90 protein-coding genes, 1 tRNA gene, 3 pseudogenes and 1 riboswitch are annotated in these 101,229 nt (G+C 62.8%); of the genes and pseudogenes, 47 read left to right on the top strand and 47 right to left on the bottom strand.

What is annotated here, in order from left to right; all coding sequences use genetic code 11:
• Nucleotides 1–269: 269 nt before the first annotated feature.
• Entirely contained in the window at nt 270–1,010 is a 741-nt protein-coding gene (lipB, locus tag C7441_RS20110) for a lipoyl(octanoyl) transferase LipB (RefSeq protein ID WP_109614398.1), read from the bottom strand.
• A gap of 209 nt (nt 1,011–1,219) precedes the next feature.
• On the opposite strand from lipB, the gene C7441_RS20105 reads away from it, so the two are divergent.
• The 3 genes from C7441_RS20105 to C7441_RS20095 all read left to right on the top strand — a co-directional run bounded on the left by C7441_RS20105 (nt 1,220) and on the right by C7441_RS20095 (nt 3,464).
• A tRNA-Leu gene (locus tag C7441_RS20105) sits at nt 1,220–1,304 on the top strand.
• 249 nt (nt 1,305–1,553) lie between these two features.
• Complete coding sequence (gene mgtE / locus C7441_RS20100; RefSeq protein WP_109614388.1) at nt 1,554–2,972, top strand: magnesium transporter; 1,419 nt, start codon at nt 1,554–1,556, stop codon at nt 2,970–2,972.
• 105 nt (nt 2,973–3,077) lie between these two features.
• Nucleotides 3,078–3,464 (top strand): MerR family transcriptional regulator, encoded by a 387-nt coding sequence (locus C7441_RS20095; RefSeq protein ID WP_019170644.1) that lies wholly within the window; start codon nt 3,078–3,080, stop codon nt 3,462–3,464.
• Between the two features lie 48 nt (nt 3,465–3,512).
• On the opposite strand, the gene C7441_RS20090 is transcribed toward C7441_RS20095, so the two are convergent.
• Both C7441_RS20090 and C7441_RS20085 read right to left on the bottom strand, forming a co-directional pair.
• Nucleotides 3,513–3,992: a methyltransferase family protein gene (locus C7441_RS20090; RefSeq protein ID WP_019170645.1), complete on the bottom strand. Its 480-nt coding sequence runs from the start codon at nt 3,990–3,992 to the stop codon at nt 3,513–3,515.
• Nucleotides 3,989–5,011, bottom strand: a complete 1,023-nt coding sequence (locus C7441_RS20085) for a heparan-alpha-glucosaminide N-acetyltransferase (RefSeq protein WP_109614387.1) — start codon at nt 5,009–5,011, stop codon at nt 3,989–3,991. Before C7441_RS20085 ends, C7441_RS20090 begins: the two co-directional genes overlap by 4 nt.
• A 147-nt stretch (nt 5,012–5,158) precedes the next feature.
• Between C7441_RS20085 and C7441_RS20080 the strand changes: the two genes are divergently transcribed.
• From C7441_RS20080 to cobO, 6 genes are all read left to right on the top strand, one after another.
• A complete protein-coding gene (locus C7441_RS20080) occupies nt 5,159–5,989 on the top strand; it encodes an aldo/keto reductase (RefSeq protein WP_109614397.1) in 831 nt (276 codons plus the stop codon).
• 114 nt (nt 5,990–6,103) lie between these two features.
• Complete coding sequence (locus C7441_RS20075) at nt 6,104–7,303, top strand: MFS transporter (RefSeq protein WP_109614386.1); 1,200 nt, start codon at nt 6,104–6,106, stop codon at nt 7,301–7,303.
• A 92-nt stretch (nt 7,304–7,395) separates the two neighbouring features.
• A riboswitch (cobalamin riboswitch) is annotated at nt 7,396–7,591 on the top strand.
• Between the two features lie 35 nt (nt 7,592–7,626).
• Nucleotides 7,627–7,809: a CbtB domain-containing protein gene (locus C7441_RS20070; protein WP_109614385.1), complete on the top strand. Its 183-nt coding sequence runs from the start codon at nt 7,627–7,629 to the stop codon at nt 7,807–7,809.
• Nucleotides 7,810–7,824: 15 nt separating this feature from the next.
• Nucleotides 7,825–8,598 (top strand): CbtA family protein, encoded by a 774-nt coding sequence (locus C7441_RS20065; RefSeq protein ID WP_109614384.1) that lies wholly within the window; start codon nt 7,825–7,827, stop codon nt 8,596–8,598.
• Nucleotides 8,591–9,106: a bifunctional adenosylcobinamide kinase/adenosylcobinamide-phosphate guanylyltransferase gene (gene cobU, locus C7441_RS20060; RefSeq protein ID WP_109614383.1), complete on the top strand. Its 516-nt coding sequence runs from the start codon at nt 8,591–8,593 to the stop codon at nt 9,104–9,106. The genes C7441_RS20065 and cobU overlap by 8 nt, the downstream gene beginning before the upstream one ends.
• 1 nt (nt 9,107) lies before the next feature.
• Nucleotides 9,108–9,725, top strand: coding sequence for a cob(I)yrinic acid a,c-diamide adenosyltransferase (cobO, locus tag C7441_RS20055; protein WP_109614382.1), 618 nt, complete (start codon nt 9,108–9,110; stop codon nt 9,723–9,725).
• Nucleotides 9,726–9,734: 9 nt separating this feature from the next.
• Here cobO and cbiB read toward each other — a convergent pair whose 3' ends face one another.
• A complete protein-coding gene (gene cbiB, locus C7441_RS20050; RefSeq protein ID WP_109614381.1) occupies nt 9,735–10,700 on the bottom strand; it encodes an adenosylcobinamide-phosphate synthase CbiB in 966 nt (321 codons plus the stop codon).
• Between cbiB and cobD the strand changes: the two genes are divergently transcribed.
• Together cobD and C7441_RS20040 are read left to right on the top strand one after the other, a co-directional pair.
• Entirely contained in the window at nt 10,699–11,760 is a 1,062-nt protein-coding gene (gene cobD / locus C7441_RS20045) for a threonine-phosphate decarboxylase CobD (RefSeq protein ID WP_109614380.1), read from the top strand. The two genes, cbiB and cobD, sit on opposite strands and share 2 nt — an antisense overlap.
• The gene (locus tag C7441_RS20040; protein ID WP_109614379.1) at nt 11,757–12,266 is read left to right on the top strand and encodes a tyrosine phosphatase family protein; all 510 of its coding nucleotides are present in this window, start codon (nt 11,757–11,759) and stop codon (nt 12,264–12,266) included. Before cobD ends, C7441_RS20040 begins: the two co-directional genes overlap by 4 nt.
• 82 nt (nt 12,267–12,348) lie before the next feature.
• On the opposite strand, the gene C7441_RS20035 is transcribed toward C7441_RS20040, so the two are convergent.
• Together C7441_RS20035 and C7441_RS20030 are read right to left on the bottom strand one after the other, a co-directional pair.
• Complete coding sequence (locus C7441_RS20035; RefSeq protein WP_109614378.1) at nt 12,349–13,152, bottom strand: creatininase family protein; 804 nt, start codon at nt 13,150–13,152, stop codon at nt 12,349–12,351.
• Between the two features lie 57 nt (nt 13,153–13,209).
• Nucleotides 13,210–13,593: a RidA family protein gene (locus C7441_RS20030; protein ID WP_019170621.1), complete on the bottom strand. Its 384-nt coding sequence runs from the start codon at nt 13,591–13,593 to the stop codon at nt 13,210–13,212.
• Nucleotides 13,594–13,854: 261 nt separating this feature from the next.
• On the opposite strand from C7441_RS20030, the gene C7441_RS20025 reads away from it, so the two are divergent.
• The 3 genes from C7441_RS20025 to C7441_RS20015 are packed head-to-tail and all read left to right on the top strand — an operon-like array spanning nt 13,855 to nt 16,542.
• Nucleotides 13,855–14,859 carry an ABC transporter substrate-binding protein gene (locus C7441_RS20025; RefSeq protein WP_109614377.1) on the top strand — a complete coding sequence of 335 codons (1,005 nt, stop codon included), beginning with the start codon at nt 13,855–13,857 and terminating at the stop codon, nt 14,857–14,859.
• Nucleotides 14,860–14,875: 16 nt separating this feature from the next.
• Nucleotides 14,876–15,694, top strand: a complete 819-nt coding sequence (locus C7441_RS20020) for an ABC transporter ATP-binding protein (protein ID WP_109614376.1) — start codon at nt 14,876–14,878, stop codon at nt 15,692–15,694.
• Complete coding sequence (locus C7441_RS20015; protein ID WP_109614375.1) at nt 15,691–16,542, top strand: ABC transporter permease; 852 nt, start codon at nt 15,691–15,693, stop codon at nt 16,540–16,542. The genes C7441_RS20020 and C7441_RS20015 overlap by 4 nt, the downstream gene beginning before the upstream one ends.
• Before the next feature lie 91 nt (nt 16,543–16,633).
• Here the strand turns inward: C7441_RS20015 and C7441_RS20010 are convergent, their stop codons facing one another.
• The 5 genes from C7441_RS20010 to C7441_RS19990 form a co-directional block, all read right to left on the bottom strand.
• Nucleotides 16,634–19,093: a GcvT family protein gene (locus C7441_RS20010; RefSeq protein ID WP_170125201.1), complete on the bottom strand. Its 2,460-nt coding sequence runs from the start codon at nt 19,091–19,093 to the stop codon at nt 16,634–16,636.
• Nucleotides 19,090–20,283 carry a pyridoxal phosphate-dependent aminotransferase gene (locus C7441_RS20005; protein WP_109614374.1) on the bottom strand — a complete coding sequence of 398 codons (1,194 nt, stop codon included), beginning with the start codon at nt 20,281–20,283 and terminating at the stop codon, nt 19,090–19,092. The genes C7441_RS20010 and C7441_RS20005 overlap by 4 nt, the downstream gene beginning before the upstream one ends.
• Entirely contained in the window at nt 20,276–21,181 is a 906-nt protein-coding gene (locus C7441_RS20000) for a homocysteine S-methyltransferase family protein (protein WP_109614373.1), read from the bottom strand. Before C7441_RS20000 ends, C7441_RS20005 begins: the two co-directional genes overlap by 8 nt.
• On the bottom strand, nt 21,178–23,628 hold the full coding sequence (locus C7441_RS19995; RefSeq protein WP_109614372.1) for a GcvT family protein: 2,451 nt from the start codon (nt 23,626–23,628) through the stop codon (nt 21,178–21,180). The genes C7441_RS20000 and C7441_RS19995 overlap by 4 nt, the downstream gene beginning before the upstream one ends.
• Nucleotides 23,629–23,696: 68 nt before the next feature.
• Nucleotides 23,697–24,302, bottom strand: coding sequence for a helix-turn-helix domain-containing protein (locus C7441_RS19990; protein WP_019170614.1), 606 nt, complete (start codon nt 24,300–24,302; stop codon nt 23,697–23,699).
• Between the two features lie 168 nt (nt 24,303–24,470).
• Between C7441_RS19990 and C7441_RS19985 the strand changes: the two genes are divergently transcribed.
• On the top strand, nt 24,471–25,181 hold the full coding sequence (locus C7441_RS19985) for a nitroreductase (RefSeq protein ID WP_019170613.1): 711 nt from the start codon (nt 24,471–24,473) through the stop codon (nt 25,179–25,181).
• A 6-nt stretch (nt 25,182–25,187) separates the two neighbouring features.
• On the opposite strand, the gene C7441_RS19980 is transcribed toward C7441_RS19985, so the two are convergent.
• From C7441_RS19980 to C7441_RS19960, 5 genes are all read right to left on the bottom strand, one after another.
• Entirely contained in the window at nt 25,188–25,580 is a 393-nt protein-coding gene (locus C7441_RS19980) for a RidA family protein (protein ID WP_109614371.1), read from the bottom strand.
• A 115-nt stretch (nt 25,581–25,695) separates the two neighbouring features.
• Nucleotides 25,696–26,283 (bottom strand): sarcosine oxidase subunit gamma family protein, encoded by a 588-nt coding sequence (soxG, locus tag C7441_RS19975; protein WP_109614370.1) that lies wholly within the window; start codon nt 26,281–26,283, stop codon nt 25,696–25,698.
• Nucleotides 26,276–29,269, bottom strand: coding sequence for a sarcosine oxidase subunit alpha (locus tag C7441_RS19970; RefSeq protein ID WP_109614369.1), 2,994 nt, complete (start codon nt 29,267–29,269; stop codon nt 26,276–26,278). The genes soxG and C7441_RS19970 overlap by 8 nt, the downstream gene beginning before the upstream one ends.
• Entirely contained in the window at nt 29,266–29,568 is a 303-nt protein-coding gene (locus C7441_RS19965; protein ID WP_109614368.1) for a sarcosine oxidase subunit delta family protein, read from the bottom strand. Before C7441_RS19965 ends, C7441_RS19970 begins: the two co-directional genes overlap by 4 nt.
• A gap of 68 nt (nt 29,569–29,636) precedes the next feature.
• Nucleotides 29,637–30,896, bottom strand: coding sequence for a sarcosine oxidase subunit beta family protein (locus C7441_RS19960; protein ID WP_109614367.1), 1,260 nt, complete (start codon nt 30,894–30,896; stop codon nt 29,637–29,639).
• A 196-nt stretch (nt 30,897–31,092) separates the two neighbouring features.
• Between C7441_RS19960 and C7441_RS19955 the strand changes: the two genes are divergently transcribed.
• From C7441_RS19955 to C7441_RS19925, 7 genes are all read left to right on the top strand, one after another.
• Nucleotides 31,093–33,642, top strand: a complete 2,550-nt coding sequence (locus C7441_RS19955) for a mechanosensitive ion channel domain-containing protein (protein WP_425326603.1) — start codon at nt 31,093–31,095, stop codon at nt 33,640–33,642.
• A gap of 142 nt (nt 33,643–33,784) precedes the next feature.
• Nucleotides 33,785–34,048, top strand: a complete 264-nt coding sequence (locus C7441_RS19950) for a hypothetical protein (protein WP_109614365.1) — start codon at nt 33,785–33,787, stop codon at nt 34,046–34,048.
• Between the two features lie 214 nt (nt 34,049–34,262).
• Nucleotides 34,263–35,702: a UbiA family prenyltransferase gene (locus tag C7441_RS19945; RefSeq protein WP_109614364.1), complete on the top strand. Its 1,440-nt coding sequence runs from the start codon at nt 34,263–34,265 to the stop codon at nt 35,700–35,702.
• Nucleotides 35,699–37,051 (top strand): FAD-binding oxidoreductase, encoded by a 1,353-nt coding sequence (locus tag C7441_RS19940; protein WP_109614363.1) that lies wholly within the window; start codon nt 35,699–35,701, stop codon nt 37,049–37,051. Before C7441_RS19945 ends, C7441_RS19940 begins: the two co-directional genes overlap by 4 nt.
• 110 nt (nt 37,052–37,161) lie before the next feature.
• On the top strand, nt 37,162–37,590 hold the full coding sequence (locus C7441_RS19935) for an EamA family transporter (protein WP_109614395.1): 429 nt from the start codon (nt 37,162–37,164) through the stop codon (nt 37,588–37,590).
• Nucleotides 37,587–38,594, top strand: a complete 1,008-nt coding sequence (locus C7441_RS19930) for an NAD-dependent epimerase/dehydratase family protein (RefSeq protein WP_019173493.1) — start codon at nt 37,587–37,589, stop codon at nt 38,592–38,594. Before C7441_RS19935 ends, C7441_RS19930 begins: the two co-directional genes overlap by 4 nt.
• A 28-nt stretch (nt 38,595–38,622) precedes the next feature.
• Nucleotides 38,623–40,086: an aspartate aminotransferase family protein gene (locus tag C7441_RS19925; RefSeq protein ID WP_425326602.1), complete on the top strand. Its 1,464-nt coding sequence runs from the start codon at nt 38,623–38,625 to the stop codon at nt 40,084–40,086.
• A 90-nt stretch (nt 40,087–40,176) separates the two neighbouring features.
• On the opposite strand, the gene C7441_RS19920 is transcribed toward C7441_RS19925, so the two are convergent.
• Nucleotides 40,177–41,916, bottom strand: coding sequence for a hypothetical protein (locus C7441_RS19920; protein WP_109614394.1), 1,740 nt, complete (start codon nt 41,914–41,916; stop codon nt 40,177–40,179).
• A 262-nt stretch (nt 41,917–42,178) separates the two neighbouring features.
• On the opposite strand from C7441_RS19920, the gene C7441_RS19915 reads away from it, so the two are divergent.
• From C7441_RS19915 to C7441_RS19905, 3 genes are all read left to right on the top strand, one after another.
• Nucleotides 42,179–44,740 (top strand): GcvT family protein, encoded by a 2,562-nt coding sequence (locus tag C7441_RS19915; RefSeq protein ID WP_109614361.1) that lies wholly within the window; start codon nt 42,179–42,181, stop codon nt 44,738–44,740.
• A gap of 97 nt (nt 44,741–44,837) precedes the next feature.
• The gene (locus tag C7441_RS19910; protein WP_109614360.1) at nt 44,838–45,689 is read left to right on the top strand and encodes a DUF1194 domain-containing protein; all 852 of its coding nucleotides are present in this window, start codon (nt 44,838–44,840) and stop codon (nt 45,687–45,689) included.
• A 201-nt stretch (nt 45,690–45,890) separates the two neighbouring features.
• Nucleotides 45,891–46,952 (top strand): Gfo/Idh/MocA family protein, encoded by a 1,062-nt coding sequence (locus tag C7441_RS19905; protein WP_109614359.1) that lies wholly within the window; start codon nt 45,891–45,893, stop codon nt 46,950–46,952.
• On the opposite strand, the gene C7441_RS19900 is transcribed toward C7441_RS19905, so the two are convergent.
• From C7441_RS19900 to C7441_RS24160, 4 genes are all read right to left on the bottom strand, one after another.
• Nucleotides 46,930–48,111: a Gfo/Idh/MocA family protein gene (locus C7441_RS19900; protein ID WP_109614358.1), complete on the bottom strand. Its 1,182-nt coding sequence runs from the start codon at nt 48,109–48,111 to the stop codon at nt 46,930–46,932. The two genes, C7441_RS19905 and C7441_RS19900, sit on opposite strands and share 23 nt — an antisense overlap.
• 112 nt (nt 48,112–48,223) lie before the next feature.
• Nucleotides 48,224–49,162 (bottom strand): GlxA family transcriptional regulator, encoded by a 939-nt coding sequence (locus tag C7441_RS19895; protein ID WP_425280399.1) that lies wholly within the window; start codon nt 49,160–49,162, stop codon nt 48,224–48,226.
• 327 nt (nt 49,163–49,489) lie between these two features.
• The gene (locus C7441_RS24165) at nt 49,490–49,633 is read right to left on the bottom strand and encodes a hypothetical protein (RefSeq protein ID WP_019173501.1); all 144 of its coding nucleotides are present in this window, start codon (nt 49,631–49,633) and stop codon (nt 49,490–49,492) included.
• A 342-nt stretch (nt 49,634–49,975) separates the two neighbouring features.
• Entirely contained in the window at nt 49,976–50,149 is a 174-nt protein-coding gene (locus tag C7441_RS24160) for a hypothetical protein (protein WP_170125200.1), read from the bottom strand.
• 180 nt (nt 50,150–50,329) lie between these two features.
• Here C7441_RS24160 and C7441_RS19885 point away from each other — a divergent pair, with 180 nt between their 5' ends.
• Nucleotides 50,330–51,229, top strand: coding sequence for a LysR substrate-binding domain-containing protein (locus C7441_RS19885; protein ID WP_019173503.1), 900 nt, complete (start codon nt 50,330–50,332; stop codon nt 51,227–51,229).
• On the opposite strand, the gene C7441_RS19880 is transcribed toward C7441_RS19885, so the two are convergent.
• The 7 genes from C7441_RS19880 to C7441_RS19850 form a co-directional block, all read right to left on the bottom strand.
• Nucleotides 51,181–52,146 carry an alpha/beta hydrolase gene (locus C7441_RS19880; RefSeq protein WP_109614356.1) on the bottom strand — a complete coding sequence of 322 codons (966 nt, stop codon included), beginning with the start codon at nt 52,144–52,146 and terminating at the stop codon, nt 51,181–51,183. The genes C7441_RS19885 and C7441_RS19880 overlap by 49 nt on opposite strands.
• Before the next feature lie 86 nt (nt 52,147–52,232).
• Nucleotides 52,233–54,299: an ASKHA domain-containing protein gene (locus C7441_RS19875; RefSeq protein WP_109614355.1), complete on the bottom strand. Its 2,067-nt coding sequence runs from the start codon at nt 54,297–54,299 to the stop codon at nt 52,233–52,235.
• A gap of 231 nt (nt 54,300–54,530) precedes the next feature.
• Nucleotides 54,531–55,499, bottom strand: a complete 969-nt coding sequence (locus C7441_RS19870; RefSeq protein WP_019173506.1) for a methyltetrahydrofolate cobalamin methyltransferase — start codon at nt 55,497–55,499, stop codon at nt 54,531–54,533.
• A 73-nt stretch (nt 55,500–55,572) separates the two neighbouring features.
• Nucleotides 55,573–56,682, bottom strand: coding sequence for a methylenetetrahydrofolate reductase (locus C7441_RS19865; RefSeq protein WP_210205682.1), 1,110 nt, complete (start codon nt 56,680–56,682; stop codon nt 55,573–55,575).
• Complete coding sequence (locus tag C7441_RS19860) at nt 56,679–57,227, bottom strand: methylenetetrahydrofolate reductase C-terminal domain-containing protein (RefSeq protein WP_244425416.1); 549 nt, start codon at nt 57,225–57,227, stop codon at nt 56,679–56,681. Before C7441_RS19860 ends, C7441_RS19865 begins: the two co-directional genes overlap by 4 nt.
• Nucleotides 57,228–57,318: 91 nt before the next feature.
• Nucleotides 57,319–57,621 carry a virulence factor gene (locus C7441_RS19855; protein ID WP_019173509.1) on the bottom strand — a complete coding sequence of 101 codons (303 nt, stop codon included), beginning with the start codon at nt 57,619–57,621 and terminating at the stop codon, nt 57,319–57,321.
• Between the two features lie 278 nt (nt 57,622–57,899).
• Nucleotides 57,900–58,532 carry a DUF1638 domain-containing protein gene (locus C7441_RS19850; protein ID WP_109614354.1) on the bottom strand — a complete coding sequence of 211 codons (633 nt, stop codon included), beginning with the start codon at nt 58,530–58,532 and terminating at the stop codon, nt 57,900–57,902.
• 80 nt (nt 58,533–58,612) lie between these two features.
• Between C7441_RS19850 and C7441_RS19845 the strand changes: the two genes are divergently transcribed.
• Both C7441_RS19845 and C7441_RS19840 read left to right on the top strand, forming a co-directional pair.
• Nucleotides 58,613–58,753, top strand: coding sequence for an entericidin A/B family lipoprotein (locus C7441_RS19845; RefSeq protein ID WP_019173511.1), 141 nt, complete (start codon nt 58,613–58,615; stop codon nt 58,751–58,753).
• Nucleotides 58,754–58,901: 148 nt separating this feature from the next.
• The gene (locus C7441_RS19840; protein ID WP_109614353.1) at nt 58,902–59,057 is read left to right on the top strand and encodes an entericidin domain-containing protein; all 156 of its coding nucleotides are present in this window, start codon (nt 58,902–58,904) and stop codon (nt 59,055–59,057) included.
• Between the two features lie 21 nt (nt 59,058–59,078).
• Here the strand turns inward: C7441_RS19840 and C7441_RS19835 are convergent, their stop codons facing one another.
• On the bottom strand, nt 59,079–59,777 hold the full coding sequence (locus C7441_RS19835; protein WP_019173513.1) for a corrinoid protein: 699 nt from the start codon (nt 59,775–59,777) through the stop codon (nt 59,079–59,081).
• A 257-nt stretch (nt 59,778–60,034) separates the two neighbouring features.
• Here C7441_RS19835 and C7441_RS19830 point away from each other — a divergent pair, with 257 nt between their 5' ends.
• The 8 genes and pseudogenes from C7441_RS19830 (at nt 60,035) to C7441_RS19795 (ending at nt 67,028) form a co-directional block, all read left to right on the top strand.
• Complete coding sequence (locus tag C7441_RS19830; RefSeq protein WP_026060666.1) at nt 60,035–61,609, top strand: trimethylamine methyltransferase family protein; 1,575 nt, start codon at nt 60,035–60,037, stop codon at nt 61,607–61,609.
• A gap of 96 nt (nt 61,610–61,705) precedes the next feature.
• On the top strand, nt 61,706–62,392 hold the full coding sequence (locus tag C7441_RS19825) for a 4Fe-4S dicluster domain-containing protein (RefSeq protein ID WP_109614352.1): 687 nt from the start codon (nt 61,706–61,708) through the stop codon (nt 62,390–62,392).
• Nucleotides 62,393–62,452: 60 nt separating this feature from the next.
• On the top strand, nt 62,453–63,130 hold the full coding sequence (locus C7441_RS19820) for a FadR/GntR family transcriptional regulator (protein ID WP_170125202.1): 678 nt from the start codon (nt 62,453–62,455) through the stop codon (nt 63,128–63,130).
• Nucleotides 63,127–64,441 (top strand): annotated as a pseudogene (locus C7441_RS19815) (CynX/NimT family MFS transporter). Before C7441_RS19820 ends, C7441_RS19815 begins: the two are co-directional and overlap by 4 nt.
• A 105-nt stretch (nt 64,442–64,546) precedes the next feature.
• Nucleotides 64,547–65,277: pseudogene (locus tag C7441_RS19810) on the top strand (dienelactone hydrolase family protein).
• Nucleotide 65,278: 1 nt separating this feature from the next.
• The gene (locus tag C7441_RS19805) at nt 65,279–65,713 is read left to right on the top strand and encodes a DUF1810 domain-containing protein (protein WP_210205681.1); all 435 of its coding nucleotides are present in this window, start codon (nt 65,279–65,281) and stop codon (nt 65,711–65,713) included.
• Between the two features lie 118 nt (nt 65,714–65,831).
• Entirely contained in the window at nt 65,832–66,116 is a 285-nt protein-coding gene (locus C7441_RS19800) for a hypothetical protein (RefSeq protein WP_244916209.1), read from the top strand.
• Between the two features lie 366 nt (nt 66,117–66,482).
• Nucleotides 66,483–67,028 (top strand): PadR family transcriptional regulator, encoded by a 546-nt coding sequence (locus C7441_RS19795; RefSeq protein WP_244425411.1) that lies wholly within the window; start codon nt 66,483–66,485, stop codon nt 67,026–67,028.
• 106 nt (nt 67,029–67,134) lie between these two features.
• On the opposite strand, the gene bmt is transcribed toward C7441_RS19795, so the two are convergent.
• Together bmt and C7441_RS19785 are read right to left on the bottom strand one after the other, a co-directional pair.
• Nucleotides 67,135–68,157 (bottom strand): betaine--homocysteine S-methyltransferase, encoded by a 1,023-nt coding sequence (gene bmt / locus C7441_RS19790; RefSeq protein ID WP_109614349.1) that lies wholly within the window; start codon nt 68,155–68,157, stop codon nt 67,135–67,137.
• Between the two features lie 87 nt (nt 68,158–68,244).
• Nucleotides 68,245–69,096 (bottom strand): helix-turn-helix domain-containing protein, encoded by an 852-nt coding sequence (locus C7441_RS19785; protein WP_109614391.1) that lies wholly within the window; start codon nt 69,094–69,096, stop codon nt 68,245–68,247.
• Between the two features lie 217 nt (nt 69,097–69,313).
• Here C7441_RS19785 and C7441_RS19780 point away from each other — a divergent pair, with 217 nt between their 5' ends.
• The 3 genes from C7441_RS19780 to C7441_RS19770 all read left to right on the top strand — a co-directional run bounded on the left by C7441_RS19780 (nt 69,314) and on the right by C7441_RS19770 (nt 72,375).
• The gene (locus tag C7441_RS19780; protein WP_109614348.1) at nt 69,314–70,327 is read left to right on the top strand and encodes a fatty acid desaturase; all 1,014 of its coding nucleotides are present in this window, start codon (nt 69,314–69,316) and stop codon (nt 70,325–70,327) included.
• Nucleotides 70,328–70,367: 40 nt separating this feature from the next.
• Nucleotides 70,368–71,144, top strand: a complete 777-nt coding sequence (locus C7441_RS19775; protein WP_170125199.1) for a phosphate/phosphite/phosphonate ABC transporter substrate-binding protein — start codon at nt 70,368–70,370, stop codon at nt 71,142–71,144.
• Nucleotides 71,145–71,409: 265 nt separating this feature from the next.
• On the top strand, nt 71,410–72,375 hold the full coding sequence (locus C7441_RS19770) for a bile acid:sodium symporter family protein (RefSeq protein WP_109614346.1): 966 nt from the start codon (nt 71,410–71,412) through the stop codon (nt 72,373–72,375).
• Nucleotides 72,376–72,505: 130 nt separating this feature from the next.
• Here the strand turns inward: C7441_RS19770 and C7441_RS19765 are convergent, their stop codons facing one another.
• Nucleotides 72,506–75,076: a GcvT family protein gene (locus C7441_RS19765; protein ID WP_109614345.1), complete on the bottom strand. Its 2,571-nt coding sequence runs from the start codon at nt 75,074–75,076 to the stop codon at nt 72,506–72,508.
• Between the two features lie 80 nt (nt 75,077–75,156).
• On the bottom strand, nt 75,157–76,728 hold the full coding sequence (locus C7441_RS19760) for a trimethylamine methyltransferase family protein (RefSeq protein ID WP_109614344.1): 1,572 nt from the start codon (nt 76,726–76,728) through the stop codon (nt 75,157–75,159).
• 217 nt (nt 76,729–76,945) lie between these two features.
• Here C7441_RS19760 and C7441_RS19755 point away from each other — a divergent pair, with 217 nt between their 5' ends.
• Genes C7441_RS19755 through C7441_RS19750 form a run of 3 tightly spaced genes read left to right on the top strand, consistent with a single transcriptional unit; the run spans nt 76,946 to nt 80,132 of the window.
• Nucleotides 76,946–78,517 carry a VOC family protein gene (locus tag C7441_RS19755; protein WP_109614343.1) on the top strand — a complete coding sequence of 524 codons (1,572 nt, stop codon included), beginning with the start codon at nt 76,946–76,948 and terminating at the stop codon, nt 78,515–78,517.
• Nucleotides 78,518–78,573: 56 nt separating this feature from the next.
• Nucleotides 78,574–78,702, top strand: coding sequence for a hypothetical protein (locus tag C7441_RS24510; RefSeq protein ID WP_280523578.1), 129 nt, complete (start codon nt 78,574–78,576; stop codon nt 78,700–78,702).
• Nucleotides 78,703–78,749: 47 nt separating this feature from the next.
• Nucleotides 78,750–80,132 (top strand): aspartate aminotransferase family protein, encoded by a 1,383-nt coding sequence (locus C7441_RS19750; protein WP_109614342.1) that lies wholly within the window; start codon nt 78,750–78,752, stop codon nt 80,130–80,132.
• A 99-nt stretch (nt 80,133–80,231) separates the two neighbouring features.
• On the opposite strand, the gene C7441_RS19745 is transcribed toward C7441_RS19750, so the two are convergent.
• The 3 genes from C7441_RS19745 to C7441_RS19735 all read right to left on the bottom strand — a co-directional run bounded on the left by C7441_RS19745 (nt 80,232) and on the right by C7441_RS19735 (nt 83,113).
• Nucleotides 80,232–80,666 carry an anthrone oxygenase family protein gene (locus C7441_RS19745; RefSeq protein WP_109614341.1) on the bottom strand — a complete coding sequence of 145 codons (435 nt, stop codon included), beginning with the start codon at nt 80,664–80,666 and terminating at the stop codon, nt 80,232–80,234.
• Nucleotides 80,667–81,025: 359 nt separating this feature from the next.
• On the bottom strand, nt 81,026–81,910 hold the full coding sequence (mmsB, locus tag C7441_RS19740) for a 3-hydroxyisobutyrate dehydrogenase (RefSeq protein WP_109614340.1): 885 nt from the start codon (nt 81,908–81,910) through the stop codon (nt 81,026–81,028).
• Between the two features lie 33 nt (nt 81,911–81,943).
• The gene (locus C7441_RS19735; RefSeq protein ID WP_109614339.1) at nt 81,944–83,113 is read right to left on the bottom strand and encodes an isobutyryl-CoA dehydrogenase; all 1,170 of its coding nucleotides are present in this window, start codon (nt 83,111–83,113) and stop codon (nt 81,944–81,946) included.
• A gap of 280 nt (nt 83,114–83,393) precedes the next feature.
• On the opposite strand from C7441_RS19735, the gene C7441_RS19730 reads away from it, so the two are divergent.
• A complete protein-coding gene (locus tag C7441_RS19730) occupies nt 83,394–84,863 on the top strand; it encodes a cobyric acid synthase (RefSeq protein ID WP_109614338.1) in 1,470 nt (489 codons plus the stop codon).
• Here C7441_RS19730 and C7441_RS19725 read toward each other — a convergent pair whose 3' ends face one another.
• The 10 genes from C7441_RS19725 to C7441_RS19680 all read right to left on the bottom strand — a co-directional run bounded on the left by C7441_RS19725 (nt 84,864) and on the right by C7441_RS19680 (nt 95,509).
• Nucleotides 84,864–85,298, bottom strand: a complete 435-nt coding sequence (locus C7441_RS19725) for a VOC family protein (RefSeq protein ID WP_026060672.1) — start codon at nt 85,296–85,298, stop codon at nt 84,864–84,866.
• Between the two features lie 85 nt (nt 85,299–85,383).
• Nucleotides 85,384–86,169, bottom strand: coding sequence for a TSUP family transporter (locus C7441_RS19720; protein WP_109614337.1), 786 nt, complete (start codon nt 86,167–86,169; stop codon nt 85,384–85,386).
• A gap of 142 nt (nt 86,170–86,311) precedes the next feature.
• Nucleotides 86,312–87,937 carry an ABC transporter ATP-binding protein gene (locus tag C7441_RS19715; protein ID WP_109614336.1) on the bottom strand — a complete coding sequence of 542 codons (1,626 nt, stop codon included), beginning with the start codon at nt 87,935–87,937 and terminating at the stop codon, nt 86,312–86,314.
• Nucleotides 87,934–88,806, bottom strand: a complete 873-nt coding sequence (locus tag C7441_RS19710; RefSeq protein WP_109614335.1) for an ABC transporter permease — start codon at nt 88,804–88,806, stop codon at nt 87,934–87,936. Before C7441_RS19710 ends, C7441_RS19715 begins: the two co-directional genes overlap by 4 nt.
• Complete coding sequence (locus C7441_RS19705; RefSeq protein WP_109614334.1) at nt 88,803–89,750, bottom strand: ABC transporter permease; 948 nt, start codon at nt 89,748–89,750, stop codon at nt 88,803–88,805. Before C7441_RS19705 ends, C7441_RS19710 begins: the two co-directional genes overlap by 4 nt.
• Nucleotides 89,751–89,831: 81 nt before the next feature.
• Complete coding sequence (locus C7441_RS19700) at nt 89,832–91,313, bottom strand: ABC transporter substrate-binding protein (RefSeq protein ID WP_109614333.1); 1,482 nt, start codon at nt 91,311–91,313, stop codon at nt 89,832–89,834.
• A gap of 99 nt (nt 91,314–91,412) precedes the next feature.
• Nucleotides 91,413–92,693 (bottom strand): acetylornithine deacetylase/succinyl-diaminopimelate desuccinylase family protein, encoded by a 1,281-nt coding sequence (locus C7441_RS19695; protein WP_109614332.1) that lies wholly within the window; start codon nt 92,691–92,693, stop codon nt 91,413–91,415.
• Between the two features lie 149 nt (nt 92,694–92,842).
• Nucleotides 92,843–93,343 carry a RidA family protein gene (locus C7441_RS19690; protein WP_019173541.1) on the bottom strand — a complete coding sequence of 167 codons (501 nt, stop codon included), beginning with the start codon at nt 93,341–93,343 and terminating at the stop codon, nt 92,843–92,845.
• A 100-nt stretch (nt 93,344–93,443) separates the two neighbouring features.
• The gene (locus tag C7441_RS19685; protein ID WP_244425413.1) at nt 93,444–93,902 is read right to left on the bottom strand and encodes a c-type cytochrome; all 459 of its coding nucleotides are present in this window, start codon (nt 93,900–93,902) and stop codon (nt 93,444–93,446) included.
• A 5-nt stretch (nt 93,903–93,907) separates the two neighbouring features.
• Nucleotides 93,908–95,509: a flavin monoamine oxidase family protein gene (locus C7441_RS19680; RefSeq protein WP_109614331.1), complete on the bottom strand. Its 1,602-nt coding sequence runs from the start codon at nt 95,507–95,509 to the stop codon at nt 93,908–93,910.
• Nucleotides 95,510–95,823: 314 nt separating this feature from the next.
• Here C7441_RS19680 and C7441_RS19675 point away from each other — a divergent pair, with 314 nt between their 5' ends.
• From C7441_RS19675 to C7441_RS19660, 4 genes are all read left to right on the top strand, one after another.
• Nucleotides 95,824–96,261, top strand: a complete 438-nt coding sequence (locus tag C7441_RS19675) for a L,D-transpeptidase (RefSeq protein ID WP_083867753.1) — start codon at nt 95,824–95,826, stop codon at nt 96,259–96,261.
• A 148-nt stretch (nt 96,262–96,409) separates the two neighbouring features.
• The gene (locus C7441_RS19670; protein WP_109614330.1) at nt 96,410–99,256 is read left to right on the top strand and encodes a molybdopterin oxidoreductase family protein; all 2,847 of its coding nucleotides are present in this window, start codon (nt 96,410–96,412) and stop codon (nt 99,254–99,256) included.
• Nucleotides 99,253–100,020, top strand: a complete 768-nt coding sequence (locus C7441_RS19665) for a 4Fe-4S dicluster domain-containing protein (protein WP_109614389.1) — start codon at nt 99,253–99,255, stop codon at nt 100,018–100,020. Before C7441_RS19670 ends, C7441_RS19665 begins: the two co-directional genes overlap by 4 nt.
• Before the next feature lie 4 nt (nt 100,021–100,024).
• Nucleotides 100,025–100,948, top strand: coding sequence for a dimethyl sulfoxide reductase anchor subunit family protein (locus tag C7441_RS19660; RefSeq protein ID WP_109614329.1), 924 nt, complete (start codon nt 100,025–100,027; stop codon nt 100,946–100,948).
• A 126-nt stretch (nt 100,949–101,074) separates the two neighbouring features.
• Here C7441_RS19660 and C7441_RS19655 read toward each other — a convergent pair.
• Nucleotides 101,075–101,229 (bottom strand): annotated as a pseudogene (locus C7441_RS19655) (IS630 family transposase); the annotation flags it as partial.

Here is a 101,229-nt window from a genome sequence, read left to right as displayed (position 1 = left end):
CGATCATCAGATGCTGGCCTCCATTCCAGCCACCATCTTGAATCACAAAATCAGCAAACAGGGAATCCTGACGATTCAATCAAGCCGTGAACCGCTCTAATGCCTGCATGGGCATTGACGCGTGAACAAAAATGGAACAAAATAAAAACATATCAAATACAGGAGGGACTGATGAGCGATTTCATTCAGGATGTCATCTCGTTGATTTGCATGGGGACGTTCCTCGTCACGATGGCGATGTGGATTGGGGCGATGTGAGTTCAGGCCGGTCAGGCGGTCTTGCGCTCTTGCCCGGACGGTGTTTCGGCAGGTCCGAATATCGTTTCGAATGAGGTTTTCAGGGCAATGTCGAGGTCTGTCATGGTGACGGGCAGGCCGAGGTCGACCAGGCTGGTGACGCCATGATCGGTGACGCCGCAAGGCACGATGCCGGTGAAATGTTCAAGCTCCGGCTCGACATTGATGGCGATGCCGTGAAAGCTCACCCAGCGGCGCAGCCTGATGCCGATGGCCGCGATCTTGTCCTCGGCGGGCGAGCCGTCCGGCATGGGCGGCCGGTCGGGGCGCACCACCCACACGCCGACGCGATCCTCGCGCCGCTCGCCGCGCACGTTGAATCGGGCGAGGGTGGCGATGATCCAGGCTTCCAGCGCGGCCACGAAGGCGCGCACGTCTTCGCGCCGGCGTTTCAGGTCGAGCATGACGTAGGCCACGCGCTGGCCGGGGCCGTGATAAGTGTATTCGCCGCCGCGCCCGGCGTCGAATACCGGAAAGCGATTCGGATCGACGAGGTCTTCCATCCGGGCGCTGGTGCCAGCCGTATAGAGCGGCGGGTGTTCCACCAGCCAGACCATTTCGGCCGCGCTGCCGTCGCGAATCGCCGCGGCACGGGCCTCCATGAAGGCAAGCGCGTCCTCATAAGCGGTGAAGCCGGGCTCGATTCGCCACTCCACGGGCGACGAATCCGCTGTCGGCAGGAAGGATGTGTCGATCTGGCTGCGCTGATTCATGGCGATTTCCGAAAAATTGCTCTTCCTCATATGGCGGCAGTGTCGCCAAAGGTCCAGTTTGCCGTGCGCGGATGGCCGATTTTCAAGGCGGATGAAGGGCTTGCGCAGAAGTTTCGAAAGAGGTCGATTATTCGTCGCCGCGCACTTGTGTCGTCCGAAGTGATTTGCTACATGCCGCTGGCCGGTGGGAACCGGCCCTGTCGTGACGTGCGGTCGTGGCGGAATTGGTAGACGCGCAGCGTTGAGGTCGCTGTGGGGCAACCCGTGGAAGTTCGAGTCTTCTCGACCGCACCATCACGAAACCTTAAAAGGTTTCTTCAGCCTTTTGATTTCCCTTTCATAAAAGATCGACATCAGCTTTTCGGCTATCCCGTCCGGGATGTCTGAAGCCGACTGCCGAAATGCGGACGCGCCGGCGCGGAAATCGCATCACACTTGCCGACAAGGGCGGGGACAGGGGCTCATTTCGATTGATGTCGGCGCGCATTCTGCACTAGACCAGACCGCAAGGTTCTTCCCGCAATAGCGCAGCAAGGGGCACGTTTGGAAGGTCAGGACGGACATTCGCCGGAGGCCTCCGGCCATCCGCATCTGCATGCCGACATCTATGACGATGACGGCGTCGTGCGCTCGTCTTTCCTGGCCGATGTCGGTGCCGCACTTGCCGCGCATGATACGCAGGCCCTGAAGCGCGATGTCGGCAGCCTGCACCAGTCCGAGCTTGGCCATCTGCTCGAGGCGCTGTCTGCGGAGCAGCGGCGTACCCTGGTCGAACTTCTTGGCAGCGACTTCGATTTTTCCGCGCTGACCGAGGTCGACGAGGCGATCCGGCTGGAGATCGTCGACAGCCTGCCCAACGAGCAGATCGCGCAGGCGGTGCAGCAGCTCGATTCGGATGATGCCGTCTACATCCTCGAGGACCTCGACGAACAGGACCAGGACGAGATCCTGGCGCAGCTTCCATTCACCGAGCGAATCAGGCTGCGCCGTTCGCTCGATTATCCGGAAGAGACGGCCGGTCGCCGCATGCAGACCGAATTCGTGGCCGTGCCGCCTTTCTGGACCGTCGGCCAGACCATCGACTATATGCGCGAGGACAAGAACCTGCCGGACAGGTTCAGCCAGATTTTCGTCATCGATCCGACCTTCAAGCTGCTCGGCGCGCTGGACCTCGACCAGATCCTGCGCTCCAAGCGGGCGGTGAAGATCGAAGACGTGATGCACGAGACGCGCCATGCCATCCCGGCCAGCATGGACCAGGAAGAGGCGGCGCGCGAATTCGAGCAGTACGACCTGCTGTCGGCCGCGGTGGTGGACGAGAACGACCGCCTCGTCGGGGTGCTCACCATCGACGATGTCGTGGACGTCATCCAGGAAGAGGCGGAGGAAGACCTGCTGCGCATGGGCGGCGTTGGCGATGAGGAGCTTTCGGATACCGTCCTCACGGCCTCGCGCTCGCGCGTGCCGTGGCTGCTGGTCAATTTGTTCACGGCGTTTCTGGCGGCCTCGGTGATCGGCCTGTTCGATCGCACCATCGAGCATATCGTGGCGCTGGCGGTGCTGATGCCGATCGTGGCCGGCATGGGGGGCAATGCCGGCTCGCAGACCATGACCGTCACCGTGCGCGCCCTGGCCACGCGCAACCTCGATATCTACAATGCCGGTCGCATCATTCGCCGCGAGATGGGGGTCGGCTTCCTCAACGGCATCATTTTTGCCGTGCTGATCGGCATCGTGGCCGGAACCTGGTTCCAGGACGCCAATCTGGGCGGCATCATCGCCGCCGCCATGATCATCAACATGTTCGTGGCCGCGCTCGCGGGCATCCTCATCCCGCTTTTGCTGCACAGGCTGGGCGCCGATCCGGCGGTGGCGTCGGCCGTGTTCGTGACGACCGTGACCGACGTGGTCGGTTTCTTCGCATTTCTCGGTCTGGCGACCTGGTGGTTCGGGCTGTTGTGAGCCTGCATCCTGCATTGGCTGGCTTTTTCGTCCGCGATTGACTTTTACGTAAATGCCGTGCGAGGATTCCGCTCACGCCGTGCCGGGCGAAATGCGAGACAAGCCATGCGGGAATATTATTCGATCACGGAACTGACCCGCGAATTCGACATCTCCACGCGCACCTTGCGCTTTTATGAGGACGAGGGGCTCATCCAGCCTGTCCGTCGCGGACGCACCCGGCTTTTCCGTCCCTCGGACCGCCATCTGATCAAGCAGATCATGCGCGGCAAGCGCCTCGGTTTTTCGATCAGCGAAATCCGGGAAATCATCCAGATGTACAAGGAGCCGCCCGGAGAGGTCGGCCAGCTCAACCTCATGCTCAAGCGCATCGAGGAAAAGCGCGAGGATTTGCGCCAGAAGCGCCGCGATCTGGAAGAGACGCTGGCGGAGCTTGATCAGGCGGAGGAGGCCTGCGTCGAGCGGCTGGTGGAACTCGGCGTCACCACCTGACTGAAGGGCGGAGCCTTTATCGAACCGGCGCGAAGCGTCGTGCCCGATTCAGATCCAGCGGCGCACCCGCTTGGTGTAGTCGCGGTAGCGCTTGCCGAAGCGCGTTTCCAGATGCTTCTCCTCGCGCTCCACCGCGAGCTTTTGCGTGGCGAATGCCGCAAGCACCCCGAACAGCAGGAACCAGACGATGCCGGTTATGAGGCCGACGCCGACCATCAGCAGTGTGATGGCGAGATAGATCGGGTTGCGGGTGACGGCGAAGGCGCCATCGGTGACGAGATGTTCGGCGGCCTGCGTCGGCAATATCGTGGTGCGTGCCCGGCGCATGGCCTGCAATGCCGAGACATAGAGGGCAATGGCGCCCAGAACGGCCAGCCAGCCGGCCGCGAACAGGATGTCGCCAAGCAAGCCGTGAAACCACGGCAGCGGATAAACGATGTTGAGTGCGATGCTCAGCGCCACGGCCACGATGTAGACCAGTGGCGGCCACGGAACGGTATTGGGTCTGGCGCGATAGTCAGTGGTCACGGCGTCTCTCCGTCAAGCAATTCGCCATCGGTTCTGGCAGTGCACAGGCTGGCATTGTCTTCTATTCTAGCGCGCAATTCCGGTGTTGGGGCACTGGCGAAAAGCTGGTCGAGCCCATCTTTCCCCAACGTGTCGAGCATGCACGCGCAATAGCGTGCGCAGAAGTCGGCATCGCGCGACTGCCCGCAGGTGCGCTCGCACGAGGCGCGGAAGCGCACTTCATTCGACGCTATTTGCGCGGGCCAGACTTGCGAGAAGGCCCAGACGCAGGCGATCAGCACCGGCTGGTGGATGAGGTAGAAGGCGAGGCTGTGGCGGCCGGAAAAGTCGAGAGGGCTTGCCCAGCGTCCGAAACGAACCTCCGCAAGCCGGGCAAACAAGCCACTCGACACGGCGAGGCGAGAGGCGGCGACACCGGCCAGAACCGCACCGAACCACGGAAACACCGGGACGTAGTCGTTGGAATGCGGATTGCTGGACGACAGCCCCACCCACCACAATGCCGGGTGGTCGAAAAAGCTGCTTCGCAGGAAATTCGGCGCGGCAATCACCGCGGCTGCGACGACGAGCGTCAGCAGGGGCGGTAGCCGCAGGAAGGCGAGGCCAAGCAGGCTGGCCAGCGCGATCTGGTGCAGGATGCCGAAGAAGATGAACCCTTCCGGCATCGCGACCCACGTAGCGATGGAGATGGCGATGGCGGCACCCGCCACCATGGCGAAGCGCCGCCAGAACGACTTCCAGCGTATGCCGCGGCCATGCGCCAGAACGAGGCTTACGCCGACGAGAAACAGGAAGCTCGATGCGATGCAGCGCGCAAACAGCTTCCATCCGCCCACCGCCGTCGTTCCCGGATCGACATAGCCGAAGAATTCCAGGTCCCAGGTGAAGTGGTAGATCGCCATGGTCACCAGCGCCAGGCCGCGGGCTATATCCAGGGCCTCTATGCGCTTGCGCGGAAATGCGGTTTGATCCGGCGCGGCGGCTGGATCGGCGGTTTGGCTTGCGGGAGTTGCGGTCATGGTGCCATCGTTAGCATAGGAGGCCGCGATGCCGCATCTTCTCTGGCAGGTGAAGATCGTTGTGGCATCTCGAATCTGTGTATCACCGTGAAATCGAAACCGATCTTTGCGCCGATATGCGGGCCGGACAATGACGCGGAGAAAACCATGCACAACGTGAATGCAAATGGCGCTTCCATTCCGGCGCTGGGACTTGGCACCTGGACGTTGAAGGGCGACGCGTGCGCCGAGATGGTGTCACGAGCGTTGTCGGTCGGCTACCGCCATATCGACACGGCACGCATATACCGGAACGAGGCGGAGGTGGGGGCCGGGTTGCGTGCCGCCGGGGTGGCGCGCGACGAGGTCTTCGTGACCACGAAAGTGTGGTGGACCGACAATGCGCCGGGCGACTTCGAGCGCTCGACCGAGGCAAGCCTGAAGGATCTCGGCCTGGACCATGTGGACCTGCTGATGATCCATTGGCCGAACCCGGATATTCCGCTGGAGGAAACGATAGGGGCGCTGAATGCGGCGCGGTGCAGGGGGCTTGCCCGCCACATCGGCGTCGCCAATTTTCCGACCGGCCTGCTTGCCCGCGCCATCGAACTGTCGGACGCCCCGCTGGTGGCCGATCAGGTCGAATATCACCCCTATCTGAACCAGGCCAAGATTTTGGGCATGTGCCGCGAAAACGGGCTGGCGGCGGTTTCCTATTGCCCGCTGTTCCGCGCCGGCGGGTTGTTCGAGGAACCGGCGGTGCAGGACGCGGCTGCGCGCCATGGCAAGACGCCGGGGCAGGTCGTGCTGCGCTGGCATGTGCAGCAGGAGGGGGGCGTGGCCATTCCGCGCACGACCAGGCCGGAGCGGCTGGTGGAGAACATCTCGATTTTCGATTTTGCTCTCTCCGAGCAGGAGATGGCCGCGATCTCCGCGCTCGGCGATGCGAACCACCGCATATGCGATTACGACTTCTCGCCGCAGTGGGACAGCGTTTAGGCCAGAAGCGCTTTGCGAATGGCCATCGCTTTTTGCGACGGCTAAAGGTCGATTTCCTGCTATCGGCGGGTGGGGACAGCCTGCGAATGTTTCCCGGAACGATCCGGTGCAGGCATGATCACGCAGGTAAGGCATCCCATCTGGCTTCCGGCCGTAAAGCCGGCCGGCGCGCGCACTTTCGCCACGCTCTACGCCCTCGAATCCTTCGCACGGGCCACCATCACCAGCGTCGTGCCGATCCAGGCCTACGAGTTGCTGCAGAACAAGCAGACCGTCTCGCTGCTCTATACGCTTGTGGCGATGATCGGGCTTTCGGCGACGCTGTTCATGCCGCTGTTGATCGAGCGCTTCTCGCGGCGGTGGATCTACACCGCCGGCGCTTCGCTGCTGGCTATCGGCTCGCTGCTGTTCATGACGCATTCGATGCCGGGACAGTTGCTCGGCATGCTGGCGCGGGTAATGGGCGCCAGCGCACTCGCCATCACGCTCAATCTCTACATCATGGACCATATCCGCAAGACGGAGATCATGCAGGCCGAATCGATGCGCATGGCATGGTCGATGGTCGCCTGGACCGGCGGTCCGACGCTCGGCGTTTTCCTGTACACGCACTATGGCATCGTTGCCGCGCAGGGGCTGGTGGTGGTGTTCGCCGCGGCCCAGCTCGTGGCATTCTGGTATTTTCGCCTCGGCGACAATGCGCTGATACGACCGGGCAGGACACGCCCCGCCAGCCCGCTCAGGAACATCCGTCGCTTCGTCTCGCAACCCCGGCTGAGGCTGGCTTGGGTGATCGCGTTCGGACGCTCCTGCTTCTGGACCACATTCTTCGTCTATGGACCGATCCTGATGGTGGCGACGGGGCAGGGCGAACTGGCCGGGGGCCTGCTGGTTTCGGCCGGAAATGCGGTGCTGTTCACCGCGATCTTCTGGGGGCGGGCGGGGCGCCGCTTCAGCGCGCGCAAGATCATGACGCTGGCGTTCTTCGCCATCAGCGCGTCCCTGTTCGCGGCCGGATTCAGCGGCGAGATATGGCCGCTGGCGACGGGTGGTTTCCTGTTGGTGGGCGCCTTGTTCACGGTGGCGCTCGACGCGCTTGGTTCGACCGCCTTCCTGCGGGCGGTGCGCAGCTATGAACGGCCGCAGATGACGGCCGTATACCGCACCTATCTCGATTTGTCGGAGCTTCTGCCACCACTCGTCTATTCGCTGGTGCTGAGCTTTTTCGGGCTGGGCGGGGTGTTCGGCACGCTCGGCATTCTCACCATCGCATGCGGGCTGATTGCCTGGCGCTATCTGCCGAAATCGATGTGATCGCGACTGCGGCACGGGAACTTGCGCGTTTGCGACCTGCAAGGGGCCGAAAAGAGCGGGAAATGGATTTGCCGGGCGCTGCGATTCTCCCTATAGTTGCCGCTGTCGTCGGTTCCGGACGGACCAAAGAGGGAATGCGGTGAGGGCATATATTGCCCAAAGCCGTGGCTGCCCCCGCAACTGTATGCGGAGAGCTCTCCCCAGATGCCACTGAGGATCAAACCTCGGGAAGGCGGGGAAGGGCGGTGACCCGCAAGCCAGGAGACCTGCCGACGACGAAGGCAACTCTAAGGCCCTCGGGTGGAGGGTGAAAGGACTTTGGAATGAATACGGTTTCTTCGTCGCAGCTCGGCGCTTCCATCGGCTCGGCTTCGCGTGCAACGCAGCTTGCGCTTTCCGCATTGCTGGGATTGTTCGTGATCGGCTTCGTCGGCTTCTCGCATATGGACGTCGTCCACAATGCGGCTCACGATTTCCGTCACTCGCTGGCGTTCCCCTGCCACTAACAGGGGATTTTCCCAATGACATTGTTTCGCAACGTCGTGTTCATCGCGGCGATCGCCGGACTATTGTCCGGTCTGGTCATGGCCGCGATGCAGAGCTTCGCAACCGTTCCGCTGATTTTGCAGGCCGAAGTCTATGAAGAGGCCGGCGGAGGCCATCACCATGACCACGGCACCCCGGAGGCTGCCCCGGGCGCCGATGTGAATGGTGCGGCGGCCCATGGGGCTGCAGCCGCGACCCCCGCCGAGGAAGAAGAGGCGTGGGAGCCGGCCGACGGCTTCGAGCGCTACGGCTTCACCGTGCTTGCCAATATCGTCACCGGCATCGGCTTCGCGCTGGTTCTGGTTGCCGTGTCGGAGCTTGCCGGCGGCATCGCCAACTGGCGCCAGGGCGTTTTCTGGGGCTTTGCCGGTTTTGCCGTGTTCACGCTGGCGCCGGGCCTTGGCCTGCCGCCGGAATTGCCGGCGATGCCGGCGGCCGACCTTGCCTCCCGTCAGGTCTGGTGGATCGGTACGGCTGTCGCAACTGCCGCGGGCCTTGGCCTGATCGCCTTCCGCAGCTCGCTGCTGCTCTCGTTGGTCGGCGTGGCGTTGATCGTTGCGCCGCACGTCATCGGAGCGCCGCAGCCCCCAAGCCATGAAACGCCGGTCCCGCCGGACCTGCACCATCAGTTCGTCGTCGCGGTCACCGTCACCAACCTGATCTTCTGGGTGGTGCTGGGGGCATTGGTCGGCGTCGTGCGTGGCCGCTTCACCGGAGAGGCAAAAAGCCTGCGCGACAGCTTTGCCTGAGGCCAACACATTGACGCTGCTGCTCGGCGGCGCGCGCTCCGGCAAGAGCGCGCATGCCGAGCAGCTGGCGACCGTTTTTCCTGCGCCGTGGACATATATCGCCACGGCGCAGGCCTATGACGACGAAATGGCGGAGCGCATCGCGTTGCACCGCGGCCGCCGCGTCGAAGGCTGGGAAACGCTGGACGCGCCGCTGGATCTCGCCGGCGCGATCGAGAGCGTGCCCGATGGCCGCCCCTTGCTGGTCGACTGCCTGACGCTCTGGCTTTCCAATCATCTCCTCGCGGAACATGATGTGGAACGCGAAAGCGAACGCCTGGCGCAGGTGCTCGGCAAGCCGCGCGGGCCGTGGTTCGTCGTGGCCAACGAGGTCGGGCTCGGCATCGTGCCGGACAATGCGCTGGCGCGCAGGTTTCGCGATGCGGCCGGCCGTCTCAACCAGAAGATCGCGGCCCGTGCGACCCATGTGTTGTTCATGGTCGCGGGCCTGCCCATGCAGGTGAAATGACATGAAGGAAATCGACGATACGGAAGCCGAACGCCACAAGGCCAAGATGGCCAGGCGCAAGGCGGTGCAGGATGCCGAGGTTGCGGGCAAGACCATCGAGCAGAAGGGGCTGCTGATCGTCAATACCGGTCCCGGCAAGGGCAAGACCACGGCCGCTTTCGGCCTTGCGTTGCGCATGCTGGGCTATGGCCGCCGTGTTGGCGTCGTGCAATTCGTCAAGGGTGCCTGGCACACCGGCGAGAAGGATGCTTTCGCTGCTTTCGGCGATCGGATGGTCTGGCACACGATGGGCGAGGGCTTCACCTGGGAAACACAGGACATCAAGCGCGACATTGCCGCCGCCGAAGCCGCCTGGGCCAAGGCGGTGGAACTCATCAACGATCCGACCATCGATCTGGTGGTGCTGGATGAACTGAACATCGCGCTGCGCTACGAATATCTCGACCTCGACATGGTCGTGGAGACACTGAAGGACCGGCGCGAGGGCTTGCATGTGGTGGTGACTGGCCGCAACGCCAAACCCGCGCTGATCGAGGCTGCTGACCTCGTCACCGAAATGGGCTCGGTGAAGCACCATTTCTCGGCCGGCGTGAAGGCGCAACAGGGAATAGAGTTTTAGGCTCTAAGGTCAGGCCAGCGCCACGACAGCGGCAATCAGGCCGAAACCCGCGACCATGATCAGATCGGCGGTCCAGAAAAGCTTCAGTGCCCGGCGGATGTCTTCGGCGGTCGCCTCGCGCCGGCCGTTGCCCATTGTATGGTCATCGACCAGGACCCCGCCATAGACACGCGGGCCGGCCAGTGCGAGGCCAAGCGCGCCTGCCATTGCCGCTTCCGGCCAGCCGGCATTGGGCGAGCGATGCTTTCCGGCGTCGCGCCGCACAGTGCGCCAGGCATTCGCCGGATCGGCGCCGGGCACCAGGACGGCTGCTGCCACCAGAAGCAGTCCGGTCAGGCGCGAAGCGGGCAGGTTGACGAGATCGTCGAAACGGGCAGCCGCCCAGCCAAAGGCTTCGTGGCGCGGCGTGCGGTGGCCGATCATCGAATCGGCGGTGTTGGCCGCCTTGTAGGCAACACCGCCGACAAGTCCGCCCACACCCAGCCAGAAAGCCGGTGCGACGATGCCGTCCGAAAAATTCTCCGACAGGCTTTCGATTGCCGCGCGGCAGACGGCGGCTTCGTCGAGCTGGTCGGGGTCGCGCCCGACGATCATGGAAACAGCGCGCCGCCCGGCCGCGAGGCCACCCTGGTCGAGCGCGTCGGCGACGGCCTTGACGTGGCTGGCCAGGCTGCGCTGCGCAAGCAGGCTGCTGCCCACAATCGCCACAAGGATGATGCCGAAAGGTAGCGGCGAAAGAAGGAGCGAAAGGATGAGTGCTATCGTTGCCGGTACGCCCACCAGAACGACGAGTGCGACCACGCCCGAAATGCGGCGCTGGATGTCGGAATGCGTCGCGCGGTTGAGGTGCCGGTCGAGGAAAGAGATCAGGTGGCCGATCCAGACGACGGGATGGCCGATTGCACGCACCAGCCGATCCGGGTAACCCAAACCCAGTTCGACGAGAAGCGACAGGAAGGCGAGCAGGACGAACATGGCGCTTGTGAACGGAAACCCGGTGGATGCAGTGGCAGATCATGGCGGCAGTCTGGGCCGGGCCAGTGCGCTGTTTCCGCAAGCGCCGCTGCCCTGGATCGATCTGTCGACCGGGATCAACCCGCACTCCTATCCGCTTTTCGATCTGCCTGCCACCGCCTTCTCGCGGCTGCCGGAACCGGCCCGCGAGCGCACGCTGGCCGAGGTGGCGGCCGCAACCTATGGTGCGCCGTCGGCGGCCAATGTCGTATCGGCGCCCGGCACGCAAATCCTGCTGCCGCGCGTGGCAGCGGCGGTAAAACCCGGTCGGGCGCTGGTGCTGGGACCGACCTATGCCGAGCATGCGCGCGCCTGCGCCATTGCCGGCCATACGGTGGCGGAAGTGCGCGATTTCGATGCGCTGTTCAGCGCGGACATCGCCATTGTGGTCAACCCCAACAATCCCGATGGGCGCGTGGCGCGCCGCCGCGACCTTCTGGAGCTTGCCGACAAGATGCGCAGCAAGGGCGGCCTGCTTGTCGTGGATGAAGCCTTTATGGAAGTTGGCCCGCTGGACGAGCGCATGGATGGCGATGTCGGGCGCGGCGGGTTGGTCGTGCTGCGTTCTTTCGGAAAATTCTTCGGGCTGGCCGGCGTCAGGCTTGGCTTTGCCATTGCGGCCGAGTCGCTCGCCGCGCGCATCCATGGTGAGCTTGGACCCTGGGCGGTGGCAGGTCCGGCACTGGAATATGGCATCAAGGCGCTCGGGGATGACGCGTGGCAGCAGGCCATGCGCGAGCGTCTAGCGGCCGACGCTGCACGGCTGGATGCTCTGTTCGCGGATTCCGGCGTTGAGGTTGGGGGCGGCACCAGCCTGTTCCGTTACGTGAAACTGCCGGATGCGCCAGCCCTGTTTGAGACACTGGGGCAGCAGGGTATCCTGATTCGCAACTTCATCTGGGACGAAACCGCCCTGCGTGTCGGACTTCCGGGCAGCGAGGCCGAATGGCGGCGGCTCGAACAGGCGCTGGCCGCATGGGCCACCCGGCGACAGGAAAGAGCAATGGAGGCGCAGCCGTGATCTTTGTCTGCCCCTTATCGAAGGTCGATGAAACCGTATCGCGGGCGGGGGCGGAGCGCCTCGTCTCGCTGTTGACCGCAGGCACCGAGATGGTGCGGCCAGCGGCGATCGCGCCGCAGAATCATCTGTTCCTGTCGATGAACGATATCGTCGACGCGCAGGACGGCATGACACTGCCCGGCGAGGCGCATGTGCGGCGACTGCTCGATTTCGCCACCGAGTGGGACCGCGCCCGGCCGCTGGTGATCCACTGCTTTGCCGGTATCAGCCGCTCGACGGCCTCGGCCTATATCGTGGCGTCCGCGCTGGCGCGGCAGCGCGACGAGATGGAGCTTGCGAAAGAACTGCGCTGGCTGTCGCCCTCAGCCACGCCCAATCCGCGCCTGATTGCCGTGGCCGACGCCCTTCTGGGCCGCGAGGGCCGCATGATCGCCGCGATCAAGAGTATCGGCCGTGGGGCGGATGCGTTCGAGGGCGTGCCCTTTGCGCTGGAGATCAACGGGTAGGGATCGCGCCAATCCGCGGGCCTGGACCATGATGCCGAAAAGCGGTTTTCGGGCGACTGATTCCACCTGGCTGCAACGTGCTCTATGCCAGCCACTCCGTCAGCCTGGCCTTGCGTACATCCTGCAGCAGCCGGACGAAACCGACGGCCTGGTGCTCGGCGGTTTGCCGGCCCTTCTCGGCAGTGGCGGCCGAGGCATTGCCGACCACGCCGTGCGGGTTCAGGTCGGTGGCAAGCCAGGCGAAGGCGTGTGGGCTCTGCGGCCGCAGCAGGTCGAATTCGCGCTCGGCTCTGGCCGTGCTTGAGATGAAATTCTCAGCCTTGCCCATATCGACCAGATCGGGCCGGAAATGCAGCATCAGCGAGGTTTCGACATCGCCGCCATGGATGCCCTGGCGTAGTTCCAGATCGGTGAAAAGCCCTTCCGGCCGGCCGAAGCGTTCCCAACTCGTCTTCACCGCCAGCATGTCGAAGCGCACGCGCAGGTTTCGCGTAACGATGCCCATGACCTCCTCATTGCCGCCATGTGAATTCACGATGACCAGCTTGCGCAGGCCGGCGCGCGCGATGGACGCTCCAAGCTCCGTCCACGCCTCGATCAGCGTGGCCGCCGGCAGGGTCAGCGTGCCGGGCGTTCGTATATGCTCGTCCGACTTGCCGACTGCCTGAACAGGCAGGATGCGGGCGTCGAGATCGGCGGGCAGGAGAGGGATGGCCGTCTCCAGCATGCCCTGCATGATGGCGGTGTCGGTCGAGACCGGCAAATGCGGGCCGTGCTGCTCTATGGCGGCGACCGGCAGCACTGCAATCGTCGCCTCGGGATCGAGGTCGGCGAAGTCGGCGGCCTTGTAGTCACCCCACCACACGCGTCTTCCTGCTTCTGCCACGTTTGACCTCGTTTGCTGTTTCGCTTGTCGCCTAAACCCGGATTGCGCCATTGTCGATCACCCTGCGGCGATGACTTCGACCTCGATCTTGAATTCGGGCCGCGCGAAGCCTGCCACGATGAGAAGCGTGGAGGCCGGAGCCGGTTCCGGGAACAGCCGGTCACGCACCTGCGTATAGGCTTTCAAGTGGGCGCGGTCGCCGACGAAAGCGTTGATGCGCACGACATTGGCGAGCGTCATGCCGGCCTCGTCCAGCACCGCGGCAATGTTGTTGAAGCAGAGCTCGGCCTGCGCTGCGATATCTTCCGGGACCGAATCGTCAGGGCCGATGCCGACCTGACCGGCGCAGACCACCAGCCGCTTTCCGGCCGGTATCTCTATGCCGTGGCTGTAGCGGGCGAAAGGCGGCCTTATCGTTTTTGGCGTCAGGAATTTGAACATCGCGCGTTACCCTCATTTTCACCCAGCGTAGAGCGGTTCACGCTTGGTTGGAAGCGTTCGGCCTTGCTGCATTGTTATGGACAGGCGCTCGGAAAATAAGCACCATGGTTCACGCGAATGGCATGATGGCGGCGGCTTCGGACTGGAAGGAGTGAAAGGACGCCCGCTTGAACGTGTGGCATCCATTGCAGGCCTTCCTGTTCTCACGGAATCGTATTGTCGTGCCCTAGCTATGAATTGCTGGCACAAAGAGGGGCGTGCATGAGCAGGAATTTCATTGCCTTCGCCGGTTTCGCGGCATTTCTGGGGGCAACCGCCCCGGCAGCGTTTGCTGCCGAAAAGGTTACATTCATGACCAACTGGTTGGCCCAGCCAGAACATGGCGGCTACTATCAGGCGCTGACGGACGGCAGCTATGCCGCCTGCGGTCTCGATGTCGCCCTCCTGCAAGGCGGCCCGCAGGTAAGCGGCCGGCCATTGCTTCTCGCGGGCAAAATCGACTTCTACATGGGCGGCAACATGCTGCAGGCTTTCGATGCCGTGCAGCAGAATATTCCGTTGCGCATCGTGGCGGCGGGTTTCCAGAAGGAACCGCAGGTGCTGATGTCGCATCCGGGGCAGGGGCTCGACACATGGGAGGACCTGCCGAAAGCCGAGCAATATATCATCGGTGACGAGGGGGCGCAGAGCTACTTCCAGTGGATGGTAGCCGAATACGGTTTCGATCCGGCCAGGCGCGTGCCCTACACATTCAATCCGGCGTCCTTCATTGCCAATCCGAAATCCATCCAGCAGGGCTACATAACCTCAGAACCCTACGCGGTCGAAAAGGCCGGTGGCTTCAAGCCCAACGTCTTCCTGCTCGCCGACTACGGTTTCAGCACCTATGCCACGACCGTCGAGGTCATGCAGAAAACGATCGACGAGCGGCCTGAGGCCGTCCAGTGCTTTGTCGATGGCTCGGCCAAGGGCTGGTACAATTATCTCTACGGCGACAACGAAGCCGCCAACGATATGATCAAGAAGGACAATCCCGACATCACAGACGAGCAGATCGCTTTCTCGATCAGGCAGATGAAGGACTACGGCATCGTCGATTCCGGCGACACGGAAAAGCTCGGCATCGGTGCAATGACCGATGCGCATATAGAAGATTTCTATGCCAGGATGGTGAAGGCCAAGGTCGTGCCCGCAGGACTCGACATCAAGAAGGCCTATACGCTGCAATTCGTGAACAAGGGAGTCGGGCTCGAACTCAGAAAATAAGCCGGATCCCGGCGCCATGCGGTCCGACAAGGCAGCAAGACGCGAAAGTGCCGGGAGCGGTGCGGCGCTTCTGGCGCTTCGCTCCGTCGGCAAGAGTTTCCCCAACGGCGTCACGGCGCTCCGTAGCATCGACCTCAGTATCGGGGAAGGCGATTTTGTCAGCCTTCTCGGCCCCTCGGGCTGCGGCAAGTCCACGGCGCTGCGCATCATTGCGGGCCTGACGATGCCCACCACCGGCATGATCGACTGGCAAAGCGGTGCGGGGCGACAGCCGTCCATCGGCTTCGTGTTCCAGGAGCCGACCTTGCTGCCCTGGGCCAGCGTGTTCGATAATGTCTGGCTGCCGCTCAGGCTGAAAGGCGTGTCCCGCAGCGAGGCTGCCCCGGCAGTAACGGGGATGCTGGAGCGGGTAAACCTTGCCGGTTTTGAAAAATCCGTGCCGCGCGAGCTTTCGGGCGGCATGAAGATGCGCGTATCCATCGCCCGCGCGCTGATCACGCGGCCGCGCCTGCTGCTCATGGACGAGCCATTCGCTGCGCTCGATGAGATCACCCGCTTCCAGCTCAACGACGACCTGCTCGAACTCTGGCGGGAAGAGCGTTTCACGGTGGTTTTCGTCACTCATAGCGTGTTCGAGAGCGTGTTCCTGTCCAGCCGCATCGTCGTCATGGCGGCACGTCCGGGACGCGTGTTCGAAGAGGTCGCGGTGGACGCAGGCTACCCGCGCGACGAGGCGTTCCGCACCTCGCCAGACTATGCGGCGCTGTGCCGGCGAGCCTCCGATGCGCTTGGCGCGGCCATGGGGAACAAGGCCGGCGACAGGGGGGCGGGATGACGGCTGTCGAGCGTCGCACACCCGAGATCGACCAGGAAGAAGTGCGCCGCGCGCGTCGCCTGCAACTGGAGCGGATCGGCAGATGGGTGCTGCCGGTGGCCATCATGGCGCTGGCGATCTGGCTGTGGGACCGCATCTGCGTGTGGAATGAAATCCCGCAATATATCCTGCCGCGCCCCGGCGTGGTGGTGCGCACGCTCTATTCGGATGCCGGGCTTCTGTTCGGTTCGCTCTTGGTGACGCTGAAGATCACCCTGCTTGGCCTGCTGCTGGCCGTCATTGGCGGTGTGGGACTGTCGGTGCTGTTCGCGCAATCGAAATGGGTGGAAATGTCGTTCTTTCCCTTCGCCGTGGTGCTCCAGGTCACGCCGATCGTGGCGATCTTTCCGCTCATCAACATCTATGTCGATAACCAGACGGCCAGGCTTTTGCTGTGCGCGTGGATCGTGGCGTTCTTTCCGATCCTGTCCAACACCACGCTGGGGCTGAATTCGGTGGATCGCAATCTGCGCGATCTTTTTCGCCTGAATGGAGCGACGCGCTGGCAGGAACTGTGGCATCTGCGCCTGCCGGCGGCGATGCCCTATTTTCTGGGTGGACTGAAGATTGCCGGAGGGCTTTCGCTGATCGGGGCAGTGGTCGCCGAATTCGTCGCCGGGGCTTCCGGTCAGTCGTCGGGCCTTGCCTCGCGCATCATCGAGGCCGGCTACCGCCTGAATGCGCCGCGGCTGTTTGCGGCGCTGATCCTGATTTCACTCACTGGCATCGTCATCTTCCTGCTGCTGTCGCTGCTCTCGCACCTGCTGCTGCGACGCTGGCATGAAAGTGCGCTGGAACGGGAGGGATGATGACGGCTCCCCTCATCAGCAAGGGTGAGGGGAGCTTTCAAGCGCAATCGGGTCGCAAAGCTGGGGCATGACCGCTGTTCGGGAACATGCCTTATGCGCGGACGCGCTCGCTTTTCGGGTCGTACATCGGCTTCAGCGAAGCCTCGGCCGCAAAGCGTTCGCCGGCGATCTCGATCTCATATTTCGAGCCGAGAATATCGGACTCGCTCTGGCCTTCCGACGGCACATAGCCCATGCCGATGGCGCCGCCGAGATGGTGGCCGTAATTGCCCGAGGTGATGATACCGACGATCTTGCCGTCGCGCACCAAAGCCTCGTTGTGGAACAGCAATGGCTCCGGATCGGTGAGGCGGAACTGAACCATACGGCGGCCTAACCCAGCCTCTCTCTTGCGCAGCACCGCGTCGCGGCCCAAAAAGTCGCCCTTGCCGGTTTTCACGGCAAAGCCGAGGCCCGCCTCCAGTACATGGTCCTCGTCGGTGATGTCGTGGCCGAAGTGGCGGAACGCCTTTTCGATACGGCAGGAATCGAGCGTATGCAGGCCGCACAGCTTCAGGTCGAAGTCACGGCCGGCCTCTTCCAGCACCTCGAACACATGCGCCGTCTGGTCGGTCGGAACGTAGAGTTCCCAGCCGAGTTCGCCGACATAGGTGACGCGATGGGCGCGGGCGAGACCCATGCCGATCTCGATTTCCTGGAACGTGCCGAAGGGGTTGTTCTCGTTGGAGAAGTCGTTCGGACTCACCTTTTGAATCAACTCGCGCGAGCGCGGACCCATCAGGCAGAGGACGGATTCGGAGGCGGTCACGTCGGTGATGACGACGAACTCGTCGCGCACATGCTTGCGCAACCATGCAAGGTCGCGCTGCAGCGTGGCGCCGGGCACTACGGCGAAGAAGGCGGTTTCCGACAGGCGCGAGATGGTGAGGTCGCTTTCAATGCCGCCGCGATTGTTCAGCATTTGCGTATAGACGATTTTGCCCGGTGCGACGTCGAGGTCGTTGGCGCACATGCGCTGGAGGAAGGCGAGCGCGTCTCGGCCCTCGATGCGGATCTTGCCGAAGGAGGTCATGTCGAACAGGCCGACATTGTTGCGCACGGCCAGATGTTCCTCGCGGCCGTTCTCGAACCAGTTCTGCCGCTTCCACGAATAGCGGTATTCGCGTTCCTGGCCCTCCCTGGCGAACCAGTTGGCGCGCTCCCAGCCGGCGACTTCGCCGAACACCGCGCCGCGCGCCTTCAGATGCTCGTGGATGGGCGAGCGGCGCACGCCACGCGAGGTTTCCACCTGGCGATAGGGGAAGTGATCGGCATAGAGCAGGCCGAGCGTTTCGGAGACGCGCTCCTTGAGATAGGCGCGGTTCTTCTGGAACGGCTGGGCGCGGCGGATGTCCACTTCCCAGAGGTCGAAGGGCGCTTCGCCATCGTTGATCCATTGCGCCAGCGCCATGCCCGCGCCGCCGGAGGAGACGATGCCGATGGAGTTGTAGCCGGCCGCCACCCAGTAGCCGCCGAGCTCCGGCGCTTCGCCGAGATAGTAGCGGTCGTCGGGCGTAAAACTCTCGGGGCCGTTGAAGAAGGTGTGGATGCCGGCGGTGCCCAGCATCGGCATGCGGTTCACGCCCATTTCGAGGATCGGCTCGAAATGCTCGAAATCCTCCGGCAACTGGTCGAAGCAGAAGTCTTCGCGGATGCCTTCCATGCCCCACGGCTTGGCCTTGGGCTCGAAGGCGCCGAGCATCATCTTGCCGGCGTCTTCCTTGTAATAGGCGCACTCGTCCGGCACGCGAAGCACCGGCAGTCGGCCAAGGCCCTCGATGGCCTCGGTGACGAGATAAAAATGCTCGCAGGCGTGCAGCGGTACGGTCACGCCCGACATGGCGCCGAGTTCGCGCGCCCACATGCCGGCGCAGTTGATGACGATATCCGTCTCGATCGTGCCCTGTTCCTCGCCTTGCGCCCAGGAAACGCCGGTGACGCGGCCGTCCTTCTGGTGGACGGCGGTGACTTTTACGCCCTCGACGATCTTCGCGCCGCGCTGGCGTGCGCCCTTGGCAAGGGCCATGGCGATGTTGGCCGGGTCGCACTGGCCGTCGAGCGGCAGGTGCACCGCGCCGACGACGTCGGAGACGTTGAGATGCGGGTACATCTCCTTGACTTCCCGCGGCGCGATTTCGCGCACGTCCACATCGAAGGCGCGGGCCAGCGAGGCCTGCCGATAGATTTCGTGCTTGCGCTCTTGCGTCAGCGCAACGGTGATGGAGCCGACCTGGCGCATGCCGGTGGCGACGCCGGTTTCTTCCTCGAGCTTGACGTAAAGATCGGCCGAATATTTCGCCAGCCGCGTCATGTTTTGCGAGGCGCGCAACTGGCCGATAAGGCCCGCAGCATGCCAGGTGGTGCCGCAGGTAAGCTGCTTGCGCTCCAGAAGCACGATGTCCGTCCAGCCAAGCTTGGCAAGGTGATAGGCAACGGAGCAACCGGATACGCCGCCGCCGATGATGACGGCCCTTGCTTTGCCGGGGATGGCCTTTTGCGGCAGAGAGGTCATGCGGTCCTGCTTTCCTTGGATGGGCTGTAGGATGAGGTGAAGCGCCGAAGGCGCTGGGCGGCTTCCTTCAATATGTCTTCTGGCTGGCACAGGCTGATGCGGACATGGCCGGCTGCCGCCTCGCCAAAGCTGGAGCCCGGCATGACGGCGACGTTTTCGGCAGCCAGCAGGCCGAAGGCGAATTTCTCGCAGTCGGGCTCGATGGCGCTGATGTCGAGCATGACATACATGCCGCCCGCAGAGCCGCGCACGGTGACGTTGTTGAGGCCGCGCACGGCGTCAAGGAACACGGTGCGCCGGGTCGCATAGCGCTCGGCGATTTCCTTCACGCCGTAACCGTTTTCCAGAGCTTCGGCGGCCGCGCGGGAGATGAAATCCGGCAGGCCGTAGGTGGTGACGAGATTGAGGGCCGCAAGCAGTTCGATCAGGTCCTTCGGCGCGGTCAGCCAGCCGATGCGCCAGCCGGTCATGCCGTGGCTCTTTGACATGGAATTCAGCACCAGCGTGCGCTCGGCCATGCCGGGCAGGGCGCGCGGAGACAGATGCTCGCCGCCCCCGAGCGTCCAGTAGACTTCGTCGGAGATGAGCCAGAGGTCGTGCCTCACGCAGACATCCGCGAGGCCCTTGAGGCTTTCGCGGGTGTAGACCGCGCCGGTCGGGTTGTTCGGCGTGTTGATGAGGATGGCGCGGGTGTTGGGCCGCACTGCCTTTTCGATGTCTTCCGCGCGCGGCTGGAAGCCGTCTTGAGGATGAGCTTCGACCACGGTGTAATCGGCGCCGGCGGCCCGGAAGGTTGGCGGATAGGTGGCGTAGTAGGGCGCCACGACGATGGCATGGTCGCCAGGATCGAGCACGGCCTGCGTGGCGGCATAGAGTGCGAGTTGGCCTCCCGGCGTTGCGATGATCTCGTCGGCGGTTGTGGGGACGCCGGTCGATTGCGTCGAGATATTCGCCATGGCTTCGCGCAGACGCGGAATGCCGGAAAGATGCGTGTAGTGATGATGGCCGCCGCGTACGGCGGTCACGCAGGCCTCGACCGTTTCGCCCGGTGTCTCGAAGTCGTGATCGCCGATCGAAAGCATGATGATGTCTTCGCCGGCCTCCTTGCGGATGGTGGCTTCGACATGGACTTCCCATCCGTCCTTGCCGGAAGGGATAATGTCGGAGACGCGGGCGGATGGCTTAGGCATCGAACGCTCCCGCAATCTCGAAACCCTCGGAAACCAGGCGGTCGCGCAAGGCAGCGATATGCTCCGGCCCGACTTCGCAGCAACCGCCGATGATGGAGGCGCCACGCCTGGCCCAGCCGATCGCGAAATCGGCATAGGCGGCGGGGTCGAGGTCATGGCGGGCATGCAGCACATCGACCGTGCCGCCATGCTTCAGCGCCTCGACGGCGGTGAAGCCATTGGCATAGGCGCCGACCTTGCCGCCGAGCGCCAGCAGATCGGCGAATGCCGCATCGACCGCTTCCGGGCGGCAGCAATTGATCAATCGCGCGGCCAGCGGCATGTCGCCGAGAGCGGCGTTGGCGGCGGCAAGGCTTTCGCCGCTGCGCAGGCGCGGTTCGCCATGGTCGGCCAGTGTCCACGACACCCAGACCGGCTTGCCGCTTTCGGTCGCGGCGGTCACGGCGGCGCGCGCCTCGTCGGCCGAAGCCATGGTTTCGCACAGGAAGAGATCAACATGCTCGGCCTGTTCGGCGACCACCCGGCGATAGATATCGAGCGTCTCGTCATAGGGGATCGTCAGCGCCGGTGCGTAGCTGCCGAAAAGCGGCGGCAGGCAGCCGGCGATGGCTGCGTCTCCCGCCTCGTCGCGTGCCGCTTTGGCAAGGTCTATTCCACGCTTCTGCAAGGGCTTGAACAGCTCGGGAGCACCCTCGCGCTCCAGTCGCTCAGGCGTGGCGGAATAGGTGTTGAGCGTGATGACGCGCGCCCCTGCACGGATGAATTCCGCATGCAGGCCGCGCACCAGATCGGGCTCATCCATCAACACTTTCGCCGACCAGAGCGGGGTTGGCTCGCTCCTGCTTCGGCGCACGAGTTCCTGACCCATGCCGCCATCCGTGAGGACAACCTTCGTCATGCACGCAACCTTTCGTTCTTCGGATCCCACAGCGGCTGGTCTTCCTGCACCACCGCCGGGAAATTCTCGCCGAAGATTTCAACGTGCACCATGGTGCCCGGCACGGCGAGATCGGCGCGGATCATGCCGAGCGCAATGGATTTGTCCACCCTGTAGCCGAAGCCTCCCGACGTGGTCTCGCCCACCACCTTGCCGTCGTGCCAGAGCGTGGACATGTAAGGCGCGTCGCAATCGCCGGCATCGACCACCAGCGTTACGAAACGCTTCGAAGCACCCTGCTGCTTTTCGTTCTGGAGGGCTGTCTTGCCCTTGAATTCGGGCTTGTCCCATTTCACGAAACGTTCGAGCCCGCCCTGCAGCACGGTGTAGTCGGTGGACAGGTCGCCCTTCCAGGCGCGATAGCCCTTTTCCAGACGCAGGCTGTCGAGCGCGAACATGCCGAAAGGCTTCAGCCCGTGTTTCTGGCCGGCTTCCCAGACAGCATCGAAGATGGCCGCTGTGTCGTCCACCTTGGTGTGGATTTCCCAGCCGAGTTCGCCGGCGAAGGAAACGCGCACAAGCTGGCACCAGCGCCCGGCGACCTGCGCGCTCTGATGCGTGAGCCATGGCTTCGACAGGTCGGCGTCGGTGAGTTCGGCAAGGATGGCGCGCGAATTCGGGCCGGAGAGAATCTGGCACGAAAAGTTTTCCGTGACGTCCTGCAGCGTGATTTCGGTGCCTTCGGGCAGATGCTTCTGCAGCCATTCGAAATCGTGCCACTGGGCGACCGCCGCGGTGATGAGGAAGAAAAAATCCTCGTCGATGGCCATGATCGACATTTCGGTGACGATGCGACCGGCATCATCGGCGAAATAGCCGAGGCCGATGCGGCTCGGCTTCGGCACCACGCCGGTGATCAGCGTCGAGAGCCAGGCGCGCGCGCCGGGGCCTTGCAGGCGGAAGCGCGAAAAGCCGGGCAGGTCGAGGATGCCGGCGGCGTCGCGCACGGCGAGGCATTCCTCGCGGATGCGCTTTTCCCACGGACCGGAGCGCCTGAAGGTCTGGGTCGATTCCTCGGAGGTGTCGTCGCCGGCCTGGGCGAACCAGGTCGCGCGCTCCCAGCCATTATTGGCGGCAAACTGCGCGCCGAGCTTTTTCATGCGATCGTGGATCGGCGACAGCTTGCGGTCGCGGCCGGCCGGCCAGGCATGGCGCGGGAAGTGGATGGCGTATTCATTGCCGTAGATTTCCATTCCCTTCGCCACCGCATAATCGGGGGCTGCCGCAAAGGAGGTGAAGCGGCGCGGATCGCAGGACCACATGTCCCATTCGGTGTGGCCTTCGGTCATCCATTCGGCCAGCACCTTGCCCGCGCCGCCCGCCTGCGCGATGCCGAAGGTGAAGACGCAGGCTTCGAAGGCATTGGGCACGCCCGGCATCGGGCCGATCAACGGGTTGCCGTCCGGCGCATAGGGGATCGGGCCGTTGATGACCTTGGAAAGACCGGCGGTACCGAGAATGGGCACGCGGCGCACGGCGTCGTCCAGATACCATTCCAGCCGCTCCAGATCGTCCGGATAGAGCTGGAAGGAGAAGTCTTCCGGCATCGGGTCGTCGGCGGTTGCCCAATGGGCGCGGCAGTTGCGCTCATAGGGGCCGAGGTTCATGCCGTTCTTTTCCTGTCGCAGATAGTAGGAGGTATCCACGTCGCGCAGCAGCGGCAGCTTCTGGCCGGCTTCCTTCGACCATGCGGCAAGCTCGGGGATTTCCTCGAACAGGATATATTGGTGGCTCATCACCATCATGGGCACTTCGCGGCCGAACATGCGGCCCACTTCCTGCGCGCGGTAGCCGGTGGCATTGACGACATATTCGCAGCGGATTTCTCCCTGGGCGGTCGCGATCACCCACTCGCCGTTTTCACGGCGTACACCGGTGACGGGGCAGAAGCGGATAATTTTCGCGCCCATGTCGCGCGCGCCCTTGGCCAGGGCCTGCGTGAGCTGGGCGGGGTCGATGTCGCCATCGTTGGGATCGTAGAGCGCGCCTTCCAGCTCATGCGTCTCGATGAACGGATAGCGGCCCTTGATCTCGTCGAGGCCGATAACGTCGATGTCCATGCCCTGATAGCGGCCCATACCCTTGGCGCGCTGGAACTCGCGCATGCGCTCCCTGGAATGGGCAAGACGCAGCGAGCCGGTGACGTGGTAGTTCATCGGATAATCGACCTCGGCCGCCAGCCCGCGATAAAGCTCGGTCGAATAGCGCTGCATGTTCATCAGCGACCAGGATGCGGAGAAGGTCGGCACGTTGCCGGCGGCATGCCATGTCGAGCCGGAGGTCAGCTCGTTCTTTTCCAGAAGCACGCAATCCGTCCAGCCGGCCTTGGCCAGATGGTAGAGCGCTGAGACGCCGACCGCGCCGCCGCCAATGATGACCACACGCGCCGTCGTCGGAAAATCAGCCATTCAATCCTCCCTCAATTCGTATCGGGCACCGGTCTTCATGGCCGTTGTCCGTTCAAGTCAGCGTTCTTCTAATAGACAGGCGGCGAGATCACCCAGATCACGACCGCCGGTTCCTCTCCCGGATTCTTCCACCGGAACGGCTTGCCGCCGAACCGGAAACTGTCGCCTTCGGCAAGGTGATGCCAGACGCCGTCGATCTCGATATCGAACTGACCGGCGGCCACATAGCCTGCCTCTTCGGTCGGCCGGCTGGCCGGAAGTTTCAGCTCGGCGCCCGGCGCGAACTCCGAGCGCAGCATTTCGAAGCTGCCGCCAAGGTCGGGCGAGAGCAGTTCTTCAACGAGGCCGGAATCGCTCGTGCCGAGCGAGCGGCGGTGGCCGGCCCGCACCACCACGCCGCGCTCGTCCTCATCGTGAACATCGTGGCCGAAGAAAAGGCTGAGCGAGACGCCGAACGTTTCGGCAAATGCCCGCAGATCGGTTATGGAGGGGGTCGAAAGCCCGCGTTCGACCTGGCTCAGCCATCCCACGGAGCGGCCGAGCGACAGCGCGACCTCCGAAAGCGTCAGCCCGCGCGCCTTGCGCAAGGCGCGCAGATCGCTTGCGAGCAAGGCGTTGGCGCTGCCTTCAGGAAGGCTCTCCGACGATGAAAGACGGGCTTTCTGCACCGGCATGAAATTTTCTCCTCAAATTTCACCAGATGACAGTTTGGTGAAAAATTCAAGCAGAATTTCATGAAGCGAAGCTATTGCTTGCGATAGTCGGGAGGCTGGTGCAAATGCAGGGCAACCGCGGGCGAGGGAGAGACGTTCCGGTTGCGAATAAAGAAGGAACAGTAGTTCATGCTGGCACGCGAATCCGGGGCCAATTCAAGAGACGAAACGCGCATCGTCGATGAGGCGATCGAGTCGCGCCGCTCCGTGCGCGCCTTTCTGCCGACACCTGTGGACGATCAAACCATTCGCGACATTCTCGACGTCGCGGCGCGCGCCCCCTCCGGCACGAATATGCAGCCGTGGAAGGTCTACGTGACCACGGGCGAAACCCGGCAGCGCATCGGGGACGCGATCCTCAACTCAGGCATCCGCGCGGAAAAGGCCGTCTGGGATGAATACAAATATTACCCGGACCAGTTCTTCGAGCCCTATCTGGCGCGCCGGCGCGCCAACGGTTTCGGCCTTTACAGTGCGCTCGGGATCGGCCGGCGCGAGGTGGAGCGCATGCGCGCCCAGCACGACCGCAACTTCATCTTCTTCGACGCGCCGGTGGGCATGATCTTCACCATCGACCGCAGGCTCAACCAGGGTTCGTGGATCGACTATGGCATGTTCCTGCAGAACATCATGATCGCGGCGCGGGCGCGGGGGCTGCATACCTGCCCACAGGCGGCATTCGCCCCCTACCACCAGCAGATCCGGCCGATCCTGAACATTCCGGATGAGGAAATCGTCGTGTGCGGCATGGCGATTGGCCATGAGGACACGACCAAGCCCGAAAGCACGTTTCGCACCGACCGCGCCCCGCAGGAAGAATGGGTTACGTTCTGGAAGTAGGGCCGTTCAGCGCGGCTTGCCGATATAGGCCCAGCATTCCAGTTCCACCTGCGCGCCGAGCGCAAGGCCGTTCGCGCCGAATGCCGAGCGCGCCGGCAGGCGGTCCGGGTCGAAATAGCTGACATAGACCTTGTTGAACTCAGCCCATTTCGACATGTCGGCCAGCATCACCGTGCATTTGAAGACATCGGCGAAGCCGAGTCCGTTTTCCTTCAGCACTGCGCCGATGTTTTCCATCGTCTGGCGTGCCTCCGCCTCCATCCCGCCCGCAACGAGTTCCAGCGTTCCGGGGCGGCTGCCGAGCGCTCCCGAGAGATAAAGGATATCACCGACACGCACCGCCTGGCTGAAAGGCAGGTTGACGGCTTTGGATTCTGGCGAGTTGATGAATTCGAGCATCGTTCCTCCGTTAGAGCGAGATGACTTTGCCTAGACTCTCCATCTCGCTCTAAGTTTTGTTCTTGAAGCATGGTCTTGTCCGAAAAGTCTGCAACTTTTCAGGCCCATGCTCCAGCTATCTCACCTCGTAGCCGACTTCCTCCGACGCATGGCACAGCGCGGTCCAGAAGCTACGCGCGAAGGAGCGGAAGACGTAGAGGTCGAACTGCGTCGGCGCGGTGCGCTGGATTTGCGCGAAAATGTCGTGATGCACGGTCGAGCGGCCAGCACCGACCGGGAAGGCGGTTTGCGAAAAGTCGATGGCGAAGAATTTCGCCAGCACCCACTCGGCCTTCGGGCCGGCGATGCGGATCGCGGTGCGGCCGTGCGACAGGTCTGTGACGGTCCCGAGGGAAATGTCGACGGCCTTGATGAAGGCTTCCGCCAACCTTTCTTTCTCATCGACCACGAGGAACTTTCCGGGCGCGAAGCCGAAGGCGGCCTTGGCGTCGCCCGGCGCGCCGCCGCCCGCGCCATCCGGCAGCGTCAGGCCCGCCACTTTCCTGATGGCCGCGATGATGGCCTTTTCCTCTCCCGGCCACGCCGCGAGCTGAACGATTGAGCCCGGCATCGTCTCCGACAGATAGACGCCGACGCCGCCGGAAAAATTTCCGTGCGAGCCGGGTTTCCATACCAGCTTCAGCGGGGATTCCTGCTCAACCATGCATGCGGCTCCCTTCCGGGTCATAGAAATGGTGGGTGACGATCTCGACCTGGCCGAAACGCTTGCGCAGCGGATCGGACACGAAGGCGCGGGTGCCGCGACGGGCCTTGCCGTCCTTGACCAGCGCCAGCGCGATATATTTGCCGAGCGTTGGCGAATAGCACATGGCCGTGACATGGCCGATCGAGTCGCGCGGGCTGTCTTCGTGCAGCTCTTCGACGATATGCGCGCCGCCGTTCACCGGCCGATTGTCGAGCGGAACGATGCCGACGAGCTGCAGGCGGCCCTCGGCAACCAGCCCTTCACGGTCCATCATGACCGAGCCGATGAAAGGCTTTTTCTTCGACAGCATCCAGTCGAGATGCAGGTCGCGGGCGGTGGTGCGGCCGTCAATCTCCGCGCCGGTGACATGACCCTTTTCGATGCGCATGGTGCCGAGCGCTTCAAGTCCATAGGGCACGATGCCGAACGGCTTTCCGGCCTTCATCAGCACTTCCCACACATGGGCGCCGTGGCCCGCGCCGCAATAGACCTCGTAGGCCAGTTCTCCGGAGAAGGAGAGCCGGCAGATCATCACCGGCGCGCCGTCGATCTCGCCATGGACGATGCCCATGAAGGGCAGCGCCTGATTGTCCACCTTCGTGCCGGTCACGCAGGCCGCCAGCACCTCGCGCGACTTCGGCCCGGCGATTGCCGCACCCGCCCACTGGTCGGTCACGGAAGTGAGATGCACCTTGAGTTCCGGCCACACCACGTCGAGCAGATATTCCAGATGCTGCATCACCTTGCCGGCATTGGCCGTGGTGGTGGTCATCAGGAAGTCGTGCTGGCCGAGCCGCCATGTCGTGCCGTCGTCCAGCGCAAGCCCGTCCTCGCGCAACATCAGGCCATAGCGGGCCTTTGCGACCGGCAGGGTGGAGAACATGTTGGTGTAGACACGGTCGAGGAATTCGGCCGCATCCGGTCCCTGCACCGCGATCTTGCCGAGTGTCGAGACATCGACGAGGCCGACGCCCTCGCGCACGGTTTTCGTCTCGCGGATATAGGCCTGTTCCACCGTCTCGCCCGGCAGGCCGTAGATCATCGGCCGGTGCCAGAGGCCCGCGCCATACATGGCCGCGCCGTTTTCGACGTGCCAGTCGTGCATCGGCGTCAGCCGGTCGGGTTTGATCTCGCCGTAGCGTTCAGCAGCCAGCGAGCCGACCGAAACCGGCGCGAAGGGCGGTCGGAAACGCGTGGTACCGACTTCCGGGATCTGCTTGCCGAGCGCATCGGCCATGATGGCAAGGCCCGGCACGTTGGAATTCTTGCCCTGGTCGGTCGCCATGCCGAGCGTGGTGTAGCGCTTCAGGTGCTCGACCGAGACGAAACCTTCCTGATGGGCAAGGCGGACGTCGTCTGCCGTCACGTCGTGCTGGTGATCGACGAAGGCCTTGCCCTTGGACCTGACCTCCAGCACGGGGGCAGGCCTCGGGTCGAGCCCGTCTTCATCGACTGACGGTAAATCGGCGTCGACGGCGGGCGCACCTGTCGCCTTCAGGCCGGCGGCGTAGCCTTCCGCCAGCGCGGCAGCGGTGGCGAAGCTGCCGTTGAATCCGCCCGCGCCGACCCAGTTCTGCGTCGCCTGCGGCGGCAGGAAGGCCTGCAGATCGTCGCTCCAGACAGGGTTGAGTCCAGCCTGACTGGCAAGATGGATGGTCGGCGACCAGCCGCCGGACATCAGCAGGCAATCGGCCGGGATGTTGCGAGGGTCGCCCGAGAGCGCACCTGTGCGGGCATCGAACCGCTGCGCCTTGATGCCGCCAAGACGTTTGCCGCCTTCGGTGCCGATGACCGCGTGGCCGGTGAGATGCATGCCGCCGACCTTGCCGGCGATCTCCTGCGCTGCGTCTGAGACGTCGTCGCGCATATCGATGATTGCGACGATTTCGCCGCCGGCCTTTTTTAGCGCCAGGGCGGCACGATAGGCGCTGTCGTTGTTGGTGAAGATCGCGAGCTTGCGGCCCGGCATCACTCCGTACTGGTTGGCGTAGCGTTCGGCGGCGCCGGCCAGCATGACGCCCGGCCGGTCGTTGCCGGGGAACACAAGCGGCCGTTCCAGCGCACCGGTCGCCAGCACGACCGCGTTTGCGCGGATCGTCCAGTGGCGGTGGCGCGGCTCACCCTTGGCCGGGGCCAGCTTGTGGTCGGCCACGCGCTCAAGTGCTGCCAGGGTGTTGCTGTCGTAATAGCCCCAGACAGTGGTGCGCGGCAGCACACGGACATTTTCGAGGGCCTTGAGTTCGCGCACCGTTTCGGCCGCCCAGTCGGCCGCGGCCATGCCGTCGATCGTCTCGTCGGACCAGTTCGCGGAACCGCCCGGCATTGCGTCGAGGTCAGCGAGGACGACACGCGCACCCTGGTCCGCGGCCGCCCTGGCCGCCATCAGCCCGGTGGGACCTGCGCCCACCACGAGCACATCGCAGAAGGCGTTCATGCGCTCGTAACGCGACGGGTCTTTCTCCATGCCGGCGCGGCCGAGACCGGCGGCACGGCGGATGAAGTGTTCGCAGAACATCCAGAAGCGCGTGCCTTTCAGCGGGCCGATCACCGGTCCCATGAAGGTCTTGTAGTAAAAGCCGGCGCCCAGCAGCTTGCCGCCGAGTTGATTGACGGCCCGGACATCATATTCGAGCGACGGAAACCGGTTCTGGCTCTCGGCCATCAGCCCGTCATAGATCTCCAGCATGGTGGCGGGGATGTTGGGCTCGCGCACGGAGCCGCTCAGCACCGTCACCAGTGCGTTCGGCTCTTCCACGCCTGCCGTCAGCACGCCGCGCGGCCGGTGGTATTTGAATGAGCGACCGAACAGCGTGACGCCATTGGCAAGCAGCGCCGAGGCCAGCGTGTCACCGGCATGGCCGGTGTAGGACTTGCCGTCGAAGGTGAAGCGGATGGTGCGCAGACGGTCGATCCGTCCGCCGGATACGGCGCGACGCGGGCTCATGCCTGGGCTCCCGTCTTGCGGTGGCCGTCCGATTTGCGGTGTCCGGCGTCGCGCGCGAAGCCGACGCTGGAGATCGTATGAGTCAGCGTGTTGCGCGTGACCTTGAGATGCGCGCGGCAGCCACCGGAGTGCTGCCAGATTTCATGATGCTCGCCGCGCGGGTTCAGCCGGTCATAGATATAGGCGTTCCATGCCTCCTGGTCGGTGGAGGCAGGATCGGGACGCGTGCGGTTTCCGTCGCCCTGATAGGTGTATTCGGAGACGTCGCGCGGGCCGCAATAGGGGCAGGTAATCAGCATGAGCGGTACTCGCGCGAAATATGGAGGGGGGCAGCATAGAGCGCAGGCATGAAGCGGACTCCGGATCGCTAATGCAGGCGAGGGGTCGAGCCCACGCCCTTGTCGTCGATGAGAATGCCGCGGTGGAAGCGGTCGAGCGTGAAGGGTGCGTTGAGTTCGTGCGGCTCGTCCCTGGCGATGGTGTGGGCAAAGCACCAGCCGGAAGCGGGCGTTGCCTTGAAGCCGCCGTAGCACCAGCCGCAGTTGAGATACATGCCGGGCAGGGGGCCGGTCGTGATGATCGGCGAGCCGTCCATCGACATGTCGCAGACGCCGCCCCACGAGCGCAGCACGCGCACGCGGGCGAGGCTCGGGAAAAGCGCCAGCATTTCGCTGTTCACTTCCTCCACGATGGGCAGGTTGCCGCGCTGGGCGTAGCTGTTGTAGCCGTCGAGGTCGCCGCCATAGACGAGGCCGCCCTTGTCGGATTGGGAGACATAGAAATGGCCCATCCCGAAAGTGACGACGGTGTCGAGGAAGGGTTTTAGCGATTCCGACACGAAAGCCTGAAGCACATGGCTTTCGATAGGCATCCTGTCGATACCGGCCAGGTTCATCACATGCCCGGTCGAACCGGCAACGGCCACAGCCACTTTCTTCGCGCGGATTTCGCCGCGCGTGGTGGTGACGCCGACGACACGGTCGCCGTCCCTGATGAAGCCGGTGACTTCGCAATTCTCCAGAATGTCCACGCCGCGCCGGTCCGCGCCGCGCGCATAGCCCCATGCCACCGCATCGTGCCGGGCGGTGCCCGCGCGCCACTGCATCAGTCCGCCGGTGATCGGGAAACGCGCCGTACCCGAGATGTCGATGCCGGGCATCAGCCGTTTTATCTCGGCCGGGGCCATCAGTACGGAATCGGCGCCGGAATGGACGATGGCGTTGCCGCGGCGGGCGAGGTCGTCGAGCTGGGCGGGGGTATGCGCAAGGTTGAGCACACCGCGCTGCGAGAACATGACATTGTAGTTGAGGTCGTGGGAGAGGTTCTCCCATAGCTTCATCGAATGCTCATAGAAGCGGATGTTCTCGGGCAGCAGATAGTTGGAACGCACGGCGGTGGTGTTGCGCCCGACATTACCGGAACCCAGATAGCCTTTCTCCAGCACCGCGACATTGGTGATGCCGTGTTCCTTGGCGAGATAATAGGCGGTCGAAAGCCCGTGTCCGCCGCCCCCGATCACGATCACGTCGTAGGATGGTTTCGGGTCCGGCTTGCGCCAGGCCGGTTTCCAGTCGGGACTTCCCGAGAAAGCATTCCTCAGGAGCGAGAAGACCGAATATTCTGCCATTATTCCATGCCATCCGGTTCAGGTGATGGCGCACCCTATCGTGCAGGCAAGCGGGCCAGCGCGAAGAATGCGCCATTACCTTTCGTATGGCCGACTTCGACAGCGATCAAGCGGCTTGCCCCGTTGTCCCGCCGTCTTTATCACTGACGGCAGTTCAGAAGCCGGTTGTGATCCGTTGATTCAGAAGCGCCGTTCAATATCCGAAGCATTGCGTGATCTTGCAGCAATATGTCTTCTGGCCGCTCTTGTTGCAGGGTCGGCTCCTGCCGCTCACGCGCAGGAAAACGCTCCGGCCGCAACCGCACAGCCTGCACCTTCTGCCGCGCCCGCTGCCCGTGAGGCCGAGCCGCCGGCAGTCACGCCGTCCAGTTCACTTGTGGCGGAACAGCGCGAGAAGATCGACGCGCTCGCCAAGCAGGTCGATGGCATCGAAGCGAAGATGGATGCCGATACCGTCGATGATGTCGGTCTTGTCGAAATCCGCAGCCAGCTTGAAGCGATCGACAAGGCCTTGCTGAGCAATGGCGTGGCCTTCCGCCCCCGTCTCGGCGAGATCAATTCGCGCATAACCCAACTTGGTCCGCCGCCCGTAGAGGGGCAGCCGCCCGAGCCGGAGCTGGTGTCCAACGAACGCCGCGCGCTGACCAACGAGAAGGCCGAGATAAATGTCGTGCTCGGCAAGGCCGAGGATCTCTCGGTCCGCGTGAACGGGCTGCTGAACAAGATCTCGTCGCTGCGGCGCGACCTGTTCACCAGCATGCTCACCAAACGCTACCAGATCAGCGAGGCGTTCAACGGCGAAGTCGGTACGACCGTGCGGTCGGAATGGGGGCGTCTTTACTATGCGTTCTCGTCCTGGATGCGTTTTGTGGTCCAGTTCAAGTTCCGGGCGGTGCTGCTTGCCACCTTCTTCGCATTGCTGGCGGCGGCGGCTCTGCAGTTCGGCGGCAGGCGCATTTTCGGACGGCTTCTGACACCCGATCCCGGAATTGAGGAACCATCCTATCTCAGTCGCTTGTCAGTGTCTTTCTGGTCCACCCTGCTGCCCACGCTGGCCATGGGCGTGTTTCTTGCCGGTACGCTGGGGCTCTACACCTATTTCAACGTCCTGCGCGGCGACATCGGCCTGTTGATCAACGGTATATTCACGATCGTTTTCGTGGCCTTCTTCATCAACAGGCTGAGCAACGCCGCGCTCGCGCCGAAAACGCCCAACTGGCGGCTGATCCCGATCCAGACCCGCGCGGCGCGCCTGCTGGTCTGGCTGTTGACGGCGACGGCCGCCGTGGTCGGCCTCGACTCCTTCATGGGCGTTGTCAGCGAAACACTTGGCTCGCCGCTTTCAATCACCATCGTGAAGAGCCTGCTGGCCTCGTTGACGGTCGGCATTCTGCTGCTGCTGATCGGTTTGGTGCGCCCGCTTGCAGGGGAAGACGGAAGGCACAGGCCGTGGCCGGCAGCGATACGCTACCTGCTCTATGTGATAGGTGGCATCACCATCGTTTCGGCGCTGCTCGGCTATGTCAGCCTTGCGCAATTCGTTTCGAAGCAGGTGGTTGTTACGGGAGCCTTGCTGGCCACCGCCTATATCGGCTTCCTGTCGGCTCGCGCGGTTGCCGAGGAAGGCACCTTCGCGCAAACCGCAGTCGGACGCTGGCTGGCCCGTCGCTACAATCTGGACGAGACCTCGCTCGACCAGCTCGGGCTGGGGGCAAGCATTCTCATCTATGTGCTGGTCATCATCGTCTTCCTGCCATTCATCCTGTTCCAATGGGGGTTCCAGCCGGGCGATCTCGCCGGTTGGCTCAGCAAGCTGGCGACGGGATTCCAGGTCGGCACGTTCTCGTTTGCGCCATTTGCGATCATCACCGGCCTGATCGTCTTCGTCGTCGGATATTTCATCACTCGCTGGTTCCAGGGTTGGCTCGACGGCTCGGTGATGGCGCGCGGCAAGGTCGATGCCGGCGTGCGCAATTCCATCCGAACCGTCGTCGGCTATGCCGGCATTGCGCTCGCCGCGCTGATCGGCATTTCCGCGGCGGGCATAAACCTTTCCAGTCTCGCACTCGTCGCCGGCGGTCTTTCGCTCGGTATCGGTTTCGGTTTGCAGAACGTGGTGTCGAATTTCGTCTCCGGCCTCATCCTGCTTGCGGAACGCCCTTTCAAGGCGGGTGACTGGGTGGTGGCCGGCGCCGTTTCCGGGACGGTAAAGAAGATCAGTGTCCGCGCCACCGAGATCGAGACCTTCCAGCGCCAGACGGTCATCCTGCCCAATTCGGATCTGATCAACGCCGCCGTCGGTAACTGGACGCATCGCAACAAGCTCGGGCGCGTCGAAATACCGATCCACGTGGCTTACGGCTCTGACGCCAAGCGCGTACACGAAATCCTGCTCGAGATTGCACGCGGTCATCCGCTGGTGCTGAGAAATCCGGAGCCGTTCGTATGGTTCTCGGCTTTCGCCGAGTCCTCGTTGAATTTCGAGGTTCGGCTGTTTCTGGCTGACATCAACAACGGGCTATCCGTGCAGAACGACATCCGTTTCGCGATTCTGGAGGCCTTCCGGAAGGAAGGCATCGAAATTCCATATCCGCGTCGGGAGCTCAATCTGAAGTCCGCGGTGCCACCCAGTTGGCCGCTGGATGACGAGAAGGCAGAGGCGGAACACCACGAGCGCTTGCGCGCGCGCGCCGAGGCTGCGGCGCAGCCCGCACCCAAGCGGCGCAGGAAACCCGATCCGGCATGATTTGCGCAAAGCCGCGCATTTTTCGCATTGTGGCATGAACATGTCATTCAGTTGCCGTTCAGCTTGGAATATCTATAAGGTGCGTGCAAAAGGCGGGAACGCCTGCGGACGCAACAGAGGCGGTTAAGGCACCGATATTGTGATGAAGACACTTATTCTCGCGGGCCTCGCGTTTCTGGGCGCAAGTGGCGCCGTGCTGGCGGCGAGTGCGGTCAACAAGGATAGCGAGCCGCGCATGCTGATCGTCACCGAGGGCGGCAGTCGCTCGGAGCTGACGCTGGCGCCCGGCGAAACCGTTGAGTTCTGCTCGTCCGGATGCTTCGTCACCATGCCGAACGGCGACCGCGTGGCGCTGACCGGAAGCGAGGATGTGGAAATCTCGGGCGGAGTCGGCCGCGTCAGGTAGTGCACACAGCTAGGCGCTTTTCAGTGAGACGAAGCTTTGGTTCGGGCTCATGTTTTATTCCGAAAGGGCCGGTGGTATCCGGCCCTTTACCATTTCCGGTAGTCGCCTCTTAACGATGCCGGCCAAAACCGCCGGCATGGCAACACAGCTTAACCTTCCATAGTGTTCGCCGCTTTATACCACGACCCTATCAGGGTTGGGCTGACGAATTACCATGGATATACGCTCGCAGAATAAAGCGATACCGCTTGCCGTCGATCTGGACGGCACGCTCATTGCGGGTGATCTGTTATGGGAAGGGTTGTTCCTGCTTCTGCGCAAGAACCCGCTGTTCCTTTTCATGGTTCCGGTGTGGCTCCTGAAAGGGCCTGCGCGTCTGAAGCAGGCAATCGCCGCGCATGTCGACATCGATCCCGCCGCGCTTGCCTATCGCGAAGAGCTGCTGCAGCGCCTGCGTCGTGAGCGTGAGAACGGGCGCAGCGTCGTGCTTGCCACCGGTTCGCCACGCAAATTCGCCGATGCCGTCGCGGCGTATCTGGGCCTGTTCGACGCGGTAATGGCAACCGACGGGCTGGAGAACATGACGTCCGCGCGCAAGCGCGCCGCGCTTGTCGCGGCGTATGGCGATGGCGGCTTCGACTATGCCGGCAACAGCCGTCACGATCTGGCCGTCTTCGAGGCGGCCCGCACCACGCTGGTCGTCGCGCCAGACCGTCACGCCGCCCGCTGGCAGGCCGAGCATGGCTGCGAACTGATGGAGCATCCGAAAGCGGACCTGCGTGTGATCCTGAAAATGCTGCGCGCGCATCAATGGCTGAAGAATTCGCTGATTGCGGTGCCCATGGTGCTGGCGCACCAGTATCTGGATGAACGGATGCTGCTGGAATGCCTGCTGGCCTTCGTTTCCTTCAGCGCCGCCGCCTCGGCGATCTACATTCTCAACGACTTTTTCGACCTCGCGCTCGACAGGCGCCATCAGAGCAAGCGCAATCGGCCCTTTGCCAGTGGCATGCTGTCCATCCCCTTCGGCCTTGGCGCGATGACCGTTTTGCTTGCCGTCAGCATCATTGCCGCCTGCTTTCTGCCGGTGGCGTTCGCGGCGGTTCTGGTGGTCTATCTCATCATCACCACGGCCTATTCGCTGGTGGTCAAGCGCATGCTGCTGGTCGATGTGCTGACGCTGGCCGGTCTTTATACGATACGCATTCTTGCCGGCGCCGCGGCCACGGAGGTGGACGTGTCCTTCTGGCTGCTTGCCTTCTCGATCTTCTTCTTCCTGTCGCTGGCGCTGGTGAAGCGCTATGTCGAACTGCGCACCTCGGGACTGGAGCCGGGCGAGCGCATCGCCGGACGCGGCTATCGCACGGAAGATCAGGAGGTCATCGCCCAAGCGGGAATGGCCTCGGCCTTCAGCTCGGCACTGGTGCTGGCGCTCTATATCGACAGCGCGGCGGTGCGCGAGCTCTATCCGATGCCATGGATGGTCTGGCCGCTCGCGCCGATCGTGCTCTACCTCACCATGCGCGTGTGGATACTCGCGCGCCGCGACGAACTGCACGACGATCCGGTCGTCTTCATCATCCGCGACTGGCGTAGCCAACTCGTGGTCGCTGTCGGTGCGGTCATGCTCGTGCTTGCCGGGGTTATGGCATGAGTTCCGTCTACCGCAGCTTCGGCATGACAGTGCCAGCCACCGGCCGCGCCATCGCGCCGGCCGATGCGATCGCTATGATGAAGCAGGGCAAGGCCGGAAACGGCGCGCTTCTGGCCTATGGCAATGGCCGCTCCTATGGAGATACATGCCAGAATACGGCAGGCGGCGTCATCGACATGCGGACCATGAACCGCATTCTGGCGTTCGACCCTGGCAGTGGCGTGATGGAGGCCGAAGCCGGTGTCCTCCTTTCCGACGTCATCGCCCATGTCGCGCCGTATGGTTTCTTCCCACCGGTCGTTCCCGGCACGCAGTTCGTGACGCTCGGCGGCGCCATCGCCAACGACGTTCATGGCAAGAACCATCACCGGCGCGGCACTTTCGGTTGCCATGTGCTGTCGTTTTCGCTGCTGCGCTCCGACGGCCGCATCCACGAGTGCTCGGCGAACGAAAACCCGCATCTGTTTGCCGCCACCATCGGCGGAATGGGCCTTACCGGCATTGTCCTGTCTGCCCGGTTCACACTGATGAAGGTGCCGTCGCCGGACGTGACCGAGAACGCGGCGCGGTTTCGCGATCTGGCCGAATTCTTCGATCTTGCGGAAGCGGCCGACACCGCCAATGAATATGCGGTTGCGTGGATCGATCAACTCGCAAGGGGCAGGGCAAGCGGTCGCGGCCTGCTGATGACGGGCAACCATGCCGGGACCGGCTCGCGCGCTGCAACGTCCGCCGGTCCGCGACTGGCGGTTCCGTTCCAGCCGCCGGTCAATGTGCTCAACCGGCCTTTCCTGAAGCTTTTCAATGCCGCCTACCGCTGGAAGAAGGGCCGGGCTAGCGGGCCCCAGGATGCGACCTGCCAAAGCTTCTTCTTTCCGCTCGACGGCGTCCGTAACTGGAACCGGCTCTATGGCCCGAAAGGGCTTTTCCAGCACCAGATCGTCGTTCCGGAAGAAGCGGCGCGACGGGCGGTGCCTGCATTGCTGGCTGCCGCGCGCGCGGCGGGGCAGGGTTCTTTCCTCACCGTGTTGAAGCGTTTTGGCGGGCAGCGTTCGCCCGGCCTGCTTTCCTTTCCGCGTCCGGGCTACACGCTGACACTGGATTTTCCGAACCGCGGCGCGAGGACACGAGCGCTCCTCGATCGGCTCGATGCCATCACCGTCGAGGCTGGCGGGGCGGTCAATCCCTACAAGGACGCGCGCATGAGCGCGGATGTCTTCGAAGCCTCGTTTCCGCAGTGGCGTGAACTGGAGGCGCTGCGCGATCCGGCCTTCCTGTCGGATTTCTGGCGGCGCACCGCACTGAAACTGCCGGTCGAGCGACATGACCGCGCACGCGCGGCGGAATAAGGCCGTGGAACAGCCTCAGGTTGTTTTTGCGGTATTCGTTAAACTTGAAGTGAAAGTTTCACGAAATGTTTTCAGCTTGGGCCGTAAGGTCCTGAAGGGTGGTTGAACAGATGAAATACATTCCTTTCATACTTTTTACGGTCATGACCAACGCGGCCGCGCAGTTGATGCTGAAGCAAGGCATGATGTCGCTCGCGCCGATCTCCTTCGAAGGTGCCAACCCGGTGCTGAAGCTGTTGCTGATCATCTTCAGCCCGTGGGTTTTTGCCGGGCTGCTCACCTTCGTCATCTCGATGGCATCGCATCTTTACGTGCTGTCTAAGGTCGAACTCAGCTTCGCCTATCCGTTCCTCAGCCTCGCCTATGTGGCGGTGGCGGTCTTCGCCTATTTCATCTTTCGCGAGGACATCAACGCCTGGCGTATCGCCGGCATCGCCTTCATCTGCGTCGGCACCGTACTGATCGCGCAAAGCGGTCGTGGCCACGGCGCGGCCGAGGCGGCCTCGAAACCTGTACAAACCAGTGAGCTTGCGCAATGAGACACGTGATTTTTGGCGGCGACGGCTTTGTCGGTCGTCATCTCGCACCAAAACTTCTGGCCGATGGCGAGGAGGTGGTCGTCGCCGACATCGTGCGCGGCGACTTGCCCCACTATCGCAATGTGCGGTTCGTCCAGTGCGACGTGACGGACCCGGCCTCGATCGCCGCGCTCGATCTCAAGGCCGACGACATGGTCTACAACCTGTCGGCCAAGATGCTGTCGCCTATCCAGGTGCGCGCCAGGCGTCACGATTTCTTCTTCCCGGTGAACTATTACGGCACCGAGAACATCATAAAGGCGATGGACAAGGCCGGTGCGCCGAACCTCGTCCATTTCACCACGGACATGGTCTATGGCCACACCCTGGCCACGCCGATGACGGAGGACCATCCGGTCGCGCCGCTGGGCGAATATGGCCTGTCCAAGCTGAAGACCGAGGAGCTTGCCGCCGAGTGGCGCAAGCGCGGCATGAACATTTCACTGTTCCGTCCGCGTCTCATCATCGGCCCCGGCCGCCTCGGCATTCTGGAAAAACTGTTCAAGCTGATCGACTGGAACCTGCCGGTGCCGATGATCGGCTCGGGGCGCAACCCCTATCAGTTCATCTCGGTGTTCGACTGCGCCGAAGCGGCCCGGCTGGGCTGGAAGGCGGGCGTGCCGAACGAGGCCTACAATCTGGGCTCGCTCAATCCGCCGCCGGTGCGCAAGCTGCTCGGCGATCTGGTCAGACATGCGGGCTCCAGGTCGATCCTGCTGCCGACGCCGGGCTGGGCGGTCAAGCGCACGCTCGACCTGCTCGATCTGATGAACATGCCGATCATGGATCCGGAGCAGTATCTGATCGCGGACGAGGAGTGCGTGCTCGACGTGTCCAAGGGCGAGCGCGAGCTGGGCTGGGTGCCGCAGTATCGCGACGAGGACATGCTGATCGCCGCTTACAAGGAATATCGCGCCAAGAAGGACGGCCATGCCGTCGCCGCCAAAAGCGTCGCGGCCGAGTGAGCCACAGGAGACAGGTGAGATGACCGTCATGACCACGCCGAATGCCAGCGAAGCCCACGCCCGCGTGGCGGCCCCGACGATTTCGTCGAACGCGCTGCCCAAGCCTGAACTGATCACTGTCGAGGAAGCCAAGGCACTGGACGTGGCCCGCATGACGGACATGTTCAAGGCACATCTCAATCCCGGCCAGCTTCACTTCATGAAGCTGCTCGGCTTCCACAAGATCAAGGTCGAGCGCGCCGAAGGCATGTACTACATCGACCAGAACGGCCGGAAGATCCTCGATTTCTTCGGCGGCTTCGGTTCGCTGGCGCTCGGGCACAACCATCCTCGCATCGTGGCGGAACGGATGAAGTTCCAGGAGGAGAAGCGCCACGAGATCGCGATTGCCTTCATGTCCCAATATACGGCCGCCCTTGCGCACAATCTGGCGCAGATTTCGCCTGGCGATCTCGACATGGTGTTTCTCGGCTCGTCCGGTTCGGAAGCGATGGAAGCCGCCATCAAGCTGGCGGAACGGGTGGCCGGGCCGAAGCGTCCCAAGATCATCTATGCGGAAAACTCCTTCCACGGAAAGACCAAGGGCGTCCTTTCGATCACCGACGGCCAGCTTTACCGCGCCGAGTTCAAGGTGACCGACAACACGGTGCGCGTACCCTTCGGCGACATCGAAGCTATCGAGCGGACATTCAAATCAGACCCCGAGATTGGTGTCATCGTGCTGGAGACGATCCAGGGCGGTGGCGGCATCGTGCAGGCCGAGCCGCAATTCTGGCAGAAGCTGCGCGCGCTGTGCGACCAGTATGGCGTGCTGTGGGTTGCGGACGAGGTACAATGCGGCGTCGGCCGCTCGGGCCGTTTCTATGCCTTCGAGCACTACGGCGTGGTACCGGACATTACGGCGGTGGCGAAGTCGCTCGGCGGCGGCAAATCGGCCATGGCTGCGATGATCGCGCGGCGCGAGGTCTACATGAAGGCCTATGGCGTGCCGAAGACGGCGATGATCCACGCCGCGGCGACCTTCGGCGGAATCGGCGAAGCCTCGATCACGGCCATCGAGACCCTCAACGTGCTTTACGACGAAGGGCTGATCGACAACGCCGCGGCCACCGGCGATTACCTGCTGGAGCGGCTCAAGGCGTTGCAGGCGAAATATCCGAAGATCATCAAGGATGTTCGCGGCAAAGGCTTCATGGTCGGGCTGGAGTTCCAGGATTTCTCGCAGACCCTGCCGATGGTGCTGCGCCCGGTGGTCGGCATGCTGGACGACAAGCTGAAAGGGTCGCTGTCCGGCTTTGTCGGTGCGCTCCTGCTGCGCGACTACGATGTGCTGGTTGCCTTCACCGAATACAATCGCAACGTCATCCGTCTGCTGCCGCCACTGATCTGCCAGCGCGAGCATGTCGACAGGTTCGTGGATTCGCTGGACGCCCTTCTGGCGCGCGGCATTGTCGCGATCGTGAAGGATTTCGTCAAAAGCCAGATGACGTAGAAGGGAGGGGCGCTCCCGCCATCTCTTGGAGCATGATCCCGAAAGGTGGAAACCGGTTTTCGGAAAAGATCATGCTCAAACAATCAGATTCTAGCGTGCAGGCAGCTTGCCGGCCAGGCGCGGGTTGACGAAGGCGTCGTTGCAATCGTCGAGCCTGATGCGGCTATGCTGCTTCAGGCCCTCGCCATAGAGCTTCAGGAGCTGCGTGTTGGCGGTCGTCAGCGGACAGGTCGGCAGGATGGCGATGTCCACATTGCGGATCGCTTCCATTTCCGCGTTGTCGGTGGCGGGTACGGCGCGGTTCGGATCGGCGCCGATGGCCAGATGCATGGGGGCGGCTCGATCCATGAGCCACGGATATGGATTGATGAAGTTCAGGCTCATTATGGTGGCGAAGCGTATGCCGCTTTGCTTTTCCAGCTCGAGCAGGCTTCCGATCGTATGATCCATGCCGATGAGCTGGCCGAGCTGAAAGTCGGGGTCGGAGAAAAGGAGCGGCGAAGGCAGTTCCTTGATATATGCGAGGCGATCGAAGGTGTCGCGGTGTTCGGCAAGGAAGGGCATCATGCGCTGGGTGCGCTGCATAACCTCCGGCCGGGCATTCACCGCCCCGAGCGTCTTCAGGTGTTCGTGTGACAGGCTGGTATTGCGAAGCGCGCCGACATAGGCGCGCGCGGCCCGTTCACCGATGATCGTCAAAGGCGGCAGCACGCAGGCGCCGGCCAAGGCCAGCGTGGCGACCAGCATTTTCGGCGAGTCGGTCAGGCGGCCCGCGCGAAGCAGCACTGCAAGAACGGCAGGCCAGGCGAGGATCAGTGACTGGCTTCCGGTGTTCTGCGTTTCGAACAGGATGCCGGCAAACAGCACGACGACGAGCCACAACGCCTCATTGTCGAGCAAGCGGGCGATTGCGCGCAAAGTCTTCTCGCGCCACACGGCGCTCAGGTCTGCGGTTATGCGGTTGCGCTCGGCGAAGGCCACCGTCGCGGCGAGCAGAAGCCCGCTCATCAGCATGCCGAAATTGAGCGAGGCCGACTGGGCGAAACGCGGTGCCAGCGTCTCTTCGTTCATGCTGACCAGAGCCAGAATGTCGGAGATATAGTGCGACACCATTCCGGACGAGAGTTCGATGGCAGCCAGAACGGCAAGGAAACCGGCAGCCGCGGCGGCGGCATGGCGCAGCGAAATGCGACCTGCCACGAAGGCGAAGCAGCAAAGCAGCCCGCCGGCGACCGCGCCGGTGATCTTGCCGAAGAAAAGCGCGAGCATCGCCAGCATCACGACCAGCGCAAGCGTGCGCTGGCTGCGCATGAAGATCAATGCGGCTGCCAGAATGTAGAGGAGCTGGCTGGCCTGCCGGTTGTAGATGCCAAAACCATCGGAACCCGGAAACGGATAGAAGGAGCGGGTGTTGAAGGGCAGGATTGCAAAGACGAGAAACGGGATGAGCAGCGCGAAAGCTATGCCGCGCGACCTCCTGTCGACGTCTGTGACGACCAGCGCCAGCAAGGGCGCGGTGACGACGAGCCAGGACCAATGCACCAGCAAGGCCGGTTGGGCGTCGGGAAACAGCCCGACGGCGCCGGCAAAGACATAGTAGCCGAGCGGGCCGACCGGGGTGAAGAAATCGTTGATCGGGACCTGACCGTCCAGAATCCGGTTCGCCGCATCGAAATAGATGAACAGGTCCCAATACATCGGGCCGATCGGCACGGTCAGCGGCAGCAGAGCCAATCCTGCCAGAAGCGCGATTGCAATTGCGAGGACCAGCAGCGGCGACGTTGTAATCGCGCCGCGCGCGGTCCGCGCGTGTCCTGAAACTGTCGCCATGAGCCCCATCTCATTGCCCCGAAACCTGCCGCCCGGCAGGGATAATCACGCGGCAGGACCGTATTGTTGTCGGTCAGGGTTAACAAGCTGTCTATTTACGCTGGAATATGGACCGAAGGCGTCCGGGCATGGCCAGCCGCCGATGCGCCGAACCGAGCTGTCATAAGTCGCGCTGTTTCTCCGGCGTGTCGCAAACAGGCTGCAATTCGACCGGCCCGTCGCCCTATAGTCTCGCCGCAATACCATTTGGGAGTCGCGGTAAATGGCAGGGTTTCCGGAAAAGGCGAAAGTCGTCATCGTCGGGTTGGGAGGCATCGTGGGTGCTTCCGTCGCGCATCACCTGATCGAGCGCGGCTGGGATGATATCGTCGGCATCGACAAATCCGGCATTCCCACCGACATCGGTTCCACGGCGCATGCGTCGGACTTCTGCTACATGACCAGCCATGACAACCTGTCGTGCTGGACCTCGCTCTATTCGCTCGAGTTCTTCGAGAAGATGGGCCATTACGCCCGCGTCGGCGGTCTTGAGGTCGCTCGTGTCGGCGACGATGCCCGCATGGACGAGATCAAGCGCAAGGTCGCTTCGGCAAAGGCCTTCGGCACGCGTGCCCGACTGATCGAGCCTGCCGAAATCAAGGAAAAGTTCCCGCTCATCGAAGAGCATATGGTGCAGGGCGGCATGTGGGACCCGGATGCCGGTCTCGTCATCCCGCGCTCGCAGACCGTTGCCGGAAAGCTGGTCGATCAGGGCGTTGCCGCAGGCAAGCTTCTGGCTTTTGCCAACACGTCGGCAAAGTCGCTCATCATCGAGAACGGCCGCATCACGGGTGTCGTGACCGAGCGCGGCACGATCCATGCCGATTACGTCGTGGTGTGCGCGGGCCTCTGGGGCCGTCTGATCGCGGAAATGGCGGGTGAGGACCTGCCGGTCATGCCGGTCGACCATCCGCTCACTTTCTTTGGTCCCTATGAAGAATTCGCCGGCACCGGCAAGGAGATCGGCTGGCCGCTGCTGCGCGACCAGGGAAACTCCGCCTATATGCGCGACACCGGCGACCCGAAGACCGCCGAGGGCGGGCAGATCGAGTGGGGTTATTACGAGGAAACCAATCCGCGCCTCGTGCACCCGCGCGATCTCCTCGAAAAGGATCAGGCGCGGCTTTCGCCCTCGCAGCGCGACCTCGACATGGAGCAGATCCTCGAGCCACTGGAGCGTGCGATCGAGCTGACGCCGATCCTGGGCGAGCTTGGTTACAATGAGGGCCATTCCTTCAACGGCCTGTTGCAGGTGACGATCGACGGCGGCCCTTCCATCGGCGAAAGCCAGAAGGTGAGGGGGCTGTGGTACGCCGTCGGCATCTGGGTCAAGGATGGCCCCGGCATGGGCAAGCTCCTTGCCGACTGGATGACGGACGGCCGCACGGCGATCGATCATTCGAGGATAGATTATTCCCGCTACTATCCGTACCAGACCGAGGAGCAGCATATCTGGGAACGCTGCACCGAAACGGCGATGAAGATCTACAATCCGGCGGTGCATCCGCGCGAGCCCTTCTCCAAGGGCCGCAATGTGCGCCGCTCGCCCTTCTACGAGCGCGAAAAGGAACTCGGCGGCTATTTCATGGAGCTGGGCGGCTGGGAGCGCGCCCACGGCTATGCCGCCAATGAGCACCTGCTGGAGAAATACGGCAACCGCGTTCCGGTGCGCGAGAACGAGTGGGACAATCGCCACTTCTGGCGTGTCTCCAATGCCGAGCATCTGGCGCTCAGCGAAGATTGCGGCATCATCAACCTCTCGCACTTCGCCATGTATGACGTCGAGGGACCCGACCATGTCGAGCTGATGGAGTGGCTGTGCGCGGCCAAGGTCGGTGGCGACAACATGATCGGCAAGGGTATCTACACGCATTTCCTCGATGACGAGGGTATGGTGCGCGCCGACCTCACCGTCATTCGCATGGCCGACCGCTGCCGCGTCATCGACGGCGCGGACGCCGGCCCGCGCGACTTCAACTATATGAAGCGCGTGGCGCAGGACCGGGGGCTCGACGTCACCGTCACGGATGTGACGGAAAAATACGTCACCATCGGCATCTGGGGTCCGAATGCACGGGCCACGCTGCAGAAGGTCGTGGAGGCCCCGGAGGGGCTGGCGCCGGAAAACTTCCCCTTCGCCGCGATCAAGCCGATCAGGATCGGCGGCAAGGACGTAACTGCCTTCCGCATTTCCTATGTCGGCGAACAGGGCTGGGAACTGCATATGCGCTATGAGGACGGCCTTGCCGTCTGGGACGCGTTGCGCTCGACCGGCGTGATCGCCGTGGGCGTGGAAACCTATGCCAACAGCCGCCGCATGGAAAAGAGCCTGCGGTTGCAGAACGCGGACCTGCTCACCGAATACAACCTGTTCGAAGCCGACCTGGCCCGTCCGAAGGTCAAGGAAGCGGATTTTCGTGGCAAGGCGAAGCATGTGGAATACAAGGCGCGCGAGCGGCAGCCGGCCATGCTGTGCACGCTGGTGATGACCGAGCATGTCGATGCCAAGGGTGTGGCGCGTTATCCGGTCGGCATCATGCCGGTGATGGACCCCGAGACGGGCGAGACGCTGGTGGACGAACTCGGCCGCCGCTCCTACACGACCTCGGTCGCCTATGGTCCCACGGTCGGAAAGAACATCGCGCTCGCCTATCTGCCGAAGGACTACGCTCAGGAAGGCCGCAAGCTGACGGTGGAATATTTTGGCGAGACCTACCCGGTGGAGGTAGCCGGCGTCGGGTACAAGCCGCTGTACGACCCGGAAAACCTCAAGCCGCGAACCTGAGCGCCCGCGTTCAACCTCGCGAAAATGTGAATGCGAAAGGTCCGGCATCGTCCGGGCCTTTTCTTTTCAAGCGGTGTTTTTCCCCTAACCTTGACTCATGTCTCGACCGCACCGCGCCAGGCATGTCCTTTCAGGCAGCGTCGCCCTGACGCTGGCCCTTTTCCTCGCATCGCAAAGCGAGGCTGCCGAACAGGTCGATGTCGAACTGGTCCTGGCGGTTGATGTGTCGCTGTCTATGTCGCCCGCCGAACTGGAAATCCAGCGACGCGGCTATGCAGAGGCGCTGACCCACGACAATGTGCTGCAGGCTATCGCCGATGGTGCCTATGGCAAGATCGCCGTCACGTTCTTCGAATGGGCAGGGACAGACACGCAGCATGTGATCGTGCCCTGGACGGTCATCGCCAATCGCGCGGATGCGGTACGGGTGGCAGGGCAGCTTTCGGCGAACCCACCCAACAGTGCGCGCCGTACTTCTATTTCCGGCGCGCTGAACTTTGGCGCGGACCTGTTTGCTGAAAGCAGCTTCCAGTCCCCCCGGCGCGTCATCGATATTTCGGGCGACGGTCCCAACAATCACGGTGCGCCGGTCGAGGGCGTGCGCAATGCCGTGCTGCGGCAGGGTATCATCGTCAACGGACTGCCGCTGATGACCAATGGCGGCTACATCAGCGCTTATGACGTGCCGGACCTCGACCGTTACTATGCCGACTGTGTGATTGGCGGACCGGGCTCTTTCATGGTGCCGGTGAATGATTGGGGTCAGTTCCCCGAAGCCGTGCGCCGCAAACTGGTGCTGGAGCTTGCCGGCCCACTCTCACCGGCCTGGCGGGCCGAAGCAGGGAAGGAGGGGATGCCGGTGGTGTTTGCCCAGGCCAACCAGCCTTCCGATTGCATGGTTGGCGAGAAGATGTGGCGCGACCGGTCCTGGATGTGGGACAGCCGCTGAATTGCGCGGATCCGCTGGATTTTCCCGTTTTTTTTTGCTGCCGGTAGTGTCAATCCAATCTTAGCTGTCCGGTTCTAGACCGTGATACCGAAAAGAGTGAAGCTTTCTCGGACGACATCATGGTCTATCTAATTGATTTTGCCGCATGTGTGCGAGGCCAAGTATTTCCACTTGGCTGCAACATGCTCTAGAAGATGCGGCATGAAAACCGCATCGCGCCTACCATTTCGCTGGGGCGTCGTCGGCGCCGGCACGATTGCCCGGCAGTTCGTCGACGATCTCGGCCATCTCCCTGATGCCCGGGTCGTGGCTGTGCATTCGCGCACGAGAAACTCGGCGCAGGCCCTGGCTGCCGATCGCAGCGCCGTTTCGATCCATGACGAATTCGAGGCGATGCTGGATGACGAATCCGTCGATGCGGTCTACATCGCCACGCCCAATTCGTTTCATGCACCGCAGGCGCTAAAGGCGCTTGCCGCAGGCAAGCCGGTGCTGGTCGAAAAGCCGCTGGCGATGACGAGCGCGCAGGCACGCGAGATTTTTACAGCTTCCGGGCGCGCAGGCGTGTTTGCCATGGAGGCGCTCTGGAGCCGCTTTTTGCCCGCGGTCGGGCAGGTTCGCAAACTGCTGGCCGAAGGTGCGATCGGCAAGGTTCAGCGGGTGGCTGCCGAACTCGCCTTCCATAAGCCGGAAGTGAGCGGCAATCGGTTCTACGATCCGGCGCTCGGCGGGGGAGCGGCACGCGACCTTGGCGTCTATCCGCTGTCGCTCGCATTCCTGCTTTTTGGCCGACCGACGACGGTCGCCGGCAAATGGCGGGCGGCCGGAACCGGCGTGGATCGTCGCACGGCTTTCGACTTTGAATTTGACGGCGGTGTGAAAGCAACCCTCGCTTGCGGCTTCGACCGCGACGGAGACAATGCCTTCATGATCTTCGGCAGCAAGGGGGCGATCCGCATCGCGCCGCCATTCCTCAAGGCGCAGCGGGTCATAACCTATCGTGGCATAGCGGGCGATTTGCCGCTCGTCGGTGCCTGTGCGCGCGCAAGCGGCACGATGGCGAAAGTTCTCGCGCGACTGCCCGTGCCCGGCCGGAGGGTCGAATTGTTTCCGTTTCCGGGCAACGGCCTGCAATTTCAGGCTGCGGCAGTCGCCGAAGCTGTGAGCGGCGGCATGATGCAATCTGAAGTCATGCCGCTTCAGGACAGCATAGCTGTTCTGGAAACGATCGAAAGCGTGCTCAGACAACCGCCGGAGGGCTGAAGCTGGACCGCATCCTGTATGAGGCTGCCGCATTCCCGGCGTTGGAGAGCGCAAGCGCAGCTTCGGTAATGTGCAGGGCGACATGGCCGGAGAAGAACGGCGCCTTGCCGGCCTTGATCGCTTCGGCGTGAACCGCGATACCGCCACAGAAGTCAATGCGCGAAGGGTAGCGTGGAAGCTGGAGTTTCGGCACGCTGATCCTGAGCGGCCGGCCCGGCGAAGGCCTGAGTGGCAGGGCCTTGCCGATCGTGTGCTCGAGGCGACCCGCGATCTTTTCAATGAAGCGGCGTGGCTGGCCGACCTTTTCGATGCGTACCGACGAGGTGTGATCCCAAAGATCACGTACGACAATCGTGCCCTTGTCACCGAGAATGGTGAGGGAACGGTCGCGTGGGGCAGCCAGGCCGCAGGTCAGACGGGCGACCGGGCCGGATCGGAAATTCAGGCAGCCCACGGAAAAATCCGGGCCGAGGCCGTGCCCGGCCGTATCTTCGCCCTTGTCTGAAAAGGCAAGCGTCGAAAAGGCGGTGATGCTGTCTACCGCGCCGAACAGTGAAACCAGCCAGGACAGCGCATAGCCGGCGTGCTCCAGCGTACAGCCGATCTCGAACTCATGAAGGCCGGGCCATGGAGCGCCCGAACGCGATTGCCAGGTCTGCCAGCGGTCACGGAAGACGGCGCCGTCTTCCATTTCGGCATAGATCAACTGCGGGCGGCCGATCTCTCCGGCGCGCAGAGCGTTTGCAACGGCTGCATGCGCGGGGCTCAACGCGTTGGCGGGGGCGCTGGCGGCGGTCAGGCCGCGCTCGGAAGCGAATGCGACCAGCGTTTCGGCGTCTTCCACCCGCATCGCGAGCGGCTTTTCCGAATAGATGTGCTTGCCGGCTTCAAGTGCCCGGCGCGAAACGGCGAAATGACTTTCCGGATTGGTCAGGTTGACGACGACGGTTATGTCGGGATCGGCCAGCAGCGCTTCGAAACTTTCGTAGGCGCGCACGCCGTAGAACCTCGAAAACCGCGTGAGCTGCGCCGGATTGTGGTCATACGCTCCAACCAATCGCAGGTTCGGGTGATTTTTCAAGGTCGTCATGTAGTAGTCGGCCACAAAGCCGGTACCCACGAACGCGATGCCTGTTTGAAAAACGCTGTCAGTTGCCATGATCGCGTTAGATAAACCGGACTGCTTTCCGGTTTATGAACTGGCGCAACGCAAAAACGAACTTGCCCGCCCCAAGCGGCCGGGCAGTTCCGCGAATATCTGGCGCTGGAACTCAGGCCGCGATGAGCTGCTTGCGGTCGACGCGCTCCTGCTGCGGCGAGCGGGCATAAAGCTCGCGGTAGCATTTGGAGAAGTGCGAGGCCGACACGAAGCCGCAGGCAACTGCCACCTCCACCACCGGCATGGACGACTGGATCAGCAGGTGGCGGGCGCGATCAAGCCGGATTTCCAGATAGTAGCGCGCCGGCGAGCGACCCATTTCGGTGCGGAAAAGCCGCTCGATCTGGCGTCGCGACAAGCCGACATGATTGGCGATCTCGATCAGCGAAAGCGGCTCCGAAAGGTTGGCCTCCATCAGTTCGATGATGGTCAGTACCTTGGAATTCTGAACGCCCAGGCGCGCGCGCAGCGGCAGGCGCTGGCGGTCGGTGGGGCTGCGCACGCGGTCGGTCAGTACCTGCTCGCAGATGCGATTGACCAGAGCGTCGTCGAAATCCTCGCCGATGAGTTTCAGCATCATGTCGAGCGCGGCGGTGCCGCCGGCGCAGGTGTAGATATTCTGGTCCACCTCGAACAGGTCGGCAAAGACGTTGGCCTTGGGGAAGGCTTCCTGGAAACCGGGCAGGTTTTCCCAATGGATGGCGCAGCGCTTGTTGGACAACAGACCAGCCGACGCCAGCACATAAGCGCCGGTGCACAGGCCGCCGATGGCGACGCCACGATTGTATTCCTCGCGCAGCCAGGCAAACACAGACCTGTTGTGGTATTTCTCCACATTCATGCCGGTGCACACCACCGCCATGGATGGCCGGTCCGGACCGGCCATCTTCTTGCGTTCATCTTCCAGCGAAGTATTGACCGAGCATTCGACGCCATTGGATGCGCGTACGGGCTGGCCGTCGAGGCTCGCCAGCCGCCAGCGATAGGCCTCGTAGCCCAGCATGCGGTTGGCGATGCGCAGCGGGTCGAGCGCCGTGGCGAACGCGACCATGGTGAAATCTGGTACCAGAAAGAAGACAAGCGATCTTTTGATCGGATGTTTTACAGCGTTCAAGGAAGCCTCACGCAAACCCGTAATAGCGCGAACACAGATGTCGCGATCAGAAAAGCGTCAACAGGAAAAAGCTTGCCTGTCAATGGGGTGAGAAGATGGCGAGAGGCCCGGATTTGCGACATTGCGGCTAGGGCGCAATCGCGGGGGACAAAGCAGCAGCCATTGAAGCCTGCGGCCAAAGAAAAACCGCGCCTGTCCTTTCGGAGGCGCGGTGCCTGGAGGTCGACCCGGAAGAGGTTCCGGGCCCGATACAATCTGTGGTTACTAGCGGACGAGATAGCCCAGGCGAGCGCCCGCGATCGCGCCGGATTGACCCGGCATGGTCTGGTTGAGGCGCTGCCGCTCGAGCGCGGTCGTCATGTTCATCTCACGACGCTTGCCGCTGAAGAACCGGGAAAACAGTTTCATGATACATCTCCATGCACTCACTCACACGGGATGCCTTCGCTTGATGGAGTGGGGCAACTCGATGATGGTGCCGATATAAGTGGTTTGTGGCGCAATTTCAGCAATGAAAGCGAAGCTCTTGCAGGCAAAAGCGACATCGCAATCGCCGCTTTTCTTGAGGATCTGAAATAGCGCTGCATTTCCAAGTAGATAGGCAATTCTTTGCGGCTATGCGGTTGCATCATATGCGCTATGCATCCGGCGCAGGTCTGGCGCACGACTACTTGGCGGTGAAGTAAAACTCCAAGAAAAACCCGCCGGGCGCTGCGCCGGAGCCCGGCGGGTGTGGTCCTGGGAGGTATTTTATTTGCAGATTTCAGGTGTAGAATGCGTCGAGTTCGACGACTGAAGGTCGAGCCAGCCGATATCCTTCTGAATCTCCAGGGGCAGGGCGCGAACTGACCGTTCGGTCTTATAGCGTCTGCGCATCTTCGAATATTCGGCAGCAAGACTGGCAATCTTCGTCAGGATAAGCATGGCGTTCTCCTTTCGGTTGTGATGCCGCAACAATATTTCGGACGGCATGAGGTTCTGGAGAGCCGGGCCGGCTTTGTTCCTATCGACCTCGTTCGTGTGATTGACTATCGGCCTTTCCAGGTGTTCAATCAAACGAAATGAAGTGATTTCATGGATCAGAAAAATTGAAAGGCGTTCGCCATGTCGGCCCCTCTTAATCACCCGCTTCCGGTGCTGGATCTCGATGTGCTGCGTACTTTCGTCGCAATCGCCGAAACCGGCAGTTTTACTACCGCTGCCAATGCGGTGTTCCGCACGCCATCTGCGGTGTCGATGCAGATCAAGAAGCTCGAGGACGTGCTGGGCCGTTCGGTCTTTTCGCGCGATGCGCGCTCGGTGACGCTGACCACCGATGGGGAAGTCCTGCTGGGCTATGCCCGACGCATGCTGTCCATCAACCGTGAGGCGGTCTCCAAGTTCATCGTGCCGGATATTACCGGTGTGGTTCGCCTCGGTTCACCGGACGATTATGGTGAGCGCGTCCTGCCGCATGTGCTGAAGCGGTTTGCGCAATCGCACCCGTCGATCGCGGTGGATGTCACGATAGACCAGAGCAAGAACCTGTGGCGGCGCATGGACGACCGCACGCTCGACATCACGCTGCTGACCAATTCCTACAAGGTGAACATGGTCGAAGCTGAAATCCTGATGACCGAGCCCATCGTCTGGGTTGGCGCCAAGGGTGGTTGCGCGCATCTTCGCGAGCCCTTGCCGGTCTCCCTGTGGGAAGAAGGCTGCGCCTGGCGGGCCGGCGCGCTTGAGGCGCTCGGGCGGGAAGGGCGCAACTATCGCATCGCCTATATGAGCGCGCATACGGCCGGTCAGCGCGCGGCGATCCTGGCCGATCTTGCCGTTGCGCCGCTGCCGCGCTCGTTCCTTGGCCCGGACCTGATTGAACTCGGCGCCAAGGACGGTATGCCGGACATCGGCACCTACAGCCTGGCGATGGTGGTGGCACCCGATGCCGACGCGCCGGTGAGAGCGGTGGCGGATCACATCCGCGCTACGTTCGAACTGTTCCGCGAGACCGGCAAGCTTTGAGGGAGCGCGCGGCGGGCGGCGTCGCCGCTCTCGCGCAGATAGGCGACGATCCGGTCGCGGGCACGGCGGCCTTCAGGCATGTCGACCAGCGGCCAGACGTGGAACATGTCCTGCGCGACCACCAGGTCGATCTCGACGCCGGCCGCGCGCGCCTTCTGCGCGAAGATCACATTGTCGGGTGTGAGCATGTCGCGCGTGCCGGTCAGCAGCAATGTGCGCGGCAGGACCGAAAGATCGCCATATAGCGGGCTGATGCGCCAGTCTGAGTGCTCCATGCCCGGTGCGTAGAGCCGTATCGCTTCCAGCCCGCCGGGAATGTCCAGCCATGGGTCCTGGCGTGCCATGCGCCGCACCTCGTCATTGCGCAACGTCATATCGACACCGGGGGAGATGAGAACATGGCAGCCGGGCGAAGGCAGCCCCTCCAGTGCGGCCATCATCGTCATCACCACGGCCATGTTGCCGCCGGCCGAGTCGCCCATGAAAATGATGTTTTCGGCCGCCGTTTCGCGCAGCATGTCGCGGTAAAGCTGCAGGACCATGCCGAACATGGCGTTGAAGTCGTATTCCGGCGCAATCGGATAGATCGGCACCAGCGTACGCATACCCAGACGCTCGGCCATCTCCCCGATCAGCAGCCAGTGATAGCTCGTGATTTCAAAGCAATAGGCGCCGCCGTGAAGGTAAAGAATCCGGCGGCTGTCGGCCAGTTGGCGCGGCACGACCTCGTAAACCGGAAAGCCGTGCAGCATGTGCTCGTGCATTTCGAAGCGTGAGGCGAAGCGCGCCGGCGGCTCGTGGCTGCCGGTGCGGCGGGACGCTGCGATCCAGCGCTTCAGGTTCTCCGGGCTGGCGAAGGCCTTCTTGCGGCTATGCTTGAGAAAGAGGGCAACGAGACGGGACTTGAGACTGGACATGCCAACAACCCCAACCTTCGGCTGTTTTCTGTCGCCTCCCTCTTCTCAATTTGTGTCCGGGCAGGCCTTCGTCAAGGCCCGCCCGATCATCCCCGGCGCCTTGCCGCGCGCTCTTCGCGCGAGCGGCGGCGTGGTGCGCCGTCGCCGCCTGCGCCGTCTTCCGCCAGCACCTTGCGCGGTGGCAGCTTCACCTGCTCGGAGAGCTTGGGGAAGGGGTCGACCTTGTTGGGCATGGCCATGGCGTCGATGAAAAGCTGCTGGAAATGCGGTTCCAGCGCCGTCTCGATCTTCTCGATGCGGCTGACCTCCTGCTCGATCTCGCGGCGGTGGTCGCGGTTCAGCAGCGCCATCAGCGCACCGGTGCCGGCGGCATTGCCCACCGCCTTGACCTCCGAGAGATCGCAGTCGGGGATCAGGCCCAGCACCATGGCGTATTTCGGGTCGATGAAGGTGCCGAAGGCGCCGGCGAAGCGGATCATGTCCACCGTTTCGACGCCCTGCTTTTCCATGAGCAGCTTGATGCCGGCATAAAGTGCTGCCTTGGCAAGCTGGATGGCGCGTATGTCGTTCTGGGTCACGGTGATGCGCGGCTCGCCGTCGCGCAGCAGATAGGAGAAGGTGCGGCCGTTCTGGAAGATGCGCGGCGAGCGCGCGGCAAGCGCTCCGTCGATCACGCCATCTTCGGAGATGATACCGGCGAGATACATTTCCGCGACCACCTCGATGATGGCCGAGCCGCAAATGCCGGTGACGCCGGTTGCCTTGGCGGCTTCCTCGAAGCCTTCCTCGTCCGACCATTTTTCCACGCCGATGACGTGATATTTCGGCTCCAGCGTCTCGGGGTCGATGCGCACGCGCTCGATGGCGCCCGGTGCGGCGCGCTGGCCGGAGGAAATCTCCGCGCCTTCGAAGGCCGGGCCGGTGGGGGAGGAGGCCGCGACGACGCGCGCCCCATTGCCCAGAATGATCTCGGCATTTGTGCCGACATCGACCAGAAGCATCATCTTGTCCTGACGGTAGGGGCCCTCCGACAGCGTGGCCGCCGCGGCATCGGCGCCGACATGCCCGGCAATGCAGGGCAGCAGATAGATGCGGGCGCCTTCATTGACATCGAGATCGATCTCGCTCGCCCAGGTGTGGACCGCGCCCGACACGGCCAGCGCGAAAGGCGCCTGGCCGAGTTCAGTCGGGTCGATGCCGAGGAACAGGTGATGCATGATCGGGTTGGCGACGAACACCGCATCGAGAATGTCGTGGCGGTCCACGCCGCCTTCCTCGCAGACCTTGCCGATCAGCGTGTTGACGGCTTCGCGCACGGCCTTGGTCATGGCCTCGCGCCCGTCCGGGTTCATCATCACATAGGACACGCGGCTCATCAGATCTTCGCCGAAGCGGATCTGCGGGTTGGAGGTGCCCGACGAAGCGACGATGCGGCCCGACAGCAGCGACACGAGATGCATGGCGATGGTGGTCGAGCCGATGTCGCAGGCGATGCCATAGGCTTCGTTCTTGAGGCCCGGCCAGAGCCCGATCATTGTGGGGCGCGACGTTTCCAGGTCGCGGTGGATGGCGGCGGTGACACCCCATTCGCCCTTGCGCAGGATCTGCTGCACCTGCGGGATGATATGCTGCGAAACCAGCAGGTCCTCCCAGCCCCAGTCGCGTTCCAGCATCAGCTTCAGACGGTCGAGGTCGCCAAGCGGCTTGTGCATGTCGGGCTGATCGACCTCGACAAAGCACAGCTGGACGGCGGGATTGCGCTCGATGACGCGATCGGTGGCCGCCTTGCGCACGACCTGCGCATTGATGACGGTGTCCTGCGGGATGTCGACGACGAGATCGCCCTGGATGGTGGCCGAGCAGGAGAGCCGGCGACCTTCCGCCAGGCCGCGCACGCGCTCGTAGCGCTCCTCTTTCGGTCCCTTGGGGGAGATGTGGTCGTTGGAGGAAATGATCTTGTGCTTGGCGAAATTGCCTTCCTGCACTTCGATCTGGCAGCGGCCGCAGGTGGCGCGCCCGCCGCACACGCTCTCAACATAGACGCCGAGCTGGCGCGCGGCATCGATCACAGGCGTGCCTATGGGGAAGCGCCCACGCTTGCCCGACGGCATGAACAGAACCAACGGATCGGTGATGTTGGCGGGAGAGTTCATCTCAGGCACTCCTTGCGGCCGCGCTTGCCTCTATCGGCTTCCGGCACCTTGCCGACTGCGCAGCAATTGTCTTGCGAAACGGATCAAGGCCCGCCCATGGGGCAGGCCAGTTCTTCAGCGGTGGAGTTCGGTCGCCAACGTCCCCGGCCGGAGGCCGGTCTCTTCCCGTCCGGCCAAATGCGCCGGACGGAACTGGCTGGACATGAGGCGACACGACGTTCTCCGATCTGTTTACCCGCGCGCCATCCGCGCTTCGCGGCCGCCGCGACGACGACCGCCAGCGGCCGCGCCCTCGGCGGGCGAAGTAACCGCGACCGGTGCGGGGGCGGCGTGCTCGCCCGGCTTGTAATCCTTGTAGGTCTTGATCCAGGTCATGCAGTCCTTGTCGGTGCCGGCAAGCACGTTGGCGCCGCGGACGGCCTCCATTTCCTGCGGGCGGCAAGGGTTCATGATGGCCGAGGTCATGCCCGCGCCGATCACCATCGGGATGAAGGCGGCATTGATGCCGTGGCGATGCGGCAGGCCGAAGGAAATGTTGGACAGGCCGCATGTGGTGTTGACCTTCAATTCCTCGCGCAGGCGGCGCAGGAGCGCGAACACCTGCCGGCCGGCATCGCCCAGCGCGCCGATCGGCATCACCAGCGGATCAACGACGACGTCTTCGGGCTTGATGCCATGGTCCATGGCGCGCTCGACGATCTTCTTGGCCACGGCGAAACGGACGTCGGGGTCCATGGAAATGCCGGTCTCGTCATTGGAGATGGCCACCACCGGCACGTCGTACTTCTTCACCAGCGGCAGGATGGCTTCGAGCTTCTCTTCCTCGCCGGTCACGGAATTGACCAGCGGGCGGCCCTTGGCGACCTTCAGGCCGGCCTCGATGGCGGCGGTCACGGAGGAGTCGATCGACAGCGGCAGGTCCACCAGCCCCTGGACGATCTCCAGCGTCTGCACCAGCAGCGCCGGCTCGGTCGCATTGGGATCGACGGCGGTGACGCCGGCGTTGACGTCCAGCATGGTTGCGCCCGCGGCGGCCTGTTCCAGCGCGTCCTTCTTCACCGTCTCGAAATTGCCGGCCACCATCTCGGCGGCAAGCTTCTTGCGGCCGGTCGGGTTGATGCGCTCGCCGATCACGCAGAAAGGCTGATCGAAGCCGATGATGATTTCCTTTGTCGCCGAGGCAACGATCGTACGGGTCATGAAGGTCTCCATTGAGATATAAAGATTTCTTTATATCGTTGGCTATTCTGTTTCAATTGCGGCCGACTCCGGCTTATCGGGCGGCCTTTTCCACCAGTTGAACTGGCTGTTGGGTCGGTTCGTCGTGCAGGAGATGTTCGAGCCGGTCGGCAACGATCTGATCGTCGGCGCGTCCCTCGCGCTTCCAGGGCTTGCGGCCCTTGAGCACGCCCGATTCGTGCACCATCTCGGCGACATACTCCTCCTGACGGTAGGCCATCACATGGATGCCGGAGACGCCGGGGATCTCCTTCACCTCGTTGATGATGTCGATGCAGATCTGCTTGCCTTCCTTCTTCTGGTCCTGCGCGCCTTCCAGCCGCTTGATGATCTCGTCGGGAATGTGGACGCCTGGCACGTTGGAGCGGATCCACTTGGCCGTCTTGGCAGAGGCGAGCGGGCCGACGCCGCACAGGATGAAGACCTTCTCGGTGAAGCCGAGGTCGCGCGCGCGTTCCATGAAGGTGCGGAACATCGGCACGTCGAAGCAATATTGCGTCTGCACGAACTGCGCGCCGGCGGCGATCTTCTTGCCGAGATGGATGGGGCGGAAATCGTAGGGCGGCGCAAAGGGGTTCACAGCGGCTCCCAGGAACACCTGCGGCGGCGTGGTCAGCTTGCGGCCTGACAAGAATTTGCCGTTGTCGCGCATGATGCGGACGGTTTCGAGCAGCGACATGGAGTCGAGGTCGAACACCGGCTTGGCGCCGGGCTGGTCGCCGGCCTGCACGCCGTCGCCGGTGAGGCACAGGATGTTGGCCACGCCCATGGCGGCCGCACCCAGCACGTCGCCCTGGATGGCGATGCGGTTCTTGTCGCGGCAGGCGATCTGCATGATCGGCGCATAGCCCATGCGCGTCAGCAGCGCGCAGATGCCGACCGACGACATGTGGCAGTTGGCGCCGGAGGCGTCGACCGCGTTGATACCGTCCACCCAGCCGTCGAAGATGGCGGCGCGCTCGTAGACATCCTGCGGGTTGGCGCTGTCAGGCGGGTTGAGTTCGGTGGTCACGGCAAATTCGCCGCGCCGCAAGACGCGCTCAAGGCGTCCGCGCGAAGAGTGGCCGGGCAGGGGGTCGAGCGGCAGGTCGATGCCCGCCGGGTTTTCGTCGGGATGGGGAGGACGCGGCGTGACCATGTTCATGCGGCCTCCTTCTTCGCGGCTTCGCGTGCGGCAGCGGCCTGCGCGGTCACGCGCAGCCAGGCCGAGGTTTCGCGCAGCGACTGGTCAACCGGCTTCTGGACGTTGAGGATGGCATCGCCCTGAACCATGTTGCGCGAGCCTTCCCAGGCCTTGACCCACACGCAGGGCATGTCGGGCTCGACCTCGCAATTGCCGTTGGCGCGCACGCCGCCGCAAGGGCCGTTGCGCAACTGCTTGGGGCAGTTCATGGGGCAGGACATGCCGGTGGAGGACAGCACGCACTGGCCGCACATGCGGCAGTCGAACATCAGGCCCTTCACGTGCTTCTCGACGAACTTCACCGGCGTCTCGACGCGCCCATAGCCGATGCCTTTCCACAGCGGATGCAGCAGCAGGAAAATGTCGGCGAAGCGGGCGTAGAACCACTCCAGCAGGCGCGAATGGCGGATCGACCACAGGCGCACGCTGTATCTGCGCTGCACGCGTCGCTGCGGCGACACGTCGGCCGGCTTGTAGTCGGTCTTCGGAGCCGTCTTCTTGACCATCGTGGCCTGCGTCATGCCGCCGGTGGCGGAGGGTGGAATCTTTTCCTCGCCGCCGGCAGGGCCAGCGGCCGTGGTGGAAACGGGCTGAAGCTCAGACATTTTCCTTGCCGCCTGCTTTCACGAGGGCAACGAGCCGCTCGCGGGGATATTCGCTGTCCAGTGCGACCGCAGCCTTGTCGGCCTCGATTTCCAGATCGTCGCTCACCGGCACGGGGTCGGCCTTGCGCCACTCGGCCAGATAGGCGTCGGTGTCGCCGGCGCCGGTGCGCATGGCGCACATGTCTATCGCCTCGGTGAAGCGCAACGGCAGTTCGCGCTTGGCGTTCTGCCTGCCCTTCTTGACGATGACCTGGGCAGGGATGTCGCGCCAGTAAACGATAATCAGATCGGCCATTTCAGTCTCACTCCCAACTGGCCGAGCATTGCCGCAACCGTTGGAACACCGCTTGTTATGGGGCGACGCGCGCCCCTTCAAAAGCGACGTGGCGTGGTGTCGCAAACAGAAATGGGGGATGGGGGCGCGTTTTGCCCGCTGCGACCAGCGGGGCGGCATCCGGCACGCGCCCGCGCAGGCATTCGGTTCAGGGTGGACGCGACAAGCGTCGCACATGCGAAATTCAGGGGATACAGAGCCGTGACGGGCACAGCGCGACAGGTCGCACAGCCCGGCTCTCAGTCGGCAGGGCCGGCGACCCGGGCAAGCGAGGGCGTCAGGTCGCCATAGCCGGTGAAGCGACGCTCATAGGCAAGGCCGAGCAGCTTCGCCGCATCCTCGGCCACCTTGTCGAGGGCCGGATCGTTCGTCTGCGCCAGATAGACGACCTTCTCGTAATGGCCGAAATAGTCGCTGACCAGTTCCGGGTGCTTGTCGAGGCCCAGCGGCTTGATGAAAAAGGCTTCGAACTGCCGGCACAGGAAATCTGTCATGTAGAAGGACAGCATGTCGCCGTCGGCGATCGCATTGAAGGCCTCGATGCCCTGGTAGAAGGCAAAGCAATGCGGGCCGTCCATGCGCTCGACGCCATGTTGCTCGCAAACGCGATCGACCATTCCGCCGCTGCCGCAATCGGCATAGCCGATGAATATCCTGTCATAGCCCTCGGCCCTGGCCTTCAGGATCGCCTTGTCGAGCGCGGGGGCGATGCGGTCGGGATAGTAGTGGAACTCCGCCGGCAGGCAGGTGAGGTCGAGATGGTCGAGTCCAAGCCGTTCCTTCACGGCAAGCACCTCGCGGGCGATCATGCCGCAGCCGATGACCAGAAGCCTGTCTGGCGCCTGCCGACCTGTATCCTGTGCGGTGCTCATAAACCCTTGGGTCTTTCGATCTTCAGAGTGTATCTAGTGCCGGTACGACTGATTTGCAGCCAAGAGAGGGAGACATCTCCATGAAACTGTCGCGTATCGTATCGCTTGCCGCCGTTCTGGCGTGCGCATTGGCGGTTTCGGCCTGTGCCAATACGATTCGCGGGGTCGGCAAGGATGTCAAGTCGACCGCCAGGGCCGTGGAAGACGCAGTCACCAACTAGGACATGAAGCGGGGTGGGACGGCCCTGCCTGCCTTGCAGCGCTATGTGACTGTAGAAAATGCTGGATTCCGTTTTTTGCGGAACCACAGCCGGGCGATTTCGTTCCTCGAAAGTAGTGACACGGTTCATTGATCGAGGGAGGTCTTCCATGAAGCTCGGTACGCTCGCCGTCTTCGCCGTCCTTGCAGGGACGCTCATGGTTTCCGCTTGCGCCAACACCATTCGCGGTGTTGGGCAGGATACCGCGAATGCCGTCAATGCGACGCAGTCCGCAGGTCATAAAATCGAGAAAGCCGCCCAGTAAGGGCGGCTTTTTCAGATCGTATCAGGCCGAAGTGCGGACGTTGTGCCGGCGCTTCATGTATTCCTTGGCGGTTTCGACCGCCACCGCCGCGTCGCGGCAATAGGCGTCGGCGCCAACGGCCTTGCCGAATTCCTCGTTGAGCGGCGCACCGCCGACGAGCACGACATAGTCGTCGCGAATGCCTTTTTCCTTCATGGTGTCGATGACGACCTTCATGTAGGGCATGGTCGTGGTCAGCAGGGCCGACATGCCGACGATGTCGGGCTGGTGCTCTTCGATCGCGGCCAGATAGTTCTCGACCGGATTGTTGATGCCGAGGTCGACGACGTCGAAGCCGGCGCCTTCCATCATCATGCCGACGAGGTTCTTGCCAATGTCGTGAATGTCGCCCTTGACGGTGCCAATGACCAGCTTGCCCTGTTTCGGGGCGCCGGTGGCTGCCAGCAACGGACGCAGGATGGCCATGCCGGCCTTCATGGCGTTGGCCGACAGCAGAACTTCCGGCACGAACAGGATGCCGTCGCGGAAGTCTTCGCCGACGATGCGCATGCCTTCGACAAGTGCTTCCGTCAGCACGTTGTAAGGCACCCAGCCGCGTTCCAGAAGTATCTTCGTGCCTTCCTCGATCTCCTCCTTGAGGCCATCGTAAAGGTCGTCGTGCATCTGCTGCACGAGTTCTTCGTCAGAGAGCTCGGACAGGATGATCTCGTCGTCAGACATTTTCAGGCTCCTCGTGGCCGCCGGCGACACTTTCCAGGCGGCATTCAACTGGCCCCAATACCTATTACGCAAAGGTGGTTCCGCCATAGCTGATTTGCGACTTCCGGCAAAAGGAAAGCGACTGGAACTTATCGGTTTTCTTGTCGATTTTGGAACATGTCTTGGCGCTTGCGGGCCGTTTCTGCGAAGGTGCATGACTACGATCCCGACAGGGGCGCGAACCGTCGCCCGCTGTCTGAATTCTAAGGATGACCTCGATGGAAGATAACCTCTTGTCCGAGCAGGAAGGCTCAGGCACACGACGCGGCCGTGGCGCAGGTGGTGGCGCGGCTGCACGGCGCGCGGCCCGTTCGGGCGGCGGCCCGGGTGTGCAGCAGACCTACATCAACCGCAAGCTCAAGGTTTATGACGTCCTGGACGAGGAAGGCTTGGCGCTGATCGAGAAGAACGCCGACATCGTTCTCGAAGAGGTCGGCATCGAGTTCCGCGACGACGCCGAAGCGCTGGCGCTGTGGAAGGAAGCGGGCGCCGACGTGAAGGGCGAGCGCGTGCATTTCCCCAAAGGGCTGTGCCGCTCGCTGCTCAAGACCGCGCCATCCACCTACACCCAGCATGCGCGCAATGCGGCCCGTTCGGTGCAGATCGGCGGTAACGCCACTGTATTCGCGCCGGTCTACGGACCACCCTTCGTGCGCGATCTCGACGGCAATCGCCGCTATGCGACGATCGAGGATTTCCGCAATTTCGTGAAGCTGGCCTATATGGCGCCGTCGATCCATCACTCCGGCGGCACGGTGTGCGAGCCGGTGGACGTGCCGGTCAACAAGCGCCATCTCGACATGATCTATGCGCATATGCGCTATTCCGACAAGCCGTTCATGGGCTCGGTCACCGCCCCGGAACGCGCGGAAGACACGGTCGAGATGTGCAAGATCCTTTTCGGCGAAAAGTTCGTCGACGAGAACACGGTGTTGACCAGCCTCATCAACGCCAACTCGCCGATGGTCTTCGACGAGACCATGCTGGGCGCGTTGAAGGTCTATGCCCGCAACAACCAGGCTTGCATCGTCACGCCGTTCATCCTTGCCGGCGCCATGAGCCCGGTGACGGTGGCAGGCACGCTGACGCAGGTTCTGGCCGAAGTGCTGGCCGGCGCCTCCTTCACCCAGCTCATCCGTCCGGGCGCGCCGGTGATCTTCGGCACTTTCGCCTCGTCGATCTCCATGCAGTCGGGTGCACCGACCTTCGGAACGCCGGAGCCGTCGCTGGTGTCCTATGGCGCGGCCCAGCTTGCCCGTCGTCTCGGCCTTCCGTTCCGCACCGGCGGCTCGCTCTGCGCCTCCAAGGTTCCGGATGCGCAGGCGGCTTATGAAAGCGCCAATACGCTGAACTCGACCGTTCTGGCCGGCACCAACTTCGTGCTGCACGCCGCCGGCTGGCTGGAGGGCGGTCTGGCCTCCTGCTACGAGAAGTTCATGATGGACATCGACCAGCTCGGCATGCAGCAGAAGTTCTGCGAAGGCGTCGACCTGTCGGAAAACGGCCAGGCGATGGATGCAATCCGCCAGGTGGGGCCGGGCAGCCACTTCCTCGGCTGCGATCACACCCAGGCCAATTTCCAGACGGCATTCTACCGCTCGTCCATTGCCGACAACAATTCCTACGAGCAGTGGCTGGCGGAAGGCCAGAAGACCGCGCCACAGCGCGCCAACGAGCTCGCCCGCCGCTGGCTGGAGAGCTACGAGGCGCCGCATCTCGATCCGGCCATCGATGAGGCGCTGAAGGACTTCATCGCCCGCAAGAAGGAGTCGATGCCCGACGCGTTCACTTGAAAAGAGCCCGATTCAGGCCGGGCTAAAGTGGCCAACATCATTCACAAGGAAGTCTGGCGGACCGCGTTTACCGATCCGGACCGGAAGGGATGAGGCGTGTCGCCCCGCTTCCTCGATGAAATCGCCGCCGCGCTGGAAGAGCATGGGCTCATCCTGCGCGGCGGTTTCGTTTTCGACGATTGCGATGCCGCGCCGCCCGGTCCGTCGGGTGCGGGGGCTAGATCGGTGCTGCTGGTGGGGCAGGCGGGGGCGGCGCCCTGGCCGCATTTCCTGCGCTGGCGGGACAGGCAGCCGGCCGACCTCGTAAACCCGCTCGACACGTGGTCGCGTCAGGTGATCGGTGCCGTTGCGGACAAATTCGGTGCGCGGGCAGTGTCGCCCTCCGACAAGCCCTGGATGCCTTTCCAGCAATGGGCGATGCGCGCGGAAGCGCTCAAGCCCTCGCCGCTCGGCATCCTCATGCACCCTGAATACGGGCTCTGGCACGCCTATCGTGGAGCGTTGCTGTTCGAGGTTGAGATTCCGATTCAGGCACCTCGCACATCGAATCATCTTTGTGATGCATGTGTCGGAAAACCTTGCCTGAAATCCTGCCCGGTCTCTGCTTACTCGCCATCGGGCTTTGCTTATGAAGAGTGTCTTGCGCATGTTCGCGGACCTCACGGCGAGGCCTGCCGCAACCTTGGCTGCCTCGACCGCAATGCCTGTCCTGTCGGCGTTGAATATCGCTATCCGGCAGAGGTTCAGGCCTTCCATATGGCAAGTTTCGCGAAGCTCGATTGAGGCTGGACGGGCGAGGAGCAATGTCATAGAAAGTCATCAGATGACTTGATGAATTTTATGATGCAACCTGCAACCCGAACCAATCTGGCAGACAGTGCTGCCGACAGCCTGCGGACGGAAATCGTCGGCGGGCGCTGGGCGCTGGGCGAGCGTATTCCAAACGAGGCGGCACTTTCCGAAATGCTGTCGGTCAGCCGCGGCACGGTGCGCGAGGCCGTCCGCGCACTCGTCTCGCAAGGGTTTTTGGAGACCCGGCAGGGGTCCGGCACCTATGTCACATCGACGGTCGATCCGGGCGCGGCGCTGATGCGCATGAAGCGTGCCGGGTTGCGCGATCTGTGGGAGGCGCGCACGGCGCTCGATGCGGAAGCCGCACGTCTCGCGGCCATGCGCCATACGCCGGCCGGGCTGCAAAGAATACGGCGGCTGCTCGAAGAAAGAGGCAAGCCCGCTGAAAGCGCGCCAGAGGATTTCATTCGTCGCGATATTGCTTTCCATCGCGGGATTGTCGAGATGTCGGGCAATCGCGCGATGGTGGAACTTTATGACTTCTTCACCGCCTCCATCGCCGAAACGATAAACTCAACGCTTGCCGGCGAGCTGCCGGAACCCGATACGACAGCTCATACGGCGATCCTGGAAGGCATTGCTTCCGGCAACCCGGACCATGCGGCTGCAACCGTTCGCGCCTTCATGGCGCCTGTCTTCCTCGAACTCGATCGGCTCCTGTCACAATGAACCAGAATTTTTCCAGGCCGGACACTGCGCATGACGGATCTGCCGTTATGGATGCGCTCGACAAGCAGCTGGTCGATGCCGAAGCCGACAGCCTGCCGCCACCGCAACCGCCCGTCTTGCGCAGCCGCCGCGCGCGTTTCGTGCTCGGCGCCAGCCTTGTGCTGATCGCGTTCAACCTGCGGCCGCTGTTTTCCAGCCTCTCGGTGCTGCTGCCGGAGGTCATGGATGAGACCGGACTTTCCACGACCGGCGCCAGCCTGCTCACCACGCTGCCCGTCCTGTGCCTTGGCCTGTTTGCGCCTTTCGCGCCGAAGCTGGCACAACGTTACGGCGCCGAACGCACCTTGCTCGGCGCGTTGATCCTGCTGGTGATCGGCACCGGATTGCGGGGACTGGAATCGGTGCCTTTGCTGTTCACGGCAACCTTCCTTGCCGGTGCGGCCATCGCCATCGGCAATGTGCTGCTGCCGGGACTGGTGAAACGTGATTTTCCCCAGAGCGCGGCCATCATGACCGGACTTTACACCATGGCCCTGTGCGGCGGTTCCGCCGGCGCGGCCGGCCTGACCCTGCCGATCGAGCATCTGCTGACCGGCTCGTGGTCGGGTGCGCTGGCCGCATGGGCGGTGCCGGCCATGATCGTGGTCCTGATCTGGACGCCGCAGGCTTTGGGCAGCCGCCAGCAGGTCAGCCACAACGCTTTCCGCGTCACCGGCTTGTGGCGTGACAGGCTGGCCTGGCAGGTCACATTCTTCATGGGCCTGCAATCGGCGCTGGCCTACTGCGTCTTCGGCTGGCTGGCGCCGATCCTGCGCGAGCGCGGCTTCGATGCCACCACCGCCGGCGCATTGGTTTCCGTCTCGGTCATGGCGCAGGTCGTCACCTGTCTTGCGGTGCCGTCCTTCGCGGTGCGGCAAAAGAACCAGTGCGCAGTCAATATCGCTCTCGTCGCGGCCGCGACGGTTGCCTTGCTCGGCATCCTGTTCGCACCGACTTCGACCGTGGTGTTCTGGGCGATCCTGCAAGGCATCGGGCAGGGCGGGCTGATTGCGGCCGCGATGACCGTCATCGTGCTGCGTTCGCCGGATTCGCTCGCATGTGGCGGCGCATCTGTCCGGCATGGCGCAGGGCGTGGGCTATGTGCTGGCCGCCGCCGGCCCGTTGCTGGTCGGGCTTATCCGTGGCTGGACGGGCAGTTTCCAGGCCACCGCCTTCCTGTACGTGGCGCTGGGGATCGGTGCCGCGATTGCCGGGCTTGGCGCTGGCCGCGCGCTGCATGTCGGCGCAAGGACTGAGAAGATCGAGGGCTGAGGCGGTTGCCGCTCCCGATAGTTTGATCCCGGCTTTTGATCAGAACCTTGCCGCGAGCGTTTGCGCTTGTATCTATCGCGCCAGACGAAGCGGGAGGGAATGGAGATGGCGAAGAAGGCGATACGGATCGAGACTGCCGACGGCGCGGCCAGCGCCGGGCTGTTCGGCGCGGGCATGAAAGCCGGGGTGATCCTGTATATGGACGCCTTCGGTCCGCGTCCGGCGCTGGACGACATGGCCGGGCGCCTGGCGGCGGAAGGCTATGCGGTGCTGGTTCCCGATCTCTTCTATCGCAACGCGCCTTACGGGCCGTTCGATGCCGCGACCGCCTTCCAGATGAAGACAGCAAGAAAGCGCTGATGGCGATGGTCGGCGGCACGACGCAGGAAATGACCATTCGCGACAGTGGCGCTTTTCTCAAAGCGCTGGCCGCCGAAGGCGTTACCGGCACTGTCGGCACGGTTGGCTATTGCATGGGCGGCGCCCGCGCACTCAACGCTGCGGCGAGCTATCCGGATCGCATCAAGGCCGCAGCCTCTTTCCATGGCGGCAACCTGGCAAGCGATGCGCCCGACAGCCCGAGCCGCCGCGCAGCCGACATCAAGGCGCGCGTCTATGTCGGCACCGCAGGAGTGGATCGCAGCTTTCCGCCGGAACAGTCGGCGCGGCTCGCCGAGGCGTTGCGCAGCGCCGAAGTGGATCACGTGATCGAGAATTATGTCGGTGTGGCGCATGGCTGGTGCGTACCGGACCACGGCGCCTACGATGCGGCCGGCGCAGAGCGACACTGGAAGCGGTTGACGCTGTTCTTCGCCGAAACCCTCGGGCGGAATTGAGATGACAAGCGAGACGGACCCCTTCGATCTCACGCGCTTCATCCGGGCGCAGGACACCGTGCTGGCGCGCGTGCGCACCGAACTGAAAGAGGGGCGCAAGGCCAGCCACTGGATGTGGTTCGTCTTCCCCCAGATCGCGGGACTGGGCACGAGCACCATGTCCCGGCACTATGCGATCGGCTCTCTGGAAGAGGCGCGGGCCTATCTGGCGCATCCCGTGCTTGGCCCACGTTTGAGGGAATGCGTGGACATCCTGCTCGCCCTGCCGCCGCTTTCCGCGCATGAGATTTTCGGCAGCCCCGACGATCGCAAGCTGCATTCCTCGCTGACCTTGTTTGCCCAAGCGGCACCCGGGGAAACCTTGTTCACCCACGCGCTGGAGCGTTATTTCGGCGGCGCGGCAGACATGGCTACCGTCAAATTGCTCCGCACATGATTGCAGATCGCTGCTGGAGAATGGCGGTAAAATTTTAGTCGAATGCGATTGCCGCCACTTACTTTTCGAAAAGCCGGGTCTGTTATCCGACGGTCCACATCGAAATCGGGGGGGCAGGATGCATATCAGCGGTGTCGCGGGTTCTGGTCGCGTGGGCGTGACCGAAATTCCGCAAAGCGATCCGTCGCGGGAGACGGTCGAAGCCGCGCGCATCCGGCACGATGTCGCCGCAGCGCGCGACGTCGCCCGCTCGGCGCTTACCAATGAGCGTTTCCGCCTCATGCTGGATCGGATCGCCAATCCGGCGCTGTCGGATGCGTTGTTGCAGATGAAAAGCGACGGCGGTGGCCGCACCGATCTGCGCTCGGCCGAACTGCGCTACAGCGAAACCGCTTCCGACTGACTTTGTCCCTGCACTGATATGTGGACGTCTCAATGCGTGGCCGGATATTCCGGTTGCCATGCATGAGGCAATTCACCCCCAGCAATCACGACCTTTCATCCCCTTTGCGATGCCGACACTCTGATTGTCGCTGCAGGGCAGCTACGCCCGGTCTTCAGTAAGACTGGCGGCTTCTTTCGTGACGTCGGTTCCGAAAATTTTTCTCCAGCGAAACCAATCCGTTGGAGTCCTCCCGTTGCATTTTTTAAAGATATAACTTGAAAAAGATATATCGTTGAATAGTTATATCTCATGCAAAACGAAACCTGGAGAGGTACTCACATGTTCATGCATTCGAGACATGGAAAATGCAGCGGCGACTGGTCGATGTCAGCAGAAGGCGGGCGAGGCGGTGGACGCTTCGGTCGCGGTGGCGGAGGCGGGCGCTTCGGCCGTCATCGCGGCGGGCCGTTCGGCGGGCGTGGACCACGCATGTTCGATTCGGGCGCGTTACGGCTCGTCGTGCTCGGCCTGATCGCCGAGGAGCCGCGTCATGGCTATGACATCATCAAGGCGCTGGAGGCTCGGTTCCAGGGCGCTTACAGTCCAAGTCCCGGCGCGATCTACCCGATGCTGCAGATGCTGGAGGAAGCCGATCTCGTTTCCTCGCAGACGGAAGGCAACAAGCGGCTTTATTCGATCACTGAGGAAGGCCGGGCCTATCTCGCCGAGCACGCCGATGAGTTGGCGCGCATCAACGAGCAACTCGACGAGGTGTCGTCCCAGATGGGCGGTGTTGCGCTGGGCGACGAGTTCCGGGCATTGCGCCGGGCTGTCGCCATGCGCCTTCGCGAAGGTTCGCTCACGCCGGAACAGGCCGAAAAAGCCCTGCTGATCCTGAAGAAGGCGCGGCGCGACTTCGAGGGACTGTAGGCGCCAAACGCCTCGACCCCGAATGAGAAAGGCCCTGTCGCATGAACCGCGGCAGGGCCTTTTTCAGTATCGGTATTGCCCCGCATCTGCGGGGCACGCCGAATAATCAGCCTCGACGGCGGCGTTCGCGGCGCCCGCCGGCGTCGCCCTCGCTGCCCGCGCCGCTTTCATCGGCCGTCTTGTTGCGCAGCGGGCCGATGCGCTCCACGATCGTTTCGAGTGTCGGGCGCGTGGCCTTGTGGTGCGTGTCGAGCGCCTGACGCATGGCGGCGAGATGCGCAAAGGACGTGCCGCAGCAGCCGCCGATGATCTTCGCGCCGCTGTCGATCGCCAGCCGCACATAATCGGACATCAACTCCGGGGTGCCTGAATAGTGAATTTCCGTGCCGCGGAATTCGGGAATGCCGCAATTGCCCTTCACGATCACCGTCGCATCCGGCCCGGCCTCGGTCATGTCGAGCAGGGATGCCAGAATGTCGGACGCGCCGACGCCGCAATTGGCGCCGACAGCCACCGGGTTCTCGCTCAGGCCGTTGGAAACGCCATGGATGTCTTTGGGCGCAAGGCCCATCATCGAGCGGCCGGCCGTGTCGAAGGAAACGGTGTAGGTGTAGGGCAGGCCGGCATCGATGGCCGCCTGCGCTGCGGCGCGGGCCTCATCGGGTGCGGACATGGTCTCGATCCAGGCGATCTCGGCGCCGCCGTCTTTCAGGCCGCGGATCTGCTCGGCAAAGGCCTCGACTGCTTCCTCATAGGTGAGGGCGCCAAGCGGCACCAGAAGCTCGCCGGTCGGGCCGACCGAGCCGGCAACGATGACCTTGCGGCCGGCCTTGTCGGCGACCGAACGGGCGATCTCGGCCGCACGCTTGTTGAGTTCGTAGACGCGATCCTGCGCATGATGCAGTTTCAGGCGGTGACGGGTGCCGCCGAAGGAATTGGTGAGAATGATGTCGGCGCCGGCATCGACGAAGTTCTGATGCAGCGCGATGATCTTCTCCGGCGCGGTCTCGTTCCACAGTTCGGGCGCTTCGCCGGATTCCAGCCCCATGCCGAAAAGATTGGTGCCGGTGGCGCCGTCGGCGAGCAGCACGCCTTTTTCCGCAAGCAGCGCGTCGATGGGATTGGTCATGGGAAGAGCCTTCCGATAAAATGCCAGAGATAAGGATATAAAGAAGTCCTTATATCCAGTCAATGATTTCGCGTCGTCCGATGCGGCTTATGGTGTGGAAATACCTGTTGCGGCAAGCTGGCGGGCGAAGCCGGCGGCCTCATGCGCGTTGATCTCGGCGCTGCGGATAAGATTGTCGAAATGCCGCGTCAGCGTGCGGATAGGGGCCGTGGCGTTCAATACCAGATACATGTCGCCGACATAGATCGCTGCCCGGTAGGGCCCGAAGATTGTATAAGGCACGGAATAGCGCAGGCGGCCATCGTAGAGAAACAGCCGGAAGGTGGGGTAAAGGTCCTCCATCAGTTCGGCCATATGGAGGAGTTGCGCGCGCCGGTCGCTTTCGGGAAGACGATCCCAGATGCCCATGCCGCGCGCGAAAATCTCCAGCGTGTGCCGGGGCATGCACACTTCCATGTCGGTTTCCGGCCGCCGGTTGTAGTCGATGCGGTATTGCGTCTCGCCGGCCTGGCTCTGCCGGCTGCGGTTGGAAATATCGGCCTCATAGTCGACCAGCGCATCGGTGCGCAGCAGGTCGGGAATGCCCGCCGGCACATAGCGGATCTTGGTGCCGGCCGCTTCGGCATGCCATTTCGCCAGCAAGGTGCGGTCGAAGCCGCCGGGGCCTTCCTCGATCTCAAGGCTCTGGCGGATTTCGCCGGTCAGGCCCTCGTCCTGGCTGAGGCCGAGCAGCCAGTCGAGCGAAACCTTGTGCTCGGCGGCAATGGTCATCAGCGTTTCGGCGCGCGGCAGGCGGGTGGCTTGATCCGAGAGGAGCTGGGACAGGGCCGAACGGTCGATGCCGACCGAGATGGCGAAGGCCGACTGGTTGAGACCCGAGCGCTGCAGGAGCAGCTTCAGGCGCTCGCGAAAAAGTCCCGAAACGTCGCGTTTGTCCACCTTGTGGCTCCAGGTAAACGGGGTGTTCGCATAGTTCGCGCTCATGAATACATGCACCACCGCATTTGTTCCATCGCATTGTTTACAATTCACAACAACTGCGTATCAAGAAGCGCAAAATCAACATTCTGTTCCCATTGTCGCGTTGAATCCTGCACCGACTACTGACAGCATACTGTCAGGAACCGTCGATTTTCGGGCGGTCGGGGCGTGGGACATGAAACAGGACAAGCAGACAAGGCGAAATGGAGCGTGGGCGGTGGAATGGCCGACACTCGCGCTGATCGCTGCGACCTACGTGCTGTGGGCAACGGTAGCGCTTCATGTGTGGCCGGCCTACCCGGTGACGGCGTTGATCGTGCTGGGCTTCGTGCTTGCCATGCAGTCGTCCCTTATGCACGAGGCCCTGCATGGCCACCCCACGCGTGTGGCGTGGGTGAACGAATTGCTGGTCGGTCTGCCGATCGGGCTGGTCTATCCCTACCGCCGTTTCAAGACATTGCATCTGCGTCACCATGCGGATGAAAGCCTGACCGATCCGTTCGACGATCCCGAAAGCTATTATCATGCGGTCTGGAAGCATCATGGGCTTCCCCGCTTCATGAAGGCGGTTCTTGCCGTCAACAACACGATGGTGGGGCGCTTCGTCCTCAATCCGTTCCTGGGCACGGTCGGGTTCCTGCTTTCCGAGGCGAGGCTGATCGCGAAGGGCGACCGGGCGGTGCGCAAAGCCTGGCTATTGCACGGCATCGGGCTTGCCATCATTGCGCCGCTGGTGGTGTTCGTGTTCGAAATCCCTTTCTGGCTCTATGTGCTTGTGCCGGTCTGGCTCGGTCAGTCGCTGATCTCGGTGCGTACCTTTGCCGAGCATCAGTGGTCGGAGCGCCCGGAGGGCCGCACGATCATCATCGAGCGCTCGCCTTTCTCCTTCCTGTTCCTGAACAACAACCTGCATTTCGTGCACCACAAGAAGCCGAATGTGGCCTGGTATCGGCTGCCGGAGCTTTTTCGCGACCGGCGCGAGGAATGGATCGCCATGAACAACGGCTATGTGGTGCCTAACTATCTGGCGCTGCTCAAGGAATACGCCTTCCGCGCCAAGGAGCCGGTGGTGCATCCGGCACTTCGCCGCATGCCCGAAATCGGCCGCGCCTTCGCGCCGCGCATGCGTGCCCGCTCGCTGAGCGGACTGGGTACGGCGCCGGTGCCGGCCGAACCGCCGAAGGAATGATCTTTCTTGCCTGCGTACCTGTTGACGGCAGAATAGTCGCATGAGCCGATTCATAGCTGCATTGCCCATGTATGACTGGCCAGAGGCTCGCGCCGAAACGGACGCCGAGTGGGTGCGTGTGCGGGAGGCATTGCGCGGTGCCGGTATCGATGCGCCGGAAAACCTTGCGCGGCGCAATGCCGACATGCCGCCGGTGCCGGGCGGCATTCGTGATGTCGGGGGCAATGTAATCGCGCCCGATCCGGCCAGCCTGCCACCCGACGAGTTGGATCTGCCGACGCTGTGGCGGCACCCCGGCCTCCTGTTTGCGCAGACATGCTGGGGGCCGATGGAACTCGGCCTTGCAAGCCATGTGCGCGTGGTCGGGCAGCCGGATTATTCCGGCTTCGAAGGCGGGCAGGGCGAGCTTTATTCCAGCGTGCTGCTGATGCGGAAGCAGAACGCGCGGCCAGTCGCCGAGATGCCTGCGAATGGCCATGCGGCACTTCCGCTGGCTCTGCTACGGGCAAAACGCCTTGCATATAACAGCAGGGATTCCATGTCCGGTATCATCGCGTTGGCGCGCGATCTTGAAGCGGCCGGTGAGGATTTGAAGCTGCTTTCGGACCTGATCGAGACCGGCGGCCATCGGCAGTCGCTGATTGCTGTGGCTGAAGGCAGGGCGGACATTTGCGCCGTCGATTGCCGAAGCTGGGCTCTGGCGCGGCGCTTCGAACCGGCCGCATGTGACCTGCGCCCTGTTGGGCGAACCGCGCTGCGCAAGGGCCTGCCATTCATCGCTGCCCGCGGTGTTCCCGACTATTCCCTGCCCCTTTAACAGGGTCCGGTTTTCCGTCACAAAGGGGCGCGAGCCTGTCGACTGGATCGGAACTCAAGTCACCGTGTTGACGAAAACGCGAGGCCAAGCCCCGCATTTTGCGATATTTGCCGCTGCAACTTGTAGATTCTGCCCTTGCGTCAGTCATAAAAAATGTCGTTTCGGCCGCTTCAGGCTTGCAAATCGGTTAATTTGGCGTGAAGAACGCGCAACTTTCTGTCTCTCCAAGACAGCTTCCCCCAACTACCATCAAGGAAGTGAGATAGTGAAAACTATTGCCGCCTTTTCCGATTTCGTCGGCCGCACCTTCGCCATCTGGGTGATCGTGTTCGCCGTGCTCGGCTTTGTCCTGCCGACAACCTTCAGCGTGTTCGCACCATGGATCGTGGTGTTGCTGGGCATCATCATGTTCGGCATGGGCCTGACCATTTCCGGCAAGGATTTTGCCGAAGTGGCGCGCCGGCCGCTGGACGTCGCCATCGGCGTCCTGTCGCAGTTCATCATCATGCCGCTTCTGGCCGTCGCGCTCACGCGCGTCATTCCGATGTCGCCCGAAGTCGCTGCCGGCGTCATTCTGGTCGGCTGCTGCCCCGGCGGTACCTCCAGCAACGTCATGACCTATCTGAGCAAGGGCGACGTGGCGCTCAGCGTGGCCTGCACCAGCGTTACCACGCTACTGGCTCCGATCGTCACGCCGTTCCTCGTCTGGTTCTTCGCCAGCCAGTACCTGCCGGTCGATGCAATGAGCATGTTCCTTTCGATCGTGAAGGTCATCCTCGTTCCGCTGGCGCTCGGCTTCGTGCTGCAGAAGATCATGCCCGGCGTGGTCAAGTCAGCTGTGCCGATGCTGCCTCTCGTCAGCGTCGTCGGCATCGTCTTGATCGTCGCGGCGGTGGTTGCCGTCAACAAGGCGGCGATCAGCGAATCCGGTCTTCTGATCTTTGCCGTCGTCGTCCTGCACAATGGGTTCGGCTATATCTTCGGTTATCTCGCGGCCCGTATGTCGGGGCTTTCGCTGGCAAAGCGCAAGGCGATCAGCATCGAGGTGGGCATGCAGAACAGCGGCCTGGGCGCTGCGCTGGCCAGCGCGCATTTCTCGCCGCTTGCCGCCGTGCCCAGCGCGGTATTCAGTGTCTGGCACAATATTTCCGGCGCGCTCATCGCCAATTATTTCTCGCGACGCATCGAGGAGGAAACCTCTTCTTCGGCGGCGGTCCAGAAAGCCAACTGACGCAATCAGATACCAGAGGATGATCCCGAAAAGTGGAAACCGATTTCGGAAAAGATCATGCTCAAACAAGACAGATAGGGAAAGGGCGCCGCCGCAAGGCCGCGCCCTTTTGCTTTGCTCCTGAAATTGCTCAACCGCGCATCTTTTCGCCGGCCGGATCGAACAGTGGCAGCACATTGATGCGGGCAGGGCGGCGTTTGCCCAGTATCTCTATTTCGAACACGCCTTCGCTCTCGTCCTCGGCAAGAGGTGCGGGCACATAACCCTGTGCCAGCGACTTTTCCACATGATGCGCATAGCCGCCCGAGGTGACCCAGCCAACCACGCGCCAGTCGCCATCGACGATGCCACGAATGCTCGAGTCGCCTTCGTCGGCCGCCGAGCCGCGCGCTTCCCTGCCGGTCTCGTCAAAGCGCGGCGCACCGTAGCCATGCGGCTTTTCCACGGTGCCATAATCGGCCGAAACCCTGGCCCAGATTGGCTCGTCGCCCATCACATCGGCGCCATCGGCTTGCACCACCATGGAAACGCGGCGCAGCCTGGGGCCTTCTGCCTGTTCCTTCGCGGCAGCCTCGCGGCCGATGAATTCATTCTTCTCCATGCGGATGAAGCGATCCATCGAACCTTCGAAGGGCCCGTAGATGGGCCTCAGTTCCCGGAACCACGTTGGAAAATTCTTTTCGAGCCGCATGGAAAGCAGCGCGCGCATGCCGAAATCGACGATGCCGAATTCCGCGCCTGCTTCCTTGATGCTCTTGTAGACAAGTCGCTGATAGGCCGGCTGCATCCAGATTTCGTAGCCGAGATCGCCGGTGTAGCTGATGCGGTTGACGATTGCTGGCGCGCCGCCCACGGCCATCTCGCGATAATCCATGAAGCGGAAGGTTTTTGTCGAAACGTCCTCATCGACCAGTTTCTGCAGGAGCGCCTGGCTTTGCGGGCCGGCGATTGCCAGCCCCACCAGCGTCTGGTCGAAGCGGTGGATACGGACCGAACCGTCCTGCGGCAGGTGGCGCTCGAACCAGCGCATGTGGTATTTTTGAGCAGCCGACGAGCCCCAGATCATGAAGCGGTCTTCGGTCGCTTTGGCGATGGTGAAGTCGCCGATCAGCTTGCCGAATTCGTTCAGCATCGGCGTCAGCACCAGCCGGCCGGTTTTCGGCATGCGGTTGGTCATCAGCCGGTTGAGGAAATCTTCCGCGTTGGGGCCGGACACTTCATATTTGGCGAAGTTGGCGATCTCGGTCACACCCACGCGCTTGCGCACGGCACGGACTTCATTGCCGACATGCTCGAAATCGTTGGAGCGGCGGAAGGAAACGATGTCCTTCGGCTCGGTGCCCATGGGCGCGAACCACAACGGGGTTTCCAGGCCCCAGCTGTCGCCCATGACGGCGTTGTTGGCGATCATGGTGTCGTAGAGCGGGGTGGTCTGCGCCGGCCGCGCGGCCGGCAGTTCCTCGTTGGGGAAACGGATCGAGAAGCGGCGCGAATAGTTTTCGCGCACCTTGGCGTTGGTGTAGCGCAGCGTGGCCCACTCGCCGTAGCGCGAGACGTCCATGCCCCAGACGTCGAAGCCCGGATCGCCGTTCACCATCCAGTTCGACAAGGCGAGACCGACACCGCCGCCCTGGCTGAAGCCGGCCATGACGGCGCAGGCGGTCCAGTAGTTGGTCAGGCCCTGCACCGGGCCGACCAGCGGGTTGCCGTCCGGCGCGAAGGTGAAGGGACCGTTGATAATCTGCTTTATCCCGGCATTCGCGATGCCCGGAAAATGCCTGAAGCCGATTTCCAGCGAGGGCGCGATGCGGTCGATGTCGGGCTGCAAGAGTTCATGGCCGAAGTCCCACGGCGTGTTGACCGGCGACCAGGGTTTGCAGGCCTTTTCATAGGTTCCGAGCAGGATGCCGTTGCGCTCTTGACGGGTGTATATCTCGCCCTTGAAGTCGAGCACGCCGACCATTTCGCGGCCGGTGGATCTGTTGAATTCCTCCACCTCCGGCATCGGCTCGGTGAGCAGATACATGTGCTCCATGGCCAGAACCGGCAGTTCGAGACCCACCATACGACCCACTTCGCGCGCCCACAGGCCGCCGCAGTTCACCACATGCTCGGCCTTCACCGTGCCCTGTTCGGTGATCACGTTCCAGGTGCCGTCGGCCTCCTGCGTCAGTTCCCTGACCGGGTTGCGCAGCACGATTTCGGCGTCCAGCTTCTGGGCCGCCTTGGCATAGGCATGTGTGGTGCCGGAGGGGTCGAGATGGCCTTCGACCGGATCCCACATGGCACCGACGAAATTCTTCTCGTCCATCAGCGGGAACATCGCCTTGGCTTCGGAGGGCGTGATCAGTTCTGTGTCCATGCCGAGATAACGCCCCTTGGCGTGGGCAAGGCGCAGGAAGTCCATGCGTTCCGGGCTGTCGGCCATCATGATGCCGCCGGTGAGGTGCAACGAGCAGGACTGGCCGGAAAGCTCCTCCAACTCCTTGTAGAGCTGCACCGTATAGGCCTGGAGCTTCGCGACATTGGGATCGCCGTTCAGCGTGTGGAAGCCGCCGGCAGCGTGCCATGACGAGCCGGAGGTCAGTTCCGACCGCTCGATCAGCATGACGTCGGTCCAGCCGGCACGGGCAAGGTGATAGAGCACGGAGCAGCCGACGACACCGCCGCCGATGACTACAGCTTTTGCATGGGATTTCATTGCTTTATGTCCCGATTTGCATGGATTGATTCATGTTTAGGGGCGGCCGATACGGAGTGGAGGTCGATCAGCCACCATCCTCAAAAATCCGTCGGTGCGCCGCCCTCGGTCTTGCGCTTTTCCATGAAGGCGTCGAGTTCCTCGCGAATGGCCGGGTCGATTGGCGGTTCCTCGTAATGCGCCAGACGCTCCTTCCAGACGCGATTGGCTTTCTCCACCGCCGTGGGCGCGCCGGATTCGCTCCAGGTTTCGAAGTTGCGCCAGTCGGAGATGATGGGCGCATAGAAGGCATTCTTGTAGCGCGCCTGCGTGTGCGGCGTGCCGAAGAAATGGCCGCCTGGCCCGACATCGCGGATGGCATCGATAGCGAGCGCGTCTTCCGAGACGTCGAGTGGGGTCAGGAATTCGGCCACCATCTGCAACAGGTCTATGTCGAGGATGGTTTTTTCGTAGGAGCAGGTCAGGCCGCCTTCCAGCCAGCCGGCGGCGTGCTTGATGAAGTTGCCGCCGCCCTGAATGCAGCCCCACAGCGAAAACACGCTTTCATAGGCTGCCTGCGCATCCACCGCATTGGCGGCGCAGACATTGGAGGTGCGGTAGGGAATTCCGTAGCGCCGCGCAAGCTGCCCGCCGACGAGCTGGGCCTTCATATATTCCGGCGTGCCGAAGGCCGGCGCGCCCGATTTCATGTCGACATTGGAGGTGAAGCCGCCATAGCCGACCGGCGCGCCCTTCTTCACCATCTGGGCGAAGGCGATGCCTGCCAGGGCTTCCGCGTTCTGTTGTACCAGTGCGCCGGCGACCGTGACGGGCGCCATGGCCCCGGCCAGCGTGAAAGGCGTGACGATGACGACCTGCCCGTGGGACGACATCTGGATGATGCCTTCCATCATCGGAATATCCATCTTCAGCGGCGAATTGGTATTGATGATGGTGAGCAGCGACGGCTCCTGCACGAACTGCTCCATCGGCACGCCACGGCCGATGCGGCAAATCTCGATGCCATCGAGATTGCGCTCGCGGCCCAGTGAGTAGGCGTGGAACGCCTTGTCGGTCAGGAGCACGAAGTCGCGCAGGCATTCCAGATGCCGGATGGAAGGATGCAGGTCCACCGGCTCTACCGGATAGCCGCCGGTGACGTGGATGATGTTGTGCATCTGGCCAAGCTTGACCAGATTGCGGAAATCCGACTGGCTGCCTGCCCGGCGGCCCCGGTCGAGGTCGGAACAATTGGGCGCGGAAGCCACTTGCGAGAAGACGAGATTGTTGCCGCCGAGGCGCACATTGTGCGCCGGATTGCGGGCGTGCAGCGTGAATTCGGACGGCGCGTGCGAAATCAGCTCCAGAACCATGTCGCTGTCGAAGCGCACCCGCTCGGACCCTTCCTGCACATCGGCGCCATGCTCTTTCATGATGCGTCGAGCCTCGGCATGCAGCACGTCGATGCCGATTTCCCGAAGCACGCGCAACGAGGCGAGATGGATCGCTTCCAGCTCGTCGTCGGAGACGACGCGCGTCGGCTCGAACGGGATGCGCAATTGCCGGAATGGCGGTTGCTCGAACGCGGTCGAGCTTCCGGCGCGCTTTCCCGCGCGGCCGCCCCGCCGGACGCGGTCGGTGGTGGTTTCTGCTGGATCGAGGGCTGCGGACATGACGGGCCTCATGGAATTCCGGAATGGCAGCATATTGGACCGTGGCATGCGACAGCTTTGCCGATGCGACGACCAGTTGCGCGAGCAAAACGACATGCGCCATGCGCGCAGGCTGTTGTTATGGGAATGCCGTGCGGGGAATTTTGCCACGTCTGCGTGCGAGCCAAATCGAAACGAATGCGCTAGACAAGTGGTCGAGCAGCGGAGAAAGCAGGTAATGAGCGGCATCCATCACATCACCCTGATTACCGGCAATGTGCAGGCCAATGTCGATTTCTATGCCGGTTTTCTGGGTATGCGGCTGGTCAAGCGCACCGGAGGCTATGAGGATGCCACCCAGCTTCATCTGTTCTATGGCGACGGCGCCGGTTCGCCCGGCACGCTCATCACTTTCTTCGCCTGGGAGGCCGGTTCGCCTGGCCGTGTCGGGCATGGGCAGGTCAGCGAGATCGCGCTGGCGATCGACCCGGCAAGCATCGGCTTCTGGCTCACGCGAGCGCTGTCGCACAACATCCGGATTTCCGGGCCGATGCAGGAATTCGGCGAGCCGGTGCTGCGGCTGACCGATCCGGACGGCATCATCGTCAAGCTGGTGGGCGTGGCGGGGGCTGCCTCGCAGGCGGCCTGGGCCAGCGAAGGCGTACCGGAGGAGCATGCAATCCGCCGCTTGCGCGCGGCCACCATCCTCACCGAAAAGCCGGAGGAAACGGAAGGATTTCTCTCCGCCTATTTCGGTTATCGCTTTGCCGAGCGCAGCGAGAGCATCCGGCGCATGGTGGACGACCGGGGTGATGCCATCGACATTCGCGACGCGCGCGGTTTCTGGACCTCCGCGCCGGGAACCGGCACGGTTGATCACGTCGCGTTCCGTGCCGACGATCTCGGCGCGGTCGAGATACTGCGCGACCGGCTGCAAGGCTCCGATGCGGTCGTCACCGATGTTCACGACCGCAAATATTTCTCCTCCATCTATGTGCGCGAGCCCAACGGTGTGCTGCTGGAACTGGCCACCGACGCGCCGGGCATGATGGTGGACGAGCCTTACGAGACGCTGGGTACGAAGCTTTGGGTGCCGCCCTCGCTCGGCAATCAGGCCGAGGATATCAAGACGATGCTGCCGCAATTCGCCATGCCCGGCGAGGAGCGCATTATCTACCGGGCGCTGCCTTTCGTGCACCGCTTCTACGTGCCGGAGGATCCGGACGGCTCGGTGCTGGTGCTGCTGCACGGTTCCGGCGGCAGCGAGGCGAGCCTGATGCCGCTTGCAGCGCGCATGGCGCCACGGGCGAAGCTGCTCGGCGTGCGTGGTCGTGCGGCGGAGGAGGGCATGCCGCGCTGGTTCCGCCGCTTCAGCCCCACCACTTTCGACCAGAAGGATATTGCCTTCGAAGCCGAGGCTTTTGCGGCATTTGTCGAGGGCGCAACCGAAGCCTACGGATTGTCGCCGGACACCACGGCCTATGTCGGTTATTCGAATGGCGCGAACCTTCTGGCTGCCCTGACGACGTTGAAGCCCGGCGTCATCGACAAGGCGGTGCTGCTGCGTGCCATGGAGGTTCTCGACAATCCGCCCGAAGTTGACTTGTCCGCTACCGATGTGCTGCTGATCGCGGGTCGCGAAGACCAGCTCTACGCCAGATATTCCGCTCGCCTGCAGCAATCGCTCGCATCGCGGGGCGCGGCGGTCGAGGCACATGTCATCGAAGCCACGCATGAGCTTGGGGAGGAGGATGTGGAGCTTGCGAGGCAGTGGCTGGAAGCGCGGCTGGGGCCTGCCGCGGTGAGTTGAAAACGGCTTTCGGGCCGTCTTGAACCGTGCTGCGGGTTCCGGCTAAAGTAAACCGCATGAGTGCAGCGAACGCATATCTGGGCCTGCTTGACATCGCCGTGACGCCATCGCCGCGTACGCGGCACGCCGAGCTTTTGCGCCTGTGTGCCCGCATCGGTTATTCGCCGCCACCCGCCTTCGGCTGAACATCCATCCGGCCTGCCGGAATGATTCAACTGGAGTGGATAATCCCATGACTTACCAGAACTATTCGCTTTCCCAACTGCAGGCGATCGACGCCGCGCACTACCTTCACCCCTTCACCGACCATAAGGACCTTCGCGCGGCCGGCTCGCGCATGATCGTTCGCGCCGATGGTCCGTTCATCTATGATTCCGAGGGCGGGGAACTGCTCGACGGAATGGCCGGACTGTGGTGCGTGAATATCGGCTATGGCCGCAATGAGCTCGCCGAGGCCGCCTATGAGCAGATGAAGGAACTGCCCTACTACAATTCCTTCTTCCGCTGCGCGACGCCGACGCCGGTGCTGCTTTCCAAGAAGCTGGCCGAGATTGCGCCCAAGCACATCAACCAGGTATTTTACGGCTCGTCGGGTTCGGAATCGAACGATACCGCCTTGCGCCTGGTGCGCCATTACTGGGCGCTCGAGGGCAAGCCCGAGAAGAACATCATCATCTCGCGCAACATGGCCTATCACGGCTCGACGGTCGCCGGCACGTCGCTGGGCGGCATGGAGGGCATGCACGAGCAACTCGGCGGCGCAGTACCCAACATCGTCCATGTGATGATGCCTTATGCGTTCGAACTGGCGCTGCCGGGCGAGAGCGATCATGATTTCGGCCTGCGCGCGGCCAGGGCCATCGAGGATGCAATCCTCGAAGCCGGACCCGAGAACGTCGCGGCCTTCATCGGCGAGCCGATCATGGGCGCTGGCGGCGTGAAGATACCGCCGGCAAGCTACTGGCCGGAAGTCCAGCGCATCTGCCGCAAGTATGACGTGCTCCTGATGCTGGACGAGGTCATCACCGGCTATGGCCGCACCGGCGAATGGTTCGCCGCGCAGTCGATGGGGATCGAGCCGGACACCATCACCACCGCGAAGGCGCTCACCTCCGGCTACCAGCCCTTGTCGGCGCTGCTGGTCGGCGACCGCATCTCCAGGACGCTGGTCGAGAAGGGCGGCGAGTTCTACCACGGCTACACCTATTCGGGTCACCCGGTGGCCTGTGCCGTGGCGTTGAAGAATCTCGAGATCATCGAGAAGGAAGGTCTGATCGAGCGCGTCAGGAACGACACCGGGCCGTATTTCGCGCAGATGCTGCGCGAGCGCATCTCCAGCCATCCGCTGGTGGGCGAAGTGCGCAGCTTCGGCATGATGGGCGCCATTGAGATCGTCAAGGACAAGGCGACGCGTGAACGTTTCCAGCCGGAAGGCAGTGCGGCCGTCGTCGTGCGCGATCACGCCATCGCCCAAGGCATGATGATGCGCGCCACCGGCGATTCGATGATCCTGTCGCCGCCGCTGATCTGGACCCGCGAGACCATCGACATGGCCGGCGACCGCATCGCACGGGCGCTCGATCTCGCCGAAGCCGACCTGCGCAAGGCGCGCTGAGACATCAGGAAAAAGCGGGTGTGGAGGAGTTTTCACACCCGCTTTTGTCGAAATAAGCCGGTTTTCGTGCTCGATTTCCGTCAGACCTAATTTGCCCACTCATGATGCGGTAAGTCCCACCAGGAACGCGATTGTTGCAAGCGCGCCAAGAATGGTTCGCACGGCGTGAAGCTTGCCCCATTTCTGGATGAGAACCCGAGTTCGAGCGTCGGCGTTTGCTGGGTCCATGCCCATCAGCGTGTTGTTTGTCGGCATTATGGCCAGCAATGTCCATGGCCAGTTGGCGATCATCAGGACGGCTCCCAGGAGAAACCACAGACTTGTGGTTTGCCACCAGGCGATGAGGCCGAGCAGACAACCCACCACGGCAAGAGGGGCCTGCATGGCGAAACCGTGCTTGTAGGCCGGTTTCCATTGCGTGAGCAGCGCTTTGTCTTCCAGGGCGAGGCGTGCCGGCTGTTCCGCGACATTTATGTAGGCGGCTGCGCCGGTAAAAACCGCCGCACAGGTCAATGCAAAGTGGGCGTAGAGCATCCTCGTTGCTCCTGTGGCGTCGTCCTGATCACGCGACGAGGTCGATGGCTGGCTGAAATTTAGCCCATCATGCCAATCCAAAGGCAAAAACCGCGTCCTCCGGTACGCGGAAGAGCACGGCTTTGCCACCAAATACGCATGGCCCTTCGCGACTTCGGTACGCTGCGAAGGAAACAGCCCCGGTACGCAGTACCTGATCCGGAGCGTGTGGCGGGTTGCGATCACCGCCTGCACACCGTTCTAACCGGACATCGTTACCGCGTGGTTAGCGAGAGCTTAATCAAATCTAAATTTGTAACTTTTCCTGGTGTCCGCACAAAAATTATCGGGCTTTCTGTTCCGTCGATCGCGGCCGAAAACTATTTTTCGGCGCCGCGCAGGAAGTTGATAATGCCGGAGAAATCAGCGCCGCCCTGACCCTGCGCATTGTAGAGTGCATAGAGTTGTGCCGCCTCCGCACCGAGCGGCGTGACGGCGCCCGAGCCTTGTGCCGCTTCCTGCGAAAGCTTCAGGTCCTTCAACATCAGCGCGGCCGCAAAGCCCGGCTTGTAGTCGCGATTGGCGGGCGAGGAGGGTACCGGGCCGGGCACCGGACAATAGGTGGTCAGCGACCAGCACTGGCCTGACGAGGTGGAAGCCACATCGAACAGTGCCTGGTGCGACAGGCCGAGCTTTTCGGCCAGCACGAAGGCTTCGGCCACACCGATCATCGAAATGCCCAGAATCATATTGTTGCAGATCTTGGCCGCCTGACCGGCCCCATCGCCGCCGCAATGCACGATGCGGCCGGCCATCGGCTTGAGGATCGGCTCGGCCTTGGCGAAGGCTTCGTCCGAGCCACCTGCCATGAAGGTGAGGGTGCCGGCCGCCGCCCCGCCAGTGCCGCCGGAAACCGGTGCATCAACGGAAGGCAGGTTGTGCCTGGCGGCAATCGCGTGCGCCTTGCGTGCCGATTCCACATCGACGGTGGAACAGTCGATGAAGAGCGCGCCCTTGGCGGCTTTCGGCGCGATATCCTCATAGACCGATATGACATGCTTGCCGGCCGGCAGCATGGTGATGATGACTTCCGCATCCTTCACCGCCGCGTCGGCATTTGCCATCACGGTCACGCCATGCTCGCGCGCGGTGTTCAGGTTTTCGGCGATCAGGTCGAACCCCTGAACCTTGTGCCCCGCCTTGACGAGGTTGGCGGCCATGGGATTGCCCATATTGCCGAGGCCGATAAAGGCAATGGTGGTCATGTCAGCTCTCCTCCGGATGCCAGGGCAGTACCCTTAGTCTCGTCCAATCAGGGCGCGGGCGATGATGACGCGCATGATCTCGTTGGTTCCTTCGAGAATCTGGTGCACGCGCAGGTCGCGCACCAGCTTTTCAACGCCGTAGTCGTGCAGATAGCCGTAGCCGCCATGCAGTTGCAGCGCTTCGTTGGCGACCTTGAAGCCGGTGTCGGTAACGAACCGCTTTGCCATGGCCGACCACTTGCCCGCGTCGGGCGCCTTGCGGTCGAGCTTCGAGGCGGCGGTATAAAGGAAGATGCGGGCTGCCTGCAATTCGGTCTCCATGTCGGCCAGCCGGAATTGCAGCGCCTGGAACTGATTGATCGCGCTGCCGAAGGCCTTGCGGTCCGCGGTGTAGGCGAGCGCTTTTTCGAGTGCCGATTGCGCGCCGCCGAGAGAGCAGGCGGCGATGTTGAGTCGCCCGCCATCGAGCCCGGCCATGGCGATGCGGAAGCCCATGCCTTCGTCGGAAAGCAGGTTTTCGGCCGGCACCTTGCAGTCCTCGAAGATAACCTGCCGGGTGGACTGCATGTGCCAGCCCATCTTGTGCTCCTGTGCGCCAAAGGAAAGGCCCGGCGCATCCTTTGGCACGATCAGCGTCGAAATGCCCTTCGGGCCTTCCTGCCCGGTGCGCACCATGGTCACGTAGATATCGCTGTCGCCCGCGCCGGAGATGAACTGCTTGGCGCCGTTCAGCACATAGTCGCCGCCGCTTTTCACCGCGCGCGTCTTCAGCGCCGCCGCGTCCGAGCCCGAGCCCGGCTCGGTCAGGCAGTAGCTCGCCAGCCATTCCATTGAGGTGAGCTTCGGCAGGAAGCGCTGGCGCTGCTCCTCGTTGCCGAAGGTGTCGATCATCCACGCGCCCATATTGTGGATGGAGATGAAGGACGAAAATGCCGGACAGGCCCTGGACAGCGCCTCGAACACCAGAACGGCATCCAGCCGCTTCAGCCCCGAGCCGCCGACATCGTCGCGCACATAGATGCCGCCGAAGCCAAGCTGGCCGGTCTCGCGGATCACGTCGGCCGGAAAATGATGGTTGCGGTCCCATTCCAGCGCTTGCGGCGCGACGCGATCCTGCGCGAAGGCCTCGGCCATTTCCTGGATGGCGCGCTGTTCCTCGTTGAGTTCGAACTGGCCGGCTGTGGGATCGGCGGGAACGTCCATTCTACTCTCCCTGATATTCCTCCCGGCGCCGAAATGGAGGTTGGTCCGCTGGCGTCGAAAATGTTCGCCCTGCCGCAAGAGCCGATCCGAAAAGTCTGCAACTTTCAGGACCGGCGGGGCTAGGCATATCGGGCAATCTAGACCAATGATGCCCTCGCGCAAGCTGACCATGTGCGCAGCGGCTGTGCAAAAATAGATGGGTGAGATTTTTCGTGACGGCAATTTTTGATGAACTGACACGTTCAGCCGCAACCGCCCTGACCGGACAGGGGTAAGCGGCATGGCCAGGGCGATCATGCTTCAGGGGACGGGCTCGGATGTCGGCAAGACAGTGCTGGTGGCCGGTCTTTGCCGGGCGGCAAAAAAGCGCGGGCTGAATGTGCGGCCGTTCAAGCCGCAGAACATGTCCAACAATGCGGCCGTGGCAGATATTCCCGGCGAGGATGGCGGCGGCGAGATCGGGCGCGGGCAGTGGCTGCAGGCCGTCGCCTGTGGTGTTGCGCCCTCTATCCATATGAACCCGGTGCTGCTCAAGCCGCAAAGCGATGTCGGTTCGCAGGTCGTGGTGCAGGGCAAGGTATTCGGCCAGGCCAAGGCGCGCGACTACCAGGCCATGAAGGCGCATCTGATGGGTGCGGTTCTGGATTCCTGGGAAAAGCTTGGGCAAGGTGCCGATCTCGTCATCGTCGAGGGGGCGGGTTCGCCCGCCGAAATCAACCTGCGCCCACGCGACATCGCCAATATGGGCTTTGCGACGCGCGCAAACGTGCCGGTCGTGCTTGTCGGCGATATCGATCGTGGCGGGGTCATCGCCTCGGTTGCCGGCACGCATCTGATCCTGCCGGAAGAGGACCGGCGCATGGTCGTGGGCTACCTCATCAACAAGTTCCGCGGCGACGTTACTCTCTTTGACGACGGCATTGAGGCCATCAACCGCTTCACCGGCTGGCCGTGCTTCGGCGTGGTGCCGTGGTTGAAGGCGGCGGCGCTGCTGCCGTCGGAAGATTCGGTTATCCTCGAGCGCCTGACGGCCGGCGAGGAGAGAGCGCTAAAGGTCGCCGTGCCGATGCTTGGCCGCATCGCCAATTTCGACGATCTCGACCCGTTGCGCGCGGAGCCACAGGTGGAGGTGGTGTTCGTGCCGCCAGGCCGGAGGCTGCCGGCCGATGCAGGGCTGGTGGTCATTCCCGGCTCCAAATCGACCATCGCCGATCTTTTGACTTTCCGTGAAAACGGCTGGGATAGCGATCTGGCGGCACATCGCCGGCGTGGCGGCCATGTGGTCGGCATTTGCGGCGGCTACCAGATGCTCGGCCGCGTGGTGCGCGACCCGCACGGGATCGAAGGGTCGGTGAAGGAGGCTGAAGGGCTCGGACTGCTCGATGTCGAAACGGTCATGGAGCCGGAAAAGACGGTGCGCAATTCCACCGCGCGGTCCCTGCATTTCGATACGCCGCTGGAAGGCTATGAAATCCACCTCGGCGCGACCGCCGGGCCGGACTGCATGAGGCCGGTCGCGGTCCTCAACGATAATAATGACGGCGCGACCTCCGCGGACGGAAAAGTGTTCGGCACCTATCTGCACGGCCTGTTCGGCGCCGATACTTTCCGAGCCCGGTTTCTCGAAAGCCTCGGCGTCAAGGGAGCGGGCGTGGATTATCGCGGCGAGGTTGAACGGGCGCTGGACGACATTGCGGAACAGCTCGAAACGCATCTCGACATCGACGCGATCCTTACCGCCGCCAGATGATCAATCCGCTGCTTCGTTCGCCTTCGGCCAATAGGTGCCGAAGGACCAGACATTGCCTTCCGGGTCGGCGCAGATGAATTCCTTGCTGCCGTAGCTGCGCTCGACAAGGCCCTCCAGCATCTTGGCTTCGGCCGCTTCGGCACGGGCATGCATGGCCTCGACATCGTTGACGGCAATGTAGACGGCCTTTCCGCCGTTCGGTCCCGGCGCGCCTACCAGATTGCCGAAGCCATCGTCGCGTGCCGTGCCGATCATGATGATGGACGAGCCGAGCATCAGTTCGGCGTGCTGTACCATGCCGTCATCATCCGTGTAGCGGGCGCGGACCTCGAAACCGAAGGCATCTGCCAGCCAGTCGATCATGGCGGCGGCGTCGCGGTAGCGGAAGGTGGGAAAGATGCATGGCGGCTCGGTGAGTGTCGTGGCGGCGGTCATGGCGTCCTCCGGTTTGCCTCTTGCGGAAAAGCCACTGCGCATGCGTCGGTTCCACCGGACGCCGAAAATTTTGACGGTGGTTGCTTCAGGTGCCGATCAGTGTTCGCAGCGGATGCGCCGGGTCCATCAGCAGCTTCACGGCAAGTGCGATGCAGGTGAGGACCAGCAGCGGCTTGATTAGCTTCGCGCCATTCCTGATCGCCATATGGGCGCCCACGCGCGCGCCGAGAAATTGAGCCACGCCCATGACGATGCCGACCTTGAACGAGATCACGCCGACGAAGGCGAAGGCGATGAAGGCGCCGATATTGGAGGCGAAGTTGAGCAGCTTGGTATGCGCGGTTGCCTTCAATACGCCGTAGCCGGCCAAGGTCACGAAGGCCAGCATGAAGAAGGAACCCGCGCCCGGTCCAAACACGCCGTCATAGAAGCCTATGACTGGCACCACGAGCAGGCCGAACAGGAACGGCGACAGGCGCTGGGCGCGGTCCACGTCGTTCATGTTGGGCTTTAGCGCGAAGTAGAGGGCGATCGCGACCAGCACGAAAGGCAGGACGAGGCTGAGCAGTTCGCCCGGCAATATGGTGGCCAATAGCGCGCCCGCGATGCTGCCGAGGCCGGACATCAGCGCGGAGGGCAACTGCTTGCGCAGGTCGACATGGCCTTTCGCGGCATAGGTCATCGTGGCCGAGCCGGACCCGAACAGGCCCTGCAGCTTGTTGGTGCCGAGCGCCTCGACCGGCGAGAAGCCGGCCAACAACAGGGCAGGCACGGTGATCAGCCCGCCACCGCCGGCAATGGAATCGATGAAACCCGCGACGAAGGCCGCGGCGGCAAGGAAAACAAGGGTCTGGGTGGCTAGGTCGATCATGGCCGATCTGGCGGGAGGAGGATGAACGCTTCGAACACACGCAACTGGTTTGCGCAAGGAGGATTCGTGCCGGCAGGGCACCGGGATTTCTGCTCCATCGGGGAGAGGGTGGTTTGCGGAACTAAACGGGAGAGGGGTGCTGCTATCCCTGCTCTTGCAGTTTCTTGGCGATCGCGCGGCGCAGGTCGGGTGAGGCCGAGACGAGCGCCCTGGCCGCTTCCGATTGCGGATTGTCGAGCACGTCCGATGTCCTGCCGCGCTCGACGATCCTGCCGTCATGCATCACCATCACGTCGTCGGTTATGGCGCGCGCCACCGACAGATCGTGGGTGATGAACAGATAGGCGATACCCAGCCGCTGGTTGAGATCCGCGAAGAGATCCAAAATCTGGGCGCGGATCGACACGTCCAGCGCCGAGACGGGCTCGTCGGCCACCACCAGCTTGGGGCGCGTGATGATGGCGCGGGCGATGGACAGGCGCTGGCGCTGGCCGCCGGAAAATTCGTGCGGATATTTGTCCATGTCTGCCGGTTTCAACCCGACCTCGTGCAGCGCGCGTGCGACCAGTTCGCGGCGCTCGGCGCCTTGCGGCTGCTTTTCCAGCGTGTGCAGCGGTTCGGCCACCAGCCGCTCGACCTTGTGGCGCGGGTTGAACGAGCCGTAGGGGTCCTGGAAAACCACCTGCATGTTGCGCCGCGCCGGTTTCAGCATGGCCTCGTCTCGGCTCGTCAGTTTCTCGCCCATGAAATGGATGGCGCCGCCGGTCGGCTGGTCGAGCGCCAGGATCATGCGCGCCAGCGTCGATTTTCCACAGCCCGAACGGCCGACCAGCGCAGTCGACTGACCTTCCTTCATCGAGAAGGACACATCATCGACCGCACGCATCGGCTCGGGTTTGCGGAACAGGGAAGCGCGGCGGCCGGGATAGTCGCGCGTCACGGCCTCAACCTTCAGCAGGTCGTGCGCCGGTTGCTCTGCTCCGCGAATCCTTGCCCGCGCTGGCACATGCATGGAGGCCTGCGCGAGCTGGCGCGTATAGGGATGTTCTTGCGCGGAGAGGGTCGATGCGGTCTCGCCCGTCTCCATCACCTCGCCATGGCGCATGACGGTGACGCGGTCGGACATCTCTGTGACGACCGCGAGATCGTGCGATATCAGAAGCAGGCCCATCCGGTTTTCGTCGACCAGATCGCGCAGAAGGTCGAGAATCTGCGCCTGCAGCACCACATCCAGCGCGGTGGTGGGCTCGTCGGCGATCAGGAGCTTGGGCCTGAGTGCGCAGGCGATGGCGATGACCACGCGCTGGCGCTGGCCGCCCGAAAGTTCGTGCGGATAGCGCGACAGCGGAAAGCTTTTCTCCGGTAAACCGACGCGGTCGAGGATTTTCCGGGCATGGTCCTCGGCATCGGTGCGTGTGGCACCGGTGTGCCAGCGAATGCCCTCGGCCACTTGTTCGCCGATGGTTTTCACCGGATTGAGTGCGGTCATCGGCTCCTGGAACACCATGCCGATCTCGTTGCCGCGCAACTTGCACATGGCCGCTTCCGGTGCAGCCAGAATGTCGATGCCGTCGAAACGTACGCGGCCCATTGCCTTCGCCACGCTGGGCAGAAGTTGCATGACGGCCATGGCCGTCATCGACTTGCCGGAGCCGGATTCGCCCACCAGCCCCATTACTTCGCCGGCGTCGAGTGTCAGGTCCACGTCCTTCAGGATCGGGATGCGGCCGATGTTCAGCGACAGCTTTTCGATCTCCAGCAGGCTCATCGTTGCCGCCTCAGCTTGGGATCGATAGCGTCGCTGACGCCGTCGCCGAGCAGATTGAGGCCGAGCACGGTGATGACGATGGCAAGGCCCGGAAACAGCGCCAGAGTGGGGGCCACCATCATGCGCGGCTGCGCGTCGAAGAGCATGCGACCCCAGCTTGGCATTGGCGGCTGCACGCCCAGCCCGACATAGGAGAGGCCGGCCTCGGCCAGCACGCCGAGCGCGAACTGGATCGTGCCCTGCACCAGAAGCAGGTTGGCGATGTTGGGCAATATATGCTCGGCGGTGATGCGCGCCTTGCCCTTGCCGGCGGCACGCGCGGCGAGGATGAACTCGCGCGGCCAGATGGCGAGCGCGCCTGCGCGCGCCACGCGGGCGAAAACCGGAATGTTGAAGATGCCGATCGCGATGACGGCGTTGGTCGCGCTCGGCCCGAAGATCGCGGTTATCAGGATCGCCATCAGCAGGGCAGGGAAGGCGAACACCACGTCGTTGAAGCGCATCAGCACCTCGTCGACGATGCCGCCGCGCGCGGCCGCCCAGCAGCCCAGCGGCACGCCCACGCCTAAGCCGATCACCACGGCCACCAGCGCCACCGCAATCGACGCGCGCGCGCCGATCATGATCATCGACAGCACGTCGCGGCCGAACTGGTCGGTGCCGAACCAATGCGCCGAAGAAAGCGGCAGCATCCGGTCCGCCACCACCAGTCTGGTCACGTCATAAGGCGTCCAGAAGAAGGACAGCAGCGCCATGCCGGCGATGAACAGCGTAAGCAGCGCGCCGACGACGAAGGAACGGTTGCGTAGTGCCAGTGCGAGAAAGCCGGGCTGCGGCTCGGGGACAGGCTCGTCGGCAATGATCGTCATCGGCTTGTCCTCAGACGCGGATCGACCACCGCGTAGGAGAGATCGACCAGCAGGTTGACGAGCACCACCACAGCCACCAGCAGCATCACCACGCCCTCCACCACGATCAGATCGCGCTGGGTGATGGCCTGAAAGACCAGCCTGCCAAGGCCGGGGAGATAAAAGACGTTCTCGATGATGATGGTGCCGGCCAGCAGGAAGGCGAATTGCAGGCCGAGGATCGTCAGTACGGGGATCAGCGCGTTGCGCAGCGCATGGTGCCACAGCACGACATTGCGAGGCATGCCCTTTGCGCGCGCGGTGCGGATGTAATCTTCGCCCAGCACGTCCAGCATCGCCGAGCGCGTGACGCGCGACAGGATCGCGGCCTGGGGCAGGGCAAGGGCGATTGCGGGCAGGATCAGTGCTTTCAGCGCCGGCCAGGCACCCGCACCCCAGCCGGGAAAGCCGCCGGCCGGAACAAGTCGCAGCCATACGGCAAAGACATAGACAAGCAGCAGCGCGAACCAGAAGTTGGGTACGGCGACGCCGATCTGCGCAGCGCCCATGGAAAGGGTGTCTGCCATGCGCCCGCGCCGTTCGGCTGAAAAGATGCCGACGGGAATGGCGATCAGCGTCGAGAGCGCCAGCGCCATGATGGCCAGGGGGAGCGAGACAACCACACGCTCGGCAATGAGATCGCGGACGGGGATGTTGTAGGTGTAGGATTTGCCGAAATCGAACACCAGAAGCTGCCCGATCCAGTCGAAATAGCGGACGAGCAGCGGTTGATCGAGGCCCATCTGGTCGCGTAGCGCCTGCAAGGCCTCCGGCGTGGCGTTCATACCCAGCATCACGCGCGCGGGGTCGCCCGGCACGATCTCCAGCATGGAGAACACGATCACCGAGGCGACCAGAATCGTCACCAGCGCGATAAGCAGCCGTTTGGTGATGTAGGCGGTCATGGGAACAGGGATGCCGTGGTCGAGAAGCGTTTATTCCCTACGTTGTGACGTAAAGCGCAAAGCTGTCTAGTTTCCTTCAACTCATTCCGCCCATTTGACCTTGGTCAGGTCGTTGGCCTGGATCGGGGAGTTGTCCCACATGCCTTCGAGCTTGGCGTCCCAGACGCCGATCTTCGGGAGTTCGAACAGGAAGCCGACGGGCGCATCCTGCGCGAGGATTTTCTGCGCCTCGCCGTAAAGTTCCCTGCGCCTGGCCTCGTCTGAGGTGAGGTTCAACTCATCGATCACCTTGTCAAAGGCGGCGTTGTCGTAATTGAAGTAGTAGTCCTTGCGCGCATAGATATCGATGTCGTTCGGCTCGGTGTGCGAGACGATCGTCATGTCATAATCCTTGTCGGTGAAGACCTGCTTCAGCCAATCGGCCCATTCGAGCGGGACGATCTCTGCGTCGATACCGATCTCGCGCAGCTCCGAGGCGATGATCTGGCCGCCGTCACGGGCATAGGGCGGGGGCGGCAGCTTCAAGGTGGTCTTGAAGCCGTTTTCGAGGCCCGCTTCCTTCAGCAGTTCCTTAGCCTTCTCGACGTCATGCGGATAGGTGCCGGTCAGGTCGATATAGGCCGGGTTGTGCGGCGCGAAATGCGACCCGATCGGCGTGCCGAGGCCATTTGATGCGCCGTCGATGATCGCCTTGCGGTCGAGCGCATGGGAAATCGCCTGCCGTACCTTGAGATTGTCGAAGGGCGGCTTCTTGTTGTTCATGGCGAGGATAGTCTCGCCCTCGGTCGAGCCGATCACCACCTTCAGGCGTGGATCCGATTGCAATTGGGACAGGCTGTCGCCCACGGGCATGTTGGGGAAGGCCTGCACGTCGCCCGACAGCAACGCCGGCACGGCTGCCGACGCATCGGGAATGATGCGGAATTCGACCTTGTCGAGCGCGGCCGGTGCGCCCCAATAATTGTCCGCCTTGACCAGCTTGATCGCCGCGCCGCGCGCCCAGCTGTCGAATTTGAACGGTCCGGTGCCGATCGGCTTTTCCTTGTTGGTGTCGGCCGATTTGGGCGAGACGATCACCGCGTCGCCCCATGCCATGTTGTAGAGAAAGGCGCCCTGCGGCTGCTTCAGCGTTACCTTGACGGTGGTGGGGTCTACGACCTCGACGGTGTCGATCGCCTCGAACAGTGCCTTCTGCGCGTTGGTCGAGTCCTCCGCGCGGGCGCGGTCGAGCGAGAATTTCACGTCGTCCGCGCTGAAATCGCTGCCGTCATGAAATTTGACGCCGCTGTGCAGCTTGAAGGTGTAGACCTTGCCGTCATCCGAAACGGTCCAGCTTTCGGCCAGATCCGGCAGAACCTCGCCCTTGGGGCCGACGCGGGTCAGGCCCTCGAAGACGTTGGCATAGACCACTTCGTCGATAGCCGCGGCGGCGCCTGCCGTCGGGTCGAGATGCGGCGGCTCCAGCACAACGCCGACCACGAGATCGGTTCTGGCAGCCATCGCCGCCGTGCTCGTCGCCAGCGCGATTGCCGCAGCCGCAAGGATCGTTTTCCAAGTTTTCATTGTTGGCCTACTCCCGTTCCCTTCCACGCGCACGGATAGAAGCGTGAATCTTCCCCTTAGTAAATCATGTTGTTGCGGCAAAGCCGCAGCCGGATGGAATCAGTGTCCGAGCTTGCCCCGTAGCAAAAGACCGAGGCCGATGGCCATCACCTTGGCCGACTGCACCATGTCCTCTATACCCACCCATTCGTCGGGACGGTGCGCAAGGTCGAGGATGCCGGGGCCGTAGGCGATGCAATCGTAGATGTGGCCGATGCGCGCCACATGCTTTTGGTCGTAGGTGCCAGGCGAGATCACATATTGCGGCTCGCGGTCGAAAATCTCCTGGATGCCGCGCGCCACCGCCTTCACCACTGGCGCATCGCGTTCCGTCATGGTGGGCTGCACTTCCATGATGTCGCGGATTTCGTAGTCGAATTTCGGCCGCTCGCGTTTCAGCCGGTCCAGGATCGAGGTGACTTCGCCTTTGACCTCATCGATCTTCTCTTCCAGCAGGAAGCGGCGGTCGATGGTGAGGCGGCACCAGTCCGGCACGTTGGGTGAAGGCAGGCCGGGTCGAAAATCCTCGGTCTGGCCGCCATGGATGGAGTTGATGTTCATGGTCGAACGCCGCGCGCCTTCCGGCACCACCGGCATGCTCGTCTGCTTGCGGTCGAGGGAGGGGAACAATTCTTCCTCGAAGGCGGCCAGAACGGCGCCCATGTGGCGCACCGCGCAGTCGCCGAGGAACGGCATGGAGCCGTGCGCGATCTCGCCCTTGGTCTCGATCTCCGCCCACCAGACGCCGCGATGGCCGAGGCAGATACGGTCCTTGTTGAGCGGTTCGGGGATGATGACATGATCGACGCGCGGCTTGGAGAAATAGCCCTTGCCGGCAAGATAGGCGACGCCGCCGAAGCCGCCCGACTCTTCATCTACGGTGCCGGAAATCTCGATCGCGCCGGGGAAGTCAGGGTAAACATCCATGAAGGCCTCTGCAGCGATGATGGAGGCGGCAAGCCCGCCTTTCATGTCGCAGGCGCCGCGCCCGTACACGCGGCCATCCTTCACGATGCCGGCGAAGGGATCGACGGTCCAGCCGTCGCCGGCCTCCACCACGTCGATATGCGAGTTGAAATGCACGGTCGGGCCGGGGCTGCGGCCGTCGAAGCGGGCGACCACATTGGTGCGCGGATAGCGGTCGGTGTCGCCGGGAGTGCCTTCGCCACGCACATATTCAACGCCGAAGCCACGCTTTTTAAGCCGCTCGCCGATATATTCCGCACAGGGCCGGTAGGCCTCGCCCGGCGGATTGACGGTGGGGAAGCGGATAAGGTCCGCGGTGAGTTCGACAAGCTCGTCGATCCGGCTGTCGATCGTTTTCAGAAGCTTTTCATTCATGCTGGCGACGCGAGCTATTTGTCCGATCTCGTGGCGATCAGTTCAATCTACACGTCGTCTGGCCGAAGTCGAGCGGTGCGGTGTGAGCCAACGGACCATAAAAAACGCCGCCCCCGGAGGGGCGGCGAGAGAATGCACAAACTGTGGGATTACGGACGAACGGCCGTAACCTCGATCTCGACCAGCCAGCCCGGATTGGCAAGGCCGGCAACCTGGAACACCGAGCGGGTCGGCAGGTTAGGCTGGGCTTCGGTGCCGAAGAACTGGGTATAGCCCTCCATGAAGCCGGCAAAATCCATCTTGCCGTCCTTTTCAGGATCGCCGATCAGGAAGACCTGCATCTTCACCACGTCGCCCATCTTCAGGCCGAGGCTTTCGAGGTTCTGCTCAATCGACTTCAGGACCGATTCGGTCTGGGCCTTGGTGTTGCCGAAAGATGCGATGCTGTTCTTCTCGGCCTTCTCATCGATAACGCTGGGAGTTGCGCCGCTGAGGTAGACGGTCGTCTTGCCGGCCGGAACCTCCACCGCCCGTGCGATGGGGAAATCGGAATTCGGGATCTTGTGGCGCACGACGTCCTCGGCCATCGCGCTGCCGGCCAGCAACAGGCCAACCGCCAGAGTGGCGGTTCCGATCCGCATATTCTTCATCGTCTTCTCCTTTTTTCGATGTCTGGTTTCGGGTCAGAACCCAAGGTCCTGACCCTGACGGCCGGCACGCCGCATGGGGCCGGCCGCCTTGGTCCCGAGCCTATCGCGTTTCGGCCACTTCCTCGGCGGTCACCTTGTCGGTGTAGTTGTTGCCGAAGTGCGTCCGGACGTAGTTGACGACGGCAGCGACCTGCTCGTCGCTCATCATCTGGCCGACCGCCGGCATGCCCTTCTGGCCATGCAGCACGATGTAAACCGGATAGCCGGACGACTCCAGGTTCTCGTTCTTGGCGAGAGCCGGATAGTGCCCCGCGCCGACCGCGCCCTGGCCCTGGTCCATGTGGCAGGCCTGGCAGACATTGGCGTAGAGCGCCTCGCCGGTTTCCTCGGTGAACTTGTTGCCTTCGCTGAAGGTCGCTCCCGCCGAATCGGCGAAGGCGCCGGAAGCGGCGAAGGCGGTGAACGCCACCGTGGCGGCGAGAAGGCCAAGCGGCCGTTTGGTCTGGGGAGTCATGGTGACATGCCTTGCATAGTTGAGGGATGAGGGATGAAACGGCATGGCCATCATCCCTGCATGACGCGCTGGTGCAGACGCTCGATCGCGTTCAGCGAGGACAGGATCGCACCTTCCTGCCAGGCAGGAATGTACGAAGCATGCTCGCCGGCAAGCACGATGCGGCCGTCGATCTGGCACAGGTTGTCATAGTGCTCCTTGCGCGTCTCGTCCGTCCAGTCGCCGGCGCAGCCGAGGGTGTAGGGCGAACGGTGCCAGGCCCAGGATACGCCGTTCTCGAACTCATCCTTGTATTGCGGATGAATCTGCGAACCGTATTCCACGGCGCGCTTGACACGTTCTTCCGGCGACATGGAGCTGAACTCGTAGGAGTTCGGGCCGTTCCAGGTGTAGCAACCCAGCAGCACGCCCTTGCCGGACGTGTTGAAGCTGGTGCTCGGGTAGGAGATCTGCGTGATCGGCAGGTTGGTGTAGCTGACGCCGCCGAAGATCAGGTCGTCCTCTTCCCAGAAGCGACGCTTGAACTGAAGCCCGACCTTCACCGACGAGGCATAGGGAACTGCGTCGATAGCCGCCTTCATCGGCGCGCCGACCTGGACGTCGATCTGGCTGAGGATGGTGAGCGGAATGGTGCATACGCACCAGTCGGCCGTTTCCTGGTGAACGGTGCCGGGGTTGTTCACGTCCTCATAGGACACGGTCACGCCCTTGTCGTTCTGCTCGATCTTGGTGACTTTGGCATTGAAGGTGATGACGTCGCTGACCTGCTTGGCAAATGCCTCGCCGATCTTGCCCATGCCGCCGACCGGCTGGAACATGGTGGTCTGGAACTCGTAGAGGCCGAAATTGGCCAGGCTGCCCCACAGGCCCGACTTCAGGATGTCGGGCAGGCTGATCGGCTCGCCGGGGATCGGAGCCGCGCCGAGGCCGCCTCCCGGATCCTTCTCGAAGCCGCGGAACTCGGCGGAGGTCATGCCCTTGGTGTAGGCATAGTCCTTGTCGAGCGCGCCCCAGCTGCGGAGCGCCTCCAGAAGCATCTCCTGGTCTTCCTTGGTGACGTCGCCTTCAAGCTTGCCCTTCTGCGTCACCTTGGCGAGCAGTTCGGAAACATGGCCCTGGAAATCGGTCTTGATTTCACGCACGCGCTGGGGCTTGCCGCCGAAGGCTTCGGTGGAGTGCAGGAATGCGTTGTGGTTGATCTGCTGGAAGGGCTCCAGCGTCACGCCGAGTTCCCGGCAGTAGTGAAGCAGGCCGTTGTGGTGATAGGGAATGCGCCACGGACCCAGATTGATGTACTGATCCTTGTCGAATTCGCAGGTCTGGGTCGCGCCGCCCAGTTCGGTGAAGGTGTCGCCACCATGCACGGTCCAGTTACGGCCGCCGGCGCGATTGTTGTACTCCAGAATCTTGACCTTATAGCCGGCCTTGCGCATCTCCATCGCAGCCAGCATGCCGGCCAGGCCGGCGCCCAGAATGAGCACAGTGGCGCCCTTGGGGTCGCCTTCCAGCTTGATCGGTCCCTTGAAGCCGGACTCCGCCGCGAGTCCCAGGCTGGTCATGGCCTGATACATGACCGCGCTGCCGGCCGTGAGGCCGATCAGCGATAGCAGGTTTCGCCGGCTGATGCCGGTAAGCAATTGGTTTTGGTTCATTATATTATCCTTCCGGCTATAGGCCCCCTGAATGATGGCCGTGCCTTTTGTGACTGGAAGGGTATTGGGAGGTTCCAGTCATGGGAGGAAATTATGCTTACCCCCTGGCAAGTCAATGTTGCGTTGTGAAATGGCGCAATTGTCCAATGCGTGTTGGCGTAATGAAACGGGCGGTTACTCCCTGATTTTGGGCCCGCCGGTCATGTTCCTTGTCATCTCTCAGTATCTTCCTAGTTTTCCAGGGTGAGTTTCATTAATATTTTTATTGCCGCTGGCGCTTTGGTGTCGTGCGGTAATTCTCTGGGGAGGGTCGCATGATGAGCTTTATAAAAGTAACGTCATTGGCGGCTCTGGTTCTGATGTGTGTTGGATATACGGAGTATGTGAGTGCAGCGTCACTTGTCGCGAATATCAACATATCCACACAAACCATGACTGTTAGAAAGCATGGTCGCGTCATTCATAAATGGCGGGTTTCGACAGCAAGAAAAGGGTATGTAACGCCGCGCGGAAGCTGGCGCCCGGTGCGGATGAACCGGATGTGGTACTCACGCAAGTACGACATGAGCCCCATGCCGTATGCTGTATTCTTTCGGGGTGGCTATGCCATACATGGCACGAATGCCGTTCGACGTCTCGGGCGTCCGGCTTCACATGGTTGCGTGAGGCTGGCCACGCCGAATGCTGCACGATTCTTCGCACTGGTGAAGAAGGCCGGGCCTGCGAATACCAGGATCGTCGTGTCCAACTGATTCGCGTGTTTTGCTTGTGATGCAAGCGAATCAGAATGCTTTTCCATAGTAGTATGGTTTGCGAGACCATATTAGCCGTGAAATGAATCTTTCGGGCATTTCATTTCGATTGCGCTCTGCTAGGACTGGGATCGGAGGAACCGCACCGATGAATTCCGAGCCGCGCATCGCATTGTCCAGGCCCGTGGCGGACGAGGTCCGCAAGACGACCTGCTATATGTGCGCCTGCCGTTGCGGCATCAACGTGCATCTCAAAGACGGCAAGATCCGCTATATCGAGGGCAATCGCGACCATCCGGTCAATCGCGGCGTGCTGTGCGCCAAGGGCTCGGCCGGCATCATGCAGCATTATGCGCCGGCCCGGTTGCGTGCGCCGCTGAAGCGCGTGGGGCCGCGCGGCTCTGGTCAGTTTGAGGAAATCTCCTGGGAAGAAGCGCTTTCCACCGCCACCGAATGGCTGGGCCAAGTGCGCCACACCGACCCGAAAAAGCTCGCCTTCTTCACGGGGCGCGACCAGTCGCAGTCGCTGACCGGCTTCTGGGCGCAGCAGTTCGGCACGCCGAATTATGCCGCCCATGGCGGCTTCTGTTCGGTCAACATGGCGGCGGCCGGAATCATGACGCTGGGCGGGGCCTTCTGGGAATTCGGCGCACCCGACTGGGAACGGACAAAGCTGTTCGTCATGTTCGGCGTAGCCGAGGATCACGATTCGAACCCGATCAAGATGGGCATCGGCAGGATCAAGCAGCGCGGCGCGCGCTTCGTGTCGGTCAATCCCGTGCGCACCGGCTATTCGGCGGTTGCCGATAGCTGGATCGGCATCCGGCCGGGTACGGATGGACTGCTGATCCTCTCTGTGGTCCATGAACTGCTCAAGGCGCGCAGGATCGATGTCGATTACCTCATGCGCTATTCGAATGCGCCTTGGCTGGTGATCGACGCGCCGGGCACGGCCGGGCACGGCCTGTTCGCGCGCGACGACGAGGGCAGGGCGCTGGTCTTCGAGACCGTCACCGAGCGACCCGTGCCTGTCGGCACGAAAGGCGCGCTGCCAGCACTTTCCGGGCGCTTCAAGCTGGATGATGGGCGCTTTGCCGTGCCCTCATTCCAGCTTCTCGCCGAAAAATATCTCGACCCGAAATATGCTCCCGAAGCCGTATCGGAAGAGACGGGTGTTTCGGCCGACGTGATCCGCGGGCTTGCCGCCGAGATCGCGCGCGTCGCCTTCGAGGAGGCCATCATCGTCGAGCAGCCCTGGACGGATGTGAACGGCGAGCGGCACCCCCATTTCGTCGGGCGGCCGGTGTCGTTCCACGCCATGCGCGGGGTTTCGGCTCATTCCAACGGGTTCCAGACGGCGCGGGCGCTGCATATGCTGCAGGTGCTGATCGGCGCGGTCGATTGCCCCGGCGCCTTCCGTTTCGAGCCGCCTTATCCCAAGCCAATGACCGCGCACCCGACGCCGCACGGCAAGGCCGAGCATTTTGGCTCGAACAAACCGCTTTCCGGCCCGCATCTCGGCTTTCCACGCGGACCGGAGGATCTGCTTGTCGATGGCGAAGGCAAGGCGATGCGCATCGACAAGGCGTTTTCGTGGGACGCGCCGATCGCCGCGCATGGCATGATGCATATGGTTATCGCCAATGCTCATGCCGGCGATCCGTACCCGATCGACGTTCTGTTCATGTACATGGCCAACATGGCCTGGAACTCGTCCATGAACACCGCCGGCACCATGAAGATGCTGACGGACAAGGACCCCGTAACCGGCGAATACCGTATCCCGAAGATCATCTATTCCGATGCCTATTCTTCGGAGATGGTCGCCTATGCCGATCTCGTGCTGCCAGACACGACCTATCTGGAACGCTATGACTGCATTTCGCTGCTCGACCGGCCGATCTCGGAGCCCGACGCGGTGCAGGACGCCATCCGCTGGCCGGTGCTGGAGCCGGATCGGGACGTGCGCGCCTTCCAGACCGTGCTGCTCGATCTCGGCGCACGGCTGAAGCTGCCGGGCTTTGCGGACAATCACGGTCATCCGCTCTACAAGGATTATGCCGACTACATCGCACGCCACGAGCGGCGGCCCGGTATCGGCCCGCTCGCCGGTTTCCGTGGCGGCAATGGCGACAGGACAGGGCGCGGTGCGGCCAATCCCCATCAGCTTGAGCGCTATATCGAGAACGGCTCGTTTTTCTCCGCGCATATCCCGCTCGAGGCGCAGTTCATGAAGCACGCAAATCAGGCCTATCAGGACTTTGCCGTGCGCATGGGCTTTTTCGATACGCCGCAGCCGGTGACGTTTCAGCTTTATTCCGAGACCCTGCAGAAGTTCCGATTGTCGGCGGAAGGCTTGCGCGAGCCGGTGGCGCCGCAAACACATCGCGAGCGCATCCTGGAAGCCTTCGACCCGCTGCCGCAATGGTATAGGCCGCTCGGCGAGGCGATGGTCGACCGCGAAGCCTATCCCTATCATGCCATCACCCAGCGACCGGCTGCGATGTACCATTCCTGGGGCTCGATGAACGCCTGGCTGCGGCAGATCCATACGAAAAACCCGCTCTATGTGCCGGGGTCGATCTGCGACGAGCTTGGACTTGCGGACGGCGATTGGGTATGGGTCACGTCCAGCCACGGCCGCATCAAGGTCGAGATCGCGCGTATGGAGGCTGTCAATTCGCGCACGATGTGGACCTGGAACGCCATCGGAAAGCGCGCGGGTACCTGGGCGCTGGATGCCAACGCGCCCGAAGCCACCAAGGGTTTTTTGATGAACCATCTCATCAACGAGCTTTTGCCGCCCCGCGCCGATGGCATGCGCTGGTCGAACTCCGACCCCGTCACCGGGCAGGCGGCTTGGTACGATCTGCGCGTCCGCATCGAGAAGGCCGAGGCGGGCGCAGTCAGTGAGCCGCATTTCCCGGAGATTGCGCAGCCGGAGACCGAACCGCATCCTTCGGTTCTGCGCTACGGTCAGGAATGGGCGACATGACCTCACTGCCTTCTTTGCCAGCACCCAAAAAGCTTGGCCTCGTTATCGACCTCGACACCTGCGTCGGCTGCCACGCCTGCGTGGTGAGCTGCAAGGAATGGAACACCGGGGGCTATGGCTCTGCGCTGTCCGACCAGGACCCTTACGGCGCCGATGTCTCAGGTGCGTGGCTCAATCGCGTGCACGGTTTCGAGGTGATGCCGGAAGGCGGCGAGGTCGTGGGGGAGGCGGGGCAGGCGCGCATCGTGCATTTCCCCAAATCCTGCCTGCATTGCGAGGATGCCCCTTGCGTCACCGTCTGCCCCACCGGCGCGTCCTACAAGCGCTCCGCTGATGGCATCGTGCTGGTTGATGAGGACAAGTGCATCGGCTGCGGGCTTTGCGCCTGGGCCTGTCCTTACGGCGCACGCGAGATGGATCTGGCCGCCGGCGTGATGAAGAAATGCACGCTCTGCATCGACCGCATCTACAACGAGACGCTGGAAGAGGTGGACCGTGTGCCGTCCTGCGTGCGCACTTGTCCGGCCAATGCCCGCCATTTCGGCGATCTCGGTGATCCGAACTCGGCGGTTTCCATCCTTGTGGCCGAACGCGGCGGTATCGACCTGATGCCGGAACAGGGGACGCGACCCGTCAACAAATACCTGCCGCCGCGCCCGCGCAAATCTCTGGCCGAAAGCGCGCACATGCTGCCGCTGGCGGAAAACACCGAGGGCGCAAAAGGCTTTTTTGCCTGGCTCGACGGCATGCTGGACAGAATCTGACCTCATGCATCCCGCCTTTTCGATCATCGTTTTCACCACTCTTTCCGGCCTTGGCTACGGGCTTGCGGCGGTGCTCGGGCTCGGCCTGCTCGATCCGGCAGCATTGGCCACCAAATGCGCGCATGTGCTGGCGCTGGCCCTGATCTCGGCGGGACTGCTCTCTTCCACCGGGCATCTGGGCAATCCGCAGCGTGCATGGCGGGCGTTTTCGCAATGGCGCTCCAGCTGGCTGTCGCGGGAGGGCGTGATGGCAATCGTCACCTTCGTGCCGCTGCTCGTGTCGGCATGGGCCAGCGTCATCGAAGGCCGCTATCTGGCGCTTCCCGGATTTTTGGGCACGGCGCTCAGCCTCGTCACCGTTTATTGCACGGCGATGATCTATGCCTCGCTGAAATCGGTGCAGGCTTGGCATACGCGACTGACGCCCGCCTGCTACCTTTTGTTTGCGGCCGCAGGCGGCTTTGTGCTTGCCAGCGCATTTGCCTTCGCAGGTGGCGGAAACACGGTTGCCTTGCCGCTTCTCGCCATATTGCTCCTCATCACCGCGTGGGCGACAAAGCTGCGCTGGCGTGAGCGCATGAAGAACCTTGTGCCACTTTCAACGCCCGAAAGCGCCACCGGTCTTGGTGACATCGGCCGCGTGCGATTGTTCGAGCGGCCGCACGTGACCGAAAATTATCTGACGCGTGAAATGGGCTTCAAGGTCGCGCGCAAGCATGCCGCGAAGCTGTGGCGCATTGCCATCGTTGCCGGAGGAGTCGTTCCGGCCCTTCTGCTGCTCGTTCTCGCTATCCTTGGCGGGCAGGGTGTGATCGCGGCGGCGGGTGCGGCGCTCGCGGCAGTCATTCATTGGGGCGGTGTCTTCGTGGAGCGCTGGCTGTTTTTCGCCCAAGCGCGCCATGCGGTCATGAACTACTATGGTAGCTGAAACCTGGAGCCCGGTGACACTTTCCGGAGCCGTGTCAGGCTCTCTCTATTTGTTCGAGAATGACCTTTTCCGAAAGCCGGCTTTCGCAGGCCGGTCCTTCGGTTCGGGATCAGACTCTAGAGTCCTTCACGTTTTGACGGAAGCGTATCCTGCGTTTGCGAGATAGTTTTGGCATTCGTCAGCTTCGATGGTTGTTACGAGGTGTCCGACCTGGCGCCAGGTGTCCTCGATAGTTCGCTTCTGGGCCATTCGCATCCAATGCTTGATTTTAGCGAAGGCCT

This window comes from Pseudaminobacter salicylatoxidans (assembly GCF_003148475.1).
GTDB classification, from domain to species: domain Bacteria; phylum Pseudomonadota; class Alphaproteobacteria; order Rhizobiales; family Rhizobiaceae; genus Pseudaminobacter; species Pseudaminobacter salicylatoxidans.
This window is presented reverse-complemented; position numbering and strand designations above follow the sequence as displayed.

Bases quoted from the DNA above. Each gene is read 5' to 3' on its own strand.
- C7441_RS20010 (WP_170125201.1), bottom strand. From the start codon at position 19,093: ATGACCTCTCTGCCGCAAAAGGCCATCCCCGGCAAAGCAAGGGCCGTC.
- C7441_RS19950 (WP_109614365.1), top strand. From the start codon at position 33,785: ATGAAGACACTTATTCTCGCGGGCCTCGCGTTTCTGGGCGCAAGTGGC.
- C7441_RS20000 (WP_109614373.1), bottom strand. From the start codon at position 21,181: ATGACGAAGGTTGTCCTCACGGATGGCGGCATGGGTCAGGAACTCGTG.
- C7441_RS19760 (WP_109614344.1), bottom strand. From the start codon at position 76,728: ATGTCCGCAGCCCTCGATCCAGCAGAAACCACCACCGACCGCGTCCGG.
- C7441_RS19885 (WP_019173503.1), top strand. From the start codon at position 50,330: ATGTCGGCCCCTCTTAATCACCCGCTTCCGGTGCTGGATCTCGATGTG.
- C7441_RS19945 (WP_109614364.1), top strand. From the start codon at position 34,263: ATGGATATACGCTCGCAGAATAAAGCGATACCGCTTGCCGTCGATCTG.
- C7441_RS19795 (WP_244425411.1), top strand. From the start codon at position 66,483: ATGTCAGCAGAAGGCGGGCGAGGCGGTGGACGCTTCGGTCGCGGTGGC.
- C7441_RS19780 (WP_109614348.1), top strand. From the start codon at position 69,314: ATGAAACAGGACAAGCAGACAAGGCGAAATGGAGCGTGGGCGGTGGAA.
- C7441_RS19695 (WP_109614332.1), bottom strand. From the start codon at position 92,693: ATGAATGAAAAGCTTCTGAAAACGATCGACAGCCGGATCGACGAGCTT.
- cobO (WP_109614382.1), top strand. From the start codon at position 9,108: ATGAAGGAAATCGACGATACGGAAGCCGAACGCCACAAGGCCAAGATG.
- C7441_RS19865 (WP_210205682.1), bottom strand. From the start codon at position 56,682: ATGAACATGGTCACGCCGCGTCCTCCCCATCCCGACGAAAACCCGGCG.
- C7441_RS24165 (WP_019173501.1), bottom strand. From the start codon at position 49,633: ATGAAACTGTTTTCCCGGTTCTTCAGCGGCAAGCGTCGTGAGATGAAC.
- C7441_RS20020 (WP_109614376.1), top strand. From the start codon at position 14,876: ATGCGGTCCGACAAGGCAGCAAGACGCGAAAGTGCCGGGAGCGGTGCG.
- C7441_RS19765 (WP_109614345.1), bottom strand. From the start codon at position 75,076: ATGAAATCCCATGCAAAAGCTGTAGTCATCGGCGGCGGTGTCGTCGGC.
- C7441_RS20075 (WP_109614386.1), top strand. From the start codon at position 6,104: ATGATCACGCAGGTAAGGCATCCCATCTGGCTTCCGGCCGTAAAGCCG.
- C7441_RS19680 (WP_109614331.1), bottom strand. From the start codon at position 95,509: ATGAACCAAAACCAATTGCTTACCGGCATCAGCCGGCGAAACCTGCTA.
- C7441_RS19920 (WP_109614394.1), bottom strand. From the start codon at position 41,916: ATGGCGACAGTTTCAGGACACGCGCGGACCGCGCGCGGCGCGATTACA.
- C7441_RS19705 (WP_109614334.1), bottom strand. From the start codon at position 89,750: ATGACCGCCTACATCACCAAACGGCTGCTTATCGCGCTGGTGACGATT.
- C7441_RS19985 (WP_019170613.1), top strand. From the start codon at position 24,471: ATGCTGGCACGCGAATCCGGGGCCAATTCAAGAGACGAAACGCGCATC.
- C7441_RS19805 (WP_210205681.1), top strand. From the start codon at position 65,279: ATGACAAGCGAGACGGACCCCTTCGATCTCACGCGCTTCATCCGGGCG.
- C7441_RS19670 (WP_109614330.1), top strand. From the start codon at position 96,410: ATGAATTCCGAGCCGCGCATCGCATTGTCCAGGCCCGTGGCGGACGAG.
- C7441_RS19720 (WP_109614337.1), bottom strand. From the start codon at position 86,169: ATGATCGACCTAGCCACCCAGACCCTTGTTTTCCTTGCCGCCGCGGCC.
- C7441_RS20070 (WP_109614385.1), top strand. From the start codon at position 7,627: ATGAATACGGTTTCTTCGTCGCAGCTCGGCGCTTCCATCGGCTCGGCT.
- C7441_RS19755 (WP_109614343.1), top strand. From the start codon at position 76,946: ATGAGCGGCATCCATCACATCACCCTGATTACCGGCAATGTGCAGGCC.
- C7441_RS20085 (WP_109614387.1), bottom strand. From the start codon at position 5,011: ATGACCGCAACTCCCGCAAGCCAAACCGCCGATCCAGCCGCCGCGCCG.
- C7441_RS19910 (WP_109614360.1), top strand. From the start codon at position 44,838: ATGTCTCGACCGCACCGCGCCAGGCATGTCCTTTCAGGCAGCGTCGCC.
- mmsB (WP_109614340.1), bottom strand. From the start codon at position 81,910: ATGACCACCATTGCCTTTATCGGCCTCGGCAATATGGGCAATCCCATG.
- C7441_RS19990 (WP_019170614.1), bottom strand. From the start codon at position 24,302: ATGCCGGTGCAGAAAGCCCGTCTTTCATCGTCGGAGAGCCTTCCTGAA.
- C7441_RS19685 (WP_244425413.1), bottom strand. From the start codon at position 93,902: ATGCCGTTTCATCCCTCATCCCTCAACTATGCAAGGCATGTCACCATG.
- C7441_RS19875 (WP_109614355.1), bottom strand. From the start codon at position 54,299: ATGAACTCTCCCGCCAACATCACCGATCCGTTGGTTCTGTTCATGCCG.
- C7441_RS19730 (WP_109614338.1), top strand. From the start codon at position 83,394: ATGGCCAGGGCGATCATGCTTCAGGGGACGGGCTCGGATGTCGGCAAG.
- C7441_RS20025 (WP_109614377.1), top strand. From the start codon at position 13,855: ATGAGCAGGAATTTCATTGCCTTCGCCGGTTTCGCGGCATTTCTGGGG.
- lipB (WP_109614398.1), bottom strand. From the start codon at position 1,010: ATGAATCAGCGCAGCCAGATCGACACATCCTTCCTGCCGACAGCGGAT.
- C7441_RS19860 (WP_244425416.1), bottom strand. From the start codon at position 57,227: ATGGTCAAGAAGACGGCTCCGAAGACCGACTACAAGCCGGCCGACGTG.
- C7441_RS20095 (WP_019170644.1), top strand. From the start codon at position 3,078: ATGCGGGAATATTATTCGATCACGGAACTGACCCGCGAATTCGACATC.
- soxG (WP_109614370.1), bottom strand. From the start codon at position 26,283: ATGGTTGAGCAGGAATCCCCGCTGAAGCTGGTATGGAAACCCGGCTCG.
- C7441_RS19690 (WP_019173541.1), bottom strand. From the start codon at position 93,343: ATGAAGAATATGCGGATCGGAACCGCCACTCTGGCGGTTGGCCTGTTG.
- C7441_RS19895 (WP_425280399.1), bottom strand. From the start codon at position 49,162: ATGGTCGCGTTCGCCACGGCGCTCGACCCGCTGCGCATCGCCAACCGC.
- C7441_RS24510 (WP_280523578.1), top strand. From the start codon at position 78,574: ATGAGTGCAGCGAACGCATATCTGGGCCTGCTTGACATCGCCGTGACG.
- C7441_RS20065 (WP_109614384.1), top strand. From the start codon at position 7,825: ATGACATTGTTTCGCAACGTCGTGTTCATCGCGGCGATCGCCGGACTA.
- C7441_RS19725 (WP_026060672.1), bottom strand. From the start codon at position 85,298: ATGACCGCCGCCACGACACTCACCGAGCCGCCATGCATCTTTCCCACC.
- C7441_RS19870 (WP_019173506.1), bottom strand. From the start codon at position 55,499: ATGACCCGTACGATCGTTGCCTCGGCGACAAAGGAAATCATCATCGGC.
- C7441_RS19980 (WP_109614371.1), bottom strand. From the start codon at position 25,580: ATGCTCGAATTCATCAACTCGCCAGAATCCAAAGCCGTCAACCTGCCT.
- C7441_RS19925 (WP_425326602.1), top strand. From the start codon at position 38,623: ATGACCACGCCGAATGCCAGCGAAGCCCACGCCCGCGTGGCGGCCCCG.
- C7441_RS19940 (WP_109614363.1), top strand. From the start codon at position 35,699: ATGAGTTCCGTCTACCGCAGCTTCGGCATGACAGTGCCAGCCACCGGC.
- C7441_RS19900 (WP_109614358.1), bottom strand. From the start codon at position 48,111: ATGGCAACTGACAGCGTTTTTCAAACAGGCATCGCGTTCGTGGGTACC.
- C7441_RS19665 (WP_109614389.1), top strand. From the start codon at position 99,253: ATGACCTCACTGCCTTCTTTGCCAGCACCCAAAAAGCTTGGCCTCGTT.
- C7441_RS19710 (WP_109614335.1), bottom strand. From the start codon at position 88,806: ATGACGATCATTGCCGACGAGCCTGTCCCCGAGCCGCAGCCCGGCTTT.
- C7441_RS19830 (WP_026060666.1), top strand. From the start codon at position 60,035: ATGGAAGATAACCTCTTGTCCGAGCAGGAAGGCTCAGGCACACGACGC.
- C7441_RS20015 (WP_109614375.1), top strand. From the start codon at position 15,691: ATGACGGCTGTCGAGCGTCGCACACCCGAGATCGACCAGGAAGAAGTG.
- C7441_RS19675 (WP_083867753.1), top strand. From the start codon at position 95,824: ATGATGAGCTTTATAAAAGTAACGTCATTGGCGGCTCTGGTTCTGATG.
- C7441_RS19700 (WP_109614333.1), bottom strand. From the start codon at position 91,313: ATGAAAACTTGGAAAACGATCCTTGCGGCTGCGGCAATCGCGCTGGCG.
- C7441_RS19850 (WP_109614354.1), bottom strand. From the start codon at position 58,532: ATGAGCACCGCACAGGATACAGGTCGGCAGGCGCCAGACAGGCTTCTG.
- C7441_RS19935 (WP_109614395.1), top strand. From the start codon at position 37,162: ATGAAATACATTCCTTTCATACTTTTTACGGTCATGACCAACGCGGCC.
- C7441_RS19915 (WP_109614361.1), top strand. From the start codon at position 42,179: ATGGCAGGGTTTCCGGAAAAGGCGAAAGTCGTCATCGTCGGGTTGGGA.
- C7441_RS19855 (WP_019173509.1), bottom strand. From the start codon at position 57,621: ATGGCCGATCTGATTATCGTTTACTGGCGCGACATCCCTGCCCAGGTC.
- C7441_RS19660 (WP_109614329.1), top strand. From the start codon at position 100,025: ATGCATCCCGCCTTTTCGATCATCGTTTTCACCACTCTTTCCGGCCTT.
- C7441_RS19750 (WP_109614342.1), top strand. From the start codon at position 78,750: ATGACTTACCAGAACTATTCGCTTTCCCAACTGCAGGCGATCGACGCC.
- C7441_RS19800 (WP_244916209.1), top strand. From the start codon at position 65,832: ATGCATATCAGCGGTGTCGCGGGTTCTGGTCGCGTGGGCGTGACCGAA.
- C7441_RS19835 (WP_019173513.1), bottom strand. From the start codon at position 59,777: ATGTCTGACGACGAGATCATCCTGTCCGAGCTCTCTGACGAAGAACTC.
- cobD (WP_109614380.1), top strand. From the start codon at position 10,699: ATGGCGCTTGTGAACGGAAACCCGGTGGATGCAGTGGCAGATCATGGC.
- C7441_RS20005 (WP_109614374.1), bottom strand. From the start codon at position 20,283: ATGCCTAAGCCATCCGCCCGCGTCTCCGACATTATCCCTTCCGGCAAG.
- C7441_RS19735 (WP_109614339.1), bottom strand. From the start codon at position 83,113: ATGGACGTTCCCGCCGATCCCACAGCCGGCCAGTTCGAACTCAACGAG.
- C7441_RS19965 (WP_109614368.1), bottom strand. From the start codon at position 29,568: ATGCTGATTACCTGCCCCTATTGCGGCCCGCGCGACGTCTCCGAATAC.
- C7441_RS19845 (WP_019173511.1), top strand. From the start codon at position 58,613: ATGAAACTGTCGCGTATCGTATCGCTTGCCGCCGTTCTGGCGTGCGCA.
- C7441_RS24160 (WP_170125200.1), bottom strand. From the start codon at position 50,149: ATGCTTATCCTGACGAAGATTGCCAGTCTTGCTGCCGAATATTCGAAG.
- C7441_RS20080 (WP_109614397.1), top strand. From the start codon at position 5,159: ATGCACAACGTGAATGCAAATGGCGCTTCCATTCCGGCGCTGGGACTT.
- bmt (WP_109614349.1), bottom strand. From the start codon at position 68,157: ATGACCAATCCCATCGACGCGCTGCTTGCGGAAAAAGGCGTGCTGCTC.
- C7441_RS19745 (WP_109614341.1), bottom strand. From the start codon at position 80,666: ATGCTCTACGCCCACTTTGCATTGACCTGTGCGGCGGTTTTTACCGGC.
- C7441_RS19905 (WP_109614359.1), top strand. From the start codon at position 45,891: ATGAAAACCGCATCGCGCCTACCATTTCGCTGGGGCGTCGTCGGCGCC.
- C7441_RS19820 (WP_170125202.1), top strand. From the start codon at position 62,453: ATGCAACCTGCAACCCGAACCAATCTGGCAGACAGTGCTGCCGACAGC.
- C7441_RS20030 (WP_019170621.1), bottom strand. From the start codon at position 13,593: ATGTTCAAATTCCTGACGCCAAAAACGATAAGGCCGCCTTTCGCCCGC.
- C7441_RS19970 (WP_109614369.1), bottom strand. From the start codon at position 29,269: ATGAGCCCGCGTCGCGCCGTATCCGGCGGACGGATCGACCGTCTGCGC.
- C7441_RS19995 (WP_109614372.1), bottom strand. From the start codon at position 23,628: ATGGCTGATTTTCCGACGACGGCGCGTGTGGTCATCATTGGCGGCGGC.
- C7441_RS19775 (WP_170125199.1), top strand. From the start codon at position 70,368: ATGAGCCGATTCATAGCTGCATTGCCCATGTATGACTGGCCAGAGGCT.
- C7441_RS19960 (WP_109614367.1), bottom strand. From the start codon at position 30,896: ATGGCAGAATATTCGGTCTTCTCGCTCCTGAGGAATGCTTTCTCGGGA.
- C7441_RS19840 (WP_109614353.1), top strand. From the start codon at position 58,902: ATGAAGCTCGGTACGCTCGCCGTCTTCGCCGTCCTTGCAGGGACGCTC.
- cbiB (WP_109614381.1), bottom strand. From the start codon at position 10,700: ATGTTCGTCCTGCTCGCCTTCCTGTCGCTTCTCGTCGAACTGGGTTTG.
- C7441_RS19715 (WP_109614336.1), bottom strand. From the start codon at position 87,937: ATGAGCCTGCTGGAGATCGAAAAGCTGTCGCTGAACATCGGCCGCATC.
- C7441_RS19880 (WP_109614356.1), bottom strand. From the start codon at position 52,146: ATGTCCAGTCTCAAGTCCCGTCTCGTTGCCCTCTTTCTCAAGCATAGC.
- C7441_RS19930 (WP_019173493.1), top strand. From the start codon at position 37,587: ATGAGACACGTGATTTTTGGCGGCGACGGCTTTGTCGGTCGTCATCTC.